A 115,343-nucleotide genomic window follows, 5' to 3' on the forward strand; every position below is an offset into this window, starting at 1 on the left:
AAACCAATTGCAAGCAGTGCCATCAAGATTGTTTTCTTTGCAATAACTGGTGCTTGCTCTGCTTCATGCTTTAACTCTTCAGCATCTGCTTTTAAGTCAGCTGTTTCATCTTGGGTAGTTGCGCGAAGAGGTTTATCTAAATCAATGGTGGTCACAGGTGTAATCGCACGATCAGCATAAATTCTTGGCTTACGATAGCTAATAAATACAGCAACCAAGGTGCCTAAAACCATACCCAAAACAGGAATAGCCATGCCAATTGGCATCATTGCCCGATCAACATGTAAACCGTACGCTGCCCCAATTTTGTTGATATTTCCCATCAGAATCTGTTCAAGGAAAATTGCACCAAATCCAACTGGAAGAAAAATATAAGTACCTACCAAACCTAGCGTAAGTACACAGGCTGCGGCGCGGCGGTCTAATTTTAAATGGTTCATTACCCGTAATAGTGGCGGAACCAATACAGGAATAAAGGCAATATGAACTGGAATAAGGTTTTGAGAGAAAATAGCAGAAATTAATAAAATACCTAAGAGGAGATATTTCACTTTAGTCTGACGGCTTTTCCCAGCTTCCATTCCCAATAAACCAATCAGCTTATGGGCAAGTAAATCAGGTAAACCAGATTTTGATAGAGCCAGAGCAAATGCCCCTAACACTGCATAGGCAAGTGCAACTTCAGCACCATCGCCAAGACCAGCGTTAAAAGCTTCAACGGTTTGAGAAAGGCTTAAACCTGCTACGAGGCCGCCCACAATGGCAGAAACCACTAAAGTCAGTACGACAGAAACGCGCGCCAGTGATAATAAAAACATCACTGCAATCGCAATAACGACAGCATTCATGAATAAGTTCAGAGCAAAACAAAAGGCGATATTCTAGCAGATTCATATCTATGAAGCCGAAAATATCGCCGAATTAACAGTTTTATGCAGTTATTTCACTGTTACGCTTGAGCTTTAATAAACTCACGAATATGAGTTGCTATTTTCTCTGGCTCACTCAGAATTGCCCAGTGATTTGCATTAAGCTCTACATCTTCAAATTTTTCAACCCACTTTGGCATAGCCTCAGTGATGTATTCTGGGCTTACAAAAGTATCATATTTTAAAATAACAGCCTTAACTGGGCACTGTGCATAACGTTGACGTGGGCCAGTTAAGCGAGGAATAAAATTGGCACGATATAAATTAATGCCATATTTTCCATCTGCATTAATATTATTATTTAAAGGTAAATTACTTTTCCTTTCTAGCTGAGTAAGAACTTTACCCCATTTTTCAGGACTAAATAGAGACCATACTGTTGGTGCTATTAACGGAAGATGGAATGCCCCGATATACCAAGATTTGGTTAATATTTTTAAGATTTGAGCGGGTGAAGATTTAAATTTATCACGCAAAAATAAAGCGGCATGATCAAGACATGGCCCAGAAATGGTGGTATATGATAATAAACGACCTTTGAACTTAGGCTCAGTGACCGACTCCCAAGACTGAATCGAACCCCAATCATGGGCAGCCATATGGAATTGACGATTTGGCAATAACTCATCAACAACTTCTTGGAGATCTAGAGATAAACGCTCTAAACGGTAATCACGTATACGTTTTGGTATAGATGACAAACCAGCTCCACGCACATCGTAAGTAACAATATAGAAGTCATTGATTAAATGCTCAATGATTGATTCCCATACTTCTTGATTGTCTGGATAGCCATGTACTAAGACCAAAGGAATATTTTTTTCGTCACCCCATGTTTTAGCACAAAGCGTTTGTTGATCACTTGTTGTTACTGTATGAACTTTTGGCTGCATAATCATTTCCTATCTTGTTTTTCAATCGATCATGTCGTTAGTCGGATAGAGCATTGCCATCAATATAAAAAAGATGATACTTATCTAGTATGAATACTGTTGCAATAAAAAAAATTGACTATTATGGCTATTTTAAGAAGACTTCAGAACAATCCTACGATTTCAAAATTTTTATTTAATCACTATCCCCCTTATCGTGGCGCAGGGATTTATATTGAAATCATGAATTTAGAACTTTGCCATGTGCGCGTAAAAATGCCCCTGACTTGGAAAAACCAAAATTTAGTCGGTACACATTTTGGTGGAAGTCTCTATTCAATGGTTGACCCGTTTTATATGATGATTCTGATGCATCATCTCGGATCAAAATATATTGTTTGGGACAAAGCAGCTGAAATTAATTTTCTGTCCCCTGGCCGAAGTACAGTACATGCAGATATACGAGTCGATTTAGCTGAAATTGAACAAATCCGTGAACTCGCCGAAAACTATGAGCCTGTTTTAAGAACCTATCATCTAAACATTTTTGATGAATCTGGAGTAAGAATTGCAGAGGTTCAAAAAACGCTTTATATCAGACGTAAAAAAGCGAAACCTTTCCCTCAATAAAAAAATAAGCGCTTTTAGCGCTTATTTTTTATTTGCTAAATTTTTATCTTTTTTCTTCAATCGCAGCACCAGCACCACCACCGATCGCACCACCAATTGCAGCACCAGAGTCACCACCGATCAGTGCTTTACCTACGACTGAACCGATACCAGCACCAATCGCACTCTTAGTCGTTGTCTGTTTACTACCACCTTGGCTATTTGAACCAACACCAGCACCTACTGCTGCACCTAAGCCTGCACCAACACCACCGCCTACATGGTTACCTAAACCACCACCTAGTGCACCACCTGCTGCTGCTGCACCAATACGCTGGTCAGATGGACTCATATTTTGGCAGCCCGTAAACACAAGCGTAGACAACATTAAAGCAGAAACTAATCCAATTGTTTTTTTCATGGCCATACTCCCAATACCTGTTCTAATAAAAAGAATAATCCCCTTTTATGAGGAATTTAGTCAGATTGTGTTATCCATCTGTCCTAATCGATTGATATTTTGTAAAGCTCTTCTATTTATGATCATCAATCAAAATTTTAATTATAAAAAAGAAGTCCTTAACAAGTTAAAGACTTCTAGGTTTAGATATTATTAGAAATAGCTTTAGTACTTCCCTTTCTTCTCTTCATAAGCTGCACCCGCACTACCACCAAGTGCTCCTCCAGCTGCAGCGCCAGTGTCACCACCAATGATTGCACCACCCAAGACAGCACCAACACCAGCACCAATTGCACTATTACGTACTGTTTTACTGCTAGATCCTTTTGCATTAGCAGCAACACCTGCACCGAGTGCCGCTCCTAGACCTGCCCCGATATTTCCGCCCACGTGTTTTCCTACGGCACCACCTGCACCACCACCAATCGCTGCTGATCCAATACGTTTACTTTCTGGGCTTGCATTCTGGCAACCAACAAACAAAGTTGTAGACATCAGGCCAACACTAACAATCATCATCATTTTTTTCATTAGAAATACTCCAGTCCTCAGAAATATGTAGCCTAATATGTTTATGTGGAGTCTTTATCCCGCTTAAGTAATAAATTAATGGATCTTTAATATATTTATGTAATTACAACTCTTAATTGTTAAAAATAACTATAAATAAAAAAGGCACCCTGAGGTGCCTTTTTCAGTGCAAGTTTAAACTTAGAATTGTTCTGAGTTTAATGCTTGGCTAAATGCTTGGTCTACTTCACTGAAGTCATTATGAAGCTCATGCTCTGCAGCTTCTGCTTCTTGACGACGACGTTCTAAGTGGTATGCAAGACCAGTACCTGCTGGAATTAAGCGACCAACTACAACGTTTTCTTTCAAGCCACGTAAATCATCTTCTTTACCTGTTACAGCAGCTTCAGTTAACACACGAGTTGTTTCCTGGAACGATGCAGCAGAGATGAACGAGTCAGTAGAAAGCGACGCTTTAGTAATACCCATCAATTGACGTTCAAACTTCGCAGGGAACTTGTTCTGAGCCAAGACAGCTTGGTTCTCTTGAACAACACGGATGTAATCCACTTGCTCGCCTTTGATGAAGCTTGTATCACCGCCATCAGTGATATCAACTTTACGCAACATTTGACGTACGATAACTTCAATGTGCTTATCGTTGATTTTTACACCTTGGAGACGGTAAACGTCTTGAACTTCGTTCACGATGTAGTTAGTTAATGCAACTTCGCCCTTCAAACGCAAGATGTCATGTGGGTTTTGCGGACCATCAGAAATAGTCTCACCACGGTTTACATGCTCGCCTTCGAATACGTTGATTTGACGCCATTTTGGAATCAATTCTTCGTAAATCTCAGAACCATCATCCGGAGTAATTACCAAACGGTTTTTACCCTTAGTCTCTTTACCGAAGCTTACAACACCTGATACTTCAGCAAGAATTGCATGCTCTTTTGGCTTACGTGCTTCGAACAAGTCAGCTACACGCGGAAGACCACCGGTAATATCACGAGTACGTGATGTTTCTTGTGGTACACGACCAATAACGTCACCCACACCAATCGTTTCGCCATCACGGACAGTTACGATTGTGTTTTGTGGTAAGAAGTAGAACTGTTCGCCGCCATCTGTTGTATCCAACACGATTGCAGGACGTAGATCTTTACCAGAAGCAGGACGAGCTGTTACAGGCAAGATTTCAACAGTAGTCATACCAGTTGCATCATCAGTTTTCGATGTTGCAGTTACGCCGTCAGCGATTTGGCTGAAACGCGCTTTACCAGCAACTTCTGTTACCAATGGATGTGTATGCGGATCCCAAGTCGCGACGATACCGCCAGCTTCTACAGCTTCACCATCTTTCAATAAGATGCTTGCACCGTAAGGAAGTTTGTAACGCTCACGCTCACGACCTAAATCATCGGCAATACCAATTTCACCTGAACGTGAAACTGAAACCAAGTGGCCTTTTGCATGTTGTACAGTTTTCACGTTATGGAAACGTACAGTACCTTTGTTACGTACTTGAACACTGTTCGCAGCAGAAGTTCGGCTCGCAGCACCACCTACGTGGAACGTACGCATCGTTAACTGTGTACCTGGCTCACCGATTGATTGTGCAGCCATTACACCTACTGATTCACCTGGGTTTACCAAGTGACCGCGTGCAAGGTCACGACCATAACAACGAGCACACACACCGAATGTTGATTCACATGCGATTACAGAGCGTACTTTAACTTCATCGACACCAGCCTCTTCAAGCTGAGCTGCGATTTTCTCGTCAATTAACGTACCACGAGGTAATACAACTTCATCATCAGATGCACGACGTACATCTTCAGCAGTTACACGACCTAATACGCGGTCACGTAATGGCTCGATGACATCACCACCCTGAATGAATGGAGTCATTACTAAACCACCCGCTGTACCACAATCAGGTTCAGTAATTACCAAGTCCTGCGCTACGTCTACAAGACGACGAGTCAAGTAACCAGAGTTCGCAGTTTTCAATGCTGTATCGGCCAAACCTTTACGCGCACCGTGTGTTGAAATAAAGTACTGAAGTACTGTTAAACCTTCACGGAAGTTCGCTTTAATCGGAGTCTCAATAATCGAGCCATCCGGTTTTGCCATCAAACCACGCATACCAGCAAGCTGACGAATCTGTGCCGCACTACCACGGGCACCAGAGTCAGACATCATATAGATGCTGTTGAATGACTTTTGTTTCTCGTCTTCACCTTGTTTGTTTTTAACAAGTGTATAAGACAAGTTATCCATCATTGCTTTAGCAACTTGGTCGTTTGTACGCGCCCAGATATCGACAACTTTGTTATAACGCTCACCAGCAGTTACGAAACCTTGTTCGAACTGTTGTTCGATTTCACGAACTTCTGTTTCTGCTTTATCAATAATCGTGTGCTTAGTAGGTGGAATGAGCATGTCTTCCATACCTACAGATACACCTGAACGAGTCGCTTGACGGAAGCCCAAGTACATTAATTGGTCAGCAAAGATAACTGTATCTTTCAAACCAAGTTTACGATAGCAAGAGTTGATCAATTTAGAGATGTTCTTTTTAGTCATCTCAAGGTTGATCATGTCAAAGCTTAAGCCTTGTGGAACAATTTCCCAAAGCAAACAACGACCAGGTGTTGTATCAACAATAATAGTTTGGTGTTCACGTTCACCATTTTCATTGATAACAGTTTGGTGTACACGTACTTTAACACGCGCATGGATTGCAACTTGACCAGTAGCAAGTGCACGGTTTACTTCATGAGTATCCGCGAACACCATGCCTTCACCTTTAGCATTTACGGCATCACGTGTGATGTAGTAAAGACCCAAGACAACGTCCTGAGAAGGAACGATGATTGGCTCACCGTTTGCTGGTGACAAGATGTTGTTTGTTGACATCATCAATGCACGAGCTTCTAACTGTGCTTCGAGTGTCAATGGAACGTGTACCGCCATTTGGTCACCATCGAAGTCGGCGTTAAACGCAGCACAAACGAGTGGGTGAAGACGGATTGCCTTACCTTCAATAAGAATAGGTTCAAATGCTTGAAGACCTAAACGGTGAAGTGTTGGCGCACGGTTCAACATGACTGGATGTTGACGAATTACAGAAGCAAGAACGTCCCAAACTTCCGGAGTCTCACGCTCAACCATTTTCTTCGCAGCTTTAATGGTAGTCGCCTGACCTGAAGCTTGTAGCTTCGCGAAAATGAATGGCTTGAATAATTCAAGTGCCATTTTCTTCGGAAGACCACATTGGTGAAGACGTAAAGTAGGGCCTACAGTAATTACCGAACGACCAGAATAGTCAACACGCTTACCTAATAAGTTCTGACGGAAACGACCTTGTTTACCTTTGATCATATCTGCCAAAGATTTTAATGGACGTTTGTTAGAACCAGTAATCGCACGACCACGACGACCGTTATCAAGCAATGCATCTACAGACTCTTGTAACATACGTTTTTCGTTACGTACGATGATATCTGGAGCAGCAAGGTCAAGAAGACGCTTCAAACGGTTGTTACGGTTAATGACACGACGATATAAATCGTTCAAGTCAGAAGTCGCGAAACGACCACCTTCAAGTGGAACTAATGGACGTAAATCAGGTGGAAGTACAGGAAGTACATTCATCACCATCCATTCTGGCTTGTTGTTTGAATCTTTGAATGCTTCCATCAATTTCAAGCGCTTAGACGCTTTTTTCAACTTCGTTTCAGAAGTTGTTTGAGGGATTTCTTCACGTAAACGTGCGATTTCAGCTTCAAGATCGATATCTTTCAACAAGTCCTGAACCGCTTCTGCACCCATTTTCGCAGTGAATTCATCACCGTGTTCTTCAAGTGCATTGAAGTATTCTTCGTCTGTTAAAAGTTGATACTTTTCAAACGGAGTCATACCAGGGTCAGTTACAACGTATGATTCAAAATACAATACACGTTCGATATCACGAAGTGTCATATCAAGTAATAAACCGATACGGCTCGGTAACGATTTTAAGAACCAGATATGTGCAACTGGAGAAGCAAGTTCAATGTGCCCCATACGTTCACGACGAACTTTCGCTGTAGTTACTTCAACGCCACATTTTTCACAAATGACGCCTTTGTATTTCATACGCTTGTATTTACCACACAAGCATTCGTAATCTTTTACTGGTCCAAAAATTTTGGCACAGAACAAACCATCACGTTCTGGTTTAAAGGTACGGTAGTTAATTGTCTCAGGTTTTTTAACTTCACCATGAGACCATGACTTAATCATTTCTGGTGACGCAAGACCAATACGGATACGGTCAAACTCAATTGGTGCATGACCATCTGAGTCCGTTTTCTTACGCATGATATCGAGCAAGTCTTTCAATTTTTTTCTCCGTGTGTCGGGAAGCAACGCTTACCCGACTGGGTCACAAATATTGTTTTTACCTAAAAAATCGTGAGTCTTACGACTTAGTCACCATTTTTCAGTTCAATGTTGATACCTAAAGAACGGATCTCTTTGGTCAATACGTTGAACGATTCAGGCATACCCGGATCCATATAATGGTTACCATCTACAATATTCTTGTAGATACGTGTACGACCTTCAACGTCATCCGACTTAACAGTTAACATCTCTTGGAGTGTATATGCAGCACCGTAAGCTTCAAGTGCCCAGACTTCCATCTCACCGAAACGCTGACCACCGAATTGTGCTTTACCACCAAGCGGTTGCTGTGTAACAAGAGAGTAAGAACCTGTTGAACGAGCATGCATCTTGTCATCAACCAAGTGGTTCAATTTGAGCATGTACATGTAACCTACAGTTACAGGACGGTCAAACTGTTCACCAGTACGGCCATCATACAATACTGTTTGACCTGTACGAGAGATACCAGCTAACTCAAGTAAGTCTTTAATTTGACTTTCTTCAGCACCATCAAATACAGGCGTAGCCAAAGGCACACCAGCACGTAAGTTGCCTGAAAGAGCTAAGACTTCAGCATCAGTTAAGCTATCAAGATCTTCTTGCTCACCACCGACTTTGTTATAAATCTTGTCTAAGAATTCACGCAGTTCTAAAACTGTACGCTGTTCTTTCAACATTTTCTCGATTTTATCGCCAAGCCCTTTAGCCGCCATACCCAAGTGAGTCTCAAGAATCTGACCCACGTTCATACGAGATGGTACGCCTAACGGGTTCAATACGATATCTACTGGTACACCGTTAGCATCGTGTGGCATATCTTCAACAGGTAAGATGTTAGATACAACACCCTTGTTACCGTGACGACCAGCCATCTTATCACCAGGCTGAATACGACGTTTAACAGCTAAGTAAACTTTAACAACTTTCAATACGCCAGTTGTTAATTCATCACCTGTTGCAAGCTTACGTTTCTTCTCAGCGAATTTTTCATCAATCTCTGCGCTCTTTTCTTTTAAGAACACTTGAATTTGAGTTAAACGCTCAGCGATTGCTTCATCTGCCGGTTGAATTTCAAGTAAATCAACAAGCTCTAAACCAGATAACACCTCTTCAACGAGTTTGTCACCACGTTTAGTTGAACCACCGCCATTAGACTCTTGGCCTTTAAGCAAACGAATTACACGCTCACGAGCTGCTTCTTCAAAGATCTTGTATTCTTCTTTCAAGTCTTTACGGTAAGCATCAAGTTGTGCTTTTTCGATCGCCAATGCACGGTCATCTTTCTCTAAGCCATCACGAGTGAAGACTTGAACATCGATAACTGTACCTTTTGTACCAGATGGAACACGTAAAGATGAATCTTTAACATCAGCTGCTTTCTCACCAAAAATTGCACGAAGCAATTTTTCTTCAGGAGTTAACTGAGTTTCACCTTTAGGCGTTACTTTACCAACAAGGATGTCACCTGCTGTAACTTCAGCACCGATATAAACGATACCTGATTCATCAAGTTTAGAAAGTGCAGCTTCACCAACGTTAGGAATATCGGCAGTAATTTCTTCTGCACCTAACTTAGTATCACGCGCTACACAAGATAATTCTTGAATATGAATAGAAGTTAAACGGTCTTCTTGAAGTACACGCTCAGATAATAAGATCGAGTCTTCGTAGTTGTAACCGTTCCAAGTCATGAACGCAACGCGCATGTTTTGACCAAGCGCAAGCTCACCCATATCTGTAGACGGACCATCTGCCAAGATATCACCGCGAGCAACTTTGTCGCCTAAATTCACGATAATATTTTGGTTGATACAAGTATTCTGGTTAGAACGCGTATATTTAATGAGGTTATAGATGTCTACACCAGCCTCACCAGCAATCATTTCATCTTCGTTTACACGAATAACGATACGTGAAGCATCTACGTATTCAATTGCACCACCACGGTTTGCGATTACACACACACCTGAGTCACGTGCAACGTTCGCTTCCATACCTGTACCTACAAGCGGTTTATCCGCACGTAGAGTAGGAACTGCCTGACGTTGCATGTTTGAACCCATAAGCGCACGGTTCGCGTCATCGTGTTCAAGGAATGGAATAAGTGATGCAGCAACAGATACAACCTGCTGAGCAGAAACGTCCATATGCGTCACTTTTTCTGGTGGCATACGTACGAATTCACCTTGATGACGAACAGAAACAAACTCTTCTGTTAAGTTGCCATCTTTATCTACTGCAGAGTCGGCCTGTGCAATAACAGTACCTACTTCTTCAATAGCAGAAAGGTATTCAACTGCATCAGTTACACGACCATCTACCACTTTACGGTAAGGTGTTTCCAAGAAACCGAAGTCATTTGCTTTTGCATATACAGAAAGCGAGTTGATCAAACCAATGTTTGGACCTTCCGGCGTTTCAATTGGACATACACGACCATAGTGAGTTTGATGTACGTCACGCACCTCAAAGCCCGCACGCTCACGTGTTAAACCACCAGGCCCAAGCGCTGATACACGACGCTTATGCGTAATCTCAGATAATGGGTTGTTTTGGTCCATGAACTGAGATAATTGGCTTGAACCAAAGAATTCTTTGATTGCAGCAGCAACTGGTTTCGCGTTAATTAGATCTTGTGGAGACAAGTTATCTGTTTCTGCTTGGCTTAAACGTTCTTTAACTGCACGTTCAACACGTACCAAACCAACACGGAATTGGTTTTCAGTCATTTCACCAACAGAACGTACACGACGGTTACCTAAGTGATCGATATCGTCGACTTCACCTTTACCGTTACGGATTTCAACCAATGTACGTAATACATCAATGATATCTTCGTTCGATAAAATACCTTCTACTTCACGTGACTTCTGGTCAGTACCAACTTCGTATGGACGACCTAAACGACGGTTGAACTTCATACGACCTACTGGAGATAAGTCATAACGCTCAGAAGAGAAGAATAAGTTATTGAATAAGTTTTCAGCAGCTTCTTTTGTTGGCGGCTCGCCCGGACGCATTACTTTATAAATTTCAACTAATGCTTCTTCACGACCGGCTGTTGTATCTGCTCGTAATGTATCAGCAACAAACGAACCACGATCAATATCGTTCGTAAACAAGATATTGAACTGTTTAACACCACCTTCTGCCAGTTTCACCATAACTTCATGGCTTAACAACGTATTAGCAGCAATTACTTCACCATCACGTAAAGTAATATTTTCAGCAATGATACGTTCATATAAGTATTCATCAGGAACTGAAAGTTTTGTTAAACCAGCAGCTTCCATTTGACGTACATGACGAGCATTGATACGTTTACCTTGCTCAACAATAACTTTACCGTCATTATCAGCAATATCAAATTGTGCCATTTCCCCACGTAAACGCTCAGGTACTAGGTCAATTTGGTAACTGCCCATGTCAAGATACACAGGTACTTTTTCATAGAACAAATTCAAGATTTGTTCGTTGTTATAACCTAATGCACGCAACACAACAGTAGCAAGTAATTTACGACGACGGTCAATACGTACGTAAACCAAGTCTTTTGCATCAAATTCGAAGTCTAACCATGAACCACGGTAAGGAATGATACGTGCTGAATACAACACTTTACCACTTGAGTGAGTTTTACCTTTATCGTGATCAAAGAAAACGCCTGGTGAACGATGTAATTGAGATACGATTACACGCTCAGTACCATTAATGACGAATGTACCGTTTTCAGTCATGAGTGGAATTTCACCCATATAGACTTCTTGTTCTCGTACGTCTTTAATTGATTTAGTTTCGCGATCTTTAATAATCAAACGAATTTTAACGCGCATTGGTGCCGCATAAGTCGAACCACGAAGAATACATTCGCGTACATCGAACTCAGGTTTACCAAGGCTATACTCAACAAATTCTAAAGCAGCATTGCCAGAATAACTTTCGATAGGAAAAACTGAACGAAATGCGGCTTGGAGACCGATATCTTCGCGGTTTTTTGGAGTTTTGCCATCTTGCAAGAATGTTCTGTACGAATCGACCTGAATCGAAAGTAAGTACGGTGCATCCATTACTTGGGGCAATTTACCAAAATTCTTACGGATCCGTTTCTTTTCGGTATATGAGTATGCCATCTGGAGTCCTCGGAAAGTAAACTAAGCCCGCCTGCAGAACGGGCTCAGAAGGAATTACGCAGGCCGATATGGCCACCACTGTTTACAAATGCTGCAATTTTTAGTGGTATAAAAACGCTTAACAATATTTTTAAAAAAGAAAAATATTGGTAAACATTTGAAATTACTTGTCTTATTTTGATTTTCTCAAAAATCAAACAAAACTAACAAAAATCGAGCCGATTATTGTAACGCAAAAAGGCTGATGACCCAAGAGCCATCAGCCATTTTATGGAGCCGATTTAAAAACCGACTCCTTTTACAATTACTTAAGTGTAACTGTAGCACCAGCTTCTTCAAGTTTCTTCTTAAGTTCTTCGCCTTCTTCTTTAGAAACGCCTTCTTTAAGAACTTGAGGAGCACCTTCAACTAGGTCTTTAGCTTCTTTAAGACCAAGGCCAGTTGCTTCACGAACTGCTTTAATTACAGCTACTTTGTTAGCACCGAAAGAAGTCAACTCAACGTTGAATTCAGATTGTTCTTCAGCAGCAGCAGCAGCGCCACCAGCTGGAGCAGCAACAGCAACAGCTGCAGCTGAAACGTTGAATTTCTCTTCGAAAGCAGAAATTAATTCAACAAGTTCAAGAACAGTTTTTTCAGCAACTGCGTTTAAGATTTCTTCGTTAGTTAAAGCCATGAGAATAACTCCAAATGGATATTGAATGGTGTGTAAAATTGATTAAGCAGCTTCTGACTCGTTTTTCTCTTTGAGCGCTGTAATAAGGCGACCCAATTTCGAAATAGGAGCTTGAAGGACAGAGGCAAGCATAGTAAGAGCTTTCTCTTGGTTCGGAAGATTTGCAATTACGCTAACGTCAGCACCTTGATAAACTTTGCCGTCAAATGCAGCAGCTTTTAATTCAAATGCTTTGTTAGTTTTAGCAAAATCTTCGAACAAACGTGCAGCTGCACCCATGTCATCTTCAGAAGTTGAAAAACCTAGAATTGTTGGACCAACAAGGTTGTCGTTCAAGATATTGAATTGAGTATCTTGAAGTGCGCGTTTAGCTAAAGTGTTACGTACAATACGTGTAGAAACACCTAACTTACGAGCTTCAACACGAAGTGTTGTTAATTGCTCTACGCTTAAGCCTTGGTAGTCAGCAACAACGGCTGCAAACGCCTTAGAAGCAACTTCACTTACTTCCGCAACGATCTGTTTTTTGTCTTCAATAAGAAGAGCCATTGTAAAACCTCCTAAGGTGATTTATGTACCCAATGGGCACACTCCCAATTCGTAAGCCTTTCGACTTACACGCGGAGGAGGAACAAATCACACCACCGCGTCTACGCAGGCTGGTTTATTAAGAAAAGTGCTATTCGAAAATGACATCTTTTCGCCTGAGGTCTTTGACGCTGATAAATTCTCATTTATCAATTCAAAGTCCGCCTGATGAGTAAGGAATAAAGCTTTGCCCTACCCCACCAAATAGAAAAATATTTCTATTTAAGTTCTGTCCCCAATCAGGACTTTAAAATTCTTTACCAAGTCTAAACTTAGTTAGAAACGTTGTTTACATCAACAGTAAGACCAGGACCCATAGTTGAGCTCAAAGTGATCTTTTTGATGTATACACCTTTAGAAGTTGCAGGTTTTAACTTTTTCAAGTCAGCAACTAAAGTTTCAACGTTTTGACGGATAGCAGCAGCATCAAAGCCTACTTGACCGATCGCAGCATGGATAATACCCGCTTTGTCTACACGGTAACGAGCCTGACCAGATTTAGCGTTTTTAACAGCATTCGCTACGTCAGGAGTTACAGTACCAACTTTAGGGTTTGGCATTAAACCACGTGGACCAAGAATTGTACCGAGCTTACCAACAACACGCATAGCGTCAGGAGCAGCGATTACAACATCAAAGTCAAGGTTTCCACCTTGGATGCTTTCAGCAAGGTCATCAAAACCTACAACATCAGCACCAGCTTCTTTAGCAGCTTCTGCTTGCGCGCCTTGAGCAAATACGGCTACACGTACAGTTTTACCAGTACCCGCAGGTAATGTAGTTGCACCACGAACAACCTGGTCAGATTTACGTGGGTCTACACCAAGATTTACAGCTACATCCAAAGATTCTTTGAACTTTGCAGCAGGTAGGCTGTTAAGAACTTGTACTGCTTCTTCCAAAGTGTAAACTTTGTTTGCTTCAACAGCAGCAGCAATGGCTTTTTGACGTTTAGTTAACTTTGCCATGTCTTATAGCTCCACTTCCAAGCCCATAGAACGTGCAGAACCAGCGATGGTACGAACACGTGCGTCTAAATCAGCACCAGTTAAATCCGGTTCTTTAGTAGTCGCAATTTCTTCTAACTGAGCACGAGTCAACTTACCAACTTTAGTTTTGTTTGGTACAGATGAACCCTTTTGAATACCAGCAGCTTTCTTAAGAAGAATAGAAGCTGGAGGAGTTTTCATGATGAATGTGAACGACTTGTCGTTGTACACAGTAATCACTACAGGAATTGGAAGACCTGGTTCAACTTTTTGTGTAGCAGCATTGAATTCTTTACAGAATGCCATGATGTTTACACCACGTTGACCTAATGCAGGACCAATTGGTGGAGATGGATTTGCTTTACCAGCTGGAACTTGCAGCTTGATATAGCCGTCAATCTTCTTAGCCATTTTAAAATACCTCTGGGTACAAACGCCGCTAGGCTCCCCAATCTTTACGCAACATTACTGTTACAACAACAATGCCCGATAAAATCGGGCGCTTTTCAACCAATTGAGATTAAATCGTTTTTTCGACTTGGCGAAACTCGAGTTCAACCTGAGTTGGTCGATTAAATACATTAATCGTCAACGTTAAACGTGACTTATCGTATTGAACCTCTTCCACCACACCTTTAAAGTCTGTGAATGGACCGTCAATAACAAGTAATTCTTCACCTGGTTCAAACATCGTTTTAGGACGTGGCGCTTCACCAGTATTACGTACACGCGCAAGAATCGCATCTGCTTCACGTTGAGTGATTGGTGCTGGTTTTTCAGGTGTGCCACCAATAAAACCTAGAACCTTTGGACATTCTTTAACGATATGCCAAGTATCATCATTCATTTCCATTTCGACTAACACATAGCCAGGAAAGAATTTACGCTCAGATTTACGTTTCTTACCATCCTTCATTTCTACCACTTCTTCGGTAGGAACAAGGACATCACCAAAGCTATCGGCAACAGCGCTACGCTGGATTCGTTCTGTAAGTGAACGCATCACTTGTTTTTCATAGCCAGAGTAGGCATGAATAATGTACCAACGTTTCATAGCTCTTTTACCCGATAATCAACTTAATTAACCAACCCAAACCATAGTCAAAGCACCATAAAACCAATGATGCGACAACTACAACCAATAGAACCTGCCACGATGTAGTGACTGTTTCTTGTTTTGTTGGCCAAGTTACTCGACGCAATTCGACTCGTGCATCTTTTAGCAAGCGAACGAAGCCTTTACCTTGATGGGTGGCGTATAATAAACCTAAAGCCACAACGATACAAGCAAAAATTGCCCCAACGCGCATCCAAACATTATTTGCAGGTGCCCAATACGCTGGCAAATGTTGGTTCACCATGGTAGCTAAAAGCAACAATGCTATTGCAATCACCCATAGAACAATATCTAAAGGCGAACCAGAACGAACAACTTCAGCAGAATTATTTCTTTGAGGAATTGGCGCGTCGCTCAATGCGTCACGCGATTTATCATTCGACATTTTTGTACTCGTCGTAGAACTCGCGACTTATTATATGAACAACTAAGCCAGCATCAAGCTTTTTATTTCAAAATATGGCAGGTCAGGAGGGACTCGAACCCCCAACATTCGGTTTTGGAGACCGACGCTCTACCAATTGAACTACTGACCTATAATGCAAGTTGAGAGCCAAAGCCCCCAACCTGAGACGTAATCCGTCACTATAATATGCTTATGCAGTTACTTTCGCAACAACACCAGCACCTACAGTACGACCACCTTCACGGATCGCAAAACGTAGACCTGGGTCCATTGCGATTGGGTGGATTAACTCTACTGACATTTCAACGTTGTCGCCTGGCATAACCATTTCAACGCCGTCTTGTAATTGGATTGCACCAGTTACGTCAGTTGTACGGAAATAGAACTGTGGACGGTAACCATTTAAGAATGGAGTGTGACGACCACCTTCTTCTTTAGAAAGTACGTATACTTCTGCGTCGAATTTAGTGTGCGGCTTGATTGTACCTGGTTTAGCAAGTACTTGACCACGTTGTACGTCTTCACGCTTAGTACCACGAAGTAAGATACCACAGTTCTCGCCTGCACGGCCTTCGTCAAGAAGTTTACGGAACATTTCTACGCCAGTTACAGTTGTTTTAACTGTATCTTTAATACCAACGATTTCTACTTCTTCACCGACTTTAACGATACCAGCTTCTACACGGCCTGTTACTACAGTACCACGACCAGAAATTGAGAATACGTCTTCAATTGGCATTAAGAATGCTTTGTCGATAGCACGTTCTGGTTCTGGGATGTAAGAGTCAAGCGCTTCAACAAGAGCAAGAACTGAAGACTCACCATATTGACCAGCATCGCCTTCCAACGCTTTAAGCGCAGAACCACGGATAACTGGAGTGTCATCACCTGGGAAGTCATAAGTAGAAAGAAGTTCACGAACTTCCATTTCAACTAATTCAAGTAATTCTTCATCATCAACAAGGTCACACTTGTTTAAGAATACGATGATGTAAGGTACACCAACCTGACGAGAAAGAAGGATGTGTTCACGAGTTTGTGGCATTGGACCGTCAGTCGCAGCACACACAAGGATCGCGCCGTCCATCTGAGCAGCACCAGTAATCATGTTTTTAACGTAATCGGCGTGGCCCGGGCAGTCAACGTGCGCGTAGTGACGAATTGGAGAATCGTATTCTACGTGTGAAGTATTAATTGTAATACCACGTGCTTTTTCTTCAGGTGCTGAGTCGATTTGTGAGTAATCTTTCGCTTCACCGCCGTAAGTTTTTGCACAAATTGTTGCAATCGCAGCAGTTAAAGTTGTTTTACCATGGTCAACGTGACCGATTGTGCCCACGTTTACGTGTGGCTTATTACGTTCAAACTTAGCCTTAGCCATGTTTATAGTCCTCGTTTACGTCGAACACAATTCTGAGCAAAAACTCAGCATCGACATATCGCCTAAAAAATCAAACACCCAATACTTGAAAAGCAGACTAATAAGCCTGCTTTTTAAATCTTTGTAGAAAATCTACTAAACTGTATCTGGAGCTCTTATCGAGATTTGAACTCGAGACCTCTCCCTTACCAAGGGAGTGCTCTACCACTGAGCTATAAGAGCGATTATCCTTCGATGGAGCGGGAGACGAGGATCGAACTCGCGACATGCAGCTTGGAAGGCTGCCGCTCTACCAACTGAGCTACTCCCGCACTGTGTTGGTATATATACCACTTCAATCGAAGTTAATGGTGGTGAGAGAAGGATTCGAACCTTCGAAACTTTCGTAGCGGAGTTACAGTCCGCCCCCTTTGACCGCTCGGGAATCTCACCATATCACACTTATTTCAGTGTTGTTCTTTACTTCACAACTACACACCTTTAAGATGGTGCCGGCACACGGATTCGAACTGTGGACCTACTGATTACAAGTCAGTTGCTCTACCAACTGAGCTATGCCGGCTCTTCTTGGTGTTTCGTACGTTTCGTATCGGAACGGTGTGCAGTTTAGCAAAACTTCCAAACGATGCAAGCGGTTTTTTTAAAAAAACCGCTAAAAACTCATAAAATCAATCCGTTTGATGATAATTCAACCGCTTTGATCACTGCGCGAGCTTTTATTTGCGTTTCATTCCATTCAGATTCAGGATTTGAGTCTGCAACTAGCCCTGCTCCAGCCTGTACATAGACCTTTTTATCTCGAATAACACAAGTACGGATTGCAATCGACATATCCATTTCGCCGTGCCATCCCAAATATCCTACTGCCCCGCCAAACACACCTCTTTTCACAGGCTCAACTTCATCAATAATTTCCATTGCACGAATTTTTGGTGCACCCGATAAAGTACCGGCTGGGAAAGTTGCTTTAAATACATCTAGCGCATCGATATCATCACGAACTTCGCCTTGTACATTTGAGACAATGTGCATGACATGCGAATAGCGCTCAATCACCATTTGATCTGTCACTTGCACCTTGCCAATTTTAGAAACTCGCCCAACGTCATTTCGACCAAGGTCAATCAGCATTAAATGCTCAGCGATTTCTTTTTCATCAGAAAGCAAATCTTTTTCTAAAGCAAGATCTTCTTCTTTAGTTTTTCCACGTGGTCTGGTACCTGCAAGAGGACGCACTGTAGCAATACCATTTTCTAAACGAGAAAGAATTTCTGGCGATGACCCTACAATATGGAATGGCTTTTTATCTGTAATCGTTTGCCCTTGTACCAGAAATAAATAAGGTGATGGGTTCAAATGACGTAAAGCACGATAAACTTGTAAAGCCTCTCCATCGAAATCAGAAACCATACGCTGCCCCGGAACAACCTGCATCACATCACCAGCACGTATATATTCTTTAACTTTTTCGACTGTCTCTAAGAATTTCGCTTTACCAGTAATTGATTCAAAATGTGGAGGTGTATGCGGCTTAGCTTGCAAACTAACTGGAGTAGCTAACAACTGTTCTAATTCATCTAATTTTTTCTGAGCGTCTTCATAAGCATTACTCTGCTCTGTATCCGCATGAACAATTAAAAATAAAGTATCTTTAAGGTTGTCAAAAACAATGACTGTCTTTGAGAGCATCAACCACAAATCCGGCAATGTAATCGGATCAGCTATAGGAACGTTCTTTAAACGTGGCTCGATATAACGGACTGCGTCATAGCCCAAATAACCCACTAATCCGCCCGTAAAACTTGGTAAGTTTGGTAAAAGCTCAGCAGATGGCACTTTAAATTGCTTCTGAAATTCACGAATATATTGAAATGGGTCTTGGCAATCTTGTTGTGTAATTGAGCCATCAGCATGTTGTATAGATAGAACACCTGCATTACACGAGAAAACCGTCGACTCTCCTAAACCAATCATAGAGTAGCGTGCCCAATTTTCGCCACCTTCGACTGACTCAAATAAATAAGCTTGCGTGTGGTCTTTAAAACGAGCGAAAACAGATAAAGGTGTTTCTGTGTCTGCTAAGCGTTGGCGATAGACTGGAATTGTGTTGTAACCAGCAGCCTTAAGTTGCTCGAATTGCGCTAATGTTGTCATGAATTTTCTCTAATATGGTTTCGATTTAAAAGTGTGTTTTTCTAGATTCGGTTTAGACACGCCATCGAAAAACCATACGCTTATTCATTCTGATCTCCATTTCATTCATTAAATAATTAACTCAGCAAGACTATCAACAACTTGCTGAGGTTGGCAATCATAGATATTTTCTCCATGATTATAGCCATAGCTAACCACAATACAATCAATTCCAGCACGACGCGCAGCCTCAATATCATTACTTGAATCTCCAATCATTAATGATTGTGAAGCAGATATTTTTAGGCTTTGCATGCAATGCAATAATGGCAATGGATGAGGCTTTCTCTCAGGTAAGCTGTCCCCACCAAGTACGACTTGAAAATATGGAGAGAGCTGTAAAGCATCAAGCAAACCTTGGGCAAGTTGTACAGGCTTATTGGTAACGCATGCCATTTGTATATTCAAAGTTTTACAATGTTTTAAAAACTCGGTTACACCAGGATAAATTTGAGTATTTACACAGAGTTCTACACTATATATATCAATAAATTTTTCTAATAAGACTTTATGTTGTTCAGGATCTAATTTTCCAAAAATATGGAGTAGAACACTTTCACAGAGTTTTGAAGCTCCCTTACCCACCCATTCTCGTATTTGGACTTCTGTTACCAATGGCCAACTTAGCGCCTCTAAACTTAAATTCATAGACCGATACAAATCAGCAGCAGAATCAACCAACGTCCCATCTAGATCAAATAAAATTAAATCGCGCTTACTTAGTTGTGCAACAGACATCTTTTTTCTACTCAAAATTAAAAAGGCATGCGTTTAGCATGCCTTGATTGTAAAAGCAGCAAAGGATTATTTAAAGAATAACCATGCCAATACCGCTAAAATTACTAAAATAATAATAGTGATTAAACCAACTGAGGCATTCTTCTGTTGCTCTCTTTCTTCAGCAACACGAGAAACTGGCTCATCAAAAGCGATAGGTGTTTGCTGTTGTGCATTAATATCTACACCCTCTGGAATAGGTGCAGGTTTTGGAATAGAAATATTCTGCGGCATACCATCGCGACGAACTTCCACTTCTGCAGCACGCTCTGCAAGGCTCGGCATTCCTTGATCGCTTAAATCTGGAGATGATGTTGTATTTACAGGCTCGGCTTCAATTTCAGGTAATTCCGTGATTTTCTGTGCAGGTGCCAATACAGAAAATTTAAAACTAGCAAACTGAACAATATCACCATCATGTAGCTGCTTTTCTTGCTCAATACGAATATCGTTTACAAATGTGCCATTCGATGAATTAAGGTCTTGCACCCATAGCGCTTGATCTTTTAGAAGCAATGCAGCATGGCGACGTGAAATTTCAGCAGCTTGTAACAACACATCAGCATCTTGATGACGCCCTACCAACATATCGCGATCAACATTAATTTCTTGGCCAGTAATTTCACCAGTAATTGCTTGTAGTTTCCAAGTCATGCGTATGTCCTATTCATTTTTTATCAATCATAACATGCTACTACTGTGCTGTGCTTGGGCGCAGTGTCGTTGTTGTTACTGTATTTTTAGTACGATTAACTTCAGGATCAGGTAACTGTAAGGTTTGCTTTTGCACTGCCGGCTCTACCGCTACAGGTGTAGTTACCGTCGAGGTTTTTCCACCTGATGGAACCTGTTGATAATTCTTTGGCTGAGAGGCAATACTAGGTGGTGTCATCTTTTGATTATAGACATCATCAACTTGCTCAGGCAGTTTTGCAAAGTTGCCATTTTTATCCATAGCCAATTGCAAGCTATAAAGCTGGCTATAGCGCTGCTGAGACAAACGGCGCACATCATTTGCATCACCCACAATTGTTGGGTGGATAAAAACAAGAAGGTTACGTTTTACATTGCTTCTATTATCTGAGCGGAACAAACGCCCAACATAGGGAATACTACTTAACCCAGGTATACCTTGTCTTGAAAGTGACGTGTCATCCGACACCAAACCACCAAGCACTACTGTCTGTCCATGCTCAGCCAAAACAGCAGTTTTAATGGCACGTTTACTTGTTACTAAGTCAGCTGCTTGTCCACGACTGTCTTGAACAGCAGAGACTTCTTGCTCTACTTCCAGACGAACTGTACCACCCTCACCGATATGTGGAACGACTTTTAATGTCACACCGACATCTTTACGCTCAACCGTGGTGTATGGGTTGATACCCGTACTGTTTGTAGTGACCGATCCTGTTACAAAGGGAACGTTCTGACCGACAACAATATAAGCCTCTTCATTATCCATCGTCACTATGGATGGTGTCGAAAGCAAATTTGATTTGGTATTAGTTTTAAGCGCTTGAATTAATGCACCATAAGCCTTACGGGAATTCTCAAAATTACCCAGAGCCAAAGTTGCCCCATTACCTTTATTAGCACCTCCAGCGATAGCGGCTGCAGCCCCAGCGGAACCACCCGATAAATAACCAGCAGCAATAGAAGATAAACTAGCACCTACATTACTAAAGCTAAGTAAACCAATCCCACTAGATAAATCACCAAGTGCCCATTGAATGCCAAGTTGATCCGCATCATCTCCTGACACTTCGATAATTGCAGCTTCAATCAGAACCTGCTGACGACGGACATCTAGCTGCTGAATAGCAGATTCAATTTCGCGCATTAATTGAGGATCTGCCTTAACTACTAACGAGTTTTGGGCATTATCCGCAATAATGCTCACACCATTTTGGCTAAAGCTAGAGATATTGTTCTGATTATTATTGTTCGAATTACCGTTTAAATTAATAGATGGCGTAGAAATTGAGCTACCATTTGAACCAGAGGTATTTGAACTAGAATTCTGGTTATTACCCATCAAATTATTGATCGGATTCGATGAATTAGAAGAACTATTATTACTATTTGACGAAGAAACAGCTTGTCCTGTTACGAGGCCTTGCAAAATCTCAGATAAATTTTTTGCACTTGCATATTTCAATCGAAAAACTTTTAGACCACCTAAACGGTCGGCCGAAGGCACATCCAGCATTTCAATCATATGGCGAATACGCTTACGTGTTTCAGGATCGCCCTTAACTAAAATACGATTTGTTCGGTTGTCTGCAATAATACGGATACGTGCACCGTTAAAATCTTTAGATGCTCCCGTAGCGCTCATTGCCTCCAGTTGAGTAATGATTTCTTCCGCTTGGCTCGATTGGAGACTTATCGCCTCAATATCATTTTGGCCAGTACCATCTAGATTACGAATAATATTTTCAAGTTGGTAAATATTCGCAGCTCGGTCCGAAACAATCAGCGCATTAGTGCCTGCTATCGCAGCCATATGTGCGAATTGAGGCATTAAAGGACGGAGTGCTGGAATTAAATCATTTGGATTTGTATTTTCAAGCCAAATGACTCGGGTAACAATCTGATCACCACGCAATTTATTTCGCGAATCGTAAGGGATTCCCGAATTTTTGACATTACTATCTGGTACCAGTTTAATGGTGTTACCCGAAGGAATTGCCACCACTCCATTTACGTTTAAGACCCCAAGAAACAGGTCGTAAACTTCATTCTTATTCAGAGGCTTATTCGATATAACTGTGACGTTACCACGTACTCGTGGATCTACTGCAAAGTTTTTACCCGTAATATCTGCCACTTCATTAATAAATGCAGTTAAGTCAGCATCACGTAAATTGATCTTCCATGTTTGGGCATAGACACTGCTGCTCACTGTCGCAATCAATGGGGCTGCTGCAAGTAATGCCCAAAGTGGACGTTGATGATTCAATAAAGCCATAACTTGCGATAATTCCTAACTCTTATGGTGACGTGTTATCACTAAAAATTTTGTTGTATGGTCATCACTTGATCACCACGTTTTATTTCTATTTTCACTTGCCCAGCTCGTCGAGCCTGTTCAAGTAACTGCACATCCGTTTGTCCCTGCCCAACCGTTTGACCGTTTAATGAAACAATCCGATCACCCGGCCTTAAACCTAACTTATTTCGAAGCGCAGTGGGTGTACGTTCTGTAACTTCAAAACCCTCACTGGAGTTCCCACTAACACCCATGTCACGCAGATATTGTTCACGGTTGCCTTGCATTTGCTGAATAGCTTGCCCTAACGCCTCTTGAGCAGTATTAACAGGTGCTGACGACTGAGGTGCAGTAGCAGTTGGTTGTGATGCATCTGGCGTCATAGGTTGATATAAACCGTTTGGCAAACCTTTAAATTGGAGTTCACGAGTACTTCCATTACCTTGACGTAATATCACGTGATCCCAATAAACTTCTGCCAACTGATAAGAGGTAGAACCTATTGTTTCTCCTACCCGATATCGGTCGGCAGTATTATCTAGCTTAATCACAGCCGAAGAAAAACGATTCGGATAACCCAGCATTACGCCTTGTAATTCTAGGTTGACATTTTCCTGTGCTGCATTGGCTGAAGGTTCATTAAAAAGTGAAAAAGTACTAATGTTAGGAATTTGTGGCTGCTGTGATCCTAACTCGACCCGATCAAATTGCATCATTTGAGGAGGCGCAATTACCCACCAAAATAATGAAGCTAATTTCCAACACAACCATAAAACCAAAAAGGCAAATACAACTACACTTAACCGATCTAATTTTTGCCACTGTAATTGCTGTAATTTCTCAATCCATACTTTCATTAGTTACCCCCTTGTATTAAGGGTTGACGAGAACTAATGACAAACGTATCCAAACCAGCTTTTCCATCATAAGATGGAATATTAAGTAATAATCTTTGGGTGAGCTGCACATCAAGCATCATGTTGGCATCTAATAAGAGATTCGCCATTTTTTGACTGCGTTGATCACGTATATCAACTTGTAATTGTCCATTTTGATCCGTTAATTGCCCATTTAAAGAAGGCATATTCATACGGTCTTGACGATCACCAATATTATAAATTAAAGCACCGCCACCCCAATGTAATTGACCATCAACTGCGGCGAACCCCTGCTCTTTCTTATAATTAAACTCAATATCTTTCAGTTGAATGCTGTTCGTAGGCCATTGCCAATTCACAATTTGTTTTAATGTTTCAGGCGCAATTTGACCATTCATAGCCTTTACAATTACTTTTTTCCCCACACCATAGCCCATTACCCCAGCTAATTGGGTATTACCACTATGGATATCTACATCAGCAGCGAACCTTAATAAAAACAGGTCAAGAGGTCTAGTTTTCCAATGAATCGAACCTCTCAAAGTACCACGCCGCCAATCTGCTTGGCCTTGCCAGATATTTCCACTTACATTGTGTAGAGTTTGATTATTCTTTGAAAATTTAGAAATAAGCCAAGTCGCCGGGATCTGTAAAATAATAAAAATTAAAAATGCAATGAGGGCAAAAAACCACCACTTCCATTGCTTAGACTTTTTCTTCATTCAGCCTTACCAACATGCAAATTATCGTCCTTATTTTGAGAGTAGCTCCCTAGTCTGACATTATGCATACTTTTTCAACATCGCCAATTCACTTCATATAAAAAAACCAAGCAATCGGACTTGGCTTCGGTATTGAGACTATAAGTTGAACGTATGACAAAATCATGAAAACTTGGCGCTCAATGAAGTAAATGCACATTTGATCTCAACAATTCATTGAAAGAGCAATTTAAACACTCAATTTTTTAAATAATATTTATAGCAAAATTTTGAGATATTTTTATCAATAAAAAAGCCAAGCAAATTTGCTTGGCTTTTAAAAACGGCAATTTGATTAGATTAAGAAATCTTCAAGTTTTGCGCCTTTTTCAATTTCAGCAACTAACCAGCGTGGTTGTTTACCGCGACCAGTCCAAGTCTCTTCAGCATTGTTTTTGTTACGGTAACGAGGCTCAACAGATTTACGAGTTGTTTTCTTACGTTTTTGAGCACCGAACTCAAGAAGTTGTTCAACACTAAAACCTACATTTTCAGCAATCTCGATAATTTGATTATAAGCATCTTCGATTGCTTGATCTTTTTTACTTGCAATTAAAGCTTCTGCTTCTTCTTGTAAGCGTTTTAACTCTTCAACAGATAATTCACTGATATCCGGTTTCATTAATAAATACTCCAGTCTTACAGACAATTCAAAATAATACAGACAAAATTTAAAAACATAAAATCAAGACCAATATTATTTATAATCTATTCAATAAGCAATAGTTTGAAAGCCGTGTTCATCAGAATAACCAAAAAAATTACCTTTTAATTACATTACCAATTATAAATGAAATATATTTTATTAATATTTATTTAAAATAAATGTATTAAGTCATGCCCAACTGATTTTTCTAGCTCAATAATTTTTTGTTTTATTTCCTGCGGTATTTCGCATTTTCGTTCTGTTAATTTATCAACGCATACCATAACAGCTTCACCAGTAGCGACTATTTGTTGTTGGGTTTCACTCCACAATATATAAGCCATACGGAATGCGCTATTACGGAGCTCTTCCACGCGAACACCAATTTTCAATACATCGGGATAAAAAACAGGCTTTAAATATTTACACTGACTTGAAGCTACTACGGTATATAAATGTGGGGTTAATATATTGATTGCTTCCATATATAAAATACGTGAGCTTTCAATATATCGATAATATTGTACATTATTGACATGACCAAAAGCGTCCATATCTCCCCACGCTACTTTTTGTTCATATATTATCGGGTAGACAGACAGTTCTTTCATTTTTACCTCATATTTTAAACTTTAAAAAATTTGCATCATTTTCAAAGATTAGATTTAACTGTTTGATTAACACATCATCTTCTTTAAGCGTTGACTTAATACGCAAATAGCTCATTAAAATATTATCTGGATATAATAACAATAATGTTTCAGCTTCTGCTTGACGCCCAGTTGCCATATAGACATGCCATTTTGCAAAGGTTAAAACTGGTAAACTCATATATTGATTTTCGAACTCAATAATTTTTTCTTCGACATCGGCATAGTCTGGAACTTGTTTAAGCAATTGTTGCTGAAACCATAGATAAAATACTTCTGGGTCAAATTGCTCTTTTAATAAGTGGAGTGTTAACGCCGCATGTTGCATGCTCATATCTGGCATGCGTGCTAACAGTTTTAGCCATAACAACTTACTACTATAAGGTCGAGTTTGAATCTCAGACTCTAAATCCAAATAACGTTGCTGTAAGGCATGTAAGTCATCAATAGAGGCTTGGTCAAATTGCTGAAGAAGTTGTTGCAACCATAAATCACGGTGCTCAGCATCTAGCAAACCATATTTCATGGAACGTAAATACACCCATGGATGTTGCAGCGCTAATTGCCCCCATAACGCAGTTAATTTTTGCTGGTAAGCAGTTTCTATTTCTTGTAACCAAGGCGATAACTGATGCTGGTATAAAAATTCAAGATGAGTTAATGCACGGTCGGCTTCATTTTCGGCCAAAAATATTTCAATTCGCTGTAACTCTGCCAATTCAAATGCCATAGGTGATGATTGATCGAGAGCAGCCAATGCTTTTGGATAATCCCCACTTAAAACCAGAAATCTGGCATCAATAATATTTTTTAAAAGCCCTGATTGAGTAAAAACACGTTCAATAAATACACGTTGATCTTCGGCCGCTTCTAATAACCAAACAATACCCAATTGTTCATAAGGATGAAGGTTTTTAAACTGGAAGATGTTTTCACTTTTCCTTTGTTCACGAGAGGAATAACGTTTAATCCACAGCCATGCGAGTTGAGCAATAAAACTCATCACTACAAAAGTAAGAGTTAATCCCCAGACATTTGTTTGCAGCTGCAATTGTCGCCAGTAAATATAGACATATCCCATTCCATAGTCATAGCTAAATAAAGCTAAGGCTGCAAAGAGTATTAAGCTGATGACGACATAAACCCACAGGAGGTGCTTCATATATCCTCCTTATGAGCCAATTAGCCCAAGTGTAGAGAGTTTAGGAACTGGCACGACTGATAAATGTGCCACTTTAGCAATACGTTTTTTTAACTGCTGACTTGTTGCATCAGGCATTTCATCTAACTTTTGCATCACAGATTGCAACTCATTTTGATACTCAGTCATTTTTCCTTGATTGAGTGCCTGTTCAGCAATTAATAATCTTAATTGCACTTCTTTAAGCACGACACTGCGACTCATTAAATTAATAGACGGCGTTTCTACTTTTTCTATACGGAACCATTTTTTCCACCAAGACACAGTCTCGGATTGATCCATTTCAAGTTTAGGCTGGGCTAAGGCTTGTTGAATATTCTTATCAATGTTCTGTAATAAATCATCGATTAGTTGATGGCGTTGATTTTGAGCCAAAGTAAACTGTTGAACTGCCTGTTTATCCTGCTCGAGCGATTGATTCAAGCTATGTTGCAATGCTGGAGCAATTTCATAGTGCACAAGCGATTGCTGTAACTGGTTTAATTGATCAACTGCATAAATCAACTGCTGCTGATCAATTGCAAATTGAATTAAATCTAACTTTTGTTTAATTAGAACTGTAGGAGCAATACCTGTCGGCGTTGCATCTGGTTGAGCGACTGAACTGGTTTTACTCCCTGTATTCACAGGTTGATTCTGCAACTGTCGCTGTAAAGCAACCAATTGATCATTTAAATTGGCATAGTGCTGTTCGGATTGCAGCAGGCTTTGTTTAAGCTCGGGAACAGTACGAGAAATTTGCCACATATCGTAGCTGAGCTTAGCCAACCAAGCTATGCCCAGCAAAATGATGATAGAAACAAGTTTTCTCATATGAATCCTTATAATGCCTGAATGTGATGAATCATCCCCGAAGGCGATAAATTTTCAAGTTGAATAATGTGAAAATGAGCCTGTTGCTGATCGCGATACTCTTTAACAATTTGAAAAAGACGAGGTCCCAAAACCAGATATACACCATCAGGTTGTACATTATTTTTTAAGCAAAGCTCTAACCAATACTTCCAGCTCGCTTCACTGGTAATTAAGACGAGCCATTTATTTAAATTATAATTCGAATTCTGTGTCAGATGTTTGAATGTAGAATATGACGCTTCTGGGCACTGCCGATAATATAGAACAAAATTTAAAATCTGAATTCCTTGTTGTTGCAAGGTCTCCATCATAAATTGGCGTCCACCTTCTCCCCGCCAAAAAGCCACGCTACCCGTCTGTTGCATATTATGCAGAATAGGTAGGTTCAACATCCCCTCAGAAGTTTCAACATCGGGGATATGTGCTTGTATTCCATATTCGTTTAGACAATTGGCTGTTGCTTGCCCTACCGCAATCCACTGAATATGTTTTAAATCGCTAATTTTTAAACCGCTTTTTACTAAATATTCCACACCCACTTCAACAGCGGTTGGGCTGACGACCACAATAGCTTGCGCCCTAACTAATTGTTGGTAAAGCTGGAGTAAGTGTTCGGAAAAGGGCTTAGCAACGAGCTCTAAAAGTGGTAAAGACTCAACCTGATAACCTTCATTTTGCAAAGCTTCTGTTAATTCAGCTGCACGCGAATCAGGTCGAGTATTAATAAACAACATGGTTTAGTAGAGGGCCTTTAATAGCTCGCCAGCACCTTGATCAAGTAAGTTTCGAGCAAGGTTCTCACCCAATTGCTGAGCATTATTGGCTTCGTCTGTCAGTTCAGCACGTAATAATGTTTGGCCATCTGGGCTTCCAACACGACCTTCGATATGGATTTGACCATTTTGTAGTGTGGCATAACCTGCAATTGGGACCTGACAACCACCCTCAAGATAGGCATTAAATGCACGTTCAGCACGTACACAAACATCTGTTTCTGCGTGTAATAAAGGTTGAATTAAAGCCAATACATCTTGGTCAGCTGCACGGCACTCTAAACCCAATGCACCCTGTCCCACAGCAGGCAAACTAATATCTGGTGTTAAACAATGACGGATACGTTCTGACAAACCTAAACGCTTCAAACCGGCACTGGCCAGAATAATCGCATCATATTGACCTTCATCTAGCTTCGCTAAACGTGTGCCAACATTTCCACGCAAGTCAATAATTTGCAAATCAGGACGTTGTTTTAAAATCTGAGATTTTCGACGCAAGCTTGAGGTACCAACTTTTGCACCTTGTGGTAAATCAGCGAATTTTTCAAACTGATTTGAAACAAAAGCATCTAACGGATCTTCACGCTCACAAATCACTGCTAAAGTTAAACCCTCTGGCAAAGCCATTGGGACATCTTTCATTGAATGTACAGCTAAGTCTGCACGCCCATCTAAAAGTGCTGCTTCTAATTCTTTAACAAATAGCCCTTTGCCCCCAATTTTTGCTAAAGGCGTATCTAAAATTTTATCGCCCTGCGTGACAAATTTAACCAGTTCCACCGTTAAATCAGGGTGAAGCTCCTCTAAACGGGCACGAATATGTTCTGCCTGCCAAAGAGCAAGTGGGCTTTGTCGTGTAGCAATTTTCAAGGTTTTCATAAATTCAAGCATGGGCTGGTCAAACAATACACCCTAAACTTAACTTGATCCCTTAAAATTGCAAGTAAAATCTCGCAAGTCCCAGATAACTCTTTTAAATTTAAAGCTGATGAATTCGCTCTCTAAGCGTAGATAAATGCCGACGGCTCACCGAAAGTCTTTCATCAAGACCACGTAATCTAACCTGATATTGCCCCGAACTGACTAGCTCCAAACCATCTAAATATGCAACCGAAACCAACGCATTTCGATGAATACGAATAAACTGATCTGCGAATTCGGTTTCAAGCTCTTTTAATGTTTCATCTATTAATACACTGCCATTTTTATGTCTCACAGTGACATATTTCTGATCTGCTAAAAAGTAATAGATATTTTCAACAGGAATCAGTTCAACACCACGATAGGTTTTTGCGGCAATTTGATGACGCTGTGTCTTTAAATCTTGTAAAAGCTCAGAATTTGGTAATGCATTGAGCTGTGCTTGAGTAAGTTGGGTTAGCTGACTTAAAGCTTGCTCAAGTTCAACAGGATCAATCGGTTTAAGAAGATATGCTTGAGCCTGAGCTTTAAAAGCGTCCAATGCATGCTGATCGTAGGCGGTACAAAACACAATCGCAGGTCGAGGATTGAGTTGACTTAACTGTTCTGCACAGACAAGCCCATTCATACCTGGCATTTGAATATCAAGTAAGATTACATCCGGTTGATGAAGCCGTGCCTGTTCCAAGGCCTCCTGTCCATGATGAGCCGTTGATACAACCTCATGTCCCATCTTTGAAACTAAACGTGATAAACGCTCCACTGCAAGTGGTTCATCATCACAAATTAGCACCTTCATTCATCCTCCTTGTCACCGTTAACTTGGTCCATTTTTTTATGGTTAACTCTGACTGACTTATTATTTTGTTTGATATTGATAGCTCATAATAGTGGTATATAAAGCTTCACCTTTATAAACCTGAAATCTAACGGTGTTTCCATAATACGCTTTCAGGCGCTGCTTAACATTTTCAAGAGCGATTCCATGCCCTTTCCGTGAATTTATTGTATCGTCTGTATATGGGTTGGTAATGACTATACTGACCTGATTTTGCAATATTTCAACCAATACCCCTATGGTTGCTTTGCCCATCATTGGTTCTACCCCATGAAAAATACTATTCTCTAACAAAGGTTGTAATGTCAATAAAGGAATAGTGATCTGTTTTAGTTGCACAGGTGAAAGCTCGATCTTCCAATCAACTTTTAAACGCTCACCTAGACGGACCTGCTCAATCATTAAATATTGTTTACTCAGCTCGATTTCTTCATGCAGACTCACCAATTTTAATTCTTGGAAACTCGCTCGAAATAAACGCGACAAACTAATGAGCATGCTTTCTGCTTTATCTGGATCTATCGCAATTAAACTCACCACATTATTTAAACTATTAAATAAGAAGTGAGGGTGAATTCGTGCTTGCATGGCCTGAATACGTGCATTTAATTCGGCATATTGCTGATGCAACCATTGTTGCCTGACATATAAATAACGTAAGCAGAAGGCCCCGAGTAATATTCCATAGCTTAGATATAAAGGTACATTGGTAAAATAAACACCCCAGCCCTGCGTTAATGACGCATGTTTATGTAAAAGACCAAACTGAAAAAAATTACTCATTAAAGTGGTCAAAACAACAATACTTTGCAGCATGACAAAACCAATGACCAAAGCAAATTCTTGACGTAAGCTGCTAAAAAAACCCTGAAAGCGTTCAACCAATGCAAAAAAGGACAATATTACCCAGTTAATAAAAACGATGTATTGAAAAAGCCTTCCCCCGCTTAAGGCTTGCCAAGACTGCGCTTCAGCCAATGCCAGAACCAATGCCAAAACATTACTTGCGATAATTAATTCGAATAAGTGTTGCCAACGCCCACTTTTCGTAAAAAAATAGGAGGAATTTTGATTTCGGTATGCCGTAGAAAACAACTTTGTTTGTTGAGCTTCGGCAAGTGATATACTCTTTTTTATTTTACTGAGCCACCATGACCACATCTTCAAATCCCCCTAATTCAGTAACCCCAGACCAAACCTCAGGTATGTGGGGTGGTCGTTTTTCTGAAGCGACGGACGCTTTTGTAGCCGAATTTACCGCCTCGGTTCAGTTTGACCAACGTTTTTATAAGCAAGACATCGCTGGTTCGATTGCGCATGCTACCATGCTTGCGAAAGTTGGCGTACTCACAGAAGCAGAACGCGATGACATTATTGAAGGTTTAAGCACCATTCGCTCAGAAATTGAGGCTGGAAACTTTGAGTGGCGCATCGATCTTGAAGATGTTCACATGAACATTGAATCACGTTTGACTCAACGTATTGGCATTACAGGCAAAAAATTACATACAGGTCGTAGCCGTAACGATCAGGTTGCAACTGATATTCGTCTTTACCTACGCGACGAAATTGATGATATTTTAAAATTATTAGAACGTTTACAAAAAGGCTTGTTAGGCTTGGCTGCCAAAAATGTAAATACGATTATGCCAGGCTTTACACACCTACAAACCGCTCAACCAGTAACTTTTGGTCATCACTTGTTAGCGTGGTTTGAAATGTTGGTACGTGACACTGAACGTCTCCAAGACTGCCGTAAACGTGTTAACCGTATGCCGCTTGGATCTGCTGCTCTTGCGGGTACAACTTATCCAATTGACCGCGCATATACAGCAGAGCTTTTAGGGTTTGAAGCTGTATCTGAAAACTCTCTTGATGCTGTATCTGACCGTGACTTTGCCATCGAATTTAATGCAGCTGCTGCACTTATCATGATGCATTTATCACGTATGTCAGAAGAGCTCATTCTTTGGACTTCTGCACAGTTCAAATTTGTGAATATTCCTGATCGCTTCTGTACCGGTTCTTCAATCATGCCACAGAAGAAAAATCCGGATGTTCCAGAACTTATTCGCGGTAAATCTGGCCGTGTATTTGGTGACTTAATTAGCTTACTTACGCTCATGAAAGGTCAACCATTGGCATACAACAAAGATAACCAAGAAGATAAAGAACCTTTATTTGATGCAATCGATACGGTTCGTGGTTCACTCATGGCATTTGCAGACATGATTCCTGCATTGGTTCCAAATATTGAAATCATGCGTGAAGCTGCTCTTCGTGGATTCTCAACTGCAACTGACCTTGCTGACTACTTAGTGAAAAAAGGCGTAGCGTTCCGTGATGCGCATGAAATTGTAGGTAAAGCAGTAGCATTAGGTGTTGCGGAAGAAAAAGATTTATCTGAGCTCACACTTGAGCAGTTACAGCAATTCTCTGACTTAATTACAGCAGATGTATTTGATAAAGCCTTAACTCTAGAAGCTTCTGTAAATGCACGTGATCATATTGGCGGAACTTCACCAAAACAGGTTGAAGCTGCGATTGCTCGTGCCCATACACGTTTAGAACAGTTATACGCTTAAGGATAAATCATGAGTCGACAAGTATTTTGCCGTAAATATCAAAAGGAAATGGAAGGTTTAGACTTCGCTCCTTTCCCAGGTGCTAAAGGCCAAGATTTTTTTGAAAATGTTTCTAAGCAAGCATGGCAAGAATGGTTACAACACCAAACTACGCTAATTAATGAAAAGCGTTTAAACGTGTTTGAACCAGAAGCTAAAAAGTTTCTGGAAGAACAACGTGAGAAGTTCTTTAACAATGATGAAAGTGTAGAAAAAGCTGAAGGCTGGAAACCAGAATAATCGGTTTGTTTTAGCTTAATCATCATTAAAAAGGCGGGTCTATATACATAGATCCGCCTTTTTTTACGTGAAACTTACACAAACATAAAAAGCCTTACATAGAGCGCACAGGACTCTACATGACATCAAAAAGCGAAGAACTTAATATCACTCTATAGCAAGAAGAACACGATCCCTGTCGTGTTTATGCACTTGATTTTCTGTCCTGAACTTCCCCCCAAAGTTCGGGACATTTTTTTATCTATTATTTTTAAAAATAAAAAGGCCTTGCTTCAAACAAGGCCTTTAAATATTTCAGCTCAAGATTACTTTTCGTGGACTTTGGCTTCAATTTCTTCAATTTTGGTATGACGAGCATCAAAGCCTTTGGCCATATAAATCACTTGCTCAGCAATGTTACGTGCATGATCACCAATACGCTCTAATGAACGTAAAACCCACATGACATTAATTACACGAGCAATATGACGCGGGTCTTCAATCATATATGTCATTAATGTACGTGTTGCTGATTGATATTCACGGTCAATGTCAGCATCAGCTAAAAGTACACGTAAAGCTTGATCTGCATCTAAACGTGCAAAAGCATCAAGTGCATCATGAATCATGACACGAACTTGATTACCAATATGACGTGTTTCCATGTAGCCACGTGGTGATCCACCTTCTTCACACAGATTTTGTGCAATACGGGCAATTTTCGCTGCTTCATCACCAATGCGTTCAAGGTCAGTATTGGCTTTGCTCATGGCAATCACCATACGTAAGTCAATCGCTGCCGGATGACGACGCGCCAAAATCAACGTCAAGCCTTCATCAATATCACGTTCATATTGATTGACTGCATTATCTTTAAATTGAACATCAATCGCTAAATTTGCGTCGGTATCAAGTAAAGAATGAATTGCATTTGCAACCTGCTGTTCGACCAAGCCACCCATGGTCATAAACTTTGTGTTTACATCTTGCAAATCTTCATTAAATTGAGAAGAAATATGATGGCTTAACACCGGATTACTCGGACTCAAGGGAAGCCTCCAACATGATGGCGCGGGAATAAAATGATTGAGCATTAAAACACAGCAATCATTAAGTTTTTATGACAAAATTAAATTTCAGATAAAAGCATTTAATTACTGATAAGTTAACCAGCTATTAAGCTCGACTAGATCTTTTTCGCCTAACTGGCCTACCGCAGCTTTTAAACGAAGCACATTCAATAAATAGTCATACTGAGCATTAAGATAATCCTGTTTTGCAGAAAAAGCATTACGCTGCGCCAATAAAACATCAACCATACTTTTCAAGCCTTCGTTATAACTCGCTTTTGAAGCTTGAGAAACCAAAGAAGATGAATCCATTGCAGCCTTTCTTGCTTCAAGTTTGGCTTGATCTGTGTCTACCTGCATAAACGCACTTTTCACATCGACATTGGCACGGCGAATGGCTGCATCAAGTTGTGCCTGCGCTTTACTGGCTTCTACAGTGGCTTTTTTAATTGATGTTCGGGTCCGTCCACCATTAAATAAATTCCAGTTCATTTCTACACCGACCTGATCAAATTTTCCATCAGTCGAAATGAGTGTCTCTGGTGTTTGTTTAGTATAGCCATAGCTCGCCACAGCATCTATTTGAGGATAAAGTGCTGCCTTTTCGACACGGCGCTGGTCTTCACTATATTTTTGCTGTAAACGGGCTTGCTGGATCTTTAAGTTTTTTTGCTGTGCCAAAGAAAGCCAGTCATTAAGCTCTGCTGGATAAGGCTTTTGAAAATTAAAATCACTTCGCAGTACAGCGAGTTTATCTTGATAAGAACCGATATATTCAGAAAGCTGCTCTTGGGCTAAAAGTAATTGAACATTGGTTGAAATACGATTGGCTCTAGCATTTTGATATTGAGCATTTGCTTCACTCACATCACTACGTGCCACCAACCCTTCTTTGAGTTTGGCATTCATCATATTGAGCTGTTCAAGCAAAGCCTTTTCTTCTTGTAAGTATGCAACACTCAGAGCCTGCTGCCGCAACACATTAAAATAGGCTTCTGCCACATTTAAAACATGATCTTGTTTTTGCAGCCTTAAAGTGATTTCACTAAGTGCAACCGAAGTTTTAACTTGTTTATAACCTTCCCAAGCATCCATTCGAAATAATGGCTGACGTGCAGTGAGAGTCGCTTGTCGAGTCGTTGACGTACTACTTACCAAAGCATCTGACAGGCCTTCTTGATCAACACCTGGAAAGTTTGAACGTTTTACAGTTTGTCGATTACGGGTAATGTTTCCAGACAATGTGACAGTAGGTAATAACGCCCCCGTTGCTAAGCCTAAGTTCAGTTGATCTGCTTCATATTGTTGTTGATTGGCTTGCCACGTTGGGTCATTTTGTTTTGCGCGCTCATAAGCTTCAACCAAATCTAGAGCAAAACTCGAAGATGCAAAACTCCAAAGGCCAACAGCGACCATTAATTTTATTTTCATTGTTCAAATCAACGATAAAACTTGCCTTTAAGACTAAGAAAAATTCAAATCAAACTCAAGCCATTAAAAGTTTTAGTTTTTAAGCGTTCTTAGTTTTTGACAAGATTAAAATACAAATAAAAATCAGTAACATGCCTATCCAACCCAGCCATGAAACATGCTCACCCACCAAAACGATGGCAAAAATCGCAGCCACTAAAGGTTCAAATAAAGTTAAGGTCGTCGCTTTGCTGGCATTTACTGTTTTTAATCCAAAACCGAAAAGTAAATAACCCAAAAACATAGGAATCAGCATCATATAACCAGCCACAAGTAAATTGGTTGAGCTATGCAATAACCCTCCACCTGTAACCAACAAAGTAGGAAGCAAAATAACTGCCCCACCCCCCATAATCATGCCCATTGCAGCTTTAGAGGCAACACCCCGATCTATTAATCTTTTTGCGGCCCATGAATAAAGTGAATAAGTTGTAGCTGCGACAAGCCCAAGAAAAATACCGAAGAATTTATTCCATTGATTTGTACTCTCTTGGATCGCATGACTTTCCCCCATCGATAACATACTTACACCAAGCACGCCGCACACAAAACTTAGAAACCAGATAGCCGATAAAGCTTTGCGGTCAAAAAATCGCTCTAAAATTGCTGCTATTAATGGAGCGGTACCAATTGAAACAACGGTGCCAATCGTAATGCCCGCATAATGCATTGAGGAATAAAAAGCCAAAGGATAAATACCAACCGCCACTACCCCTAAAAGCAGTATTGAAAGATTTTCCCTTATAAACTGACGGTTTTCGCGTATTGCTCGTGATGCAACCAAAGCTTGTAAAAGTCCTCCACCGCCCATAGCTACGGCACCAATAGCGAGTGGGCCAAGTGTCGGTGCAAATGCTGCCGCCGTACCTGTTGTTCCCCACAAAACAGAAGCAACCAAAATCGCAATTGTGCCCCCATAGCTACTATTTTTAATGAGGCTAATCATGTAGGCATTCTCTATTTAAAATATCTTCTGCCATTTGTTTTGCTAATAGAAGTTGACGACTGTTTCCTTCTAAACCTGCTCGTGCCATAGAACCCTCTAAAAGAAAAGAAAGCTGCGTAGCTACATAGTTAACGCGCTGTGAGTCTGGTATTAATTTTTTTAAATGCTCAGCAACAATACCTTCCACTTCTTCTTTATGCTGCCTTACAGAACTACGCCCTGCACTATTCGCTGGAAACTCTGCGGCAGCATTCAATAACCCACAACCTCGAAACCCTTTTTCGTAGGCAAATTCTGCATGGTCCTGATAGGCATCAAACACAGCCAAAATGGCTTCTTTAGCTGTGTTTGTTTTTGCTAAACGCTTTTGATAGAGATCGAGCCACTCTTGATGGCGTGCAGCAATATAGGCATCAACAAGATCGCCTTTTGAAGAAAAATTATTATAAAGCGACATCTTAGCGACATCGGCTTTAGCCGTAACTGAATTGATTCCTGTTGCAGTAATGCCATCGTTATAAAACAAGCTTGCTGCTGCATCGAGAATTTTCTGTCTTGCTGTTTTATCATTCATAGCTTTTACTTAAGTAGACCGACCTACCTAATAATAAAGATTTCTAACAATGATGCAATCGTTTTAAGCGTTATAATTTGAGCAATATTAATTTCTATAAAAGTACAATGATGAAAAAAGTTCTAATGATGAGTATGTGCAGTGCACTACTTTTGGCTGGATGTAATAAAACATCACAGCAAGATCAGGCTGTATCTAAAGAGCAAAAACCAACTGAACAAAAGGCTACTCAAAAACAAGACAGCAGTTGCTTACAAATTATGGCTGCTACGCAGAAAATCAACCAAAACAGCAAAATAGAAGATTTAAATCAAATTAATGAAAAGCTTAAAAGCTGTGTTCCCTCTTTAAAAAATGATGAGCAGCTTAAGCTTATTGATGCTTCAACTGCGATGTATCAACGTTTTCTTAAACAAGACTACACTGAAAAAACAGGGAGAGCTTTTGAAGCATTTGGCTATGCCGTTTTAGAACAGAAACAAGACCTTAAAAAGGTCATCCAAACCCAGAAAAAACTCTTCGACCAACTTAGCCCGCGTGATCAATATTTACTTCAACATGAAGGCCAAGCCTACATTGAACTTCTCTATCAAGGTGAGGGTATGTTTACCTATCGACGTCAGCCAAACTATTTAGTTGAGGTTTTTTCTACGTCCTTACCAACAGACCAAAAAGAGTTCTTAACTCGTATGGCCAAAGATAATCAGGATATTTTCTATAACGATGGTGCGTTGGCCATTTCATGGAAAGAACTTACTGAACGAGCACTTTTTTGGGAAAAATTTATTCAGAAATATCCAAAAAGCCACTTTATTAGTGATGCAAAACGACTATTTAATGAATATCGCTATTTTATTTTCTTTGGTTTAGATAACACGCCAGTGTCAGATGAATATGCACCGAATACGTGGTTTGATAAAGATGCTCTTCAACAAATTCGGTTTTTGTCTACACAAAATCAGTCGAGTTTAGCGAAATCCGCTCAACTGTTTCTTAAGTTTATTGCCACTCCTGTAGAGGAGCGTAATAAGCAATTTAAAATAGATTTAACTGATAAAAATGGTGATAAAAAATCAAATTATCAGATTACTCATGAACAGCTTGAGCAGCTATTAAAATTTGATTCGCCATGGAACACGGAAGTCTATCGTGACTGCCATATGGATGCAGTTTGTATAGATACAAATTGACAATGCCAGCCAACCTAAAACATGTTAGTCTGTAAATCGCTTGACGGAGCGCGAGTAATAGCTCGCTGAGATTGTGTAAATTCTGTGTTATCGCAACACAAGTTTGATCACAAGTACCGTTGAACCTGATCAGGTTAAGACCTGCGTAGGAATCAAGCCATCTGAAAACTTAAAGCCTTAAATTTATCTCATAAAGATAAATCCGCCATCGTTTTTGGTCGTGCTTGATTCGTTGATGTTATTCATAAGGATCATGTGATGAACCAGTTAACGAATCTCTCTTCTGCTGAAATTTCAGCACAACATGAACAAGATGCAAAAGATTTAACCCGCATCTTACCCGCTTCTAAAAAAGTTTATATTGAGGGTTCTCGCCCTGACATTCAGGTTCCAATGCGAGAAATTTCTTTAACCGACACCCCTACTGGTCTTGGCGGTGAACATAACCCTCCTGTTATGGTATATGACACTTCAGGTGTTTATACCGACCCAAATGTTCAAATTGATTTAGACAAAGGTTTACCTTCAGTTCGCCAAAACTGGATTGAAGAGCGTAACGATACTGACGTACTTTCTGGTTTAACTTCAAAGTTTGGTCAAGAACGTTTAAAAGACATTCGTACCGCTGATATTCGTTTTGCGCACATTCAAAATCCACGCCGTGCCAAAGCAGGCAAAAATGTCACTCAAATGCACTATGCCAAGCAAGGTATTATCACACCTGAAATGGAATATATTGCAATTCGTGAAAATCAACGCCAGCGTGAAGGTGTTGATATGCGTCAACATGCTGGACAAAATTTCGGTGCAAAAAACTTAAAAGAAATTACACCTGAATTTGTTCGCCAAGAAGTTGCTGAAGGTCGTGCGATCATTCCTGCCAACATTAACCATCCAGAACTTGAGCCAATGATTATTGGCCGTAACTTCTTGGTTAAAATTAATGCCAATATTGGCAACTCAGCACTTGGCTCTTCAATTGACGAAGAAGTTGCAAAAATGACTTGGGCAACGCGTTGGGGTGCCGACACTATTATGGACTTGTCGACAGGTAAAAATATCCATGAAACACGTGAATGGATTATTCGTAACTCACCTGTTCCAATCGGTACTGTACCTATTTATCAAGCGCTTGAAAAAGTTGATGGTGTTGCAGAAGATCTGACTTGGGAAATCTTTAAAGACACACTAATTGAACAAGCCGAACAAGGAGTTGACTACTTCACAATTCACGCAGGTGTATTACTTCGCTACGTACCACTTACAGCAAACCGTTTAACAGGTATTGTGTCTCGTGGTGGTTCAATCATGGCGCAGTGGTGTCTAGCACATCATGAAGAAAACTTCTTATACACACATTTCGATGAAATCTTTGAAATCATGAAGGCTTATGACGTTTCATTTAGCTTAGGTGATGGCTTACGTCCGGGCTGTATTCAAGATGCAAATGACGAAGCACAGTTCAGCGAACTTAAAACCCTAGGTGAGCTGACTCACCGTGCATGGGAACATGATGTTCAAGTCATGATTGAAGGCCCTGGTCATGTACCAATGCACATGATTAAAGAAAACATGGACCTTCAGTTAGAAGTGTGTAAAGAAGCACCATTCTATACGCTTGGACCATTAACAACAGATATCGCTCCGGGTTATGACCACATTACTTCTGCAATTGGTGCAGCCATGATTGGTTGGTACGGCACAGCGATGCTTTGTTATGTGACACCAAAAGAACACTTAGGTTTACCAAACAAAAAAGATGTTAAAGACGGGATTATTACCTACAAGCTTGCAGCACATGCCGCCGATCTTGCCAAAGGACATCCGGGTGCACAGGTACGTGATAATGCCTTATCAAAAGCACGTTTTGAGTTCCGTTGGGATGATCAGTTCAACCTAAGTCTAGACCCTGATACAGCACGTAGTATGCACGATGAAACCTTACCAAAAGAGGCTCATAAATCTGCACACTTCTGCTCAATGTGTGGTCCAAAATTCTGTTCAATGAAAATCACTCAGAATGTACGCGACTATGCCAACAACCTCACCAATAACGATTCAGAGGTTGAAGAAGGCCTCAAAGCGATGAAAGAGGTTTATCAGGAGCAAGGTCAAAAACTGTATCATAAAGTGTAAATATTCAAAAAAAACACTTGCCTAGCCCTGATTCTCGGTTAGGATGAAATAAATAGATTTCGTCCTGATCGAATCATGAGTATTGTTGAACGTCCAAGTTATACATCTAAAGATGTCGAAGTAACATCACGTGAATCTCTATTCCGTGGTTTTATTCAAGTTGAAAAAGTCAGCCTTCGACATCGTCTATTTAATCAATCTGAATATACTCATGTATTGCAGCGTGAACTCGTTCATCGGCCTGAAGCAGCTGGCGTACTACTCTACAACGATCAAAAACAACAGTTTGCTCTGATTGAACAGTTCCGTGTTGGGGCTTTAGATGATGCTCAATCACCGTGGCAGTTAGAAATAATTGCAGGCGTGCTAGATGGTGATGAATCACCAGAAAGTTGTATTCGACGAGAGAGCCTTGAAGAATCAGGTTGCGAAGTTCAAGATTTAGAGCATCTATTTAGCTTTTACCCGTCAGCTGGTGCTTGCTCAGAGTTATTTCATCTCTATGTTGCCGAAACTGAATTACCCGCTGAAGGGGGTGTTTTTGGCGTAGATGATGAGGGGGAAAATATTCAACTGCACTTATTTAATTATAGTGAAATCCAGACTCTACTCGACAGCGGGCGTTTAAGAAATGCTCCTGTCATTATGGCATTACAATGGCTGGCCCAACACAGCAAAACGATAATAAACCCGAAGAGGTAGGACGGTGACTTTTCAAGTCTCAACACTTTCACAAAAAGACCATGTCATTATACAAATTACCGATACCCACCTATTGGAGTATCCGCATTTAGAATTTGTGGGTATGAATCCTGAAGAAAGCTTTCATGCCATTATTCAACAGATACTTAATAAACATCCTGAAACTGATGCAATTATCCATACCGGGGACCTAGCTCAGGCACCAACGCCTATTACCTACAAACGTTATATTCAATATATGCAAACGCTTGGTCTGCCCTTTTTTCAGACCTTAGGTAATCATGACAATGTTGACCATTTTCCATTGCATAAAGAGAATCATCAGGAACCTGTGGTCATTTGCTTAGGGAACTGGCGGATTATTCTATTAAATAGTGCGGTAAAAGGTCATATTGATGGACATCTATCAGCAGAACAGCTAGAGAACTTAACGGCTTTACTTGAAGAGTATGCAGATAACCCGATTTTGCTGGCTTGTCATCACCACCCTTTTGCCATGAAGTCAAAATGGATTGATCATCACAAGTTACAAAATTCTAATGCTTTGCTTACAGCATTAACGCCGTTTAAAAATGTAAAAGCTTTGGTCTGCGGGCATGTTCATCAAGACTCAATCAACATTTGGCAAGGGGTCGAATTTTTCTCTACACCTTCGACAAGTGTTCAGTTTAAACCCTTTAGTAATGATTTTGCACTCGATCAAAATGCTCCCGGCTACCGTTACATTCGTCTAAAAAACGATGGTAGTTTTGAAACAGAAGTCTTCCGTCTTGAAAATTTTCAAGGCCATATAAACACTGATATTTCAGGCTATTAGCCCTATTTCTTATATGCTTATATATAATTATGACTGGGGCAAACACGTTTTGAAAATATTTACGGGTCGGAATGACTATCATCTTGCAGGAAAAATCTATATGATGACGACCCGATGGGAAAATCCCATCGATGGTTTTCTATAAAAACACTTGCATATCACCATATTTTTTGCGTATAGATAATACGTGTATGATGAGGAATGCCCTATTATGGCGAATGACAACCACAACCAAGTTTTGGATGAACATACAGAAGTTGTAGTGGAAGGTGACAAAGCTTCTGCAAAACGTGCACGTAAAGTGAAACCTAAAACTTCTGACATAGGCACAACTGCAAGTTTATTTGGTATTGCACCTTATCAACCTAAGAAAAATGAAGAGTACATGTCTGAAGGACAGCTCGAGCATTTCCGACAAATTCTGCAAGCATGGAAAGCTGAATTAATGTCTGAAGTTGATCGTACTTTAAATACGATGCAAGACGAATCAACTGCACTGCCAGATGTAAACGACCGTGCGACCCAAGAAGAAGAATTTGCAATTGAATTACGTACACGTGACCGTGAACGTAAGTTAATTCGTAAAATCGAACAATCTATGGAAGCTATTAAGAATGAAGACTACGGTTTCTGTGAAACTTGTGGTATTGAAATCGGTTTACGTCGTTTAGAAGCGCGTCCAACTGCAACGTTATGTATTGACTGCAAAACTTTGGCAGAAATTAAAGAGAAGCAAAATAACGGTTAATATGACCGCTGTAGCTACTCAAGAAAAGCCTAGCTTTTCATACTCAGGTCGGTTTGCGCCATCGCCAACCGGCCCTTTGCATTTTGGATCACTCATTACTGCTGTTGCCAGCTATTGCGATGCAAAAGCCCATCAAGGCAAATGGCTCGTTCGTGTCGAAGATACAGATATTCCTCGTATTTATCCCGGCAGCGAAGAGCATATTCTCACATCACTTGAAGCCTTCCAGTTCGAACCCGATACAGACATCATCTTTCAAAAAAATCGTTTAGACATTTATGAAAGCGTATTAGACCAACTCAAAAAAGAAGGTCTTATCTATGCATGTCAATGTACCCGCAAAATGCTTGGTTCAAATGCAATCTATGCAGGTACTTGCCGCGATCTCAATCTTGATTCTCAAGGTCAAGCGATTCGGGTAAAAGTTCAAGATCAGCAGATCTGTTTTGATGATCGATTGCAAGGACGTCATTGCTCCAATCTACAATATGATCTTGGAGATTTTGTTCTTAAGCGCCGTGATGGAATTATTAACTATCAACTTGCGGTCGTCGTGGATGATTATCTACAAGGTATTACCCATGTCGTTCGAGGCGCGGACTTATTAGATAACACCGAACGTCAGATTTGGTTAGGTCAGCTTCTAGGTTATCCTCAACTAAGCTATATGCACCTTCCCCTTGCAATGAATGACCAAGGGCAAAAGCTCTCTAAACAGAATCTAGCCCAAGCACTCGATTTATCAAAAGCGCCTGAATTACTTCAAAAAGCAATACTGGCCTTGGGACAACCCAACGTTGATTTAGATCAGCCTAGAGCGATGCTAAGGCAGGCTGTAGCGCAGTGGAATGTTGATTTGATTCCCCATGGGCAAGAGCTCAGCGGCACATATCTATAAATAATAAAAAAGCCCGATTTGATATCGGGCTTTTTTATTATGTCTAATAATTTAGAAGTTTGACTCTTCTCGTTCTGGGTTGACTTCTTGTGTTGATGCATCAATCTTTAAGATTAAGCTAATCATCGCCGCACACATCATTAAAGACGTACCACCATAACTAATGAATGGCAAAGTCAAACCTTTCGTCGGCATTAAACCCATATTCATGCCCGCATTTACCAAAATCTGGAGCAAGAAAATAATACTAATACCGTAAGCTAAATAGCCTGCACGAAGGTAATGATGTTTCAAAGCACGGTGACCAATTTTGATACAACATGCTAGCATCAAGAAAGACAAGCCAATAACAATAGAAATACCCACGAAACCAAATTCTTCACCTAGCACTGCCAACATAAAGTCAGTATGCGCTTCAGGTAAATAAGATAGTTTTTGTACACTGTGACCTAAGCCTGTACCAAACCATTCACCACGACCAAAAGCCATTAGTGCATTTGATAACTGATAACCTACACCTAATGGATCTGCCCATGGGTCAGTAAACGAGATCAAACGCTGGAAACGGTATGGTTCAAATAAGATCAAAAACACGATACCCGTGACAATCGCGCCAAGCATGATTAAGAACTGAGTTGGCGGCGCACCCGCTAAAAAGAACACCCCAACCATCATCATGACAATAACGACAGTTGCTCCCAAGTCAGGCTCAGCAATAATTAAACCAACCGTGATTGCCATAACCCCACTTAAACGCAATAGGCCTTTCCAATGAGTACGAACTTCTTTGGCACGGCGTACAACGTAGTCTGCGGTAAAGATTGCCATCATGACTTTGGCAACCTCGGTTGGCTGCAAGGTAAAACCACCGATCTTAATCCAACGTGTAGAACCGTTGACTTCCGAACCCACCACCAAAGCAGCAAGCAACAGAACCATAGTTAATAACCACAGCGGGAAGGTATTTTTAAACCACGTATTTAGTGATATTCGATAGGTCAAATAAGCCACCACACCCGCAGCGACAATCGAAATACCATGACGAATCACATAGTGAAACGGGTTTTCATGCATATATTCAGCATAGGGCATCGAAGCAGATGCAACCATCACGGAACCGATACACAATAATGCAACGACACAGAAAATCAGGACATTACGTGGCGTCACTTCCGCTGGCCATTTAGGCAATATCCGTTCATACCAATGATTGATTTTCTGGATTGTGGTCTGAGCTAAGCCTGCCATACTACATTCCTAATCATGTTTTCTTTAAACCAACGAATTGACGCAGGCAACAAACTGCTGACCACGGTCATTATAACTTTTAAACATATCAAAACTTGCACATGCTGGTGATAACAACACCACATCTTCGGCCTGAGTTTCACGTTGAGACAGCTCTACAGCTTCTTTAAGCGTTGCTGCATGTAAAATTTTGGTTGCACCTTGAATTGCTTGTTCAATAACTGGAGCATCCTCACCAATCAATACCACAACTTTGGCATATTTTTCGATAGAAGAACGTAATGGGCCAAAATCCTGACCTTTACCTTGCCCACCTAAAATCAAGGCAACCTTACCTTTTTTCACTTCAATGGCAGCGCCTAAACCATCAATCGCTGCAAGCGTAGCGCCAACGTTAGTGCCTTTAGAGTCATTGTAATAACGTACATCATGCACAGTCTTTACATATTCACAGCGATGCTCTAAGCCTTTAAATTGTTTTAAGGTTTCAAGCATAGATTCCATAGGCAGGCCTATTGCCTCACCTAATGCGAGACAAGCTAAAGCATTTGCTACATTATGCATGCCTTGAATATATAAATCTGAGCTTTTAATTAAACGCTGTAAACCACGCGCAAGCCAAAGCGTGCCATCACCATCTCTTAAAACACCATATTGATTTAAATCTGGTGCATTTAAACCAAAGCTTTGCATTGGCGTGGTATCTGGAACAAGAGGACGACTTAAAGCATCATCACGGTTAAATACTACTTTTTTAACGCCTTGGAAAATACGGTGTTTTGCTTGATGGTAACCCAACATATTGCCGTGACGATCTAAGTGGTCTTCACTCATATTGAGAACCACAGCAACTTCAGCATTTAAGTGAGACGTGGTTTCTAGCTGAAAACTTGATAGCTCAAGTACAATTAACTCAGGTTGATCTTTTAATAAATCTAGAGCTGGGCGTCCAAGATTGCCACCTACAGCAACTTTCTTACCCGCATCTTTAGCCATTAAGCCAATTAAAGTCGTTACTGTACTTTTCGCATTAGAGCCAGTAATAGCCACAATAGGCACATCGGTTGCACGGCGTAATAATTGAATATCCCCTACCACAGAAATACCCTTAGCAATAGCTGCCTGAATTTCCGGTAATTGAGGTGCAAGGCCTGGACTTAAAATAATTTCTTCTGCTTGTAATAATAATTCTTGGTCAAGTTGACCGAAACTTGTCTTTACTCCTGCCGGAATCTGATCATGCCCTGGTGGCGTGGGGCGAGAGTCTGTTACTGCAACTTGGTAGCCTTGTTCATGCAGGAAATTTACAGCAGAAACGCCTGAGATTCCCAAGCCTGCTACAACTTTTAACCCACCACGTTGTATTAACATTTTTGCCCCACAATTTATCAATCGACAGAATGGCAAAAATGTTAGCACTTTGCTGTTTTGAATGCTTTTTCAGTTTGAACTTTATTCATCTTTTTTTGTGTCAGTGCGTAAAAAAGCCATCAATATGATGGCTTTTTAAACGAAACAAGAAATACTGAATCTACTGCCATTTAATCGGCTTAATTTCTTGAACTATATTGGTAGGTTTATCTTCGCTTGAACAACCACAACCGCCAGCACAACCAAAGGTCATTTTCGGTTTAAGCCACTTTGCCAAAGTTGCCCAACCCTGCTTTTCGCAAAATGCAGAGATTGAAGAAAAGACTGAATTTGCTGTTTTTGGAAATACTTTCTTAAAAACAACTACAGCACTCCAAATCACTAAAACAGCAATAATCAGATATTGAACCATATACAACCTCCTTTATTGCCTTAACCCCAATACTGGGAAGCAATTTGATAGGTAACAAACGATGCAAAATAAGCTAAACCAAACAGATATGCAGTCATAGCTGCAACATGTTTCCATGAACCTGTTTCACGGCGTACCGTTGCCAATGTTGCCAAACAATGTGGAGCATAAATGAACCACACTAAAAGCGATAAACCTGTTGCCAAAGACCAACCTGTTCCATCTGCACTAATCAGATGTGATAACCCTTGTGCCACAGCATCATCATCTGTTGCAGACAAGGCATAAACTGTACCTAATGCCGCGACTACCACTTCACGAGCAGCCATAGCTGGGATTAACGCGATACAGATTTGCCAGTTAAAACCAATTGGAGCAAATAAAGGTTGGATAAGATGCCCGAGCATACCTGCAAAACTATAATCTATGGCAGGTAATGTCGCCCCTTCTGGTGGCTGCGGGAAAGTACACAAGAACCAAAGCAAAATAGAGAGCGCAAAAATGATTCCGCCGACGCGTTTCAAGAAGATCTTTGCACGATCCAATAAACCGATTCCCACACTTTTTAAATCAGGGAAACGATAACTTGGTAGCTCTAGCAGTAAAGCATGTTGCGACTTATCTTTTTGCAAAAACTTCATTAAAAATGAAACGCAAAGAGCACTCACAATACCAGCCATATACAGACCGAAAAGCACTAAACCTTGCAGGTTAAAAATACCCCAGACCATTTTCTCTGGAATGAAGGCAGCAATCAGCAAGGCATAGACCGGTAAACGTGCCGAACAGGTCATTAAAGGCGCAACCATAATGGTCGTAAAACGATCACGAGGGTCACTAATACTACGCGTTGCCATAATCCCCGGTACTGCACAAGCAAAGCTTGAAAGTAAAGGAATGAAAGCACGACCACTTAAGCCAGCTTGGAACATTAATTTATCAAGCAAGAATGCTGCACGCGGTAAATAGCCCGATTCTTCTAATACCAAAATGAAGAAGAACAAGATCAAAATTTGTGGCAAGAACACAACTACGCCACCTGCACCCGCAATAATTCCGTCGACAACCAGACTATGCAGTAGTGGCTGCGTAATCACACTTCCTATTACTTCACCCAGCCAGCCGAAGAAGCCCTCAATACCGTCCATAAAAGGAGCTGCCCATGCAAAAACTGCTTGGAACACAATAAACATCATGATGGCAAGGCTAAGTAAACCTAAAACTGGATGTAAGAAAATCCGATCTAGAAAATCAGTCCGCTTATCACCCTGATCAACATAATGAACAACATCTTTAAAAATCATATCGATTTTCTGATGATGAGTCCCAGTTAAACCACTCAGTTCGGTTTGTGGCACACTGTATTTTTCTTGATCAAGGGCGTGTAATAAATTTTCAATCCCCGCATTTCGAACAGCAACTGTTTCAACAACTGGTACGCCCAAACGCTGAGATAACTTTTGAGTATTAATTTGGATACCACGACGACGCGCTTCATCCATCATATTCAGTACAAGTAAAATCGGACGACCTAGCTCAATCATTTCGAGCACTAGCCCTAAATGCAATTTTAAGTTAGTTGCATCAACCACACATAAAAAGGCATCTTGCTGCCCCTCTTCTGCAATTTTACCCAAGCAAACATCACGGGTAATCACTTCATCAGGACTGGTTGCATTAAGACTATATGTACCCGGTAAATCGAGTACACGCACAGCTCGACCTGAAGGCAACTGAAAATGACCAACCTTACGCTCGACCGTTACACCCGCATAGTTGGCGACTTTTTGTCGAGTTCCAGTTAAATGGTTAAAAAGAGAGGTTTTACCACAGTTAGGGTTTCCCACAAGGGCAATACGTAACGCATCACTCATGCGGGTACTCCTTCTTCTACTTGAATTTCAATTTTTTCCGCTTCTGCTTTACGTAAAGCGAAACGAGTAAAGCCTATTTGGATCAAGATCGGATCACCACCAAAAACACCTTTGGTAATCACTTCCACTCGTGTGCCCGGTACAAAGCCCAGACTTTCCAAACGAATTGCGACCAAATCTTGCTGCTCGGACTCTAGTTCTATCCGATTCACTTTGGTGATGGTCGCCGCTTGCTTCACTTTTAAAGCTGATAAACGCACCGCATCCGATCCTAAACCTTTTTTAATAGTATACATATAAATGAGAATAATTACCAAATAAGGTTAAATTTCACTTCTTATTCAGTTTAATCGACAAACCTTAAAGTTTCTTTTAAAGTACAGAGGTTTAGAGGATGTAGTGTATGTTGAATAAAAAACCGCGTATTCCAAGCCCTGTTCAAATTCCTGAACATTTGAGCTTTTTACAAGGTTTTCGTGACTATCTCGTTGCTCAGACGGTAAGTCCACATACACGTAATGCTTATTTATCCGACCTTATTCAATGCAGCGAACTTCATAAAAAATCACTTCTTCCAGAGTGGACAAGTGATGATATCGCTGATGTTTTGATTGAGTTGACTAAAGTTGGAAAAAGCCCGCGCTCGATTGCCCGCTGCTTATCTGCCCTACGCCAGTTTTACAAATTTTTACGTGAACAGAAATTACGAAGCGATAATCCTGTAGCAACCCATCATTCTCCAAAAATTGGCAGAGCCTTACCCAAAGATTTATCAGAGGAAGATGTCGAAGCACTGATTCAGGCTCCTGATATTGATACGGCACTGGGATTACGTGATCGGGCAATGTTTGAAGTTCTTTACGCATGTGGTTTACGTGTTTCAGAACTGCTGAACTTACGCCTAGAACTTATTAACTTAAAACAAGGCTATTTAAGAATTACTGGTAAAGGTAATAAAGAGCGTTTGGTCCCGCTAGGGCAATTTGCTTGTGAATGGGTGGAACGCTACTTGCAGGATGCTCGGCCTCAACTCTATAAAAGCTCTACTGACTATCTCTTTTTAACTCAACACGGCGGAATTATGAGCCGTCAGAACTTCTGGTATGCCATTAAGCGTTACGCCTTACAAGCCAATATTCAAGCTGAACTCTCACCTCACACCTTACGTCACGCCTTTGCAACCCACCTGCTCAATCACGGCGCCGATTTACGCGTAGTACAAATGTTATTGGGTCATAGTGACTTATCAACTACTCAAATTTACACACATGTAGCACAAGTGAGAATGCAACAATTGCATGAAAAACATCATCCTAGAGGTTAAAAAATTTAAAACTTATTATTTGAAATACACCCAACAATCAATTGATTTCGTTCACAAAGGTTAAGAAAGTTTTAACAATACACACTAGATTTTTTGTTATGCTTAGCAGCTTCTGACTATAAATACTGATGAAATAAGGGTTATCTATGTCTTTTACCCGATCTCAACTGTTTCTTGCCTGTGCTTTGGCTTCTAGCCTGTTATTCAGTGCTTGTTCTAAAGAAAACAAACCACAAAAAGAAGATGCGCTCACTGCGACCGCACCTGCTACTGGGGAAGCTTCAACAATCATTGAACGCAATGCTAAACAACGTTTAATTGAAACTTTGCAAAAACAATTTAAGAATGCAAACATCAACGCCAAAATTTTAGATATCAAGCCTACTGAAGTGCCTAACTTATATTGGGTAAATCTCGAAGGGATGACGTCGATTTATACAACCAGCGATGGTAAATACCTGATTCAAGGTGATGTCATTCGTTTAGGTGGTAAAGAACTGCATAATATTGGCGATAATCTTCAAGCTTCAGAAAACAAGAAGCATCTTGCTGCTTTAAAAAATGAAGATTTGATTGTCTACCCAGCTAAAGGTGGTAAGGCTAAACATGTGATTTATGTGTTTACCGATGCAAGCTGTCCTTATTGCCATAAATTACATGAACATTTACCTGAAATTAATGAAAAAGGTATTGAGGTACGTTATATCGCTTGGCCACGCGGTGAACAGTTTATGCCGACTATGGAGGCTGTATGGTGTAGTGCAGACCGTAAAGCTGCATTTAATCAAGCAGTACAAGGTATTAATATCCCATCTGCTCAATGCAAAAGCCCTGTTCGTGAACAATATCAACTTGGCTTAAACATGGGTGTAAATGGAACACCCGCTATTTACAATGTTGATGGCGAATACTTAGGTGGATACCTAACACCGGATGAATTAATTAAACGTCTGGATAAATAACATCCTTTAAACTGGTGAATGATTAATCATCTATCTCTTTTAAAAAGCGCTGCTCTGATTGCAGCGCTTTGTTTTTTCAATAATTAATATTTAAACAACCTCTGTTTAAAGACTGATCTACTCTTCTTTTCCAAACATCGCACTCTAATTCATTGAACAAGCACTAAAAGCGCTAGAGTCTGGCGTTTTTTTTAGCTATGATCTAGCTTCAACTAAATGATTAAATGATGAATGGAGTGTGACGTGAAACCAGTTCGCCTGGCAATACTCGGTCTAGGAACCGTAGGTGGAGGAGCCCTTAAACTACTACAAGAAAATGCCGCTGAAATTAAACGTCGCACCGGTCGAGAAATTCAAATTACCCACGTTGGAACACGCCGCCCTCGTCCAGATCTTGAATTGGAAGGGATTAAACAAAGCGCCGATTTACTTGACATCGTTCGTCAACCAGACGTTGATGTAGTTGTAGAAGTTATGGGTGGGATCCACCCTGCTTACGAAGTTATCATGGAAGCGATCAAACACGGCAAACAAGTCGTGACTGCAAACAAAGCGTTACTCGCTGAACACGGCAATGAATTATTTAAAGCAGCAGAAGACAATGCTGTGCAAATTGCTTATGAAGCAGCAGTTGCTGGCGGTATTCCAATTATTAAAGTGATCCGTGAAGGTCTTGCTGCAAACCATATCGAATGGTTGGCAGGTATTATTAATGGTACAGGTAACTTTATTCTGACTGAAATGCGTGAGAAAGGTCGTGCATTTGATGATGTATTAAAAGAAGCTCAAGAACTCGGTTATGCAGAAGCAGACCCAACTTTTGACGTTGAAGGTATTGATGCTGCGCATAAACTTACCATTTTAGCGTCTTGTGCGTTTGGTATTCCTCTTCAATTTGATAAGGTTTATACCGAAGGTATCAGCAAAATCACTGCACAAGATGTCAAATATGCAGAAGATCTTGGTTTCCGCATTAAACATCTCGGTATTGCACGTCGTGCTGAAAAAGGTATTGAGTTACGTGTTCACCCAACACTCATTCCAGATGAACAGCTGATTGCGAATGTAAATGGCGTTAAAAACGCTGTATTAGTTCAGGCAAATGCCGTAGGTCCAACACTCTATTACGGCGCGGGTGCAGGCGCAGGTCCTACAGCTTCTGCGGTTGTTGCTGATGTTATTGATATTGTCCGTGACATCTCTTATACCGAAGACGGCGCAGGCACAATTCCTCAGTTGGCTTTTGAAGCATTAACCAATGTGCCAATTTTAAGCCGTGAAGAAATGACCACAGGTTATTACATTCGCTTAAATGCAGAAGACCAAACTGGCGTACTTGCAGATGTAACTACCATCTTAAGTCGCGCTGGAATTAGTATTGATGCGATCATGCAACAATCTCGTTTAAAAGACCTTATTCCAATCGTGATTCTGACCGATCCAATCGTTGAATCAAAAATGGATGATGCTCTTGCACAAATTCAAGCATTACCTGCAATTCGTGGCGAAATCGTAAGAATTCGTTTAGAATCGCTCGATAGTTAATCAGGTTGAGGGAAAGATTCCCTCTCCCGCTTCATCTCTAATTGGAACACCATCATGTCTAATGCCAATCGTTATACTGGTCTTGTAGATCGTTATCGTGACCGTTTGCCAGTTTCGGCAACTACTCGTGCTATCTCTTTGGGTGAAGGCAACACCCCACTCATTAAACTTGAGAATATTCCACGTATTATTGGCAAAGATGTTGAAATTTATGTGAAATACGAGGGTTTAAACCCAACTGGTTCATTTAAAGACCGTGGTATGACCATGGCTGTAACCAAAGCGGTTGAAGAAGGCTCTAAAGCGATTATCTGTGCATCTACTGGTAACACTTCTGCTGCTGCTGCTGCCTATGCTGCACGTGCAGGTATCAAAGCATTTGTTTTGATTCCAGAAGGCAAAATTGCGATGGGTAAAATGGCACAAGCGATGATGTATGGTGCGATCACTATGCAAATTCGTGGTAACTTCGATGATGGTATGCGTCTTGTAAAAGAAGTTGCTGATCAAGCGCCTGTAACGATTGTAAACTCAATCAACCCTTACCGTTTGCAAGGTCAAAAGACTATTGCTTATGAAATCGTTGAAGCTTTAGGCCGCGCACCTGATTACCACTGCTTACCTGTAGGTAACGCAGGTAATATCACCGCTCACTGGATGGGTTATACCGAAGCTGTAGCAAACCAGCCTGCTGATCAGTTTGAACAAGTGATTTATGATGCTGCTACTGATCAATTCACTGGTCCAAAACCAGAAGGCTTACCAACAATGGTGGGTTACCAAGCTTCTGGTGCAGCTCCATTCTTACGTGGCGCTCCAGTTGAAAGCCCTGAAACTGTTGCAACTGCAATCCGTATTGGTAATCCACAAAGCTGGAACCATGCAAAAGCTGTAGTACGCGACTCTAAAGGCTGGTTTGATGAACTTCAAGACAGCGAAATTTTAGAAGCTCAACGCTTACTTTCTATGTATGAAGGTGTATTTGTTGAGCCAGCGTCTGCTGCTTCTATCGGCGGTGCGATCCGTGATATTAAAGCGGGTAAAATTGCTGAAGGTTCTGTAATTGTATGTACAGTAACTGGTAATGGCTTGAAAGATCCTGACACTGCAATCAAACAATGTGCTGATGCAGTTATGTTGTCAATTGATGCAACAATGGACCAAGTAAAAGATTCGATTTTATCTAATATGTAAGATCTGATTTTTCAAAAACGGCTGTTTAATACAGCCGTTTTTTTATGTCTTTTTTATAGCCATAAAAAAACGCTTCTTGATAGAAGCGTTTTTAGGATATTGAACTTAAATACGTTTTGGTAAATTACTTAACCAACCCAATAAGTTAGTTGCATCATTATTACGTGCCTGTGTACTTGGTTCACCAAGTAATACAATGACTGCCGGACGTGAGTTTACAGTCGTGTGCATTACAACACAGCGACCTGCTTCATTAATATATCCAGTTTTAGACAGGTTAATATTCCAACCACCGTTACGAACTAGAGCATTTGTGTTGTTAGATTTCAACACGCGATAACCCAAATTAAAGTCATAAGTCGGTGTAGTCGAGAATTGACGAATCAAACCATATTGAGATGCGGTACTTACTAAAATACCTAAATCACGTGCCGAAGATACATTACGTGGATCTAGACCAGTTGATTCATAGTAATGAGTCGAATTCATACCCAAAGCACGAGCTTTAGCATTCATTGCAGCTACGAATGCAGGGCGACCACCTGGATAAGTACGTGCTAAGGCAGCCGCTGCAGGGTTCTCAGATTTCATTAAAGCAAACAAAAGAACTTCTGCACGGTTCATCTTGTCGCCAACACGTAAGGTAGAGCTAGAATTTTTCCCACCAGCACCAGCAAAGTCAATTTGCTCAAGTGTAATTTCTTCAGACATGTTTAAACGGGCATCCGCCGTTACAACCGCTGTCATCACTTTTGTAATAGATGCAATTGGTACAGAAGCGTTGGTATTTTTACTGTAGAGCACTTCACCAGTTTGCGCGTCCATCACAAGTGCAGCTCGAGCACTTACACTCGGCTGGGCATTGTAACCAGACGTATCACGGATTGGAGCAACTCTAGGTGTAGAGCTAATAACTTTTGGCGCATTACTGCCACGCAAAGTTGTAGTTACAGATGTTGAACCTTGCGGAGTTGGTTCATCATCTTCATCATTTAAAAGTTGACTAGCATCCGCTGCTGACCAATTTAAGCTTGCAGTACCACTATTCCCTGAGGACGGGTTATTGACGAGTTCTGCAAAGCTTGTTGAACTCAAACTAAGCAAAATAGACATGCTTAGCACATGCATTAAAGACTTTTTAGAATTTTTCACGGCACAATACTCGACTCAGGGTGATACACATTTGCGCTTACTATAATTATGCCTTACATTTGAGGGATAAGGTATAACGCTTTTACCGACACAATTGTGCACAACTATTCGCTCACTATATAAGAATAGGATTGCTAATTTTGTCATTCCATTGCAAGCTAATTTTGCTTTATGTAACAAAAAACTTGTTTTTTGAAAGAAAGGAGGTCTTCTTGATTACAGTTTTAGTTGTGGATGACCATGAACTTGTACGTACAGGTATCTGCCGTATGTTAGAAGATCATGCCGATGTAGAGGTCATTGGACAAGCCGAATCGGGTGAAGAAGCAATTGCTATTGTTCGTCAGAAACATCCTCAAGTTGTGCTACTTGATGTCAACATGCCTGGCATCGGTGGCGTAGAAACAACCCGCCGTTTACTACAAACCGCACCAGATACAAAAGTGATTGCAGTCAGTGGCTTAGCAGAAGAACCTTACCCATCTCTGTTGCTTAAAGCAGGAGCTAAAGGTTACATTACTAAAGGTGCTCCAATTACAGAAATGGTTCGCGCAATTAATAAAGTGATGCAAGGTGGCAAATACTTCAGCGCCGATATTGCCGAGCAATTAGCGAGTTCATATTTATCCGATACACAACAATCGCCTTTTGACTCACTATCTGAACGAGAAATGCAAGTTGCAATGATGGTTGTAAATTGTATTAGCGCTCAAGAAATTGCAGACAAACTTTTTGTAAGTGTCAAAACAGTGAATACTTACCGCTACCGTATTTTTGAAAAGCTAGCCATTGATAGTGATGTTAAACTGACTCATCTCGCGATTCGTTACGGTCTGATCAAACCTTAATCAGACTTATATGCAATTTCCCTTAAACTCATCCTTGTCCAATACGATATTTCGTTTGGGCACGTGGTATGGTTTATATCGCCTTATTATTGCGGTTAGTCTGAATATAATTTTAGTTTTAACCGATGCTCAAATCGACAATAGTTTACAACAACCCGCTTTATATTCTTATACACTACTCGGCTATTCGCTCTTAAGCCTTCTTCAACTTTTATGCTTTAAGTTTATTGCCACTCAGGCAACAAGGCAGCTCATTTTATTTTTTGTAGTTGATATTATTTGTCTGAGTTTACTTACATTTTCTGTAGGTGAACCAAATCTTCAACTCAGCTTGCTCTATGTTATTGCCATATTTACTTCGGCCATTTTACTTAGCGCAAGAATGTCGTTGCTCATTACATTACTTGCAGTCATTGCGGTTATTTACCAACGCTTCGTTGGCAGTTTATTTGACTACAATAATTTAAATACGATTGGTAATAGTGCCTTATTGGCCTTCTTATTTTTTGTAGTACACGGAATCGGACAAATTGCGGTCCAGCGCTTTAAATTACTTGAAGCACTAACTTTCCACCAATCAATAGAACTCTATCAACTACAAAATATTAACCGCTATATCTTGGAACAAATTGAAGAAGGCTATTTAGTTCTAGATGAAAACTACAACATTGTTTTAAGTAATCCAGCTGCCTGCTCTCTTTTAGGAATTCCACCTCAATTTGCCAGTGAAAAATACCCCTTAGCAAAATGGCATGCTGACTTATTTGAAATTCTTAAGTTTGATCATTTAAAAGAAGGTGATCGATTTATTTTTGAATCTCGACTGTCGGCTTACTCTATTAATATTAAAGTGCAACACCTTTTGGTGCCACAGCAAGCATTGACGCTACTCATTTTACAAGATGCACAGCAGATTAATCAGCAAGCTCAACAACTCAAACTTGCCGCTTTAGGCCAACTATCAGCAAGTATTGCACATGAGATCCGTAACCCTCTTGCAGCCATTGTTCAAGCGAATGAATTACTCAAAGACAGTGATTCAGAACAGCAAAACACTTTGCGCAATATGATTGGCAAGCAAACGAAACGCATTGATAGTATTGTTCAAGACACGTTAGGACTTGCCCGCAGTGAAAGAACGTATCCAATCCAGATTGAATTAAACGGCTTCATAAAAACGTTATTAGATGAAGATTTATCTGATGTTAAACATGCGATCCAGCTTAAAAGTTTTGATTTATCCTTAAAGCTATTGTTTGATGAAAAGCAGCTCAGACAAGTCCTCATTAACCTTGTTAGAAATGCTCTACGCCACAATGCACCCGATTCGCCCTATGTTCTGATCAATATCCATTCACAAACAAATAAAATTTATATTGATGTGATCGATTACGGCGAAGGTGTTTCAAAACGTGATATATCTCAATTATTTAAACCATTTTTTAGTACCGAAATTAATGGAACTGGTTTAGGATTATATTTGTCTCATAGTTTTTGTGAGGCAAACCATGCAAAGCTCACTTATGTAGAGCAAAAACAAGGGGCATGCTTCAGAATAGAATGCTCAATAATATATTGATTTTTTATTAGGTTTTTGGGGAAATGGCAGAACAGCAACCACTCGTTTTGCTTGTAGACGATGAAGAAGATTTGTGCCTTTTAATGCAAATGACTCTTGCACGAATGGGGATTAAGACACATCTTGCTTATCGGGTTGAACAGGCCAAACAACTCTTTACTCAGTTTCATTACGATGCGTGCTTGACCGATTTAAACTTACCCGATGGTAGTGGTTTGGAATTGGTTAAACATGTTTCTCAAACTTACCCTCACACACCCATTGCTGTTTTAACCGCATACGGCAATATGGATATTGCAATTGCAGCATTAAAAGCTGGAGCTTTTGATTTTGTCAGCAAACCTATTAATCAAATTCATTTAGATCAGCTATTAAAAAAAGCGCTTAACCAGCCAAAACCAGAACATGAGTTCGGTGAAACAACTCTAGAGAATGACTTATTAATTGGGCGCTCACCACCTATACAAAACTTACGGACAGCTATTAAAAAAATAGCCCGCTCCCAAGCACCTGTGTTTGTTACAGGTGAGTCTGGTACCGGTAAAGAAGTTGTTGCTAATCTTATGCACCGCTTAAGTAACCGCAGTGAAGGACCATTTATTGCAATTAACTGCGGAGCAATCCCAACTGAGCTCATGGAAAGTGAACTTTTCGGACATAAAAAAGGGAGCTTTACTGGAGCAACCCAAGACAAACAAGGCCTGATTTTATCAGCTCATGGCGGCAGTTTATTTTTAGATGAAATTGCCGAATTGCCTTTAAGTATGCAGGTTAAATTGCTTCGGGCAGTACAAGAGAAAAAGATTCGCCCTGTAGGTTCAGATCAGGAAATTGATGTAGATTTTCGGGTGATTAGCGCCAGCCACCAAGATTTAGATTTGTTAGTCCAACAAGGTAAATTCCGTCAGGACTTATTCTTCCGTATCCATGTTATGGATATCATGTTGCCACCACTGCGTGAACGTGGTGGAGATATTTTGCTCTTAGCCAATCATTTTATTCAAAAGGTTTGTACGGAATGGGGAATTTCAAGCAAACAATTAACAGCGAGCGCTGAAACTTACTTATTGCAGCAAGATTTTCCGGGTAATGTTCGTGAATTAAGAAATATGATTGAACGAGCTATTACTTTAAGTGATGATGAATGTATTGATTTGAAACACTTGGCACCTCCTGTTAGATGCAATAGTGTTAGTCCGCAAATCGCAACTAAACAGGTAAATGAAACGCTAACTGCTCAAACTCATCCAAAATTTCCAATAGAAGGTTTAGAACGCTACTTAGAAAATATCGAAAAAGACATTTTACTAAATGCACTAAACATGACGCATTGGAATCGAACTTTGGCAGCTAAAAAGCTAGGAATGACATTTCGTTCTTTGCGCTATCGACTTAAAAAATTTGGTTTAGATACCGAAATGGGAGAGGAAGTATAAAAGTTACTTCCTCTTTAGGAGTAAATCTGCAACGCGGTCTAAATATACGTCTTCTTTCATTTCTGCTGGCAATGGATAAGCCTGATTAGGTTGAATACCCTGCCCTTCAATCATATTGCCATTTGGAGTGTAGTAATGTGAGACCGTCATCTGTAGAGCCGCACCACTTGGCAAAGGAAATAGCTTTTGCACTACGCCTTTCCCATAGCTTTTTTCACCCATCACCCAAGCACGCTGGTGTTCTTTCATGGCCGCAGTAAAAACTTCTGCCGCAGAAGCAGAACGGTGATTAATTAATATACCTAATTTTATATTCTGAAATTCATTACCAGGCAGTGCCTGAAACTGCTGGTTACCTTCCGAACGGCTTTTGGTTGAAACAATAATTCCGTTATTTAAAAACAAATCTGCTGACTCTACCGCTGCCGATAACAATCCACCCGGATTATTTCGCAAATCGATTAAAACAGCCTTTAAACGTGGGGAACTATTTTCTTCAATTAATCTTTTAATTTCATTAGCAGTGTCTTGTTGAAACACTCTAATTTTGAGTACAAGCACCTGATTATGCAACATTACAGGTTCTATATCGGTTTCTATTTTTTTATTACGGACTAAGTTAATGTTTCCGTTTAGCTCTTCCGCTTGTACTTGAAGTGTACTTCCTATAGAACCGTAAAGTAGCCCGAGTACCTGATCTTGGTTTAAATTTTTTAAATCTTGATTATCAATCTTTAGAATCGTCTGACCATTTCTCAAACCTAATTTATAGGAGTCTGAACCCGTTTTAAGATCACGAATCATCCACTTATGGGCATGTGCTTCAGTGCTTAATGCGAAATCAACTGACGCAAGGTCACCTTCAGTATATTGAATCAGTTGGCGATATTCTTCTGCCGATAAATAACGTGAATAACGATCTAGACCACTCACCAACCCTTTTATAGCTTGTTGAAACAACGCATCGTCAGACTTCACATCGACATAGTTATCTCGAACAATTCCATAGATTTGCACAAACTGTTGAATAGACTCAATCGGCACCTCTGCATAACTATGCTCTGGTTCTTCCGAATCAGAATGCAAAGGTGACAATTTTTCTTTTACAACTGGCGCTGCAAAAGCAAATTGGCTGCAACACAGCAACATACTTACAATAAGTTTTTTATATTTAATGTGTTGCAGCATCCAATCACCTTTAACTTATGCAGATAGTGTAATCAGATTACGCCCTTGCATTTCGGCAGGAACAGGAATCTGCATTAAATTGAGAATTGTCGGTGCTACATCTGCAAGCACACCACCTTCTGCAATTGTTGCTTGTGTTGGGCCAACATAGATAAACGGCACAAGCTCGGTTGTATGTTGAGTATGCACTTGCCCACTTTCGTAGTCTTGCATTTGTTCAACGTTACCATGGTCAGCAGTAATGAGCATATGGCCTTTTTTCGCCATAACTGCTTCATAGACACGACCTAAACAAGTATCAACCGCTTCAACTGCTTTAACCGCAGCATCAAACACACCCGTATGACCGACCATATCACCATTTGCGTAGTTCACAACTAATAAGTCGTATTCACCTGAATTAATTGCTTTAACCAACTCATCAGTGACTTCATAAGCACTCATTTCTGGCTTGAGGTCATATGTCGCAACGTTTGGAGATGGAATTAAAATACGTTTTTCACCCGGATATTCATCTTCACGGCCACCACTAAAGAAGAATGTTACATGCGCATACTTTTCAGTTTCGGCAATACGTAACTGGGTTTTACCTAAAGAAGATAAATACTCACCCAATGAGTTTTTGAGGGCTTCTGGCATATATGCAACTGGTGCATCAATGCTTGCCTGATAACGCGTTAACATCACAAACTTAGAAAGATTCGGTACAAGTTTACGTTCAAAACCAGCAAAGTCTTTCTCTACAAATGCGCGAGTAATTTCACGAGCTCGGTCAGCACGGAAATTCATAAATACAACGCTATCACCATCTTGAACTTTAGCGATATCACCAATACGAGTCGCTTTTACAAATTCATCATTTTCATTGGCTGCATAAGCTAACTCCAACCCTTCAATTGCTGTTTGCGCAGTACGAAGTGCCTCGCCTTCAGTTAACAAGCGATAAGCTTGCTCAACGCGATCCCAACGGTTGTCACGGTCCATTGCAAAGTAGCGACCAATCATGGTTGCGATACGGCCTTGACCCGGATATTGAGCAAATAATGCATCTAATTTTTCTAAAGATGGTTGAGCACTGCGTGGAGGTGTATCACGACCATCAAGGAAAGCGTGTAAATAAACTTTTGCACCGCGTTTTAATGCAAGCTCACACATCGCCACAATATGATCTTCATGTGAATGAACGCCACCTTCTGAAAGTAGCCCCATAATATGGACAGCACCGCCAGCAGCTTTGGCTTTTTCAACAGCGTCGATCAACACTTCGTGTTTGAAAAAGTCACCAGTACGGATATCTTTAGTAATACGGGTAAAGTCTTGATATAGCACACGGCCAGCGCCAAGATTCATATGGCCGACTTCAGAGTTCCCCATTTGCCCATCAGGTAATCCAACATCTTCACCTGAACCAGAAATTAGACTATTTGGATGCTTGGCTTTCATTGCCGCCAAATTTGGTGTTTTTGCTGCAAGAAAAGCATTATCTTCAATCGCTTCACGGTGTCCAACACCATCCATAATGACCAGAACGTGAGGGATCTTGCCAGCAGTTGCATCCGTCATAATCAATTTCTCTTTTGTCTACAATTTCGTCACAATATCTTACCGAATTTTCGGTCAAGACTCTATTTATTCCTATGGCTTTCACCAATATCCGCGATTGATGAAAACCATAAATATCAATTATTACTAGCGAGCGCGGTAAAGCAAATAACTTCCAGCGCCAAACATTAGTAAGATAGGCACGAGTACAAACCATGCTGGAGATGGGGAATAAACCAAGCTCGCATAGCCCAAGAAATCTTGCAAATAATAGAAACTTAAACCAATGAACAATGCGATCACCAAACGGAAACCCATCGATTGTTGGCGTAATGGTCCAAAAATAAAAGAACACGCCACGAGAACTAATGCAATGAGTGAAAATGGCGAAGCAACTTTTTGCCAGAAAGCCAATTGATACGTCTTTGGTACCTGACTATATTCATCCATATAACGCATAAAGCTAATCAGTTGGCTTGGTGATAAATCTTCAGGATCTAAAGTCACCATATGCACATATTTAGGCTGTAATGCTAAAGCAAGCGATTGTTCTTCATGGTCAGTTTTGATGGCATTTCCTGCCGCCAAAATGTCCATTTGTTCAGCTTTTTTCAAAGCCCATTGACCATTTTTAATAAACTGGCCTTGCTGAGCATTAATTAATGATTGCAAGTAATAGTTCTGGTCAAAGTCGACCACTTGAATGTCTCTTAAATTGCCTTGAGAGTTAGCGTAGTCGATATAGATAAATCGCTGCCCTTCACGTGACCAATAGCCTTTAACTTCACCTAAAGCAGCTACAGAACGATGGCTTTTAACACTTTGGGCTTTTTCATTGGTATAAGGAATAACCCATTCACTTAAAGCAAACGACAAAATAATAAGTAGTAAAGCTGAGCGCATAACCCAACCGACAATACGCCATAAGCTAACACCGACTGAACGCATAACAATGAGTTCACTGCTCGTTGCCAATGAGCCCAGTCCAATCACAGCACCAATCAAGGCAGAGATAGGTAAAATTTCATAGAGATAGCGAGGAGCTCCCCACAAGACATAGACGAGAGCTTGCCATGCGTTATAGTCTGGTTTGAGCTCACCCAACTCGCCAAGATATGTAAATAAGACCTGAAGAATGGACAAAACAACTGTGGTGCCAAACATCGCAAGCGCAGTGGTTTTCGTCACATATTTGGCGACTATTCGACGTGCTAACATTATAATTTCACTCGCTTGATCTGTTTCTTGATTTTTGGTCCTAACTTCTGCTTACGTGAGAATAAGGCGGCAGCAACACCATACACAACTAACACGGCAGGATAAGCCCAAATATCGAGTTCTTCTTTACTAATACGAGTCTTGATTGCAATCATTAATACGATCAGACTGGAAAAAATAAAAATCGCCGGAATAAGACGGTAATAACGGCCTTGTCGTGGGCTCACCTCAGACAATGCCACTGATAGCATTAGCGCAATAACAATGGTGAATGGCCCAAATAAACGCCATCCCAACTCACTTCTAATAACTGGATCATTTGTTTTTGAAAAGAGTTTTGTTGTTGATAGCGCTTCTACATCGCCACTCTCAAACTTAACATCTTTGTCATTTTCTAAACGTAGACGATAAGACTGGAACTCTGCTTGTGTATATTTTGGTTGTCCCGGGAATATTTCATAGCGACGACCTTGTACCAGATCAACGACATTGGCGGTGTCATTTGCAACTTCTACACGAGTCGCTTCTTTTGCCAAAATCATAACATCTGGCTTATCTTCTTTAGCAGCGCGCTGATAAAAGAAAATATCCTTCAAATTCTTTCGGTCTTCTGACAATGACCCCGCATAGATCGTATATGGCCCAGAAGAAATAAACTCTCTTGGTCGAACCAAATCGAAACCTGTCCTTACGGCTTGTGTGGTTGTCAGTTTTTCAAACTCACGTAGTCCCCACGGCGTCATCCACAGCATAAGTACCGACTGAAACACCATATAAACCAGCGTCATTGGAATGAGTAATCGTGCTAATTGATGACGGCTTACACCACTACCATTCAATACAGCCATTTCATGGTCAACATATAAACGACCAAACACCAACATTAAACCAATGAAAAAACCCAATGGTAAAATGAGTGTTAGAAATTCAGGTAAACGATATCCAATGATGCTAAACAAGATACTGGCATCTAAACGCCCCTGCGCCGCCACACCAAAGTATTTGATCAGACGACCACCCATCATGATTAGGGTCAGTAAAGAAATGACCACCAATGAGGTAGAGACAACTTGCTTGACGAGATAACGCCGAATAATCAAAGTAATACTTCCAAAAGGCTAATCGGGACGTGTGCTAGTTTACCCGAATGTTAAAAATATAAAACCGCACATTGCAACGCTATGCTTGAAAGTGTTTCAATGTTTTAATCCATCATAACTTTCTATAGGCAATCACGGCAGCCATGAAATTTACAACTTATACAACTTTTCCCGAACAGACATCTAATGAATCTTTGTGGGTTTTAGTTGATTCAGAACAGCTACAAAGCAACATCAACACATATCAAATCAATAACCTAGAAAGCGTTCTTACTGCCACTCAATTCAAAGGCAACTTCAATGAAACTCTGCCTTTATTCGGTCAGGTTTCAAATCAACCTCATAGCCAATTACTTGGCTTAGGAAAAACGGCAGAACTTCAGGCGGTTAAGCTCGCTAAACTTGCCCAAACCATTATCAAATCGACACAAAATAAATTTAAGCATATCGCAATTGATATTGCTGCGTTACCTGTCGAATACCATTATTTATTCGCTTTAAGCTTAACTCAAGCAGCTTATGGTTATGATGAGTTTAAATCGAAAAAAAATGAATTTGTGTTACAACAGGTTGATTTAATTAGTTCAACGACGAGCCTTGATGAAAAACAACTGGCTTTAGTGCATGCCGTACAGTCTGGTCAGTCGTATGCACGTGACCTTGGAAATCGTCCGGGTAACATTTGCTTCCCTGAATATTTGGCAGAACAAGCATTAGCTTTAGCCGCAGAATTCCCTGATTTACTCAAAGTGAGTGTCTTAAATGAACAGCAAATGGCTGATTTAGGCATGTATGCTTTTCTTGCAGTCAGCAAAGGATCTGAGCGCCCGGGTCGTATCGTAACACTTGAATACCAAGCTGGAATTGACCAAGCGCCTGTTGTACTTGTCGGTAAAGGCGTTACTTTTGATACAGGCGGTATTTCTTTAAAACCAGGCCTAGGCATGGATGAAATGAAGTTCGATATGTGCGGTGCAGCCTCTGTACTAGGTACTATTCGTGCGCTATGTGAAGCGAAACTCCCTATTCATGTCGTTGGAGCAATTGCAGCTGCAGAAAACATGCCTTCAGGTAAAGCAACTCGCCCAGGTGATATTGTGACAACCATGAGCGGTCAAACTGTTGAAATTTTAAATACCGATGCGGAAGGTCGTCTTGTACTGTGTGACACATTGACCTATATCAAACGCTTCAATCCAGCAGTCGTGGTTGATATCGCAACATTAACAGGTGCATGTGTAGTCGCTTTAGGTAAAGTACTGAGTGGTTTGTTCTCACCAGATGATGCTTTAGCAGCTGAACTTCAACAAGCGGGTGAGCAATCATTTGACCGTGTATGGCGTATGCCAGTCATTGAGGATTATCAAGAATTACTTGATTCACCATTTGCGGATATTGCAAACATCGGCGGTCCATACGGCGGTGCAATTACGGCAGCATGTTTCCTTGAACGCTTTACACGTGAGTATCGTTGGGCTCATTTAGATGTAGCAGGAACAGCGTGGTTATCTGGTCCAGCTAAAGGTGCAACAGGTCGTCCAGTGCCATTACTCATGCAATTTTTAGCGAATCGTGTAAATACGAATGGCTAAAGTTAGTTTTTATCTGTTTGAAACTAGTGAAGAACGGCAAGTCGATAGTGCTTGCCGTTTATGTCGAAAGATTTTACAGAAGCATCCTAAAATCTGGTGGTATTGCCCAGATGTGCAGTTACAACAGACTCTTGATGAAAGATTATGGGATTTTGACCCTGTAAGTTTCATTGCGCATGGGATTGATCAAGCTGAAGCTGCTGTATGTATTTCGGCTAAACAACCGCTTGAACAAGGCTTGTTAGTATTTAATTTTAACAATCATGCACTTGAACAAGTTGATCATTTTAGCCACATTATAGAAATTGTTGAAAATAATGAAACAGCCAAGCAAATTGGCCGAGAAAAATTTAAAATGTATCGCCGTTTGGGTATAGAACCGCGGACCTTTAAATTATAACGCGCTAAAATGTAAATACTGTTGAACAAAGGAGAAGCATGGTGGCATTAAATGTCGGGCAAGATTTTAAAAAAAGATGGTTAAATGCGCCTGAAGCTGTCCGTCATGCCTATCAACAGGATCTGGCACGTATTTGTGACTTATTAGAACCCCAAACCCCTATTCAGCTTTGGGTTTTAAATGACGAAAAAGCGCAGTTAGAATCGCAGCAAAAAATTGAACAAGCTTACGCGGACCTTAAGGCAGAGCTTATTGAGCAAGCACGTATCCGTCGTCAGCTCGCTTTAGAAAAAGCGCTTGCTGACAAACGTGCATCAGAAGCTGCTTATGCTGCGGAGTTGCAAGCAGACGAAATTCGCAAGTTTAATGAACAGACTGAAACATTACAGATATTACGTAGTCATTTAGAACAAGAAGTTGCAGAACAAACTGCACGTTATCAGAAAAACCCTGAAACCCCAGCAGTCAATTACTCTGCTGGCGTAAAACTTAGTATTACCGATGATCAAATCTTATCTGAGCTTGAAAGTTTACGCATTCGTTTAGAACTTGAAGCTGAAAACTTAATTGAAGAGTCCGTAACAGCTTTTCGAGCTAAACTACATTCGGCAGCTCAAGAAGAAATTGAATATATTTTAAAGAACTCTAAGTTTTCTGATGAAAAAATAGAGAAGTAAAGTTTTTAAAACTTCTTCTGTCATAAAACTGACACCTACATGTCACAAAATAGACATAAATATTATTCTTGTAGATCAATTGATTATGAGAATAGAAAGTAGTGATTTAAGATAATTAATGAGGGTAAGAAATGGACATTCCGCATCAGATTTCAATGCAACTTGAGCAGCTTAATCAGGGTGAACAATGGACATTTTCAGCACAAGAACTTTATATGAGTCATAACGACTTTAATTCACTTTCAATCTTGCTGACACGGGCATCGGAAAAAGGTAAATTTTCAATTACACGCACTCAGCATACTAAACCATGGGTCGGCACACATTCGGTTACTCTCACCAAGCATTAATTTTTAAAAATAAAAAACCGGAACATATGTCCGGTTTTTTATTTTTGATGATCTGGCTTTTATTTTAAAAAACCATTCTCAGCTAAAAAAGCCATACTAATATTTGACTCAGTTTTTTGCTCAGCTGCTTTATCACCTAGCAATAAACGCTCGATATAACGCGCCAACACGTCGACTTCAAGGTTGACCTTACTGCCTACTTGCCATGTTCCAATATTGGTACGTTCTGCGGTATGCGGAATCAAATTCAAACTTAAAATATTTCCACGTAAGTGGTTAATCGTTAAGCTAATTCCGTCAACGGTTACAGAACCTTTTTCCGCCAAATATTTAGCAAGTTCTGCCGGTGCTGTAACTTCATAATAGATTGAACGAGCATCTTCACGCACTACGGTAATTTCACCTACCCCATCAACGTGACCACTTACAATATGCCCACCAAAGCGCGTTGTCGGTAACATTGCCTTTTCAACATTGACACGTTGTCCAACTTTCCAGTTACCCAAAGTCGTTCGATTTAAACTTTCACGAGAAACATCTGCTGCGTACCAGTTATCACCCCATTCAATGACTGTGAGGCAAATACCATTGGTTGCAATTGAGTCACCCAAATGTACGTCTGACATATCCAGATCAGTCTGAATACGTAGACGCACATCACCACCTACACTTTGCAGGCTTTCTACTTTACCTAAACTTTCAATAATGCCTGTAAACATGGCTCAATCTCCAAATCTTTTTACACTGCTTAAATTGCAGCGCTTACCAAAGTGCGAGCTGTGTACTATTACCTGAGGTATCTACACCACCTAGCTCGGCGAAGTGGTAAAGCTGGCCTAATAACTGACGTAGTGGTGGTCCTGACTTGGCATGAGTATCCGTAATCACAATAAACTCAAGCACACGTGCACGTTCAGACTGTCGTTGTTTACTTACGCGATAACGCGGCACATCTTGTGTTAACAAGGTCACTTTGCCTCGTTCCAGATTAGCCATAAGCAAATCTTTTGGCTCGATATTACCATCAGTTGAATAGCTGGTCAGAATATAGCGTGCATTGATCGTTGAAAGTAATTTCTCATACGCATCTTTTGCATGTTTAGAAGAGTTATATGGACTTGGACGCTCTTTACGCCACGCTCTATCAATTCCACTCTTATAACCTTTGGTATCCGGTGAAGGTAAATCCACCTGATCCCATAAAGTTAATGCATTTAAAACATGGTAATTACTACTATATGCGTGTTGGTTATATGGTGGATCGAGATAGGCAACATCGACTTCAAAACCACTCATTTGATTTGCTAGATGCTGGGAGTCTACACACCACATTTCAGCAGCCGGACGTTTGCGATCACCAATCTCACAAAAACGGCTCGGTGTTAACCAAAGTAATGACTCAATTCGTTCTAGCGCAGTTTGAGTACGTCCGCCCCACCCTTGGTGGAAGCTCTTAAATACGCCACTCGTATTACTAACAAAACTAGCTGAATAGAGTAATGGTGCAAGCAAAGCACTCATCTCTACATCATTAATTGCACCTTGTGCCTGCCACGTTGCAATCTGCTGGCGAATCGCATCGATACGCATACCATTACGGCGTTTAAAGAATAAACGGTCACGAGTTGGATCGTATATATCATCGTTACGAGGACAAAGGTTATGTGTTACCCAACCTTTAACTTCAGGTAAGCGATTTAAATAATCGATCGCCTTTTGATAGCCACCTAGTTCTTTAAAAGCAGGTGCATCTACACAGGCTAAAATCGCATGATTTAAAGCATGACTATAAGGTTCCCAGTCATTCGCAATCACACGGTAACCATTTTGACGTGCTAAACGAGATACAACGCCACTGCCGGCAAAGAAATCGGCAAAAATCGGTGGATTCTTTTTCTTGCTATTCAGTGTCCCTGTAATTTCAAGGGCTTCTAAAATTAGATGGAGCAATCGGCGCTTGTTACCCAAGTATGGCACAAGCTGATGGAAAAGATATTCGTCTGTTGTACGGGCTGCATGACGACGTTTGTGATAAACCGAAGGCTCTGAATTCATACTTTCTCTTGCGTAGGGATTAACCTTAAGCGTATATCTTGATCAATTTGTGTCACATCAAGAAGTGTAAAACGAAGTTGCTCTGCCATATATTCAAATTCTGCATTGAACATGGCCCTTGCACTTTTCCCCAATAAGGTCGGGGCAATATAACTGATCAATTCATCCACCAAACCTTCTTGCAAAAAGGCAGTAGACAATGTTGCGCCAGCTTCAACCAACACATCATAAATTTGATGTTGCTTAGATAGGGTCTGTAACAGCATTTTTAAAGGCTGAATTTCTAATTGTATCACGCCTAAATCAGCAAGTTCTTGACGATACGGCCCCATCACCATCACAGTTTCAGGATTTTCTAAAATTTTAGCCGTAAGTGGCAAACGCCCTTGGCGATCTAGAACAACACGTTTTGGCTGAGCAACTGTCTCGATATCAAAATTATTGAGTGAACGCACGTTAAGCTGACAGTCATCTGCAATCACAGTTTCAATACCTGTAATCACTGCTCCTGAAATCGCACGCCAATGTTGTACATCTTGACGAGCAGCAGAGCCTGTAATCCACTTTGACTCACCTGATGCCATTGCAGTACGTCCATCTAAACTTGAGGCTACCTTTAAACGTACATAAGGCATGCCTGTAGACATTGCCTTTAAAAAACCTTGATTAAGTTTTGATGCTAAATCTTCGCAAATGCCAACTTCTACTTCAATTCCGGCATTTTCCAAAATCTGAACGCCCTTACCCGCAACCAATGGATTGGGGTCAGGGCAAGCGACCACTACTTTTTTAACTTGAGCTTTCACCAATGCTTCGGCACAAGGAGGAGTCCGGCCATAATGTGCACATGGTTCAAGCGTAACGTAAGCTGTTGCACCTTGTGCATGTTCACCCGCCTCGCGTAAGGCAAAAACCTCTGCGTGTGGCTGACCTGCTTTAGGATGAAAACCTTGGCCAATTAACTGATCATCTTTGACAATCACACAACCAACATTTGGATTAGGCTTGGTCGAATATAGTCCTCGTTTGGCAAGTTCAATAGCTTGCTGCATCCAATACTGATCTTGTTTCAACTCAGACATAAATATCTCAAATGATTAGTGTTCACGTTGTTGCATTTGCTCAATTTGACGGCGAAACGCTTCAACATCCTGAAAATCTTGATAGACAGAAGCAAATCGGACGTAAGCAACATGGTCAAGGGCAAATAAAGATTGCATGACGATTTCGCCAATTGTTCTAGATTTCACGTCACGCTCACCTAAACGGCGAATCTGCAGTTGAATATCACTTAAAACTGTTTCGATCTGCTCTTGTGTAACTGGACGTTTTTGCAAAGCATGCATTAACGAACGGCGTAATTTAGCCTCATCGAAAGGTTCATTTTTTCCATTCGATTTGATCACACGGGGCATTACCACTTCATAGCTTTCAAAAGTGGTAAAACGTTCACCGCAAATTACACACTCACGACGTCGACGAATCTGACAGCCTTCGGCGGCTAAACGTGAATCGATGACTTTACTATCTGCGGCGTTGCAAAATGGACAATGCATAGCGGATTTATAGGGTCGATTACTTTGACCTAGTGTAGCAAAATTTCCACACTTACAGAACCAGCATTCTATGAGACAAAAAAACAGTCCTGAGCAAGATCAAAGCATCGCTTTGATCACAGCGCAAGACTGTTCTTTTAAGACAGATATATTAATGATTATTCAATACGTTCGCCATGTTGGCTTAAATCCAGACCCATGCGCTCATCATCAGAGTTAACACGGATACCAATCACAAGATCAATCACTTTAAGAATAATGAAAGTCGCGATACCACTGTAAACCATGGTTGCCAATACGCCTTCAACTTGTACCCATAATTGGCCAGCGAATGTTGGAGCTAATGCAACGTTGGCTGCTTTAATAATTTCGTCACTGTAGAATACGCCTGTTAAAATCGCACCGACAATACCACCTACCGCATGCAAACCAAACGCATCCAAAGCATCATCGGCTTTAAGTAAGCGTTTAAGTGCTGTAATACCCCAGAAGCACACGACGCCACCAATAAGGCCCATCACTAAAGCACCGCCTACCCCAACAAAACCTGCTGCTGGTGTAATCACAACCAAACCAGCTACCGCACCGGAAGCACCGCCTAATACAGATGCTTTACCACGAATCATACGTTCAACAACTAACCAAGAGAATGCAGCAGCGGCAGCAGCAACTTGAGTCACTAAAATTGCCATACTTGCACGAGCGCCAGCGCCTAGAGCACTACCACCGTTAAAGCCAAACCAACCCACCCAAAGTAAGCTTGCACCAACTACAGTTAAAGTCAGGTTATGTGGAGCCATAGATTCACGGCCAAGGCCAATACGTTTTCCAAGCATGTAAGCAGCAACTAGACCTGCAACACCTGAGTTGATATGTACAACTGTACCACCAGCAAAATCTAATGCGCCTGCTTTAAATAACCAGCCATCTGCAGCCCATACCCAGTGAGTAATTGGTGCATAAACAACAAGCACCCAAACTGCAATAAACACCATGAAAGCTGAATACTTCATACGGTCTGCAATAGAACCGCTAAGGATCGCAACTGTAATAATGGCAAAAGTCATTTGGAAAATAACAAAGAGACTTTCAGGAATTGTCCCACTTAATGCATCAAACGCCACCCCGTTTAGCATTGCTTTAGACAAATCACCAAAAAATGCACCTGTGCCAGAGAACGCGATTGAGTAACCAGCAATCACCCACAGCAAACTTACCAAGATTGCAGCTGAAAGGCTGAACATCATCGTACTGAGTACATTTTTTTTACGTACCATACCGCCGTAGAATAATGCCAATCCCGGAATGGTCATTAATAGAACCAATGCGGTTGAAACTAAAATCCAAGAGGTATCACCCGTATCAAGAGTAGGTGTCGGTGCTGGAGCTGCTGGAGTTTCAGCAACTGGTGCTTCTGCAGTAGTTGCAGTAGCTGGAGATGTTGATACAGCCGCAACTTCCGATGTTGGCGTTGTTACAGCTTCTTCTGCCCAAACGGCAGTACCACCCAAAAGAGCGCCTGATAGACTGAGCGCCATAAGCATTTTTTTCATTCGTGTCCCCCAACCTCATTTGCGAGTTATTTTCTACTCAGCAAGCTTTGTGCCAATTTAGACAGCATCCGGTCCAGTTTCACCCGTACGGATACGGATTACTTGTTCCAGGTTAGTCACAAAAATCTTACCATCGCCGATTTTTCCAGTGCTTGCCACACGTGTAATTGATTCAATTACTGCGTCGACCATTTCATCACTAATCGCAATCTCGATTTTTACTTTAGGTAAGAAATCAACCACATACTCTGCACCACGGTAGAGTTCTGTATGCCCTTTTTGACGACCAAAACCTTTAACTTCAGTTACGGTAATCCCTTGTACACCAATGTCAGAGAGTGCTTCACGCACGTCATCCAATTTAAACGGTTTTACAATTGCAGTTACAAGCTTCATGTTTGTTTCCTTCGGCTTCTTTTCACCAGTAAGGTTTTATGTTCAATTTTCATGCCAATATTTCAAAGGTTGAGGGAAATGAATCTTTTGCATGAACTTTCTTTATAACCTATTTAGTGAGCAAGATGTAGATGAGCTATCAAAAATAAAATGAATTTTCAGTAGTGTTATATGCTGATTTAATGATCTATTTGCACTAAAAGAATTGAAACCTATATCCAGCGCTTAAGCAGTGTTAAACTGTAAACCATAAGGTAATACAACACTTTGGATATTTCATGCTAGAAACTTTGCTACAGGCCATTCTGGAACAAATTGATGAGCCTAAAAAAGATTTGGAAAAAAATTTACGTGCATTATTAAATGAAGCAGTCGAAAAGTTGGATCTTGTTTCCAAACAAGAGATCGACCGTCAAAAGACTGCACTTCAATCAGCCAATCAACGTTTAGAAGAACTACAAAGACAAGTAAGTTTGTTAGAAGAAACTTTAAAGAATAAAAAATAAGCACCAACGTAGCGCATTTATACTTTACAACGATTAAAAATGAAGCACCATAATGGAACAATAAGATGTCTTTTTCTAAAATTTATACACGGGGACTTTTAGGTTTACATGCGCCTCTGATTGAAGTTGAGGTACATGTGAGTCAAGGCTTACCTTCTCTTACTATTGTCGGCCTAGCAGAGGCGGCGGTAAGAGAAAGTAAAGACCGGGTTCGCTCAGCCATTATTAATAGTGGATTTCAATTTCCAACTAAAAGATTGACCATTAATCTTGCACCAGCAGATTTGCCCAAAGATGGTTCACGTCTAGATTTACCTATTGCTATAGGTATTTTAATTGCATCTGGCCAGCTCCCAGAAAACTGTGCCGAAGATTTTGAATTAATTGGTGAATTAGCTTTAGATGGCCATGTAAGACCAGTGTCAGGTACTTTAACTTTGGCAATGGCGTGTCAACAGGCCAAGCATAAAATGCTTTTACCTCTCGATAATAGTCAGGATATTAGCCATTTACCGAATCTTGAATGTTATCCAGTGAGCCATTTAAAAGAAGTTTGTGATCATTTTCTGGGCATGAAATCGCTATCTTCGATTGAACCTGCAGTGAACTCAAACCAAATGCCTTATAAATTTGATCTGGCAGATGTAAAAGGTCAGCTACGTCCACGTCGCGCACTAGAAATAGCCGCGGCAGGCGGACACTCGCTGCTCTTTAAAGGGCCACCAGGTACAGGTAAGACTTTACTCGCTTCACGCCTTCCTTCAATTTTGCCACCGCTTTCTAATCAAGAGACACTTGAAGTTGCGAGTATTTATTCTATTTCAAATACACCGCATACCTTTGGACAGCGTCCATTCCGAGCGCCCCACCATACAGCATCAGCGATTGCACTAGTTGGGGGCGGCTGTCATTTACAAACAACTATGCGACATTCCAAACAACTATGCGACTTAGAAAATGGAAGCGATAATATATTGAGAGAAAAACAGTTTTGCACTGTTGTTCTCTCATTTCCTATTTAGTTCACCAAGAGGTTAAATTAGAATAATAGTCTGGTTGGCCTATACCATGATTAAGAAAAGTTTCTTCAGTTTTAAGCACTCTATCAAGCAATCTTTTTTTCAATGCTTCATTAGCATTCATATGTAGAAATTGCATTGCAAACACCTGTAACATGCCATTAAGGGTCAGCAATATACTTTCAATATCCTCATAGGCACAGACAGGTTGTTTACCTTTAAATAGCACATTCAGTAGCTCACCACGACCATGTGTGAAAGTTGAATACTTCTCGTACAAAGCTTTACCTTGCTTTGTGAATTGCTTGAAGTGTTTATGAAAATCTCCATTGTCTGGGTCTTCAAAATTATCTAAAGCTGTACTCATCTGAAAAAAACTAGCAAAGTCTTTTGGTTGAGTAATTAACGTTTCAACATCTGTCCCTTTAGGCTGTTCTATAAACTCTAAATAAAAACACCTAACATATATTTCTAGCATCGTACGAGCTACGACGACAGCGGAGGAAAAATGATCTTCTTTCATAAGTAATTTAAAGGAAAGATAATGTGTTTGGAACAACTGAAAATATGCTCTATTAATACGCTGATATTGATCATCCTCGTCTATCTGAACTGAAGCTGAAATTTTATTTACTTCATTCTGAGTCTTATCAAGCTCTCTGATTATAAAGTGAATACGTTTTTTTCCATCCTTATTCAAGTTCATCTTCATTTTAAATCCTTTATTTAATTACACTCTGGGAGAAAAGGAGGCAATCGTCCTTAAACCTAATTTTAGCAAGAATAAATCACTTTAGAATTCCCTCCAAATGGTCAAATATTTAATAAAAATACATTTTCTAAATAATCGAAAGTCAAACTGCCCCTTATAAGAACACTGATCATCCTCCATCTTTACCCAAATATTTTAATGCTCAAATTTTGACATAAAATTCTATAGCGAAATTAAAATCTTTCAAATAGAATGTAAAATCAAAAACACTATATGTTGTGCTAAAAACCAAAATGACCACTACATAAAGCAATGTAAGATAAAAAAGAAACAATTTAGGAATAATTTTAAGAAAAATTTGCATAAGCTTTTTTGTTCAGTTATCATTCGATTAACTTGATCTGTAAGTCAATGATCTTGGAGGTGAATATGACTCATTTCAATCCTGACATGCTTAGTATTGCACGAAACTTTCGTGGTCTTAGTCAAACTGAACTAATTGCTGAAATGGGACAGTCTATTACCCAGGCTTCATTATCTAAAATTGAAAGTGGGGACTTAAAACCCTCCGATGAAGTTATCCATAATCTATCCAATGCCCTACATTTCCCTATACGATTTTTCGAACATATTGAAAAGCTAAATGCACTGCCAATTAGTTTGCATGCATACAGAAAAAAAAGCTCTACCACAGCTAAAGCATTGAGCCGCATGAATGCTGAAATGATGTTAAAAATGGGCCATGTACAAACATTAGAATTATTCACAAATGTGCCAAAAAGAAAAAACTCCTTACCAACTTTTAAAATTGGCCTAGATGTAAACACTCCTCAAGAAGCGGCTAAAAAGCTTAGATCATTGTGGGCGTTAGGAAATGAACCTCTTGAAAACCTAACTGCCACTGTGGAAGATGCTGGGGTTTTAGTCTTTTTATGCGACTTTAAAGATAATAATGTTGATGGCGTATCCTTAAAAATGCATGGTGTGTCTCCATGCGTATTTCTAAATGCAAACCAGCCAAATGATAGAATACGCTTCACATTAGCACATGAGCTTGGGCATTTGGTCCTCCATGAAGAGCCATCTGAGTTTATGGAAAAAGAAGCAAATGACTTTGCTGCCGAATTCTTAATGCCAGAAGAAAAAATTATTGATCAATTAGGTTCAACCAATTTAGCTCATTATCTAAGACTTAAAAAGGAATGGAAAACCTCAATGGCGGCCTTAATCTATAGGGCGTCAGAGTTAGGAACTATAACTTCAAGTCAAAGTGCCAATTTATGGCGGCAAATGGCTATGCGTGGTTATCGTAAAGTTGAACCAAATGAATTGGATCGAGAAGCGACATATAGAGTAGCTTCAATGCTCTTTGACTATGCAATAGATGCAAAAAAAACATCAGCATCTGTCATTAGTGAGTTATCTCAATTATTTGACTTATATGAAGATGACTTTAAAAAACTATATTATTTTGACCTAGATTCAATGGAGACTATTGAGATGGTTTCATAAATTAAAAAGCCGACTCTATTGGGTAGAGTCGGCTTGATAGATTTTCACACAGGAAAGGCATATGGCTCTAAGCCCTACGCATACCTCATGTTAGATCTGGCTGTCAGAACCCCATTCTAACATTTAGGCCCGTAAATCTCAAGATTTACCCGCTTATTTTGGTATGCGCCCTGAAAAACGAGCCGCCAAAATAGGAGGGCTAACAATGCCTACCGAAAATCAAGACTTCGTGTTTTGTAAATCTTATCGCCATAAATCTGGAAAAATTATTGTCCATCCAACTGGATATTTTAAATTTCCCAGAACTCGGCCATTGAAAGAAGAAAAGGATACTATCCGTAATAAAAAATCGGATGATCCTGATAACTCAAACTCAATATCGTAAACACGGTTAAATAACCTACTGCTATGCAACAAAGTCCACAGTAGTAGGTTACTTAATTTTTCTGATCGCACTTAATTTTATGCCCCATTTTAGTACATGGGCTCAGAGAGAATTATGACAACTCAACAGCAGTTTCTTGACCTACTTTCCGATATTGAACCATCTACAACAACGGTTAATGATTGTTCAAGCGCACATAATACGCTTCGTGATGCTTTAAAAGTGCATAATGAATTCAGCAAAGTACATGTGCATACGTTCTTATCAGGTTCTTATAAAAGAAATACGGCAGTACGTCCGACTACTATAGGCGGTATCACACAAAGACCAGATGTAGATATTATTGCCCTTACAAATCACACAATTAACGATAATCCTCAAATTGTCCTTGATGCAGTACATACAGCATTAAAGGATATTGGATATACCGATCTTACCGTTAACCGTCGTTCAGTAAATGTTAAGTTGAAAAAAGTTGATATGGATGTTGTCCCTATCATTTCAGATGGATATGGTGGCTATCTGATTCCAGACATTCATCTTGAAGAATGGCTAGTTACCAACCCTCCAGCCCATACCGAGTGGACTGTTGAGGTGAATAAAAATGCAAATGGGCGATTTAAGCCTCTTGTGAAGCTATTTAAATGGTGGCGTCGTGAGAACTTGTCTGATTTAAAACGACCAAAAGGATTCATTTTAGAATGTCTAGTTGCCAAGCATATGAATTACTACGAATCCAACTATGAAAAGTTGTTTGTTTATCTTTTAGAAACAATCAGGGATTCTTATGGGATTTATGCGTCACTAGGCATAATTCCACATTTAGAAGATCCTGGTGTTGCAGGCAATAATGTTTTTTCTGCGGTCACAGCAGATGAGTTCAAAACCTTTTATGAAAAGGTAAAAGAACAAGCTGCTATTGCACGAAATGCCTTAAATGAAACAGATGATGATAAAGCATTAGCTCTATGGCGGCAGGTCTTGGGTAATCGTTTTCCACGTTCGGCATCACACAAAAGTGCAAATTCTGCTGATATGGCCAGCTCTTTAATCCGTTCAGCTTTAGGTGCAGGATTAACATTTCCATCAACCCCTGTTTATCCAAATAAACCAGGAGGCTTTGCGTAATGGAACTGCTAAAAACACCATTAGAACGCTTGATTCAAGAACGGCAGTTATTGACCGATCTTGAAAATGAGGAAAACAGTTTTAAGATTCAGGAGTGGAACTCAACAGGCACTAATGAACTGCATTTAAACTTCTCTCTCAAGATAGGAACTATAGATTTTAATGGTGTTTTAGTATATCCAGAGCTTTTCCCAGAGCTACCAGCATATATACGCCCACAAAAATCTGGTGAAAGATGGAGTATCTTGCACCAGTACGGTGGTTCAGGAGTGCTGTGTCTAGAATACGGTCCAGATAATTGGAATACCAATATCAGTGGAGTGGAACTAATTAGAAGTGCCCGGATTCTTTTATTAACAGACGCAATGACTGTATTGGAGATGGATGTAGAACCTGTGCCATCTAGGCATTCTGAAACAATAGGTCAAAAATTAAGAGGTATTTCAGAAAGGTTCATTGGAACACCAATGTTACGTCACATACTATTGGGTAGTGACCCTGAAAAAATGGACTTTAAGGTTGCCATCTCAAGCTTTCGGGACAAGACCGTTATTGTTCCAACAAATATTCAGAACAAACCTCTACCTGACATCGTCCCATCATTTTCTAATGAAAGATTTGAATTGTCTGGATGGGCAATAAGAGTTGATTCTGTTCCTTTATTAAAGGAATCTGTAAATGATCGACTTTCGTTAGAATCCTCTTTAGGCAATTTATGGCCTACTCAGGAGGAATTCACAAGTTCCATAAAGCCTCTATTGTTATATGACTTAAATGGTAACTTGGAACTATTCTTAATTAATAATACAGCACCACTTTTCGTAAGTTATCCAGCTATTAATCTACATGATGATCAGAATCAAAGATTGCCAGCACAATTTAGCAATACCAATGATGCAAAGATAGTAATCGTTGGTCTTGGATCGTTAGGAAGTAAAATTGCAATTTCACTGGCACGGTCTGGCTGTAAAAACTTTCTACTTATTGATGATGATATTCTGGCACCCCAGAATCTTGTCCGTAATGAACTCAACTGGTTAGATGTTGGCTTTGCTAAAACCCATGCTGTTGAAAGAGCATTAAAACGAACTGCATTAGACATGCAAGTTGAAACGTATGAAATGCAAATCGGTGGGCAGGAAAATCCTCATTTAAATTCCAATATCGCTAATGCTATTGCCACATGTAATCTGATTATTGATGCGACAGCAAATACACATACTTTCTTAACATTAGCTGCAATTGCTAAAAGAAAACATATTGCAATGGTATGGGGTGAAATCTTTGGTGGCGGTGGTGGAGCAATGATGGCCCGTAGTCGCCCAACGTTAGATGCCTCCCCCTTAGAACTTCGCAATCATATTCATGGTGTCTTACAAACGTTGGAACCAATCCCAGAAGGCAAAGTTAATAATTACGGCTTTCAAACACAAAACCAAACATATATTGCATCAGATGCAGATGTAACGGCTCTTGCAGCCTCTATGACGCAGTTCACATTAGATACTTTATGTACAATTGATGAGCAATCCTCTTATCCATATTCAGCATATTTAATAGGGTTCCGTAAATATTGGATATTTCAATGTCCTTTTGATACTCATCCTATCGATTGTTCAGGTGCTTTAGTAACAGAATCTCCTACGGATAAACAGATATCTGAAAGTGAAAATGGCAATTCTATTGAAGAGTCTGAACCGATGAAAGGTTAATACTGATGCTGAAAATATCCATTCCTACTGATATACAAATTTTACTGATAAAAGCCCTGTTGAAGTCTGGAACCCACGAATGTGGCGGTGTTTTAATGGGTGAGCATATAGGTACAAACCATTTTAGAGTTAGCTCATTAACTGTTCAAAAGAGTGGAACGATAGCATCCTTTGTACGTGGAATTACGGATGCTATTAAAGCAATTCGCCTTTTTCATAAATCAACAAACAATAATTATCAAAAATTTAACTATTTAGGTGAATGGCATAGCCATCCTCTCTTTAGTGTACAACCCAGCAGTAAAGACCATCACACCATGAGGGAATTGGTGTCCGATCCAAAAGTTGGGGCAAATTTTGTAGTCTTACTGATTTTTCATTTAAAAAACAATCATCTTGAGGGCAGTGCTCACACCTACCTTCCAGATGGTTCCTGTTACCGATCCACCCTAGATTTAGAGAGATAATAATGAGTGCGAGTCTGTTAGAAAAACAATCAACTGGTGGTGCGATTGCACGAGTAGGATTTGAATATCAGGATGCATTTGTATTAAGGAGCTTACCGCTATGGCTTTCACAAAGTGCATTTAGCCATATAGTGAGTGAAGCATTAAGTGATATAGAAGTTTGTTATTTTTCTTCGGAAAAGTCATTACATGTAATGTATGAAGCAAAAAATCACTCCTTAACGGCTACGGAATTTTGGGATGAAATAAGGCGTTTTAAAAGTCTTTTTGATACCCACCCAAAAAACTTTATTTGGTTTAATTTAGTATGCCCAAGTTATAACACCGCTATCTCACCATTAATTTCAAAAATAGACCGATTAAGAGGGGTTGGATCTTCTTATGATGACGACTCTTCAGTTTCAGTGAATGGGCGCTCGGAATACCTTGATTGGTGTGTTGGTAAAAAAATTGATTTCTCTTTAGCTGAATTTGCTCTTGATTATGTTGGTTTCATAACTTTTAATTCTGAGAATAGTGAGTCTATATTTCTAAGTGAAATTCAAGACACAATAAATATTGAACTGCTCAGGAGTCAGGTCAAACAACTAAAAGATCAGTTCAAAAATCTAATTTCTCGTTCATCTTTTGGTCCAATATATCGTAAAGACTTTGAAAGTTTTATTTGCCATGCTCTTGAAGAAGATATAAGTAGAAGTCAGTGGCTATCCGATCCTATAAAAATTAATCTTTCAGCATCATCCAGTCAGTATCAAGACTTAAACTTAGATATTCGTGATTTCAATGGTCCTGATCGTGCCCAAAAAACCTCCAGCGACTGGAACAACCTAATCAAAAAAGCAGTATCGATTGGGGATTTCATTCATAGCAGTGGTAACCGTAGAACCCTCCTTATAGATGGCAAACAGAGAATGTCCACTGCATGTATGCTTGGCTATGTATTTAGTGCCACACGTAATTTCCTACTTAAAATAGAACATAATGGCCTCGCTTATCGCACTGATGACCATAAACAGAAAGAGGGACAATTTTTTAATAAAATCGCCCCTGTTGAGCTACAGGGAGAAACTGAAGCCATAGTTACTATCGGATTTCCTACAGCTATAGGTAAAGACATTGACTCTACAATGAATGAAGTAAAGAGCTTACCTAGAATGAATTTAGAAAGCTCTTATGCGATTGATAATATGGAAACTCTAAATCTTGCTGTGAGAGAGGCAAAATCCGCTTTAGTTTCATTCAAATCTGAAAATAAGTTATCTAAATTACACCTCTTTATTAAAGCACCCTCAGTTTTTGCAATGGTCTTGGGACATCGTTTGAATGGTGTTTGTGATATTCAGCTTTACGATTGGGTAGATGGGCAATATATCCCTACGGCCGAGCTGAGCATATAAGAAGAATTGACTAGTCGATAATATTACTAATAGAGAGGTTGACCATGAACAAACATTCTAATGAAAAAAATACTGATAATTCTCCAGATAAAACAAAATCACCGGCATTCAAAGTTCTTGAATCCAATGCTGAAAAGTTCTTAATGGTGTGGTGGTATGGAGCGTTAGCAAAAGCTGATCGTAGAAATGCTCAACCTAAAGTTCATGTGGCTTTTAGGGAACTTCTGGAAGATTACACACCCACAGATAATTTTATTTTTATTGATGCAAATATAACAGATTTGATGTCTTGGCCTATTGGAACAGTTTGGCACCATGAACGATTAGTTGACTATCTTCCTTTGGAAATACGGGAATTTGATATTGATCATACAAATTTTAAACATACCTTTGTTCAAGCATATAAGCGAGATGAAAAGACAGGAAAAATAGATCATTTCTTCTCAGACAGGAATAAGTTTTATATTAACCCAAGCCAACGTGAAAATTGTATTTCTTTCTCTTTAAAGGATCAGGAATATAAGGAGCTTCTCGTACCTTGTTTTGAGTTTCTGGTGAGAGGATATGGCCTCTCTACAGAACTTCCTAGAATTCTAACAACATATGATGAGGTCGAAAGACATGAAAGGCTCTACACCCCTCATCCAGAAGAAGAAAATACATGGACTATCCTTATAGGTGATAGTCTCACATCAGATGATCATGTATTTATTGCCTACTATAAATATAGCGAATATACCCAAGATGCCGTAAGAATCTTATTTAGCAGTATTGCAAAACATGATGATTTTATCCAAAGAAACCATATATACCCTAAAGTAATGCCGTGGCATAAGGAAACGAGAAAAATTAGGGTTTCAGGTTTTTGTATTCCTGACACCAATGCTTTTTTAGCCTTGACAATTCTTGGAATAGAACTACCTGATCAAACACTTATCAGACGTGTTCCAAAGGTAATTCACCGCATTAAGAAACCTGTAGATGTCAACTCACCTAATCCTCCTCAGTTGCAACTAGGTCCTGGTCAGATTAACGTATCTGAAGATCAAGGAGGGCGCAAACCATTATTACAATCGGTTATTTTAGGTCATGAATTTACATGGTTAGGTTCAGGCCCTATCGGGGAAAAAAGTAAAACAAAGTATGAAAGAACCATCACCCAACCACAGAGAAAGAAAAATACTAAAGAAACCAATACAGTTGGTACAGGAGAACCTGATAGCTCTAAGGAAGTTCTAAATGTCCAAATTAACCCGACCACTAATGGAGATACAGAGTTTGAAGCTCCATATCATGGAAGAATCATGGGCCTATGGAATGCATGTTTAAAGGCACGCTCGTTAAATCCCAGTATTGTCAATGCAGTCCACTATTATACTTTTGAGGAAGAGTTTGATTACAGCGATAAACCCACTCTCATGGCTTTTTTCGTTAATTCAGAAACATTAAATAATAAAGATATTACAGATGGAGAAAAACAAACTTATAAAAATTGGTGTTATGCAAACTCAAATAAAACAGCACTTCGTGGAGCATTGGTCATCCGATTATCTCTTGTAAATTGCCCTCCAGTTTATCTTTTCGATATACAACCAGCGACTTACGTTTCAACTGTAGATGGGGAAAGTGTTCTCAAGGAGCGTGGGCATGCTGGTCTAATATTTAGGTCAAGAACCGTAGAACAATTTGAGCAGTATATTTCTGGGCTCATGGAGAGCCTGCCTTTGTCAGAGGGCTCTTATACGACAACTCTCCTAGGCTCCAATTTGGTTACTCAATTATTTGTTTTTAGACATTCAAAATCTGCTGGCTTGTCAGAGGGTGAATCAACGTTATTGAATGCTCTAAGAAAAATTGGAATTACGAATATCAAGTTAAAGGAGGAAAAGGAGGAAAAGGAGGAAAAGGAGGAAAAGGAGGAAAAATAATTTTCGAATCTTACAATTGTGACCATCTTCTTTTAGCCTATTCCATAATTCTTTCCTATGGGTAATTTTATTACATATCAAATTGAATTATATATAGTTTAATGGCACTTTTAAGTGCCATTAAACTTGGGTACCACTTGTGACTAGATAAGCACCTATATTAGGAATATTTAACCTTTTTAAACTCAGTGTTCTGAATCCTTTGGTATATTTTCAATAATGCAATGATGAATATCATCGTGATTGTTGAGTGATGTTTCAGCCTGAATAGTGACATGCTCAATACCTAGATTTTGTATGACATTCTCCAGATCATGTAAGAGTATCTGCACTTCCTGCATACTCATTTCTTCACTTACAACAATATGGCAGGATAAAATATAACGTTTACTTGTCAGACTCCATATATGTAAATCATGTACACCTTGAATTCGCTGGTCTTGAAGAATGGTTTCTTTGATTTCTGCCAAGTCAAATTTTTCTGGTGTACCCTGCATTAAAACATGCGAAGCCTTTACTACAACTGAATATCCACTGCGAAGAACAAGTATTGCAACTAGAACACTGGCTAAAGTATCTGCCCAGGCCCATCCAAAGAAGTAGATACATAGCGCAGCAGCAATTGCGCCAATAGAACCTAACAAATCACTGAGTACATGCAGGTAAGCACCTCGCATATTCAAGTCGTGTTCGGTATCACTACCTTTAAAAATCATTACTGCAACAATGATATTAATCAGCAATCCAATACTGGCAACGATCAACATCCCTTGTACTTCAATATGTTGTGGCTGCTGGAACCGTAGAATTGCCTCAATAAAGATGTACAGTGCGATACCAACCAGTGTAATACCATTCAATGCAGCAGCCAGTATTTCAAAGCGTTGATAGCCGTATGTTTTATTTTTGGTAATCTGTTTTTGACCGATAAAGACTGCTGCAAGTGCAATACCAAGTGCAACAGAGTCACTCAGCATGTGGCCAGCATCCGAAATCAAGGCCAAACTATTGGTAATAAAACCACCTATAAATTCCACTGCCATAAAAATGGTAATCAGTAAAAAACTTATGGTCAGAATTTTTTTATTACTCGGGATATGGCTGTGGTCGTGATCATGATGATGACCACCATGACCGTGATGGTGTCCTGAGTGATCATGGTTGTGTTTATGGCCGTTACCATGACTATGCTTATGCCCAGAATGATCATGTTCAGAGTGTTTATGCTTGTGATCTTGTGTATGGTTGTGCGAAGACATTTTATAGCATTCCTGATTATGGCTCTAACTGACTACGCAATGGATGATTGTTGTAGTAATCACCGATGTATGTAATCTTATTATTTTTAACCTCAAAAAATGAAGCACCTTTAAAAGTGATTACTTTTGCGTCTTTTTTACCAGACTGGTCTTTTTTATTGAGGGTTCCCTGAAGCTGCCATTCGACAGCAACCTTATCACCAACAATGAGTGGCGGGGATGTAAGCGTCATCTTCCGATCAGGAATGACTGTTAATAAAAACTTGGGTACCTCAATTACAGATGCTGTACCTTTACGGGTTTCTTCATTACTTGTATTGAAATACTCAACATTCGGGTCAAGAACTTTAGTCAGGTCATCTGGCTGCGTACCATTCCAGATATTAAGATAGCTCTCCACGGTTTCCAAAGCTGTATTGATCGGTGCTTTTGCATGCGAAATTGAAGCTAATCCTAACGTCATAAGAATGAGTAAGAATGTCATGAAAAAAGGCTTTGATTTTTCCTCTTGACCATCAAAATCTTGCTTCAATTGATTGATATAAATAATGTTCATCACATTCACCTTAGACTTGAGTAAGTTCATCAGCGATCCGTTCGGCATCTTCCCTGGTATCGACGATTTCATAAGGTATGCCAAATGCCTTTACAGCCATTTCCGTCATCTTTCTGATGGCAACTCTTTTTTCCTGATCAGGTTCAATGCAGATAATTGCCTTACACAACTGATTAAGTTCATCTTTATGGTTTTTAAGCCAAAGACCACGTTGTTTAAAGTCTTCAGGTGTTTCTTGCATTGATAATTGATCATAAACAATCACAAACGGACTACTCATTTCCAGGAACTCCTGCATTTCCAACTGCCATTAAGGTGAATAGCCTGGAACTGCCTGATCTTGCTTAAACTCAACAAATGGGAAGTTTTCTATATCATGGATAATAAATTTCATTTACATGACCTCATATTCTGTTTCATCTTTTCAGGAATTCATCTCTTTCCATCAAAAGATGAACTCCATCGATGTGCTATTTCAAAGATTTACGTTCAATCTGTACGGTATGTTCATTCCAGCCTCCACCTAATGCCTTGTAGAGGTTGACCTGATTATTCAGGCGTTCCAGGCGGGTCTGTATAAGTGCCTGCTGAGATGCGTACAGTGTTCGTTGTGAGTCGAGGACTGCGAGATAATTATCTTCACCAGCATCAAAACGTAAGGTTGCCAACTTATGAGCATCCTGGCTGGCCGCAATCATTTGCTGCTGCGATTTGATCTGTTCATCTAGCGTAGATTTGCCAGCCAGCCCATCAGCAACTTCACGAAAAGCTGTTTGAATAGATTTGTCATAGTTGATGACTTCAATCTGCTTCATGATATGTGAGCGATCCAGATTTGCCTGATTTAAACCTGCACTAAATATGGGCAAGTTAATCTTGGGCATAAAACTCCATGCACCTGTACCTGCATTAAATAGATTATCCAGACTGGAACTTGCCGTACCCGCCGAACCCGTTAGGGTAATGGATGGAAAAAATGCTGCACGGGCTGCTCCAATGTTTGCATTCGCAGCCTGAAGCTTATGTTCTGCGGCACGAATGTCTGGACGACGTTGAAGTAGATCCGATGGTAAACCAACTGGTATATCCTGTATGACAACCTGATCAGGAATTTTTGGGGACTGGTCCAATTGGACCGCAAGTTCCTGTGTTAATGGCGAACCCAGAAGTAACACCAGAGCATTACGATCCTGTGCAGTAATACGCAAGAATTTTGCATAATTGATTTGTGCTGTGCGCAGTCCTATTTCAGCTTGACGTAAGTCAAATCGGGTTGCATTACCAACATCAACAAGTTTCCTGGTCAAGTCATAGGATTTCTGCTGTGTCGCCAAAGTCGCCTTGGTTAAACCTAACGTTTCCTGATCGGCCTTATAGACCAGATAAGCATTAGCAACTGCGGATACCAGACTTAACTGTGATGCTGTCTGGACCTCTTTAGAAGCCAAATAGTTCTGTAAAGCCTGATCACTCAGACTGCGTACTCGGCCCCATAAATCGATTTCCCATGCGACCGAAGTAACACCAACCTGATACATGCGGGGGTTATAAGCAAGATCAGACGGTAAACGCTGACTGGCTGACTCTGCGGTAACACTCACATGTGGTAAACGGTCAGCACGACGAATACGATACTGTGCTTCTATCGCCTCAACATTTAAAGCTGTCACCTTAAAATCATGATTGTTTTTCAATGCATGATCGATGAGTTGGAGCAAGACAGGATCGGTATAAAAGTCACGCCAGCCAATATCGGCTGCGACTGTTTGCTTTCCATTGTTCACTTGCCGCCCTGGATAAGCTTCTCCTGTTGGATAGTGTTCCGACATAGGAGAGACAGGTCGCTCATATATTGGTGCCATTGAACATCCTGCAAGAATAGTGGCAATGGTTAGTACACTCATTTTCTTGAGGAAAGTGTATCGGTTTAAATGAAGTGTTAAATTTTTCATTTTGAACCCTCCTGTACGATTGCTTTGGCCTGTTCTCTACGCAGAATAAAATTACGAATGACGACATAGAAAATTGGTGTAAACAGTAAACCAAAGATCGTCACGCCTAGCATTCCAGAGAAAACAGCGATACCCATTGTATGACGCATTTCTGCACCAGCACCTGTGGCTAATACCAGTGGTATCACACCAGCAATAAATGCAATTGAGGTCATCAGAATTGGGCGTAATCTTAATCGGGCTGCTTCAAGTACCGCATCAAAAGGATTCAAACCCTCATCCTCTTTGGCTCGGGCAAACTCCACAATTAAGATGGCATTTTTTGCAGCAAGTCCCACCAGAACAACAAAGCCAATCTGGGTAAAGATGTTGTTATCACTACCAGTTACCCAAACACCCACAATCGCAGATAACAAGGCCATTGGTGCAATAAGTAATACTGCAAAAGGCATTGACCAACTGTTGTATTGAGCTGCAAGGAAAAGGAACGCCAAAATAATTGCCAGAGCAAAAACCATGACCGCAGTATTGCCTGTATTCTTCTCCTGATAGACCAGATCGGTCCATTCATAGGTCATGCCTTGTGGCAATGTTTCCTGCACAATTTTTTCAATTGCGGCAGTTGCCTGACCAGATGAATAACCTGGTGCAGCGTTACCACTAATATCGGCTGATGGGAAACTGTTATAGTGCATAACACGGTCGGGGCCAGAACTACGCTTAATCGTGACAAAGGTCGAAAGTGGAATCATGTCTCCCGCTGCATTTCTCACCTTTAACAGATTAATATTCTCTGGTTGCATACGGAATGGGGAATCTGCCTGAGCAATTACACGATAAGTACGACCAAACCGATTAAAGTCATTGATATAGATTGACCCCAGATTGATTTGTAGTGTTTCAAAAATATCGGTCAGTGGTACACCTTGTGACTTCGCTTTTACACGGTCAATATCAACTTCAATCTGTGGAGCATTTGCCTGGAAACTCGCAAGCATACCGACAAGTTCAGGCGTCTGAGAGGCTTTCGCCATAATCTCGCCCTGTACACGTGCCAGTGTTTCAAAGCCTAAACCAGCCCGATCTTCAATTTGTAGCTTGAATCCGCCCATAGAACCTAAGCCAGGTACTGGTGGTGGTGGAAAGATGCCCGCAAATCCGTCAGGAATCTGACTGAATTTGCCCATTAATTTTCCAGCAATTGCTTGTGCTGACAATGATGGGTCTTGGCGGGCTTCAAAAGGATCAAGCATGGCAAACATTAAGGCAGAGTTGGGTACATTGACTGGACCACTTGGCGTAAGTCCTGAGAAAGCCACAACGTTTTCGACGCCAGGCTCTTTCAAAGCAATCTGCGTCATCTGTTTAACCACAGCTTCTGTTCGGTCTAAAGATGCACCTGTAGGTAATTGGGCAATACCAACCAAATAATATTTGTCTTGGGCAGGAACAAACCCTTGCGGCACTTTATTGAAACCTAACCAGGTTAGGCCAAGGAAACCTACATACAAGATGAGCATGATGGCACTTAAACGTATACTCTTGCGTACTGCGTCCACATATTTGTCTGATGCCTTATCAAAGAATCGATTGAATCTTCTAAAGAACCAGCCGAATAAGCGCTCAGTCAAATCACGTTTTCTATCTCCAGCCTGATGAGGTTTAAGTAATATGCCTGCTAAAGCTGGTGAAAGTGTCAAAGAGGTGATTGCAGATAAGATAGTTGAAATAGCGATAGTCAAAGCAAATTGGCGATAAAACTCACCCTGTAATCCTGTAAGAAATGCCGAGGGAATGAATACAGCAGATAAAACCGCAGTAATCGCAATAATTGGTCCTGTGACTTCAGACATTGCTTTACGAGCCGCCTCTTTTGGCGATTCGCCTAATTTAATATGCTGTTCAACGTTTTCCACTACTACAATTGCATCATCAACTACAATACCAATCGAGAGAACCAGCCCGAATAATGTCAGGGTATTTAGGGAGAAGCCAAAATAATACATAATTGCAAACGTACCAATTAGGGAAACTGGAACGGCAATTAAAGGAATAATGGATGCGCGCCATGTTTGCAGGAAGAGGATGACAACAATGACAACAAGTGCAATGGCTTCCAACAGGGTAGTAATGACTGATTTTAAAGAAGCTTTTACGAAAATATTCGGATCATAGGGAATTTTATAATCCATACCCTCAGGGAAACCCTTCTTCAATTTTGCAATCGTTTTACGGACCTCATTTGAAACATCCAGCGCATTAGCACCTGGGGTCATAAAGATTTGTAAGGCAGAAGCCGGTTTACCATTCAATAAAGCTCTCATATTATAGGCATCAGAACCCAGTGCAACTCGTGCAACATCTTTTAGACGGGTGATTTGTCCAGCATCCCCAGCCTTGACTACGATCTCACTGAACTGTTCTTCAGTGGTTAAACGTCCCAGCGTATTAACCGTCACCTGATAGGCGGATGTTGTATTTGGCTGTTGACCAACAGAACCTGCAGCAACCTGCATGTTTTGTTCACGAATGGCGGCAACCACGTCATTGGCCGTTAAACCACGGGCAGCTACTTTTTCAGGATCAATCCAGACACGCATCGAATACTCACCAGCACCGAAAATTTCTATATTTCCAACGCCTGGTAAACGTGCAAGCTCATCACGAACATTCAAGAGTGCATAGTTGGATAAATACAGGGGATCATGGTTCTTGTTGGATGACACCAAATTGATGACCATGAGAACATCGGGGGAAGTTTTTTCAGTTACAACACCAATTCGTTGAACTTCTTCAGGTAAGCGTGGCAATGCGCGAGAAACCCTGTTTTGCACCTGTATCTGTGCCTTATCAGGGTCAGTACCCTGTTTAAAGGTAACGGTCAGTACCATCTTGCCATCGGCTGCGGTTTGAGAACTCATATACAACATGTTCTCAACACCATTCACGACTTGTTCCAAGGGGGAAGAAACCGTTTCGGCAATGATTTTGGGATTGGCACCAGGATAACTTGCGATGACCTGTACAGTTGGGGGTGTAATTGCCGGGTATTCACTCAATGGTAATTTAAACAGTGATAAAGCACCTAGAATGACGATCAGCACAGAGATCACGACCGCAAATATTGGCCGATTGACAAAGAAATGGGGGAAGTTCTTCATGGCTTATTTCCCCTGAGCAGCATTTTCAGACGGAACAGGGGCTTGCATTGGAATGATATTTGGCTTGACCTGCATTCCTGGACGAACCAGTCCCTTAATAATGACTTTATCGCCAGTTTGCAGACCACTGCTAATAATCCGCAATCCATCAAAGACCGAGCCAAGTGTTACAGGTCTAAATTCAACCGTATTATTCGAACCAAGAACCAGAACAAAATTATTGCCCTGATCTGTACCCACCGCCTGATCATCTATCAGAATGGTGGACTGTTTATTTCCAGTGGTCAGCTTAACTCTGGCAAACATACCTGGTGCTAATTCACCTGAATCATTGGCAATAGATGCCCTAACCCGTAGCGTCCCTGTACGCTGGTCAATTTGAGTACTTACAAAGTTTAATTTCCCTGTATAAGGATAAGTTTCTGTATTTGCCAATCCCATTTCGATTGGCAAGTTGAATTGTCCAGATTTATTTTGTCCCTTTAGATTGAGAAAGGTTTTTTCATCAAGGTCAAAATAAACATACAGTGGATTGACGGAAACGATGGTGGTTAAGGCTGTGGCATTGCCTGTATTTCCACCTGCAATCAAGTTGCCACTGGTGACAAGAACACGGTCAATACGTCCTGAAATCGGTGCTGTAATATTGGTATAAGATAAATCGAGCTTCGCTGCACTGACGGCTGCCTGAGCTTCCTGTACCTGAGCCTGGCGGTTATTTTTGGTTGCCAGTGCATCGTCATAAACCTTATTGGAGACGGCACCACTTTCGACCAGTTTATTTGCTCGATTAAAATCCAGAACAGCCTGGCTGTACTGAACCTCTGCTGCTTTCAGTCGTGCCTGGGCTGTATTCAGAGCAACCTGAAAAGGTTCAGGATCAATTTTAAATAATACCTGTCCCTTACGAACATAACTGCCCTCGGGAACACTAACACTATTAATGACACCACCAACACGGGACTTGATTTCAACGCTTTGTGGTGCTGATAAGTAGCCTGTATATTCTGCGGTTGGGTTAAGTTCCCGTGTAATCACTTCCGCAACAGGAACTTGAGGGACTGGCATTTGAGCTGCGGCAGCTTGTGAATTGGGTGCATCTGGTTTATTCGTTGCTGTGTAGAGCAAACCACCAGATATAGCCACCCCCACTGCAACAGCAATTACTGTAATTTGTTTTTTCATGGTGCTTACCTTTCATGCAATGCTACAACACGCTCTCAATAAGGTTTCTGTAGCAGTTGCCTGTATGCTAGAGTTTCCAATAATTGGAAGGTCAACAGATCAGCCTTAAAAATACATAACAAATTAACATATGTTTAATCATTCATATGTTTAGTGCTAAAATAACTTAAATATTGCTACTTGAATAGCAAATATGAATAAATGATCATATGTATATATTTTTAAGAAGAAAAAGGAGTGAAGAAAATGAGTGTTTGCTACATTACTCTGAAATATGCTTAGCCATATCCGATAGAACCTGACTTACATGAATATCATCTATTTCATAAAAGACTTGTTTAGCTTGACGTTCACCTTTGACTAAACGGGCTGAACGCAATAAACGTAGATTGTGACTGACCAAGGACTGGGATAAATCAAGGGCATCACTGATTTCACCTACTGAACTAGGTCCACGCATACAAAAAAGTAGAATTTTAAGTCGTGAAGCATCACCCAATAGCCGAAATGTTTCAGCTAAAGACATAATCTCCTCTTGAGATAATTCTGTAGGGTGATCTTTAAAACTCATATTTATACTTAAATTCCAGTCATTAGCGAAAATATAGATGTTTACATATTCTACCCTTGACCTTTCCATAATGGCAAGGTTTATGCTCTTAGCAACTGGATAAGCTCTATAGGTATATCTTATGGGAACAGCAACAAATAAGCTTTCTAATAATATGAAAGTTACATTAAAAATTGAAGGTATGACATGTGCCAGTTGTGTTGGACGTGTTGAAAAAGCCCTCAAAAAAGTTGATGGTGTACAGTCAGCCTCGGTCAATCTGGCGACAGAACGTGCAGATATTGTACTTGATCAGCCTGTGGATCGTCAGGTACTGGTTCATGCCATTGAACAGTCAGGCTATGACGTGCCTGCAAATAATATTGAATTATCAATTAAAGGCATGACCTGTGCCAGTTGTGTAGGTCGTGTCGAAAAAGCCCTTAAAGCCGTTGCAGGTGTAAAAGAAGCCAATGTCAATCTTGCAACTGAGCGTGCAACGGTCAGTGGTACAGCAAATGTCGATGCCTTGATTGCCGCAATTGATAAAGCTGGTTACGATGCCACAGAAATTCAGGCTTCTATTCCTGACCAGACAGAGCAGCTTGAGAAAAAAGATCAGGAACGTGCTGAACTTAAACGTGATTTGATTCTCGCCTCCCTGTTGGCTTTACCTGTATTTATTCTGGAAATGGGATCTCACCTTATCCCTGGTGTACATCAACTGATTGATCAAACTATTGGGATGCAGAATAGCTGGTATTTACAATTCATACTGACCACACTGGTTTTGGTTATTCCAGGACGAAGATTCTATCAGAAAGGTTTTCCTGCATTATTCCGTCTAGCTCCTGATATGAATTCTTTGGTCGCTGTGGGAACATCAGCAGCATATTTGTTTTCTATTGTTGCCACATTCATACCAAACATCCTCCCATCAGGAACGGTGAATGTGTATTACGAAGCGGCTGCGGTGATTGTCGCATTAATCTTACTGGGTCGTTTCCTTGAAGCAAAAGCCAAAGGGCGAACCTCTGAAGCAATCCAGCGTTTAGTCAGCTTACAAGCCAAAACTGCCCATGTTTTACGCAATGGTCAAATGGTGGATATTGCAATAGACCAAGTGGTTGCAGGTGACATTATCATTGTAAAACCAGGGGAAAGAATCCCTGTTGATGGTCAAGTCACGGATGGAAAAAGCTTTGTCGATGAATCCATGATTACAGGTGAACCAATCCCTGTGGAAAAAGGCATCGGCAGTGATGTAGTGGGCGGTACCATTAACCAGAATGGCACGTTGACTTTTACCGCTGTGGCGGTGGGTGGCGAAACTATGCTGGCTCAAATCATTCGTTTGGTTGAGCAGGCACAGGGTTCTAAAATGCCGATTCAGGCTGTGGTGGATAAAGTGACCTTATGGTTTGTACCTGCGGTGATGATTGCCGCAGTGCTTACATTCCTGGTCTGGCTGATTTTTGGTCCATCACCAGCCTTAACTTTTGCATTGGTTAATGCGGTGGCAGTGTTGATCATTGCCTGTCCTTGTGCAATGGGATTGGCGACACCAACCTCAATTATGGTCGGTACAGGTCGTGGTGCAGAGTTGGGAGTACTGTTCCGCAAAGGCGAAGCCTTACAACTGTTAAAGGATGCCAAAGTTGTTGCAGTCGATAAAACAGGGACATTAACAGAGGGTCATCCCGTACTGACTGACTTTGAAGTGACTCAATTCTTTGAGCGTGATTATGTCCTAGGCATGGTTGCGGCTGTTGAATCCCGTTCTGAACATCCGATTGCTAAAGCAATTGTTGATGCGGCAAAAAGTGAAAACCTGACTTTACCTAAAGTTGATACGTTTGATTCAGTCACAGGCATGGGTGTCTGTGCAACCATCAATGGTAATGAAGAAATCAATATTGGTGCAGACCGTTATATGGTTCAACTTGGTATTGATGTTGCTCCATTTGTTGCCACAGCTCAGCGTCTGGGTGATGAGGGTAAATCACCACTTTATGTTGCTGTCGATGGTGAACTGGCAGGAATTATTGCAGTTGCTGACCCAATCAAAACCACAACGCCAGCAGCGATTAAGGCTCTACACCAATTAGGTCTCAAGGTAGCAATGGTGACGGGTGACAATGCTCGTACTGCTCGGGCAATTGCCAAACAATTGGGTATTGATGAAGTGATTGCTGAAGTTCTACCAGAGGGTAAAGTCAGTGCGGTTAAAGAGCTGAAAGCAAAATACGGCAATATCGCTTTTGTGGGTGATGGGATTAACGATGCACCCGCTTTGGCTGAAGCTGATGTCGGACTTGCGATTGGTACAGGTACAGATGTTGCAATTGAATCTGCCGATGTCGTGTTAATGTCAGGAAACTTACAAGGTGTTGCCAATGCGATTGCCTTGTCCAAAGCAACGATTGGTAATATTCACCAGAACTTATTCTGGGCATTTGCCTATAACACCATGTTGATTCCTGTTGCTGCTGGTATATTGTACCCAGCCTATGGAATACTGATGTCCCCAATCTTTGCAGCAGGAGCAATGGCTTTGTCCAGTGTATTTGTACTTGGCAATGCATTACGTTTACGTCGATTCCAGCCACCATCCGTCAGTCAAGGCTAAGGAGGATATGATGAACATTGGTAAAGTCTCTAAAGCTTCGGGAGTTACCGCCAAGATGATTCGTTATTATGAGCAGATTGGCCTAATTCCTGCTGCGGGACGTAATAATGCAGGTTATCGCTCTTACTCAGCAAATGATGTTGAACGTTTAAAGTTTATCAAGCGAAGTCGTGAACTCGGTTTTTCAGTAGCAGAAATATCAGACTTACTTGATTTATGGAATAACCGCGGTAGACAGAGTGCTGATGTCAAACGCCTTGCTCAGGGTCATAGTGAAAAGCTGGAAGAACGTATCAATGACCTACAGCAAATGGCGAATACCCTCAAGGACTTAATCGACTGTTGTGCTGGTGATAATAGACCCGACTGTCCGATTCTTGAAGGCTTGCAAGAACCTCACAATGAAATAAAGGACGTTCACCATCATAACGACCTGCTTTCCGTTTCACCTTTAACCCGAAAGAAATAGCAATAGGATATAGGGAGAAGTAAAATTAATTTTACTTCTCCCTATTTTTTATATTTATAACTATGAACTAAAATATGTCATTTCTTTTAGATACTTACATTGTCAAATAACTGCTAATTTAACATCACAAACATTCCTAAATATTGAGCTTATAATTCATTGCCCACAAAAAAGCGACTCAATAGAGAGTCGCTTTATCATTTCGTCCGTTTTTAACGAGGAGGAAAACCAGCCTCGGTTAAAGCCTCAACGATTTGCTGCTGTGTTGCAGTTGTTTCAACTTTTACACTACGATTGGGTGGTTCGGTGATGACCTTTGCATTGGCATCTATTGCTTGAATTGCTCTGGTTACACCACGGGCACAGCCACCACAAGTCATATCTTCAACATGAAATTCCATATTTAACTCCACTATTACTATTCAGGATGTGTTTAATATAAACCTTGCCATAATTGTAAGGTCAAGCATTAAAAGTAAAATTAATGTCCCTCAGATATATAATTGACTGTGTACTTAGGTATTTCTACCTCCAAGTTTTCATCTTGGACCTTAACCTGGCAAGATAGTCTTGATTGGGCCGTAAGCCCCCAGGCACGATCCAGTAAGTCCGCCTCTACATCATCCATTTCTTCTAAACTGTCGAACCCTTTTTTCAGAACAACATGGCATGTTGTACATGCACCTGATAAATCGCAGGCATGTTCTATGGGAATGCCATGATCCAATAAACTTCGACATAAATTACTTCCGCTTTCAATTTCAAGTTCCGCACCCTCTGGACAAATCTTTTCATGCGGAATAACTATAATTTTTGGCATATAACATAATCCTCAATTCATCAAATTTATAGATAAAACAAGGGGCTTTAAAAAGCCCCTCATTTAAAAGAATATCGAATAGAGAAGTATCTACTTATGTTTACTTAACCATTCATTCATCATCTTGATTTCTGATTCCTGGGCAGAGATAACATCTTCAGCAAGCTGGCGTACTTCTGGATCAGAACCATATTGAAGAACTACTTTTGCCATATCAATTGCACCTTGATGATGGGGGATCATGCCTCTCATGAAATCAACATCAGCATTTCCTGTAAATGGAACCATCATATCTGCGTGCATTTCATCATTGATCTTAATATATGCTTGAGTTGATGGGCTATCTTCATTTTTGCTGCCAGAATGATTTTTGTTTTTTGCCAACCATTCATTCATCATCTTGATTTCTGACTCTTGGGCAGAGATAACGTTCTCGGCAAGCTGACGCACTTCTGGATCAGAACCGTATTGAAGAACTACTTTTGCCATATCAACCGCACCCTGATGGTGAGGAATCATACCCAACATAAAGTCAGTATCTGCATTTCCCGTGAAATCAATACCCATTCCGCTGTGCATACGAGTATTTACTTCCATATAGGCATTTGTAGATGGATTATCTGTTTTAGCTGAACCATTCATATCATGGTGCATTGAATGGCTTTCATGTTTATTCTCACTCATTGAATTTTCCTTTGGAGCGTCAGAAGAGGAACACCCCGCACTAAATACAATCGCACCGATCATTAACATTGGAACAAAGTGTTTCATGGAGTTATCCTCTTACTACAATTATGAAAAAATAATGGGTAATAAGCTCGGAAGTTATTCTTTCATATCAGGTACATCATTACCCTTGATGTAGCAACTCTATTCTTTCCAATTATGGTAAGGTCAACACCTAATCAAATAAAAATAATTAAAAGAATAAAACAATTAAAAACAAATACTTAAAGACAATTAACTCCGTAGTGAGTCACAATAATCAATAGAATTAAAAAAATCACCTCCAATCACAAATAATATTTTTATATAAATATCAATGTGATATGTGTCTTCATGGTTTCACAATTATTTATTTGACTATTGGATGCACTACAAAAGACTACAAACATTCTCAAACTTTATACTTAAAAATTATCTTACTTCCCATCTTAAATTTGAGCATTTATGACAATAAAACCTTATTTATTAAAACCTTAAAATAATTATTAAGGTATAATTATTTTAACCATAACTACTATTTTTTGAGTTTCACAATGTCTGAAATTGATTTTTATAAAAGATTGAACAGATTAGAGAAAAGACGAAAAGGTACTGACCTTACATACAATGCTTTTGATAGTGTAACAGCAGGCGTAACTTCATTTAATGAGTTTGATGAATTAAAACGTACAATAGAAAAATGGCAGATTGTATCAGACAAACCATCTATCCGTTATGCAGTAGGAGCAATGCAAGAAGTTAGTAAACGTTACACAGAAATCAGTATTGAAACTGCTAAAAGAATTGAAAAACAATTAGAGCCTAGGCTACTAAATAATCATAACATTGTCACAGAATACAGATTACAAGGGTCAGTTCCCCTAAATATTCATATCAAAGGTGTAAGTGATGTTGATTTACTTGTACTTAACAAATCACATTATCGTACAGAGGGTTATTTAGGTACTTTACGTCATGATGATATAAAAATATTAAGAGAACTCAGGAACGCGTGCACTTATGAATTAAGACAAGCATATCCTGCCGTAACAATTGATACTACTGGTGCTAAATCTATAACTTTAACAGGTGGATCACTTCCTCGGGATGTAGATGTTGTACCCTCTCATTGGGTAGAAACATATGAGTACCAACAACAAAAGCACCTTTATTTAAGAGGAGTCAATATTCTAGATAATAAAACTCCTACTACATTGATGAACTTACCTTTCAAGCATATTTTTTATATAGATTACAAATGTAAATACTATGCTGATGGAGGATTGAAAAAATCTATCCGCCTTTGTAAAACAATAAAAGCCGATTTAGTTGAAGAGGGCAAAGTAATTTACTTAAGTAGTTTTGATCTAGCCTCTATTATGTATCATTCCAATCTAGAAAATTTAAAGAAAGGTAGAACAAATGCTTTAGCAATAGTTCTTGAAACAAAAAGATTTTTTGATTATCTGTATCATAACCCAAACTATAGAAATAGCTTATATACACCTGATATGACCAGAAAAATATTTGATAGTTATCAGAAAGAAACCTCTCTCACAACAATGAGCATTGCCTTAGATAAACTCGTTACGGAAATACGTAAAGATTTGGGTTACCTATATGACGAAACCATTGGCTCTTATCCATTAGTTATCTAATTTTTCCCATAACATTGTTCCCATGGTTCTTCGACCAGTAACATTATAATATTTAGCACTGGCACTTTTATTGTCTTTATGAAGTGTCAGCTCTACAAATCCTCGATGGATACGTAACTCTTCATGATCTAAATCTTTTGGTTTGTTTTCATAACTATAAAGAACTTTGTATTCTTCAATTTCGTCATAAATAATTGCAGCAGAAATACTGTCAGATGTGGAAAATTCTGTTTCTAATCTGATTCTTACTTTATCCCAACTTTGTAAAATTGTTACTTTTCCAATCCACTCTCTATTGTGCTTAATCATTTCAGAATTTTCTTCTTGGTAATCAGAGATACCTTTACATGACCATTCTCCCGAAATATCAGGATATTTCAGAATCTTGAAAAATAAACCTGTTTTCCATATCCATTTATCAAATAGAAAATAAAAAGTAAGAAATAATAAAGCAGTGATAGCACTAGAAATGATGACATTCCAATAAGGAGACAATCCACCCAAGAACTTCAGTAAAAAGTAAATCAATATCCAAGATATAAACGTAGCAAGTGAATAAACATATTTCCCTGCATGAGACCTATTGAATCCATTATGAACACAATATTCATGACCTAATTGCCCCATACATACCCTCTGGAAGCCCAAAATTCAGTTTTAACTTTATGTAGCTACATTAGCGTTATATGGTCCAGTTATACAAGCAATTTAGGTATCCAATATTGCTGATCACCAAACCTCACTTCAAAGCCATCATTCAGCCCCCTGTAATTAATACTATCCATTTGATTAAAAAAGGATTTATCCAAATTATGAAAATACATCAATCCTAACTTTATCCACTCTAGTTCATTAAAATTTTCCTCTGGGGCTTTCATGATGGCCAACAATTGTTTTTCCAGTTTCTTCATATTACTTTTTTCTGTTATTTTTTCATCTAGTACCCATGACGTATCAAGGTTCGTATCATAATTCTTGTTTAAAAAATTAAGAAAGCCAACAATAGCGCAAGCTTGTCCAGGGGACTTAAATAAGTAATATTTTACATGCCACATTGTTGGTAAATCTAATCGTGATTGACTTACCAACAGCATTAAAGCAGATGCTGGTTTCATGGCTAAACGGGCAGAACGTATACTCGTTTTCCCTAAATCCATTTTATTTATTAAAACCTGATAATAGTTCTGAAGAATTTGGGCTGAAAGCGATGAACCAGGACATGAGTTCGCCAGTTTTCTCAGTTGGTCAAATTCAGAACAGTGGCCTTTAGATTGGGTATCTATATGCAGGTGATGTACTGCAACCAACCACCGGATGGGCAGCTCATATTTGCGTAAACCACTTGTTCTTAGTCTATGTAATAAAGAGTCATTGTCTGGGATCTGATCTCCCCAAAGATCACTGGTCTTTTCAAAAAAATGAATATGTTTACGAATTAGTAATGCAGCCTTATGCGGTCCAACCTCATGATCAAGCCAATTCATATAATCTTTAAAGTAACCTTTGAGGCTTGGATTTACTAATGTATTAACCAGTTCCTTAATCCTATTCCCCAATATTCTTCGCCATGTACATAATTCACAGTATTTCCCATATCCAGCAGGAATCTGTTGCTGGCAAGTTAGACATTGAAGTGGTGGACAGGTCAAACATTTCTTACAAAGCATTTTGCCTGACACAACATCCTGTTCAATCAACCTATATCTTCTACAACTTTGGCATGTCTGGTAATCACGGGTTGCACACTTTGGGCAAACTCTTAAATTATCTCCAAAACGGCTGATACGAGATAAGCGTTGTGATGTCACACCACACCGTTCACAAGCTTGAAACTCTCTAAAATAAACTGAACAACTATTACAAACAGGGCCTTGCTCCGTTATTTTTCCTATAGGGTAATCAATACGCTGACATCTAATGCAAGGTCTATTGGTTTCACATTGTTGGCAAACGGCCAAGTTATCAGCTTTATATAATCTGGAACTTTTACCACACGACGGACAATCCTGTTTTTTAAAAACTCGTACATAGCACTTATGGCAATAGTTACGCTGTTTATAAAGTCGGTGTATCTTTTCAACCGCATCACCACATTCATCACACTGAGGCATGGTGTTGTCCCCCCAAAAGTTACCCTAGTTTTCTTTTTAATCTTAAAAACTTGCGTATTACAGTCTCCTTACTTTTAGGTTTAAAGGTAGCTACCAATGCTCTCTTTGGAGGGTAGTTCCGATAAATCGAGCCTAATTGTTCTTCAACAGGCCTTAATATGGCTGGCAACTGGTTTCTCTTATCCCAAAATGAAGACCTGTTCATATTTAAAGATTTTGCTGTTTCAATAAACTTTTCCTGGGGAATAATGAGTAATTGATAAATACAGGAAAATAGCCGTTCTCTCTCGGTAACTGGAAGTTGGTTAACAGCCAATCCATTCGATATAAGCTCAGGATGGGGCACCTGAATTCTGAGTTGTTCAAGAAAAGCCCATCCTTTTCCATTTACTGAGCCAGCTAAAGCTTTTCTAATAAATTGTGAAAATAACTTAATCACCGTTAACCAATCAGTTACTGAAATCAACTTGTCTTGATAGGTTGCACAGCCTTGTTCCAGGAATTGATCAAAGATTTTTTGGAATGCCAAGGCATGACAATCCACAAGGCTTTTATTAACCTCCAATAGACTTTTTTTACATATTGAACAGCAAGTCATAACCTGATCAGGGGCTTCAAGACGTCTAGGTTGAATAGCATTATGGCAATGAGGACATTGATCATGTAAATGCTGATTATGTTTTATACAACCTGTATGCCAGGCAAAACGCCAAGGCAGACGGAAATAGGCAACATTATCCTCAGATAGACACTCAGGACAATATTGCCAGCCACCTCGATGCTTACGGTTTCTTGTACCTAATACCAAGTACCATGCATCAAGAGTTTGATTATCCAGATTATATTTAATTAAAAAATTGCGAAGCGTAGCAGAATTAAATTGGCTTTCATCAATTTTTGTCGTATTGATCAATACCTGTACTTGCTCTGCACTTAAACCACGATCTACATCTACAGACCAGATTCGCCATTTGGGCCAAAGTACTCCAGTTAAACTTAATGGGTCACAACCACTGTCAAGTGCGGCACGTATCAACCAAGAAGATAATGCCTCATCTTGCTTTAAGTCCGTGGGAATAAACCATGAATGGATTTCTGTTGCACTTATCATACCTAGTCCTCCACATTGCTTATTTCACACTTTCTAGCAAGCTACGGTCGATAAACTCCTGACCAGAAACAACAGCTTTCTTTGCGGCGTCCCGTAAAATCGTTCGCAGATTACCTAAGTTTCCATCTGTAATATCATGCAGATATTTTACTGTTGCTGGTTCAGCCAGTTTTGAAGCCTGTTTGAGGGGAAGAACTTTCTCAAATTTATTTACCATAGCTTGAAAGTCTTTATCTAGTTTCCATAAGGGTAAATTAACCACACGAAAACGGCTGACATGCTGTGGATCAGTACGCAGAACACTAATTGCTTCTTCTGTACCAAACCCAACAATGGGTATCTGTGTTTCATTACACAAATACTTAATCGCATTCATTACTGTTCTTTGCTTAATCGGACTGCCACATAATAGAGAATTCATTTCGTCGATAATGAGGAGCTTTACCTCATAAAGTTTAAGGCAATGGACCACTTGGTAACGTAGCTTCGCAACGGGATCTCTTTCTCGAAAAGGAACCCAGAACTTATCAAGAATAGCCATATACAGAGCTTTTTCATCAGGGGAAACAGGTGCCTGTACAATGATTACAGGTTTTACTGCATTATTTTCTGCATTGACATAACCCTCCCCATACAGCTTAAAGAACTGGTTAATAATTGAGGTTTTACCATTATTTGGCTTACTCAATACCAGTAAGTTGGGCATACGGCTCCGCTTAGGAAGTGTCAGGAATCCTTTCAATTGGTCTAACAAGTCATTGGCTGCTGGATACCCAATCCATCGGTCCTCTTCCAGGAAGTAGAGTCTGTCCTCATTAGACTGTTCCACAATAGGGCGAAACTCTTGAAAAACATGTGAATAGTTACTCATGAAATATCCTCATCATTTTCCAGCTCATCGAGAGGCAATAAACCATATACGTTTTCAAGCTGTTGCTCCAAAATCGTACTCTCTTGTTGAGGTTTTTTGCCCTGAATTGAAGCAGGGTTAACACTCTGTTGATGTTGGGTACTGCGCTGATGTGATCTGCGAGCCCGTCGAGTTTTAGTACTTGCCTCCTGAACACGCTCCCGAAGTTTAGCTAGAGCCTGTCCAAGTTCATGATCTTTTAGATATTCGCCAGTTTCCTTTTTCAGTTCCTGAATCTTTTTGTGTTCCCAAATACTAAATGGTGGAATACTTTGATCCGCTAAAGGAACCTTAAAATAATTTTTGATTTCGGGATCAAAGAACCATATCTCACTAATATTTCTTGGATCACGCCTAAAGATAAATTTACGTTTTTCCTTTTGATTATCAGGGTCTACAGCATTAATCCAACCTCTTAGTACATCAGCATAATAAGCAAGACCATCAATTGTTACACCTGTTGTTTGAATCGTCCTTTCAAAACTTGGTAGAAAATCAAGAAAGAAATTATGATCATTTGCAGGCAATCTAGCAGCCCCAGAACCTAACGTGTTTTTATCACCAAAGATACCTAACTCAAAAGCATGTAGTGGAGAAGTACCTAAAGCAGAGTGTTTCCTTTTGTGGTAAACATTACAGATAAAATCAATCAGCCAGTCCTCAAATTCGGAGAATGTGAAAACTGCTTCCGCATCTGAGTTATAGCCTTTTCTTTCAAAAATATTTGAAAAAGTTGTTCCTGGAACTGCGTGAATATCGGTTGCAAATGTTCCCATCAAACGTTCAATGTGCCCGCCAAAACGTGGTTTTTTAACTGGTCGGTATTCCAGACGAATATCATGTGCCATACAAGCATTTCTGAAAGTTTCTGAGTGAAACTCAGGTCCATTATCGACATGAATGGTGTTCATAATTCCCCAGACAGGCCATTCAGCTTGAATCTTGCGCGAAGCTAGCCATTTCTCTTTGGGCAGTACAGCTTGAGAAACGCTCATTGCAATAGACATAACAGAGGGGGCATCTAATGATAAGTAATATCCCACAACTACCCTTGAACGCACATCAATTGCCAACGTAAGAAAAGGTCGTCCTATAGGACACCTGCTAAAATCATCAACCAGAATAAGATCAACAGGCGTATGGTCAATCTGTACGACGGCAAGTGGATAATCAGCATGAGGGAATTTCCCTGCGGCAGGTGTAAATTTGTTATCGGCCTTTTCCTTATGTCCCCTCTTACGAAGAGAGTCTCTCTGGCTAATCGCTGCAATACGATTTCTTACTGTATTGGCATGAGGCACCTCTAGGATATGGTATTCATGACATAAGCGTTTCACTTCAAGTACAACTTTTTGAACACTTATTCTTTGATTAGTTAGGTATAAATCCTTGATGGCTTTTTCAATGATTGCTTCAGCATGTTTATTAATTATCTTCTTGCCTTGTGGCAATCCCTCTTTTCTGGGCCGCAATCCATCAATAGTTCCATATGCCTTATAGATTTTTAACCATCTATAGATAGTGGCTGGATTAATATCATGTTCTTGGGCTCGTAACTCTACTTCCTTACGACCACTCACGCCTCCCTCAATGAAAGGTCGGATGATGTTGAAACGTCTTTCAGCCTCAATCCAGTCTTTATCAGCGATGAGCTCTAGATCTTCATACTGTTCCACAGCTATTGATGGCCTTAATTCACTGATAGCCGCGATACTTTTCCTGCCAGTATTATTGTTTTCAACAAAAACCGATTTTAGGTCAATGACTTCAATAATCGTATGGGGAATCCCTTTTATCTGAACCGGCTCCCCAGCAGCTATTTTGATATTCACACGTCTATCATTCATGACAACTCCCATTTACCCAAAGTTCAGTAGATGGCTGTAAAGGCATACTTAAATCGCAAACCAGATAACCATGAGCAACTAAATACCAGATTTGACTAATTCCATTGGCTCTGTCCCATTTTCCAAGAAAATGTCTGGCTAATAGAGTCTCAAAAGTTACTGCTCCTCGATCTCTCACATAATCCAATAAGTGCTTTGAATCAGCAGGGGGAAATTCCATCTTTCGGTACTTTTGTAAAAACATGGCATTCGACCATAACTGGTCCCGAATACGCCCCTCATGTGCAATATGAAATTTCCAACCCTCTTCTTTGCATACCCTCATGGCAGCACGATATCTAGCTTTCCATAGATGCAAATTAAGTTGCAATTCATCTGTAGGTTTTACTTCAACCAGTTTAGGTGCAATAAATGGAATAAAATCATTATGCTTATAAGTTACTAGGTAGTCAGGGGTGTAAACTCGTTTCTGTCCATTATCAAAATACTCAATGGTAAATGGTTGAGACTCAACAGCAAGAACATTGGGATCAACCTCTAATCGAATAAGGAAATCCCGTTCAAGAGTTGATTCAAAGGCAACTGCGGAATCTTTTTTAAAAGGATATAAACCAGATACACTGATACGTGTATTACCAATTTTTCTTCGAGCTGGTACGATGTTAACGGTGTCGCATGATTGATTGTTCATTCTAGGTTCCGTTGCATAGTTCTTTATAAAATTTGTCGCATAGTTCTTTATAAAAGGTGGTCTAAGTCTTTGACCCTAGCTTATATTGTCGCATAGTTCTTTGTAAATAACAGCGGCTCACATCCTAAACCGGGTGAAATTACTTTATCTCATTTAGGGGTTTTGTTTTTAGATGAACTCCCCGAGTTTGACAGAAAAGTGCTAGAAGTCTTACGTCAGCCACTTGAATCAAAAGAAATCATTATTTCACGTGCAGCTCGGCAAATTACCTATCCTGCAAACTTTCAGCTCATTGCAGCAATGAATCCTTGTCCATGTGGTTATGCGTTTAATCAAGACAGCCGTTGCCAATGCTCACCAGAGAGTATTAAGCGCTATCAAAACCGTATATCAGGGCCATTACTTGACCGTATCGATTTGCATATTGATGTACCTCCTTTAAAAGCTCAGGAACTGCAAGATCCAACGCCTGCTGAAGACTCTACAACTGTACGGCAACGTGTGATTTATGCTTATGAACAACAAATGCAAAGACAAGATTGTTTAAATCAAGCACTTTCACCGAAACAACTCGAGCAATATGCTGTACTTGATAGTACTTCTCAACGAATGATTGAAATGGCTCAGCAACGTTTGAATCTGTCGGCTCGTGCTTATCATCGTGTTTTAAGAGTTGCTCGTACCATTGCCGATTTGGCTCAAAGTGAGGTCATTCAAAGTTCTCATCTTACAGAAGCACTCTCTTATCGAGGTAATCATTCTTAAAATAAAACAGCGGATTATGAGTCCGCTGTTCTTTTATTAAGAGCTTCATTTAAGGTCTCAATTAAGGAAGTAATTTCTTTCTCTGATAGAGCAGCAAAACCAAAACGAATACAACAATTAGAAGACTCGATTTGTTTAAACTTATGCTCTGTATCAATGTTGAGTTCTTTTAATTTTATAAGCTGATCTTGAGTAAATGGTTTCTGGAACTTCCCCCACAAAGCCATTCCACCTGCAGGTGGTTGTATCTGCACACTCTCTGCAAAAACTCGACGGAACTCATTTAATGCATGGTCACGGCGTAGCTGATATATCTTTTTCATTTTGCGGATGTGTCGTTTTATTTCACCTCGCTGCATTAAGTCCGCTAACGCAAGTTCCGTAATATTATTTCCTTGGCGATCAATCACTAAAATATCTTCAGTAATGGATTGAATGATTATTGGAGACGCTACCATATATCCCAATCGGACGCCGGGTGCAAAAACTTTAGACAATGAACCTACATGAATAACCAATTCAGAATGAGGCAAACTTGCTAAGGGTGGCATAGGCCGGCTGTCATAATGGAATTCGTGGTCATAGTCGTCTTCAATAATATAAAAGCCCCTTTTTTTTGAAAGCTCTAAGAGTTGAAGACGACGATTCATTGGCATTGTGACAGTTGTAGGATATTGATGATGCGGAGTTGTATAAATGGCAGCTACGGGATGTTCTTGTAAAATCCGTTCTAAATCTTCAATGACAATACCTTGTTCATCTAATTTAACAGAAACCACTTGAAAGCCATTTGACTGAAATGCTTTAAAAGCAGATGGATAATATAATTCCTCAATAACGATCACACCCTGCCGATTGGGTAATGCTCGAGAGGCAAGAAAAATTCCCATCTGGCTACCACGCACAATACAAATCTCATCTTCGGCAACATTCATAAAACGTTCCATCGACAACATTTGTTGTAAAGCCTGTCTTAGCTCAACCATACCTCGTGGATCACCATATCCCATGTACTGGTTTTGTGTAATTTTAATCAGTGCATGACGATAGGCCCGTGAAAATAGTTCGTAGGGAATAAGCCGTGGATCTGGCACACCATCGTTATGTGGAGGTTGAATCACTTCTTGAATGATTGGTTTATCATTAACTTTTCGTTCAGATACTGGCTCTATTTGAAGCTGTTTTTCCGGCAAAACATCCGCTACAAATGTACCTTTTCGGGGACGAGTCACAAGCCAACCTTGTGCTTCTAATTCTTCGTAAACTGCTTGTACGGTTTTTCGATTAATTTCTAGTTCTTTTGACAAGCTACGAGACCCGGGCAGCATAGTCCCCTGCACTAAACGGCCACTTAAAATTTCCTGACTAATTAGGTTAGTAAGCTTTAGAAAAACCGTTTTTTCTTCTCTTTCATCGATACGAAAATGTACTTGCCAAGGTCTTAGCATATTCGCCCCATCTGGACCATATAACTTATGAAAACTGGATGTATTGATTCATCCAGTTGTTTTCTATTCTGCCTTCACCTACTTAATTTGGTCAACTGGACTGGAGAAGAGATGAAGACTGCTTCTGTAAACAAACAAGACCTCATGCAACACGCACAGCACGACATGCAAAAGTGGATTAGCGACACAGATTTAAGTGATCGTCAAAAGCTTGCACTCACTTGTCGTATTTTATTTGATCATGGTCATGATGCTGGTTTGGCAGGTCAAATTACATGCCGTAGTGAAAATAAAGAAACCTTTATTACCCAACGTTTCGGTTTAGGTTTTGATGAAATTACTGCTTCAAACTTACTTGAAGTGAATCAAGACTTAGAACCAATCAATCAAGAAGGAATGACAAACCCAGCCAATCGTTTTCACACATGGATTTATAAAGAACATCCAGAAGTGAACTGCATTATCCATACGCATCCTACCCATGTTGCTGCTCTCTCCATGCTTCAGATTCCACTCATGATTTCCCAAATGGACGTTTGCGCACTTTACGAAGACTGCTCCTTTATAGGCCACTGGCCGGGAGTTCCTGTGGGCAATGAAGAAGGTATTTTGATTTCTTCTGCTTTGGGTAAAAACCGTGCTGTTTTGTTGTCTCACCATGGACAACTGGTTACAGGAAAAACCATTGAAGAAGCCTGCAACTTGGCGCTTTTAATTGAACGTGCAGCTCAACTGCAACTGCTAGCCATGTCTGCCGGACAAATCCAGCCCATCCCTCATGCTTTAGCAACAGAAGCTCATGACTGGGTTTCTACCGATAAACGCAACAAAGTGAACTTTGCTTACTACGCACGTAAAGCTTTGAAAAAACATTCTGACTGTATTTAAAAAGAGACCTCAATCATGAAACTAAACGGCATTATTGGCTACCCAGTTACCCCTTTTTCTGATGACAACACCATTAACCTTCCTGTTCTAAAGCAGATGCTCGATTTGCTTATTGAAAATGGCTGTGATGCGATTGCACCTTTGGGTAGTACTGGTGAAAGTGCTTATCTTGAATGGGATGAGTGGTGCTTAGTCGCTAAGACTTCAATTGAAAGCATTAATAAACGTGTACCTGTCATTATTGGAATTTCAGAACTCACGACGGATCAAGCCATCAAAAAAGCGCAGATCGCGCAAAGCTATGGTGCAGATGCACTTATGGTGATTCCTGTATCTTATTGGAAGCTAACAAATCAAGAGATTTTTGAATATTATCAATCGATTGCACAAGCGACGACTTTGCCGATTATGATTTATAACAACCCCGCGACCAGTGGTGTTGATATGTCTCCAGAGTTAATTGTGCGTATGTTTAACAACATTGCAAATATTACGATGGTGAAAGAAAGCAGCGGTGATATCCAACGTATGCATAAAATTCAAGAACTCTCAAAAGGTGAACTTCCATTTTATAACGGCTGCAACCCTCTAGCTTTAGAAGCTTTATGTGCTGGAGCAAGTGGTTGGTGTACAGCAGCACCAAATCTGTTAGGTCAACAACCTCAACAACTTATCGAACATGTAAAAAATGGTGAATTAGAACAAGCCCAGAAGTCATTTTATCAGCAGCTTCCTCTACTACGCTTTATTGTCAACGGTGGTTTACCTAAAACGATTAAAGCTGGTTTACAACTAAAAGGTGTTGCTGCGGGTTCACCACGTAAACCACTGTCTAAAGCTGCGGATATTGAGCTTAACCAGTTAAAACAGCTACTTTCTGAAATAGAAAACTAATAAAAAAGCGGGTTTATTTACCCGCTTTTTTATAATTCAAACTTAGAATGTTTTAGTTAAACTAAACACTAAGCCTGTGTCATAAGGTTTCTTACCAGCATCAGTCATACCAGAGGTACTAATGTCTGTACCAACAACATCTAGCTCAGCGACAATACCCAAGATGTTATAATTCACACCAACTTTATAATCGATATAGCTATCATCTTCACCTGGTCCACCTGCAACTACAAGTAAAGAGTCTTTATTTTTTAGCTTGTTATAACCAACTGAAGCAATTCCTGTAAATCCTGTGTCAGCTATTGGTGCTGAATAACCTACGTTAAAATACCAGAACTCATCAGAGTGGCCCCAATAATCATCTGAATAGCTTACGCCCACACTAAGTGCATCACCTTTAAATAAAGAATCAGCAAACGTTAATTTTCCATAAAACTCGGTAAAGTCAAAACCTGTATCACCATTGTATGGGTTAGTAAATTTTGAGTCAGAACCAATATAGCCATAATGAATTACACCCACATCATAAGTTGGTGCAAGCGTATCAGACAATTTTAATGTATTTGTATAACCTAAAGAGATATCGGTTTCAGTTGAAACCCCTGGCGTATTAAAGTCAACGCTTGACCCCCAAAGCGCAACATAGGCACCTGACTTATGTGAAAAAGTAAATCCACCTTGAATAGCTGGGTTATTTGACGATTGGGTAACACCACGGAAACGATAGTCTGTGGTCGCTGCCACACTACCTGTTGCCGTGATTCCATAAAAAGATGGAGCATCTTCAGCCATAGCCATAGTTGACCCTGCTGCAAAGATACCAAGAGTTACTGCCTTAAGTGCAAATTTCATCATTTTGATCTCCCCCACAATGAACGCACGATTTATACGAATTAAACAAATTGTGTTACTTGAGCTTTAGCAATTGCTGTGCCAAGTACAAATTTGTCATAAGTGCTCTTCATTAATTTCCGAGATCAAAACCACTTTATTATGAAATCCTTGTTTATTTTTCATAAAAATATATTTATAAAAAACATGATGATAAAATATATTTTTTATGAAAGAAAAAATACCAAACATACAAAAAACACCTTATCGGAAATTACTAAACGAGGTAAGGAGTATTCATTTGTTGCACATAAATTTTCTATTTAATCTTAGAGTCGAGATATAAAAAGTATGTAAATTTATTAAAGGCAATGCTTGTAATGGTCTCTGAATGAGCATTTTTACTAACTCAATTCCTTTATTTATTTTTGAGTTCAAGCCAATGAACTATTTTGGGTCTTTTTTTAAGCAGGAATATGAATAAAAAGAAGAGTGCACAAAACTTAAGCAACATCTTGCACTAAGTTTGATCAGTCCAGACATATGCTGTTGACCTATTATTCGTGATCTATTTTTGTACATCATACTTTTAAAATAATGTTATATAGTAACATTTTAGATAGATTTTAAAATAAAGAGGTGAAAAAAGTAACGTGAGATAAGATTAAAAAGTAAACATATCCAACAAAAACGAGCAAAAAATGAACACAAGAATCAACTATTTTTTGAAGTTTAAATATAAAATAAATGGTAAAAATCAACTAAAAAATAAATTACTTTTTTTATTTTAAACAATATATTAAGTATAAAAGACTAATGGTAAATTCATTAAACAACCAATAGCACATTAATCAATTTCTGCATAGCATATATAAAATAAAATCAACAAAAATATATCTTTTTTATAGATTACTTATACAATTGATGGAAATCCTAGGCCCTGAACAATAACAAGGCACAGGATTTATTGTTTTTATGAGGTTCTTTAAATATGCTAAAAGCACAAAAACTTACATTAGCAGTTCTCATTTCTGCGGCAATAATTTCCTCAGCTCAGGCAAGCGAGCAAAGTGAGGCAAAAGGATTTGTTGAAGATGCGAACGGTTCTATTCTCTTCCGTACAGGTTACATCAACCGTGACAAAAAACAGGGCGCAAAAGATACTAGCTCATTTGCTCAATCAGCAATTGTAAGTATTGATTCTGGCTTTACCCCTGGTATTGTTGGTTTCGGTGTGGGAGCTGTTGGTGATGGTTCATTTAAGATCGGTGAAAATAAAAATGCCGGTAACCAAATGATCCCATTACATAATGATGGCTCCGCTTATGATCACTGGGCTCGTGGTGGTGGTAGCGTTAAAGCACGTTTCTCGAATACAACAGTACGTTACGGTACTCAAGTACTCGACCTACCTGTTCTTGCAAGTAATACTGGACGTATGGTTCCTGAATATTTTACAGGTACTTTATTAACTAGCCATGAAATCAAGAATCTTGAAGTTGTTGCTGGTAAATTTACTAAAAACCAAATGTCTGATCAAATCAATACCGATGCTGATGTAAATGGTAAGGGTCTTGATCGTGCAATTGTGTGGGGTGCTAAATACAAGTTTGATGATAATTTAAATGCATCTTACTATGGTTTAGACAGCAAGAATAAGCTTGATCGCCATTATGTAAATGTGAACTTTAAACAGCCATTGGCGAATGACAGTTCATTAACATATGATTTCAGTGGTTATCATACTAAGTTTGATGAAGGTGCTTTTACTTATTCTCAAACTACTGATGATCTATCTAATCGTCAAAATAACATTTGGGCTATCTCTACGGCTTATAATACGGGCCCACATAACATCATGGTTGCTTACCAACAAAACAGCGGTAATGTTGGTTATGACTATGGTCAAAATGCTGACGGCTTCCAAAGTATCTATTTGCCAAACTCTTACATGTCTGACTTCATCGGTAATGATGAAAAATCTGCACAAATCCAGTACAGTCTCGATTTTGGTAAATTAGGTGTATTACCTGGTCTAAACTGGACAACTGCATTTGTATATGGTTGGGACATCAAAGTTAAAAATGTAACTGATGATGCTCAAGAACGTGAGTTCTTTAACCAAGTGAAATACACAGTTCAAAGTGGTTTCGCTAAAGATGCAAGCCTCCGTATCCGTAACTCGTATTATCGTGCAAGCGACTCATACCAAGGTGCGTACATTGGCGATACCAATGAATGGCGTTTATTCCTTGATATTCCTGTGAAATTATTCTAATTCACAAATCTATCAAGCATAAAAAAACCTACGTCTGGTAACAGATGTAGGTTTTTTATTAAGCTCAAAATATCAATTGAGACATTCTGAGCTTATAAATTAAAGCTTATTTAGCAGCTTCAATTGCTTTTAATACTTCGGCTTTAGCAACATCAGCACCTTCCCAACCACTGATTTTTACCCACTTACCTGGTTCTAAATCTTTATAGTGACTGAAGAAATGCTCAACTTGGCTAATCAATAACGGAGGAAGATCTGTATATTCCTTCACGTCTTTGTAAAGTGGAGATAATTTTTCGTGTGGAACAGCGATTAATTTCGCATCAATACCACCGTCATCTTCCATGTTTAATTTGCCCACTGGACGGCAACGAATGACTGAACCAGCAGCAACAGGATGTGGAGTTACAACAAGTACGTCTAATGGGTCGCCATCTTCAGACAAAGTATTTGGAACATAACCATAGTTCGCTGGATAGAACATTGCTGTACCCATGAAACGGTCTACAAACAATGCATCAGAATCTTTGTCAATTTCATATTTAATTGGTGCTGCATTTGCAGGAATTTCAATGATGACATAGATGTCATTTGGCGCATCTTTACCTGCTGGGATATTGCTGTAACTCATATCAATACTCTTTCGTTATGAAGTCAGATGTAAAATCCACTCGATTATAGCGTGGATATCATCAAAATGATGCCGATTATACAATGGGCACACGCGAAAGTTGATATGAATGGTGACAGAATGACACTCAAGTCAGTTTAATCGTGACCACAAGTAAGAAGATTGGACACAATATAGATAAGAACCAAACAATCGAGCGCAAAGTTGCCCAATTACTTAAATAGCAAATACCATAAATAACTCTTAAAATAATATATGCCCAACCTAATCTCAAAATAAAATATTCCGGAACAACCATATATTCAGCCATTAAAATAGCAGTTAAGAATAAAGGTAGGCTTTCAAAGCTATTTTGTTGTACGGCATTAGCGCGAGCAGCAAGGCCTGTTGTTTTAGCCAAAAAAGCTCTCGGGTTTTGATTATCGACGGGCTGAAAACCACCTGTAAATTTTGCAATTACGGTAAATGCGTATGGCAGCAAACATGCCACTAAAATAATATAGATAATGCCGCTGATGCCCTGCATAGTGCCATCCATCACTGAAAATACTGTTGATCATGCTATCATAACATTGCGTTTTTACCTGAAATTTTATGCAATCACTTGTCATCACTGATTAATAGGGCCATGTATGCAACAATCTGATCAAAAAGAATTGTTTGAAGTCTTAGAGAAGCAAAAACAAAATCAACTTCAGGTAGACCGTATATTAAAAATCGTACTTCCTATTGTCGCTTTTTTATTGAGTGTGATTTGTGCAAATCTAAATTGGCAATCGACATTGGGCACCTTTATTATTTTAACAATTACTTTTATTGCAGTCGGTATTAAACGACTTCCTTTATGGCATTGGTTAATTGTGATTACTCTATATTGCCTAGCAGATAATTATTTAAGTTATGGTCAGCTCGATTTAACTCATCTGCGTTTGCAATTGGGCACAATGCTAGTTTTTGTTGGGATGGTAGGAATTGGTCGTCCTTACATAGACCGCTGGTTTATGAAGAGCCACAACAAAATGTAAAAACAAAAAAAGCGCCCTAAGGCGCTTTTTTATTAACTTTTTAGGCTGGCTTACGTAAGTCTTTACGTAAAATTTTGCCTACGTTTGATTTAGGTAATTCATCCATAAACTCAACATAACGAGGACGCTTATAACCTGTTAAGTTCTCTTTAGCAAAGCTCAAAATTTCTTCAGTCGTTAAACTTTGATCTTTTTTCACAATAAAGAGTTTAGGAACTTCACCTGATTTTTCATCTGGAACACCAATTGCAGCAACTTCCAATACTTTTGGATGTTTAGCAATAATTTCTTCGATTTCACTTGGATACACGTTAAAACCAGAAACCAAAATCATATCTTTTTTACGATCTACAATTTTGACATATCCACGGCTATCCATAACGCCAATATCGCCTGTACGGAAGAAACCATCTGCTGTCATGACCTTAGCTGTCTCGTCAGGGCGGTTCCAATAACCTTTCATCACTTGAGGACCGCGAATCGAGATTTCACCTTGCTCACCTAAAGCAACTTCATTACCGTCATCATCTAAAATAGCAACTTCTGTCAAAGGCAATGGAATACCAATGGTGCCGCTAAATTCAGTAGAAGCTGGAGGATTTGCAGTTGCGACTGGAGAAGTTTCAGACAAGCCATAACCTTCAATAATGGTTGTACCAGTAATTTTCTTCCAAGCCTCTGCTGTAGAAGGTAAAACTGCCATACCACCGCCCATCGCCATTTTTAAATTGCTATGGTCCAGTTGTTTAAACTCTTCATTATTCACTAAAGCATTAAATAATGTATTTACTGCAGGAAAAAATGATGGCTGATATTTACGTAATTCGTTAATCACGGCAGGTAAATCACGTGGGTTAGGAATCAAGATATTTGCCTGACCTTTATACATACCGTACATCGCGCAAACCATGAACGCAAAAATATGATAAAGCGGTAATGCGCAAACAATGCGGTCACCTTTGGCACCATCATTAGCACCAAATTTACTCTGGAAAATACCGTCACATTGTAAAAGGTTTGCGACCAAATTGCGGTGTGTCAGTTCTGCACCTTTTGAAACCCCTGTAGTACCGCCAGTATATTGAAGTACGGCAGTATCGCTTAAAGTTAAATTCGGGCGCTTATAATTACTTGGGCTTTCTTTATTTAATGCTGCATTAAATTTAACGTACCCAGGAATATTCCAAGCAGGAATTTGCTTACGTACTTTACGTAATACAAAATTTACCAACGTACCTTTAAGCGTACCCAGCATATCCCCTACTGTAGCAACCACAACGTGCTTGACAGGGGTTTTACCTAAAATGCTCTGGTAAACACTAGCAAAGTTTTCGATAATCACGAGCACTTCTGCACCCGAGTCATTTAATTGATGCTCAAGTTCTCGTGCCGTATAAAGTGGGTTTACATTCACTAGAACTAAGCCCGCACGCAAAACAGCTAATGCCACCACAGGATTTTGCAATACGTTTGGCATCATTACTGCAACACGAGTCCCTTTTGCTAACCCCAAATTTTGCAAATAGGTCGCGAACTTACGACTTGCAAGTTCTAACTCGTTAAATGACATTGCCTTATCCATGAAGATAAAAGCATCACGAGAACCAAACTTTTGGAAATTATTCTCAAAAATATCAACTAG

General features: G+C 39.9%; 104 protein-coding genes, 5 tRNA genes, 2 pseudogenes and 1 riboswitch (2 of these 112 running past the window's edge). Of the genes and pseudogenes, 37 read left to right on the forward strand and 74 right to left on the reverse strand.

The features are described from left to right. Together ACXM0J_RS05400 and ACXM0J_RS05405 are read right to left on the reverse strand one after the other, a co-directional pair. Nucleotides 1-848, reverse strand: the 5' portion of a protein-coding gene (locus tag ACXM0J_RS05400; RefSeq protein ID WP_032005724.1) for a Na+/H+ antiporter family protein. Its footprint begins 577 nt before the window's first position; only the first 848 of its 1,425 coding nucleotides appear in the window; its start codon is at nt 846-848; the stop codon falls past the left edge of the window. 101 nt (nt 849-949) lie between these two features. Then, nucleotides 950-1,828, reverse strand: coding sequence for an alpha/beta fold hydrolase (locus ACXM0J_RS05405; protein ID WP_086264358.1), 879 nt, complete (start codon nt 1,826-1,828; stop codon nt 950-952). 117 nt (nt 1,829-1,945) lie between these two features. Between ACXM0J_RS05405 and ACXM0J_RS05410 the strand changes: the two genes are divergently transcribed. After that, entirely contained in the window at nt 1,946-2,431 is a 486-nt protein-coding gene (locus ACXM0J_RS05410; protein ID WP_005079397.1) for a DUF4442 domain-containing protein, read from the forward strand. A 43-nt stretch (nt 2,432-2,474) separates the two neighbouring features. Here ACXM0J_RS05410 and ACXM0J_RS05415 read toward each other — a convergent pair whose 3' ends face one another. The 30 genes from ACXM0J_RS05415 to ACXM0J_RS05560 form a co-directional block, all read right to left on the reverse strand. Continuing rightward, the gene (locus ACXM0J_RS05415) at nt 2,475-2,831 is read right to left on the reverse strand and encodes a hypothetical protein (protein ID WP_033849649.1); all 357 of its coding nucleotides are present in this window, start codon (nt 2,829-2,831) and stop codon (nt 2,475-2,477) included. 204 nt (nt 2,832-3,035) lie between these two features. Continuing rightward, nucleotides 3,036-3,401 (reverse strand): DNA transfer protein p32, encoded by a 366-nt coding sequence (locus tag ACXM0J_RS05420; RefSeq protein ID WP_086264359.1) that lies wholly within the window; start codon nt 3,399-3,401, stop codon nt 3,036-3,038. A gap of 180 nt (nt 3,402-3,581) precedes the next feature. Continuing rightward, nucleotides 3,582-7,775: a DNA-directed RNA polymerase subunit beta' gene (rpoC, locus tag ACXM0J_RS05425; protein WP_002114988.1), complete on the reverse strand. Its 4,194-nt coding sequence runs from the start codon at nt 7,773-7,775 to the stop codon at nt 3,582-3,584. An 86-nt stretch (nt 7,776-7,861) separates the two neighbouring features. Then, on the reverse strand, nt 7,862-11,950 hold the full coding sequence (gene rpoB / locus ACXM0J_RS05430; protein WP_086264360.1) for a DNA-directed RNA polymerase subunit beta: 4,089 nt from the start codon (nt 11,948-11,950) through the stop codon (nt 7,862-7,864). A 304-nt stretch (nt 11,951-12,254) separates the two neighbouring features. Next, nucleotides 12,255-12,626 carry a 50S ribosomal protein L7/L12 gene (gene rplL / locus ACXM0J_RS05435; protein ID WP_001229360.1) on the reverse strand — a complete coding sequence of 124 codons (372 nt, stop codon included), beginning with the start codon at nt 12,624-12,626 and terminating at the stop codon, nt 12,255-12,257. A 42-nt stretch (nt 12,627-12,668) separates the two neighbouring features. Further along, nucleotides 12,669-13,175, reverse strand: a complete 507-nt coding sequence (rplJ, locus tag ACXM0J_RS05440) for a 50S ribosomal protein L10 (RefSeq protein WP_002115099.1) — start codon at nt 13,173-13,175, stop codon at nt 12,669-12,671. A 311-nt stretch (nt 13,176-13,486) separates the two neighbouring features. Beyond that, nucleotides 13,487-14,182: a 50S ribosomal protein L1 gene (rplA, locus tag ACXM0J_RS05445; protein WP_005804118.1), complete on the reverse strand. Its 696-nt coding sequence runs from the start codon at nt 14,180-14,182 to the stop codon at nt 13,487-13,489. A 3-nt stretch (nt 14,183-14,185) separates the two neighbouring features. Next, nucleotides 14,186-14,614 (reverse strand): 50S ribosomal protein L11, encoded by a 429-nt coding sequence (gene rplK, locus ACXM0J_RS05450; protein WP_001074682.1) that lies wholly within the window; start codon nt 14,612-14,614, stop codon nt 14,186-14,188. A 109-nt stretch (nt 14,615-14,723) separates the two neighbouring features. Beyond that, nucleotides 14,724-15,257, reverse strand: a complete 534-nt coding sequence (gene nusG / locus ACXM0J_RS05455) for a transcription termination/antitermination protein NusG (protein WP_002115092.1) — start codon at nt 15,255-15,257, stop codon at nt 14,724-14,726. A 7-nt stretch (nt 15,258-15,264) separates the two neighbouring features. Beyond that, entirely contained in the window at nt 15,265-15,705 is a 441-nt protein-coding gene (secE, locus tag ACXM0J_RS05460) for a preprotein translocase subunit SecE (RefSeq protein ID WP_086264361.1), read from the reverse strand. A 75-nt stretch (nt 15,706-15,780) separates the two neighbouring features. Continuing rightward, nucleotides 15,781-15,856: transfer RNA gene (locus ACXM0J_RS05465), tRNA-Trp, on the reverse strand. Nucleotides 15,857-15,916: 60 nt separating this feature from the next. Continuing rightward, the gene (gene tuf / locus ACXM0J_RS05470) at nt 15,917-17,107 is read right to left on the reverse strand and encodes an elongation factor Tu (RefSeq protein ID WP_005065785.1); all 1,191 of its coding nucleotides are present in this window, start codon (nt 17,105-17,107) and stop codon (nt 15,917-15,919) included. Between the two features lie 147 nt (nt 17,108-17,254). Beyond that, nucleotides 17,255-17,329 (reverse strand) — tRNA-Thr (locus tag ACXM0J_RS05475). Nucleotides 17,330-17,342: 13 nt separating this feature from the next. After that, nucleotides 17,343-17,418, reverse strand: a tRNA-Gly gene (locus ACXM0J_RS05480). A 37-nt stretch (nt 17,419-17,455) separates the two neighbouring features. Further along, nucleotides 17,456-17,539, reverse strand: a tRNA-Tyr gene (locus ACXM0J_RS05485). A 54-nt stretch (nt 17,540-17,593) separates the two neighbouring features. Beyond that, a tRNA-Thr gene (locus tag ACXM0J_RS05490) sits at nt 17,594-17,669 on the reverse strand. Between the two features lie 98 nt (nt 17,670-17,767). Continuing rightward, complete coding sequence (trpE, locus tag ACXM0J_RS05495; protein WP_086265337.1) at nt 17,768-19,261, reverse strand: anthranilate synthase component I; 1,494 nt, start codon at nt 19,259-19,261, stop codon at nt 17,768-17,770. 108 nt (nt 19,262-19,369) lie between these two features. Further along, nucleotides 19,370-20,038 (reverse strand): phosphoglycolate phosphatase, encoded by a 669-nt coding sequence (locus ACXM0J_RS05500; protein WP_086265338.1) that lies wholly within the window; start codon nt 20,036-20,038, stop codon nt 19,370-19,372. A 66-nt stretch (nt 20,039-20,104) separates the two neighbouring features. Then, complete coding sequence (locus ACXM0J_RS05505; protein ID WP_086265339.1) at nt 20,105-20,731, reverse strand: FHA domain-containing protein; 627 nt, start codon at nt 20,729-20,731, stop codon at nt 20,105-20,107. A 40-nt stretch (nt 20,732-20,771) separates the two neighbouring features. Next, a complete protein-coding gene (gene gspD, locus ACXM0J_RS05510) occupies nt 20,772-23,048 on the reverse strand; it encodes a type II secretion system secretin GspD (RefSeq protein ID WP_086265340.1) in 2,277 nt (758 codons plus the stop codon). A gap of 41 nt (nt 23,049-23,089) precedes the next feature. Then, a complete protein-coding gene (locus tag ACXM0J_RS05515; protein WP_086265341.1) occupies nt 23,090-23,926 on the reverse strand; it encodes a type II secretion system protein N in 837 nt (278 codons plus the stop codon). Then, on the reverse strand, nt 23,926-24,669 hold the full coding sequence (gspN, locus tag ACXM0J_RS05520; protein ID WP_032005861.1) for a type II secretion system protein N: 744 nt from the start codon (nt 24,667-24,669) through the stop codon (nt 23,926-23,928). Before gspN ends, ACXM0J_RS05515 begins: the two co-directional genes overlap by 1 nt. Nucleotides 24,670-25,003: 334 nt before the next feature. Continuing rightward, nucleotides 25,004-25,330 (reverse strand): H-NS histone family protein, encoded by a 327-nt coding sequence (locus ACXM0J_RS05525; RefSeq protein ID WP_000801427.1) that lies wholly within the window; start codon nt 25,328-25,330, stop codon nt 25,004-25,006. A 194-nt stretch (nt 25,331-25,524) separates the two neighbouring features. Then, nucleotides 25,525-25,965, reverse strand: coding sequence for an acyl-CoA thioesterase (locus ACXM0J_RS05530; RefSeq protein ID WP_213034426.1), 441 nt, complete (start codon nt 25,963-25,965; stop codon nt 25,525-25,527). 7 nt (nt 25,966-25,972) lie between these two features. Next, nucleotides 25,973-27,166 (reverse strand): heme biosynthesis protein HemY, encoded by a 1,194-nt coding sequence (locus ACXM0J_RS05535; protein WP_213034427.1) that lies wholly within the window; start codon nt 27,164-27,166, stop codon nt 25,973-25,975. 9 nt (nt 27,167-27,175) lie between these two features. Beyond that, nucleotides 27,176-28,018, reverse strand: a complete 843-nt coding sequence (locus tag ACXM0J_RS05540; RefSeq protein WP_086265342.1) for a hypothetical protein — start codon at nt 28,016-28,018, stop codon at nt 27,176-27,178. An 8-nt stretch (nt 28,019-28,026) separates the two neighbouring features. Beyond that, on the reverse strand, nt 28,027-28,794 hold the full coding sequence (locus ACXM0J_RS05545) for a uroporphyrinogen-III synthase (protein WP_086265343.1): 768 nt from the start codon (nt 28,792-28,794) through the stop codon (nt 28,027-28,029). 3 nt (nt 28,795-28,797) lie between these two features. After that, entirely contained in the window at nt 28,798-29,715 is a 918-nt protein-coding gene (hemC, locus tag ACXM0J_RS05550; protein ID WP_057082133.1) for a hydroxymethylbilane synthase, read from the reverse strand. Between the two features lie 100 nt (nt 29,716-29,815). Further along, nucleotides 29,816-30,556, reverse strand: coding sequence for a LytR/AlgR family response regulator transcription factor (locus ACXM0J_RS05555; protein WP_086265344.1), 741 nt, complete (start codon nt 30,554-30,556; stop codon nt 29,816-29,818). Between the two features lie 60 nt (nt 30,557-30,616). Next, nucleotides 30,617-31,756, reverse strand: a complete 1,140-nt coding sequence (locus ACXM0J_RS05560; protein ID WP_139841478.1) for a sensor histidine kinase — start codon at nt 31,754-31,756, stop codon at nt 30,617-30,619. On the opposite strand from ACXM0J_RS05560, the gene argH reads away from it, so the two are divergent. Next, nucleotides 31,747-33,180 (forward strand): argininosuccinate lyase, encoded by a 1,434-nt coding sequence (gene argH, locus ACXM0J_RS05565; RefSeq protein WP_002121138.1) that lies wholly within the window; start codon nt 31,747-31,749, stop codon nt 33,178-33,180. The two genes, ACXM0J_RS05560 and argH, sit on opposite strands and share 10 nt — an antisense overlap. A 9-nt stretch (nt 33,181-33,189) precedes the next feature. Continuing rightward, the gene (locus ACXM0J_RS05570) at nt 33,190-33,459 is read left to right on the forward strand and encodes an oxidative damage protection protein (RefSeq protein WP_000089995.1); all 270 of its coding nucleotides are present in this window, start codon (nt 33,190-33,192) and stop codon (nt 33,457-33,459) included. Between the two features lie 305 nt (nt 33,460-33,764). On the opposite strand, the gene phoU is transcribed toward ACXM0J_RS05570, so the two are convergent. From phoU to ACXM0J_RS05590, 4 genes are all read right to left on the reverse strand, one after another. Then, nucleotides 33,765-34,487, reverse strand: coding sequence for a phosphate signaling complex protein PhoU (gene phoU, locus ACXM0J_RS05575; protein WP_000075183.1), 723 nt, complete (start codon nt 34,485-34,487; stop codon nt 33,765-33,767). A 105-nt stretch (nt 34,488-34,592) separates the two neighbouring features. Beyond that, complete coding sequence (gene abuO / locus ACXM0J_RS05580) at nt 34,593-35,939, reverse strand: multidrug efflux outer membrane protein AbuO (protein ID WP_005804090.1); 1,347 nt, start codon at nt 35,937-35,939, stop codon at nt 34,593-34,595. A gap of 79 nt (nt 35,940-36,018) precedes the next feature. After that, nucleotides 36,019-36,924: a DMT family transporter gene (locus ACXM0J_RS05585; RefSeq protein ID WP_086265346.1), complete on the reverse strand. Its 906-nt coding sequence runs from the start codon at nt 36,922-36,924 to the stop codon at nt 36,019-36,021. Next, on the reverse strand, nt 36,917-37,498 hold the full coding sequence (locus ACXM0J_RS05590) for a TetR/AcrR family transcriptional regulator (RefSeq protein WP_262470545.1): 582 nt from the start codon (nt 37,496-37,498) through the stop codon (nt 36,917-36,919). The genes ACXM0J_RS05585 and ACXM0J_RS05590 overlap by 8 nt, the downstream gene beginning before the upstream one ends. A gap of 107 nt (nt 37,499-37,605) precedes the next feature. Between ACXM0J_RS05590 and ACXM0J_RS05595 the strand changes: the two genes are divergently transcribed. From ACXM0J_RS05595 to gluQRS, 6 genes are all read left to right on the forward strand, one after another. Beyond that, nucleotides 37,606-38,688, forward strand: coding sequence for a hypothetical protein (locus ACXM0J_RS05595; protein WP_213034428.1), 1,083 nt, complete (start codon nt 37,606-37,608; stop codon nt 38,686-38,688). 34 nt (nt 38,689-38,722) lie between these two features. Further along, nucleotides 38,723-38,857: riboswitch (TPP riboswitch) on the forward strand. Nucleotides 38,858-38,946: 89 nt separating this feature from the next. Further along, complete coding sequence (thiC, locus tag ACXM0J_RS05600; RefSeq protein ID WP_086265348.1) at nt 38,947-40,824, forward strand: phosphomethylpyrimidine synthase ThiC; 1,878 nt, start codon at nt 38,947-38,949, stop codon at nt 40,822-40,824. A gap of 75 nt (nt 40,825-40,899) precedes the next feature. Further along, entirely contained in the window at nt 40,900-41,526 is a 627-nt protein-coding gene (locus ACXM0J_RS05605; protein WP_032006835.1) for an NUDIX domain-containing protein, read from the forward strand. Between the two features lie 4 nt (nt 41,527-41,530). Then, on the forward strand, nt 41,531-42,343 hold the full coding sequence (cpdA, locus tag ACXM0J_RS05610; protein WP_086265349.1) for a 3',5'-cyclic-AMP phosphodiesterase: 813 nt from the start codon (nt 41,531-41,533) through the stop codon (nt 42,341-42,343). A 211-nt stretch (nt 42,344-42,554) separates the two neighbouring features. Continuing rightward, nucleotides 42,555-43,091 (forward strand): RNA polymerase-binding protein DksA, encoded by a 537-nt coding sequence (gene dksA, locus ACXM0J_RS05615; protein WP_002121205.1) that lies wholly within the window; start codon nt 42,555-42,557, stop codon nt 43,089-43,091. Between the two features lies 1 nt (nt 43,092). Then, entirely contained in the window at nt 43,093-43,989 is an 897-nt protein-coding gene (gene gluQRS / locus ACXM0J_RS05620; protein ID WP_086265350.1) for a tRNA glutamyl-Q(34) synthetase GluQRS, read from the forward strand. A gap of 51 nt (nt 43,990-44,040) precedes the next feature. Here the strand turns inward: gluQRS and ftsW are convergent, their stop codons facing one another. From ftsW to ACXM0J_RS05645, 5 genes are all read right to left on the reverse strand, one after another. Continuing rightward, nucleotides 44,041-45,237 (reverse strand): putative lipid II flippase FtsW, encoded by a 1,197-nt coding sequence (gene ftsW, locus ACXM0J_RS05625; protein WP_005079447.1) that lies wholly within the window; start codon nt 45,235-45,237, stop codon nt 44,041-44,043. Nucleotides 45,238-45,261: 24 nt separating this feature from the next. Further along, complete coding sequence (murD, locus tag ACXM0J_RS05630; protein WP_014208179.1) at nt 45,262-46,608, reverse strand: UDP-N-acetylmuramoyl-L-alanine--D-glutamate ligase; 1,347 nt, start codon at nt 46,606-46,608, stop codon at nt 45,262-45,264. A 160-nt stretch (nt 46,609-46,768) separates the two neighbouring features. Beyond that, on the reverse strand, nt 46,769-47,020 hold the full coding sequence (locus tag ACXM0J_RS05635) for a DUF6587 family protein (RefSeq protein ID WP_086265351.1): 252 nt from the start codon (nt 47,018-47,020) through the stop codon (nt 46,769-46,771). Between the two features lie 20 nt (nt 47,021-47,040). Beyond that, nucleotides 47,041-48,894 carry a ferrous iron transporter B gene (gene feoB / locus ACXM0J_RS05640; protein ID WP_086265352.1) on the reverse strand — a complete coding sequence of 618 codons (1,854 nt, stop codon included), beginning with the start codon at nt 48,892-48,894 and terminating at the stop codon, nt 47,041-47,043. Continuing rightward, the gene (locus ACXM0J_RS05645) at nt 48,891-49,154 is read right to left on the reverse strand and encodes a FeoA family protein (RefSeq protein WP_081032098.1); all 264 of its coding nucleotides are present in this window, start codon (nt 49,152-49,154) and stop codon (nt 48,891-48,893) included. The genes feoB and ACXM0J_RS05645 overlap by 4 nt, the downstream gene beginning before the upstream one ends. A 143-nt stretch (nt 49,155-49,297) precedes the next feature. Here ACXM0J_RS05645 and xerD point away from each other — a divergent pair, with 143 nt between their 5' ends. The 4 genes from xerD (at nt 49,298) to thrC (ending at nt 53,919) form a co-directional block, all read left to right on the forward strand. Next, entirely contained in the window at nt 49,298-50,218 is a 921-nt protein-coding gene (xerD, locus tag ACXM0J_RS05650; RefSeq protein ID WP_068529308.1) for a site-specific tyrosine recombinase XerD, read from the forward strand. Between the two features lie 146 nt (nt 50,219-50,364). Continuing rightward, entirely contained in the window at nt 50,365-51,180 is an 816-nt protein-coding gene (locus ACXM0J_RS05655) for a DsbC family protein (RefSeq protein WP_039763866.1), read from the forward strand. Between the two features lie 243 nt (nt 51,181-51,423). Beyond that, on the forward strand, nt 51,424-52,725 hold the full coding sequence (locus ACXM0J_RS05660; RefSeq protein ID WP_002121263.1) for a homoserine dehydrogenase: 1,302 nt from the start codon (nt 51,424-51,426) through the stop codon (nt 52,723-52,725). A gap of 54 nt (nt 52,726-52,779) precedes the next feature. Then, a complete protein-coding gene (thrC, locus tag ACXM0J_RS05665; protein WP_002048893.1) occupies nt 52,780-53,919 on the forward strand; it encodes a threonine synthase in 1,140 nt (379 codons plus the stop codon). A gap of 105 nt (nt 53,920-54,024) precedes the next feature. Here thrC and pbpG read toward each other — a convergent pair whose 3' ends face one another. Beyond that, nucleotides 54,025-55,071 carry a D-alanyl-D-alanine endopeptidase PBP7/8 gene (gene pbpG, locus ACXM0J_RS05670; protein ID WP_005804058.1) on the reverse strand — a complete coding sequence of 349 codons (1,047 nt, stop codon included), beginning with the start codon at nt 55,069-55,071 and terminating at the stop codon, nt 54,025-54,027. Between the two features lie 212 nt (nt 55,072-55,283). Here pbpG and gacA point away from each other — a divergent pair, with 212 nt between their 5' ends. From gacA to ACXM0J_RS05685, 3 genes are read left to right on the forward strand one after another with little or no spacing between them, the layout of a single operon-like run. Continuing rightward, nucleotides 55,284-55,919, forward strand: a complete 636-nt coding sequence (gacA, locus tag ACXM0J_RS05675; protein WP_002121174.1) for a response regulator transcription factor GacA — start codon at nt 55,284-55,286, stop codon at nt 55,917-55,919. Nucleotides 55,920-55,929: 10 nt separating this feature from the next. Further along, nucleotides 55,930-57,498 (forward strand): sensor histidine kinase, encoded by a 1,569-nt coding sequence (locus tag ACXM0J_RS05680; RefSeq protein WP_213034429.1) that lies wholly within the window; start codon nt 55,930-55,932, stop codon nt 57,496-57,498. 23 nt (nt 57,499-57,521) lie between these two features. Continuing rightward, on the forward strand, nt 57,522-58,934 hold the full coding sequence (locus tag ACXM0J_RS05685; RefSeq protein WP_086265354.1) for a sigma-54-dependent transcriptional regulator: 1,413 nt from the start codon (nt 57,522-57,524) through the stop codon (nt 58,932-58,934). A 3-nt stretch (nt 58,935-58,937) separates the two neighbouring features. Here ACXM0J_RS05685 and ACXM0J_RS05690 read toward each other — a convergent pair whose 3' ends face one another. The 4 genes from ACXM0J_RS05690 to lptF form a co-directional block, all read right to left on the reverse strand. Beyond that, a complete protein-coding gene (locus ACXM0J_RS05690; protein WP_086265355.1) occupies nt 58,938-60,122 on the reverse strand; it encodes a S41 family peptidase in 1,185 nt (394 codons plus the stop codon). A gap of 15 nt (nt 60,123-60,137) precedes the next feature. Further along, nucleotides 60,138-61,685, reverse strand: coding sequence for a 2,3-bisphosphoglycerate-independent phosphoglycerate mutase (gene gpmI, locus ACXM0J_RS05695; RefSeq protein WP_086265356.1), 1,548 nt, complete (start codon nt 61,683-61,685; stop codon nt 60,138-60,140). Between the two features lie 126 nt (nt 61,686-61,811). Beyond that, the gene (gene lptG / locus ACXM0J_RS05700; protein ID WP_002121203.1) at nt 61,812-62,882 is read right to left on the reverse strand and encodes an LPS export ABC transporter permease LptG; all 1,071 of its coding nucleotides are present in this window, start codon (nt 62,880-62,882) and stop codon (nt 61,812-61,814) included. Beyond that, nucleotides 62,882-63,982 carry an LPS export ABC transporter permease LptF gene (lptF, locus tag ACXM0J_RS05705; RefSeq protein WP_002121169.1) on the reverse strand — a complete coding sequence of 367 codons (1,101 nt, stop codon included), beginning with the start codon at nt 63,980-63,982 and terminating at the stop codon, nt 62,882-62,884. Before lptF ends, lptG begins: the two co-directional genes overlap by 1 nt. 143 nt (nt 63,983-64,125) lie before the next feature. On the opposite strand from lptF, the gene ACXM0J_RS05710 reads away from it, so the two are divergent. From ACXM0J_RS05710 to ACXM0J_RS05725, 4 genes are all read left to right on the forward strand, one after another. Next, on the forward strand, nt 64,126-65,574 hold the full coding sequence (locus tag ACXM0J_RS05710) for a leucyl aminopeptidase (RefSeq protein ID WP_086265357.1): 1,449 nt from the start codon (nt 64,126-64,128) through the stop codon (nt 65,572-65,574). Beyond that, nucleotides 65,567-65,974, forward strand: coding sequence for a DNA polymerase III subunit chi (locus ACXM0J_RS05715; RefSeq protein WP_016144098.1), 408 nt, complete (start codon nt 65,567-65,569; stop codon nt 65,972-65,974). The genes ACXM0J_RS05710 and ACXM0J_RS05715 overlap by 8 nt, the downstream gene beginning before the upstream one ends. A gap of 38 nt (nt 65,975-66,012) precedes the next feature. Then, nucleotides 66,013-66,651, forward strand: coding sequence for a cell division protein BlhA (gene blhA / locus ACXM0J_RS05720; RefSeq protein WP_086265358.1), 639 nt, complete (start codon nt 66,013-66,015; stop codon nt 66,649-66,651). A 131-nt stretch (nt 66,652-66,782) separates the two neighbouring features. After that, entirely contained in the window at nt 66,783-67,001 is a 219-nt protein-coding gene (locus tag ACXM0J_RS05725; RefSeq protein WP_046812232.1) for a hypothetical protein, read from the forward strand. Nucleotides 67,002-67,060: 59 nt separating this feature from the next. Here the strand turns inward: ACXM0J_RS05725 and ACXM0J_RS05730 are convergent, their stop codons facing one another. From ACXM0J_RS05730 to glnK, 6 genes are all read right to left on the reverse strand, one after another. Beyond that, on the reverse strand, nt 67,061-67,720 hold the full coding sequence (locus tag ACXM0J_RS05730) for a riboflavin synthase (RefSeq protein WP_005301612.1): 660 nt from the start codon (nt 67,718-67,720) through the stop codon (nt 67,061-67,063). A 43-nt stretch (nt 67,721-67,763) separates the two neighbouring features. Then, nucleotides 67,764-69,056, reverse strand: a complete 1,293-nt coding sequence (locus ACXM0J_RS05735; RefSeq protein ID WP_017481906.1) for a DNA adenine methylase — start codon at nt 69,054-69,056, stop codon at nt 67,764-67,766. After that, nucleotides 69,053-70,138 carry a bifunctional diaminohydroxyphosphoribosylaminopyrimidine deaminase/5-amino-6-(5-phosphoribosylamino)uracil reductase RibD gene (ribD, locus tag ACXM0J_RS05740; protein WP_086265359.1) on the reverse strand — a complete coding sequence of 362 codons (1,086 nt, stop codon included), beginning with the start codon at nt 70,136-70,138 and terminating at the stop codon, nt 69,053-69,055. Before ribD ends, ACXM0J_RS05735 begins: the two co-directional genes overlap by 4 nt. A 15-nt stretch (nt 70,139-70,153) precedes the next feature. Next, entirely contained in the window at nt 70,154-70,612 is a 459-nt protein-coding gene (nrdR, locus tag ACXM0J_RS05745; RefSeq protein ID WP_086265360.1) for a transcriptional regulator NrdR, read from the reverse strand. Nucleotides 70,613-70,770: 158 nt separating this feature from the next. Then, complete coding sequence (locus ACXM0J_RS05750; protein ID WP_086265361.1) at nt 70,771-72,165, reverse strand: ammonium transporter; 1,395 nt, start codon at nt 72,163-72,165, stop codon at nt 70,771-70,773. A 57-nt stretch (nt 72,166-72,222) separates the two neighbouring features. Then, nucleotides 72,223-72,561, reverse strand: a complete 339-nt coding sequence (gene glnK, locus ACXM0J_RS05755; RefSeq protein WP_000780326.1) for a P-II family nitrogen regulator — start codon at nt 72,559-72,561, stop codon at nt 72,223-72,225. 278 nt (nt 72,562-72,839) lie between these two features. Here glnK and ACXM0J_RS05760 point away from each other — a divergent pair, with 278 nt between their 5' ends. Continuing rightward, a complete protein-coding gene (locus ACXM0J_RS05760; protein WP_046812233.1) occupies nt 72,840-73,067 on the forward strand; it encodes an accessory factor UbiK family protein in 228 nt (75 codons plus the stop codon). Nucleotides 73,068-73,132: 65 nt separating this feature from the next. Continuing rightward, nucleotides 73,133-73,978, forward strand: a pseudogene (locus ACXM0J_RS05765) (YifB family Mg chelatase-like AAA ATPase); the annotation flags it as partial. A 112-nt stretch (nt 73,979-74,090) separates the two neighbouring features. Here ACXM0J_RS05765 and ACXM0J_RS05770 read toward each other — a convergent pair. Beyond that, complete coding sequence (locus ACXM0J_RS05770; protein ID WP_070074431.1) at nt 74,091-74,798, reverse strand: hypothetical protein; 708 nt, start codon at nt 74,796-74,798, stop codon at nt 74,091-74,093. Nucleotides 74,799-75,227: 429 nt separating this feature from the next. Here ACXM0J_RS05770 and ACXM0J_RS05775 point away from each other — a divergent pair, with 429 nt between their 5' ends. The 7 genes from ACXM0J_RS05775 (at nt 75,228) to ACXM0J_RS05805 (ending at nt 83,327) form a co-directional block, all read left to right on the forward strand. Then, entirely contained in the window at nt 75,228-76,310 is a 1,083-nt protein-coding gene (locus ACXM0J_RS05775) for a helix-turn-helix domain-containing protein (protein WP_070074430.1), read from the forward strand. A 205-nt stretch (nt 76,311-76,515) separates the two neighbouring features. Further along, on the forward strand, nt 76,516-76,695 hold the full coding sequence (locus tag ACXM0J_RS05780) for a hypothetical protein (protein ID WP_001141891.1): 180 nt from the start codon (nt 76,516-76,518) through the stop codon (nt 76,693-76,695). A 114-nt stretch (nt 76,696-76,809) separates the two neighbouring features. Beyond that, nucleotides 76,810-77,823, forward strand: coding sequence for an SMODS domain-containing nucleotidyltransferase (locus tag ACXM0J_RS05785; protein ID WP_070074429.1), 1,014 nt, complete (start codon nt 76,810-76,812; stop codon nt 77,821-77,823). Further along, on the forward strand, nt 77,823-79,535 hold the full coding sequence (locus ACXM0J_RS05790) for a ThiF family adenylyltransferase (RefSeq protein WP_070074428.1): 1,713 nt from the start codon (nt 77,823-77,825) through the stop codon (nt 79,533-79,535). Before ACXM0J_RS05785 ends, ACXM0J_RS05790 begins: the two co-directional genes overlap by 1 nt. A 5-nt stretch (nt 79,536-79,540) precedes the next feature. Then, nucleotides 79,541-80,002, forward strand: a complete 462-nt coding sequence (locus ACXM0J_RS05795; RefSeq protein ID WP_086265363.1) for a Mov34/MPN/PAD-1 family protein — start codon at nt 79,541-79,543, stop codon at nt 80,000-80,002. A gap of 2 nt (nt 80,003-80,004) precedes the next feature. After that, nucleotides 80,005-81,399, forward strand: coding sequence for a CD-NTase-associated endodeoxyribonuclease Cap4 (gene cap4, locus ACXM0J_RS05800; protein WP_070074426.1), 1,395 nt, complete (start codon nt 80,005-80,007; stop codon nt 81,397-81,399). Between the two features lie 44 nt (nt 81,400-81,443). Continuing rightward, nucleotides 81,444-83,327, forward strand: coding sequence for a hypothetical protein (locus ACXM0J_RS05805; RefSeq protein WP_086265364.1), 1,884 nt, complete (start codon nt 81,444-81,446; stop codon nt 83,325-83,327). 185 nt (nt 83,328-83,512) lie between these two features. On the opposite strand, the gene ACXM0J_RS05810 is transcribed toward ACXM0J_RS05805, so the two are convergent. The 7 genes from ACXM0J_RS05810 to ACXM0J_RS05840 form a co-directional block, all read right to left on the reverse strand. Next, nucleotides 83,513-84,586, reverse strand: a complete 1,074-nt coding sequence (locus ACXM0J_RS05810) for a cation diffusion facilitator family transporter (RefSeq protein ID WP_000094607.1) — start codon at nt 84,584-84,586, stop codon at nt 83,513-83,515. Between the two features lie 16 nt (nt 84,587-84,602). Then, nucleotides 84,603-85,142 carry a nuclear transport factor 2 family protein gene (locus tag ACXM0J_RS05815; RefSeq protein WP_007479719.1) on the reverse strand — a complete coding sequence of 180 codons (540 nt, stop codon included), beginning with the start codon at nt 85,140-85,142 and terminating at the stop codon, nt 84,603-84,605. 10 nt (nt 85,143-85,152) lie between these two features. Then, entirely contained in the window at nt 85,153-85,422 is a 270-nt protein-coding gene (locus ACXM0J_RS05820) for a hypothetical protein (protein ID WP_004777770.1), read from the reverse strand. A 190-nt stretch (nt 85,423-85,612) separates the two neighbouring features. Next, nucleotides 85,613-87,094, reverse strand: a complete 1,482-nt coding sequence (locus tag ACXM0J_RS05825) for an efflux transporter outer membrane subunit (RefSeq protein WP_005060895.1) — start codon at nt 87,092-87,094, stop codon at nt 85,613-85,615. After that, a complete protein-coding gene (locus ACXM0J_RS05830; protein ID WP_004777768.1) occupies nt 87,091-90,255 on the reverse strand; it encodes an efflux RND transporter permease subunit in 3,165 nt (1,054 codons plus the stop codon). Before ACXM0J_RS05830 ends, ACXM0J_RS05825 begins: the two co-directional genes overlap by 4 nt. A 3-nt stretch (nt 90,256-90,258) precedes the next feature. Next, a complete protein-coding gene (locus ACXM0J_RS05835) occupies nt 90,259-91,440 on the reverse strand; it encodes an efflux RND transporter periplasmic adaptor subunit (protein WP_086265365.1) in 1,182 nt (393 codons plus the stop codon). 262 nt (nt 91,441-91,702) lie between these two features. Then, nucleotides 91,703-92,011, reverse strand: a complete 309-nt coding sequence (locus tag ACXM0J_RS05840) for an ArsR/SmtB family transcription factor (RefSeq protein WP_000008556.1) — start codon at nt 92,009-92,011, stop codon at nt 91,703-91,705. A 121-nt stretch (nt 92,012-92,132) separates the two neighbouring features. On the opposite strand from ACXM0J_RS05840, the gene ACXM0J_RS05845 reads away from it, so the two are divergent. After that, the gene (locus tag ACXM0J_RS05845; protein WP_000536249.1) at nt 92,133-94,619 is read left to right on the forward strand and encodes a heavy metal translocating P-type ATPase; all 2,487 of its coding nucleotides are present in this window, start codon (nt 92,133-92,135) and stop codon (nt 94,617-94,619) included. A 10-nt stretch (nt 94,620-94,629) separates the two neighbouring features. Then, complete coding sequence (cueR, locus tag ACXM0J_RS05850; protein WP_001020605.1) at nt 94,630-95,088, forward strand: Cu(I)-responsive transcriptional regulator; 459 nt, start codon at nt 94,630-94,632, stop codon at nt 95,086-95,088. 212 nt (nt 95,089-95,300) lie between these two features. On the opposite strand, the gene ACXM0J_RS05855 is transcribed toward cueR, so the two are convergent. The 3 genes from ACXM0J_RS05855 to copM form a co-directional block, all read right to left on the reverse strand. Next, a complete protein-coding gene (locus ACXM0J_RS05855) occupies nt 95,301-95,489 on the reverse strand; it encodes a heavy-metal-associated domain-containing protein (protein WP_000394310.1) in 189 nt (62 codons plus the stop codon). Between the two features lie 80 nt (nt 95,490-95,569). Further along, on the reverse strand, nt 95,570-95,908 hold the full coding sequence (gene fdx / locus ACXM0J_RS05860) for an ISC system 2Fe-2S type ferredoxin (RefSeq protein ID WP_001124186.1): 339 nt from the start codon (nt 95,906-95,908) through the stop codon (nt 95,570-95,572). Between the two features lie 90 nt (nt 95,909-95,998). Next, the gene (gene copM / locus ACXM0J_RS05865) at nt 95,999-96,679 is read right to left on the reverse strand and encodes a CopM family metallochaperone (protein ID WP_000680279.1); all 681 of its coding nucleotides are present in this window, start codon (nt 96,677-96,679) and stop codon (nt 95,999-96,001) included. Nucleotides 96,680-97,167: 488 nt separating this feature from the next. On the opposite strand from copM, the gene ACXM0J_RS05870 reads away from it, so the two are divergent. Continuing rightward, entirely contained in the window at nt 97,168-98,271 is a 1,104-nt protein-coding gene (locus tag ACXM0J_RS05870) for a nucleotidyltransferase family protein (protein ID WP_001289337.1), read from the forward strand. Here ACXM0J_RS05870 and ACXM0J_RS05875 read toward each other — a convergent pair. The 6 genes from ACXM0J_RS05875 to ACXM0J_RS05900 all read right to left on the reverse strand — a co-directional run bounded on the left by ACXM0J_RS05875 (nt 98,260) and on the right by ACXM0J_RS05900 (nt 104,941). Then, nucleotides 98,260-98,898, reverse strand: a complete 639-nt coding sequence (locus ACXM0J_RS05875; protein WP_000530048.1) for a Cap15 family cyclic dinucleotide receptor domain-containing protein — start codon at nt 98,896-98,898, stop codon at nt 98,260-98,262. The genes ACXM0J_RS05870 and ACXM0J_RS05875 overlap by 12 nt on opposite strands. 68 nt (nt 98,899-98,966) lie before the next feature. Beyond that, nucleotides 98,967-100,382 (reverse strand): hypothetical protein, encoded by a 1,416-nt coding sequence (locus tag ACXM0J_RS05880; protein ID WP_004777765.1) that lies wholly within the window; start codon nt 100,380-100,382, stop codon nt 98,967-98,969. Between the two features lie 19 nt (nt 100,383-100,401). Continuing rightward, nucleotides 100,402-101,493, reverse strand: coding sequence for a TniQ family protein (locus tag ACXM0J_RS05885; protein WP_000622362.1), 1,092 nt, complete (start codon nt 101,491-101,493; stop codon nt 100,402-100,404). A 19-nt stretch (nt 101,494-101,512) separates the two neighbouring features. Beyond that, entirely contained in the window at nt 101,513-102,364 is an 852-nt protein-coding gene (locus ACXM0J_RS05890; protein WP_000073961.1) for a TniB family NTP-binding protein, read from the reverse strand. Continuing rightward, nucleotides 102,361-104,250: a Mu transposase C-terminal domain-containing protein gene (locus ACXM0J_RS05895; RefSeq protein ID WP_000999878.1), complete on the reverse strand. Its 1,890-nt coding sequence runs from the start codon at nt 104,248-104,250 to the stop codon at nt 102,361-102,363. Before ACXM0J_RS05895 ends, ACXM0J_RS05890 begins: the two co-directional genes overlap by 4 nt. Further along, nucleotides 104,243-104,941: a heteromeric transposase endonuclease subunit TnsA gene (locus ACXM0J_RS05900; RefSeq protein WP_001064759.1), complete on the reverse strand. Its 699-nt coding sequence runs from the start codon at nt 104,939-104,941 to the stop codon at nt 104,243-104,245. The genes ACXM0J_RS05895 and ACXM0J_RS05900 overlap by 8 nt, the downstream gene beginning before the upstream one ends. Nucleotides 104,942-105,055: 114 nt before the next feature. Between ACXM0J_RS05900 and ACXM0J_RS05905 the strand changes: the two are divergent. Beyond that, nucleotides 105,056-105,706, forward strand: a pseudogene (locus ACXM0J_RS05905) (ATP-binding protein); the annotation flags it as partial. 14 nt (nt 105,707-105,720) lie between these two features. On the opposite strand, the gene pdxR reads toward ACXM0J_RS05905, so the two are convergent. After that, nucleotides 105,721-107,154 (reverse strand): MocR-like pyridoxine biosynthesis transcription factor PdxR, encoded by a 1,434-nt coding sequence (pdxR, locus tag ACXM0J_RS05910; protein ID WP_086265367.1) that lies wholly within the window; start codon nt 107,152-107,154, stop codon nt 105,721-105,723. A 111-nt stretch (nt 107,155-107,265) separates the two neighbouring features. Here pdxR and ACXM0J_RS05915 point away from each other — a divergent pair, with 111 nt between their 5' ends. Then, nucleotides 107,266-108,042, forward strand: coding sequence for an aldolase (locus tag ACXM0J_RS05915; RefSeq protein WP_086265368.1), 777 nt, complete (start codon nt 107,266-107,268; stop codon nt 108,040-108,042). Nucleotides 108,043-108,057: 15 nt separating this feature from the next. Beyond that, nucleotides 108,058-108,936 carry a dihydrodipicolinate synthase family protein gene (locus tag ACXM0J_RS05920; protein ID WP_057085020.1) on the forward strand — a complete coding sequence of 293 codons (879 nt, stop codon included), beginning with the start codon at nt 108,058-108,060 and terminating at the stop codon, nt 108,934-108,936. 42 nt (nt 108,937-108,978) lie between these two features. On the opposite strand, the gene ACXM0J_RS05925 is transcribed toward ACXM0J_RS05920, so the two are convergent. After that, the gene (locus ACXM0J_RS05925) at nt 108,979-109,791 is read right to left on the reverse strand and encodes a TorF family putative porin (protein ID WP_057085022.1); all 813 of its coding nucleotides are present in this window, start codon (nt 109,789-109,791) and stop codon (nt 108,979-108,981) included. Between the two features lie 967 nt (nt 109,792-110,758). Between ACXM0J_RS05925 and ACXM0J_RS05930 the strand changes: the two genes are divergently transcribed. Further along, nucleotides 110,759-112,045, forward strand: coding sequence for an OprD family outer membrane porin (locus ACXM0J_RS05930; protein ID WP_086265369.1), 1,287 nt, complete (start codon nt 110,759-110,761; stop codon nt 112,043-112,045). 106 nt (nt 112,046-112,151) lie between these two features. Here ACXM0J_RS05930 and ppa read toward each other — a convergent pair whose 3' ends face one another. Next, nucleotides 112,152-112,676: an inorganic diphosphatase gene (ppa, locus tag ACXM0J_RS05935; protein ID WP_002121243.1), complete on the reverse strand. Its 525-nt coding sequence runs from the start codon at nt 112,674-112,676 to the stop codon at nt 112,152-112,154. A 127-nt stretch (nt 112,677-112,803) separates the two neighbouring features. Continuing rightward, a complete protein-coding gene (locus ACXM0J_RS05940) occupies nt 112,804-113,202 on the reverse strand; it encodes an MAPEG family protein (protein WP_002121258.1) in 399 nt (132 codons plus the stop codon). Between the two features lie 106 nt (nt 113,203-113,308). Here ACXM0J_RS05940 and ACXM0J_RS05945 point away from each other — a divergent pair, with 106 nt between their 5' ends. After that, nucleotides 113,309-113,701, forward strand: coding sequence for a hypothetical protein (locus tag ACXM0J_RS05945; protein WP_086265370.1), 393 nt, complete (start codon nt 113,309-113,311; stop codon nt 113,699-113,701). A gap of 40 nt (nt 113,702-113,741) precedes the next feature. Here the strand turns inward: ACXM0J_RS05945 and ACXM0J_RS05950 are convergent, their stop codons facing one another. Next, nucleotides 113,742-115,343: the 3' portion of a long-chain-fatty-acid--CoA ligase gene (locus ACXM0J_RS05950; RefSeq protein ID WP_479750330.1), read on the reverse strand. The gene runs 78 nt beyond the window's last position; the window shows 1,602 of its 1,680 coding nt (coding positions 79-1,680); its start codon lies beyond the right edge, outside the window; it ends in the stop codon at nt 113,742-113,744.

This window comes from Acinetobacter sp. GRABPA_MV_2, assembly GCF_056725885.1.

What these genes read in the sequence shown, in the direction of transcription:
- ACXM0J_RS05405 (WP_086264358.1), bottom strand. Translation starts at nt 1,828, where the DNA reads ATGATTATGCAGCCAAAAGTTCATACAGTAACAACAAGTGATCAACAA.
- ACXM0J_RS05410 (WP_005079397.1), top strand. Translation starts at nt 1,946, where the DNA reads ATGGCTATTTTAAGAAGACTTCAGAACAATCCTACGATTTCAAAATTT.
- ACXM0J_RS05415 (WP_033849649.1), bottom strand. Translation starts at nt 2,831, where the DNA reads ATGAAAAAAACAATTGGATTAGTTTCTGCTTTAATGTTGTCTACGCTT.
- ACXM0J_RS05420 (WP_086264359.1), bottom strand. Translation starts at nt 3,401, where the DNA reads ATGAAAAAAATGATGATGATTGTTAGTGTTGGCCTGATGTCTACAACT.
- rpoB (WP_086264360.1), bottom strand. Translation starts at nt 11,950, where the DNA reads ATGGCATACTCATATACCGAAAAGAAACGGATCCGTAAGAATTTTGGT.
- rplL (WP_001229360.1), bottom strand. Translation starts at nt 12,626, where the DNA reads ATGGCTTTAACTAACGAAGAAATCTTAAACGCAGTTGCTGAAAAAACT.
- rplJ (WP_002115099.1), bottom strand. Translation starts at nt 13,175, where the DNA reads ATGGCTCTTCTTATTGAAGACAAAAAACAGATCGTTGCGGAAGTAAGT.
- rplA (WP_005804118.1), bottom strand. Translation starts at nt 14,182, where the DNA reads ATGGCAAAGTTAACTAAACGTCAAAAAGCCATTGCTGCTGCTGTTGAA.
- rplK (WP_001074682.1), bottom strand. Translation starts at nt 14,614, where the DNA reads ATGGCTAAGAAGATTGACGGCTATATCAAGCTGCAAGTTCCAGCTGGT.
- nusG (WP_002115092.1), bottom strand. Translation starts at nt 15,257, where the DNA reads ATGAAACGTTGGTACATTATTCATGCCTACTCTGGCTATGAAAAACAA.
- secE (WP_086264361.1), bottom strand. Translation starts at nt 15,705, where the DNA reads ATGTCGAATGATAAATCGCGTGACGCATTGAGCGACGCGCCAATTCCT.
- tuf (WP_005065785.1), bottom strand. Translation starts at nt 17,107, where the DNA reads ATGGCTAAGGCTAAGTTTGAACGTAATAAGCCACACGTAAACGTGGGC.
- trpE (WP_086265337.1), bottom strand. Translation starts at nt 19,261, where the DNA reads ATGACAACATTAGCGCAATTCGAGCAACTTAAGGCTGCTGGTTACAAC.
- ACXM0J_RS05500 (WP_086265338.1), bottom strand. Translation starts at nt 20,038, where the DNA reads ATGTCTGTTGCACAACTAAGTAAGCGCGATTTAATTTTATTTGATCTA.
- ACXM0J_RS05505 (WP_086265339.1), bottom strand. Translation starts at nt 20,731, where the DNA reads ATGACTTGGAAACTACAAGCAATTACTGGTGAAATTACTGGCCAAGAA.
- gspD (WP_086265340.1), bottom strand. Translation starts at nt 23,048, where the DNA reads ATGGCTTTATTGAATCATCAACGTCCACTTTGGGCATTACTTGCAGCA.
- ACXM0J_RS05515 (WP_086265341.1), bottom strand. Translation starts at nt 23,926, where the DNA reads ATGAAAGTATGGATTGAGAAATTACAGCAATTACAGTGGCAAAAATTA.
- gspN (WP_032005861.1), bottom strand. Translation starts at nt 24,669, where the DNA reads ATGAAGAAAAAGTCTAAGCAATGGAAGTGGTGGTTTTTTGCCCTCATT.
- ACXM0J_RS05525 (WP_000801427.1), bottom strand. Translation starts at nt 25,330, where the DNA reads ATGAAACCGGATATCAGTGAATTATCTGTTGAAGAGTTAAAACGCTTA.
- ACXM0J_RS05530 (WP_213034426.1), bottom strand. Translation starts at nt 25,965, where the DNA reads ATGAAAGAACTGTCTGTCTACCCGATAATATATGAACAAAAAGTAGCG.
- ACXM0J_RS05535 (WP_213034427.1), bottom strand. Translation starts at nt 27,166, where the DNA reads ATGAAGCACCTCCTGTGGGTTTATGTCGTCATCAGCTTAATACTCTTT.
- ACXM0J_RS05540 (WP_086265342.1), bottom strand. Translation starts at nt 28,018, where the DNA reads ATGAGAAAACTTGTTTCTATCATCATTTTGCTGGGCATAGCTTGGTTG.
- ACXM0J_RS05545 (WP_086265343.1), bottom strand. Translation starts at nt 28,794, where the DNA reads ATGTTGTTTATTAATACTCGACCTGATTCGCGTGCAGCTGAATTAACA.
- hemC (WP_057082133.1), bottom strand. Translation starts at nt 29,715, where the DNA reads ATGAAAACCTTGAAAATTGCTACACGACAAAGCCCACTTGCTCTTTGG.
- ACXM0J_RS05555 (WP_086265344.1), bottom strand. Translation starts at nt 30,556, where the DNA reads ATGAAGGTGCTAATTTGTGATGATGAACCACTTGCAGTGGAGCGTTTA.
- argH (WP_002121138.1), top strand. Translation starts at nt 31,747, where the DNA reads ATGACCACATCTTCAAATCCCCCTAATTCAGTAACCCCAGACCAAACC.
- ACXM0J_RS05560 (WP_139841478.1), bottom strand. Translation starts at nt 31,756, where the DNA reads ATGTGGTCATGGTGGCTCAGTAAAATAAAAAAGAGTATATCACTTGCC.
- ACXM0J_RS05570 (WP_000089995.1), top strand. Translation starts at nt 33,190, where the DNA reads ATGAGTCGACAAGTATTTTGCCGTAAATATCAAAAGGAAATGGAAGGT.
- abuO (WP_005804090.1), bottom strand. Translation starts at nt 35,939, where the DNA reads ATGAAAATAAAATTAATGGTCGCTGTTGGCCTTTGGAGTTTTGCATCT.
- ACXM0J_RS05585 (WP_086265346.1), bottom strand. Translation starts at nt 36,924, where the DNA reads ATGATTAGCCTCATTAAAAATAGTAGCTATGGGGGCACAATTGCGATT.
- ACXM0J_RS05590 (WP_262470545.1), bottom strand. Translation starts at nt 37,498, where the DNA reads ATGAATGATAAAACAGCAAGACAGAAAATTCTCGATGCAGCAGCAAGC.
- ACXM0J_RS05595 (WP_213034428.1), top strand. Translation starts at nt 37,606, where the DNA reads ATGATGAAAAAAGTTCTAATGATGAGTATGTGCAGTGCACTACTTTTG.
- thiC (WP_086265348.1), top strand. Translation starts at nt 38,947, where the DNA reads ATGAACCAGTTAACGAATCTCTCTTCTGCTGAAATTTCAGCACAACAT.
- ACXM0J_RS05605 (WP_032006835.1), top strand. Translation starts at nt 40,900, where the DNA reads ATGAGTATTGTTGAACGTCCAAGTTATACATCTAAAGATGTCGAAGTA.
- dksA (WP_002121205.1), top strand. Translation starts at nt 42,555, where the DNA reads ATGGCGAATGACAACCACAACCAAGTTTTGGATGAACATACAGAAGTT.
- gluQRS (WP_086265350.1), top strand. Translation starts at nt 43,093, where the DNA reads ATGACCGCTGTAGCTACTCAAGAAAAGCCTAGCTTTTCATACTCAGGT.
- ftsW (WP_005079447.1), bottom strand. Translation starts at nt 45,237, where the DNA reads ATGGCAGGCTTAGCTCAGACCACAATCCAGAAAATCAATCATTGGTAT.
- murD (WP_014208179.1), bottom strand. Translation starts at nt 46,608, where the DNA reads ATGTTAATACAACGTGGTGGGTTAAAAGTTGTAGCAGGCTTGGGAATC.
- ACXM0J_RS05635 (WP_086265351.1), bottom strand. Translation starts at nt 47,020, where the DNA reads ATGGTTCAATATCTGATTATTGCTGTTTTAGTGATTTGGAGTGCTGTA.
- feoB (WP_086265352.1), bottom strand. Translation starts at nt 48,894, where the DNA reads ATGAGTGATGCGTTACGTATTGCCCTTGTGGGAAACCCTAACTGTGGT.
- xerD (WP_068529308.1), top strand. Translation starts at nt 49,298, where the DNA reads ATGTTGAATAAAAAACCGCGTATTCCAAGCCCTGTTCAAATTCCTGAA.
- ACXM0J_RS05655 (WP_039763866.1), top strand. Translation starts at nt 50,365, where the DNA reads ATGTCTTTTACCCGATCTCAACTGTTTCTTGCCTGTGCTTTGGCTTCT.
- thrC (WP_002048893.1), top strand. Translation starts at nt 52,780, where the DNA reads ATGTCTAATGCCAATCGTTATACTGGTCTTGTAGATCGTTATCGTGAC.
- ACXM0J_RS05680 (WP_213034429.1), top strand. Translation starts at nt 55,930, where the DNA reads ATGCAATTTCCCTTAAACTCATCCTTGTCCAATACGATATTTCGTTTG.
- ACXM0J_RS05685 (WP_086265354.1), top strand. Translation starts at nt 57,522, where the DNA reads ATGGCAGAACAGCAACCACTCGTTTTGCTTGTAGACGATGAAGAAGAT.
- ACXM0J_RS05690 (WP_086265355.1), bottom strand. Translation starts at nt 60,122, where the DNA reads ATGCTGCAACACATTAAATATAAAAAACTTATTGTAAGTATGTTGCTG.
- gpmI (WP_086265356.1), bottom strand. Translation starts at nt 61,685, where the DNA reads ATGACGGATGCAACTGCTGGCAAGATCCCTCACGTTCTGGTCATTATG.
- lptG (WP_002121203.1), bottom strand. Translation starts at nt 62,882, where the DNA reads ATGTTAGCACGTCGAATAGTCGCCAAATATGTGACGAAAACCACTGCG.
- ACXM0J_RS05710 (WP_086265357.1), top strand. Translation starts at nt 64,126, where the DNA reads ATGAAATTTACAACTTATACAACTTTTCCCGAACAGACATCTAATGAA.
- ACXM0J_RS05715 (WP_016144098.1), top strand. Translation starts at nt 65,567, where the DNA reads ATGGCTAAAGTTAGTTTTTATCTGTTTGAAACTAGTGAAGAACGGCAA.
- blhA (WP_086265358.1), top strand. Translation starts at nt 66,013, where the DNA reads ATGGTGGCATTAAATGTCGGGCAAGATTTTAAAAAAAGATGGTTAAAT.
- ACXM0J_RS05725 (WP_046812232.1), top strand. Translation starts at nt 66,783, where the DNA reads ATGGACATTCCGCATCAGATTTCAATGCAACTTGAGCAGCTTAATCAG.
- ACXM0J_RS05730 (WP_005301612.1), bottom strand. Translation starts at nt 67,720, where the DNA reads ATGTTTACAGGCATTATTGAAAGTTTAGGTAAAGTAGAAAGCCTGCAA.
- ACXM0J_RS05735 (WP_017481906.1), bottom strand. Translation starts at nt 69,056, where the DNA reads ATGAATTCAGAGCCTTCGGTTTATCACAAACGTCGTCATGCAGCCCGT.
- ribD (WP_086265359.1), bottom strand. Translation starts at nt 70,138, where the DNA reads ATGTCTGAGTTGAAACAAGATCAGTATTGGATGCAGCAAGCTATTGAA.
- nrdR (WP_086265360.1), bottom strand. Translation starts at nt 70,612, where the DNA reads ATGCATTGTCCATTTTGCAACGCCGCAGATAGTAAAGTCATCGATTCA.
- ACXM0J_RS05750 (WP_086265361.1), bottom strand. Translation starts at nt 72,165, where the DNA reads ATGAAAAAAATGCTTATGGCGCTCAGTCTATCAGGCGCTCTTTTGGGT.
- glnK (WP_000780326.1), bottom strand. Translation starts at nt 72,561, where the DNA reads ATGAAGCTTGTAACTGCAATTGTAAAACCGTTTAAATTGGATGACGTG.
- ACXM0J_RS05760 (WP_046812233.1), top strand. Translation starts at nt 72,840, where the DNA reads ATGCTAGAAACTTTGCTACAGGCCATTCTGGAACAAATTGATGAGCCT.
- ACXM0J_RS05770 (WP_070074431.1), bottom strand. Translation starts at nt 74,798, where the DNA reads ATGAAGATGAACTTGAATAAGGATGGAAAAAAACGTATTCACTTTATA.
- ACXM0J_RS05775 (WP_070074430.1), top strand. Translation starts at nt 75,228, where the DNA reads ATGACTCATTTCAATCCTGACATGCTTAGTATTGCACGAAACTTTCGT.
- ACXM0J_RS05780 (WP_001141891.1), top strand. Translation starts at nt 76,516, where the DNA reads ATGCCTACCGAAAATCAAGACTTCGTGTTTTGTAAATCTTATCGCCAT.
- ACXM0J_RS05785 (WP_070074429.1), top strand. Translation starts at nt 76,810, where the DNA reads ATGACAACTCAACAGCAGTTTCTTGACCTACTTTCCGATATTGAACCA.
- ACXM0J_RS05790 (WP_070074428.1), top strand. Translation starts at nt 77,823, where the DNA reads ATGGAACTGCTAAAAACACCATTAGAACGCTTGATTCAAGAACGGCAG.
- ACXM0J_RS05795 (WP_086265363.1), top strand. Translation starts at nt 79,541, where the DNA reads ATGCTGAAAATATCCATTCCTACTGATATACAAATTTTACTGATAAAA.
- cap4 (WP_070074426.1), top strand. Translation starts at nt 80,005, where the DNA reads ATGAGTGCGAGTCTGTTAGAAAAACAATCAACTGGTGGTGCGATTGCA.
- ACXM0J_RS05805 (WP_086265364.1), top strand. Translation starts at nt 81,444, where the DNA reads ATGAACAAACATTCTAATGAAAAAAATACTGATAATTCTCCAGATAAA.
- ACXM0J_RS05810 (WP_000094607.1), bottom strand. Translation starts at nt 84,586, where the DNA reads ATGTCTTCGCACAACCATACACAAGATCACAAGCATAAACACTCTGAA.
- ACXM0J_RS05815 (WP_007479719.1), bottom strand. Translation starts at nt 85,142, where the DNA reads ATGAACATTATTTATATCAATCAATTGAAGCAAGATTTTGATGGTCAA.
- ACXM0J_RS05820 (WP_004777770.1), bottom strand. Translation starts at nt 85,422, where the DNA reads ATGAGTAGTCCGTTTGTGATTGTTTATGATCAATTATCAATGCAAGAA.
- ACXM0J_RS05825 (WP_005060895.1), bottom strand. Translation starts at nt 87,094, where the DNA reads ATGAAAAATTTAACACTTCATTTAAACCGATACACTTTCCTCAAGAAA.
- ACXM0J_RS05830 (WP_004777768.1), bottom strand. Translation starts at nt 90,255, where the DNA reads ATGAAGAACTTCCCCCATTTCTTTGTCAATCGGCCAATATTTGCGGTC.
- ACXM0J_RS05835 (WP_086265365.1), bottom strand. Translation starts at nt 91,440, where the DNA reads ATGAAAAAACAAATTACAGTAATTGCTGTTGCAGTGGGGGTGGCTATA.
- ACXM0J_RS05840 (WP_000008556.1), bottom strand. Translation starts at nt 92,011, where the DNA reads ATGAGTTTTAAAGATCACCCTACAGAATTATCTCAAGAGGAGATTATG.
- ACXM0J_RS05845 (WP_000536249.1), top strand. Translation starts at nt 92,133, where the DNA reads ATGGGAACAGCAACAAATAAGCTTTCTAATAATATGAAAGTTACATTA.
- cueR (WP_001020605.1), top strand. Translation starts at nt 94,630, where the DNA reads ATGAACATTGGTAAAGTCTCTAAAGCTTCGGGAGTTACCGCCAAGATG.
- ACXM0J_RS05855 (WP_000394310.1), bottom strand. Translation starts at nt 95,489, where the DNA reads ATGGAATTTCATGTTGAAGATATGACTTGTGGTGGCTGTGCCCGTGGT.
- fdx (WP_001124186.1), bottom strand. Translation starts at nt 95,908, where the DNA reads ATGCCAAAAATTATAGTTATTCCGCATGAAAAGATTTGTCCAGAGGGT.
- copM (WP_000680279.1), bottom strand. Translation starts at nt 96,679, where the DNA reads ATGAAACACTTTGTTCCAATGTTAATGATCGGTGCGATTGTATTTAGT.
- ACXM0J_RS05870 (WP_001289337.1), top strand. Translation starts at nt 97,168, where the DNA reads ATGTCTGAAATTGATTTTTATAAAAGATTGAACAGATTAGAGAAAAGA.
- ACXM0J_RS05875 (WP_000530048.1), bottom strand. Translation starts at nt 98,898, where the DNA reads ATGGGGCAATTAGGTCATGAATATTGTGTTCATAATGGATTCAATAGG.
- ACXM0J_RS05880 (WP_004777765.1), bottom strand. Translation starts at nt 100,382, where the DNA reads ATGCCTCAGTGTGATGAATGTGGTGATGCGGTTGAAAAGATACACCGA.
- ACXM0J_RS05885 (WP_000622362.1), bottom strand. Translation starts at nt 101,493, where the DNA reads ATGATAAGTGCAACAGAAATCCATTCATGGTTTATTCCCACGGACTTA.
- ACXM0J_RS05890 (WP_000073961.1), bottom strand. Translation starts at nt 102,364, where the DNA reads ATGAGTAACTATTCACATGTTTTTCAAGAGTTTCGCCCTATTGTGGAA.
- ACXM0J_RS05895 (WP_000999878.1), bottom strand. Translation starts at nt 104,250, where the DNA reads ATGAATGATAGACGTGTGAATATCAAAATAGCTGCTGGGGAGCCGGTT.
- ACXM0J_RS05900 (WP_001064759.1), bottom strand. Translation starts at nt 104,941, where the DNA reads ATGAACAATCAATCATGCGACACCGTTAACATCGTACCAGCTCGAAGA.
- pdxR (WP_086265367.1), bottom strand. Translation starts at nt 107,154, where the DNA reads ATGCTAAGACCTTGGCAAGTACATTTTCGTATCGATGAAAGAGAAGAA.
- ACXM0J_RS05915 (WP_086265368.1), top strand. Translation starts at nt 107,266, where the DNA reads ATGAAGACTGCTTCTGTAAACAAACAAGACCTCATGCAACACGCACAG.
- ACXM0J_RS05920 (WP_057085020.1), top strand. Translation starts at nt 108,058, where the DNA reads ATGAAACTAAACGGCATTATTGGCTACCCAGTTACCCCTTTTTCTGAT.
- ACXM0J_RS05925 (WP_057085022.1), bottom strand. Translation starts at nt 109,791, where the DNA reads ATGATGAAATTTGCACTTAAGGCAGTAACTCTTGGTATCTTTGCAGCA.
- ACXM0J_RS05930 (WP_086265369.1), top strand. Translation starts at nt 110,759, where the DNA reads ATGCTAAAAGCACAAAAACTTACATTAGCAGTTCTCATTTCTGCGGCA.
- ppa (WP_002121243.1), bottom strand. Translation starts at nt 112,676, where the DNA reads ATGAGTTACAGCAATATCCCAGCAGGTAAAGATGCGCCAAATGACATC.
- ACXM0J_RS05940 (WP_002121258.1), bottom strand. Translation starts at nt 113,202, where the DNA reads ATGCAGGGCATCAGCGGCATTATCTATATTATTTTAGTGGCATGTTTG.
- ACXM0J_RS05945 (WP_086265370.1), top strand. Translation starts at nt 113,309, where the DNA reads ATGCAACAATCTGATCAAAAAGAATTGTTTGAAGTCTTAGAGAAGCAA.